The sequence below is a fragment of the Pseudomonas sp. 91RF genome, assembly GCF_003576265.1.
Lineage (GTDB): Bacteria > Pseudomonadota > Gammaproteobacteria > Pseudomonadales > Pseudomonadaceae > Aquipseudomonas > Aquipseudomonas kribbensis.
In genome coordinates this window covers 1-114,557 of record NZ_QWFC01000043.1, presented here as the reverse complement: position 1 = coordinate 114,557, position 114,557 = coordinate 1, and the positions used below count along the sequence as shown (strand labels likewise).

Annotated in this window: 106 protein-coding genes, 1 tRNA gene and 1 pseudogene (1 of these 108 running past the window's edge); 56 read left to right on the top strand and 52 right to left on the bottom strand. The window is 61.0% G+C overall.

Translation table 11 applies throughout. The annotated features are described in order from the left end of the window. The 5 genes from DXT77_RS22145 to DXT77_RS22125 form a co-directional block, all read right to left on the bottom strand. A protein-coding gene (locus tag DXT77_RS22145) for an FAD-binding oxidoreductase (RefSeq protein WP_119429173.1) crosses the window boundary here: on the bottom strand, positions 1-1,066 show its 5' portion. 197 nt of this gene lie to the left of the window's left edge; the window shows 1,066 of its 1,263 coding nt (coding positions 1-1,066); its start codon is at positions 1,064-1,066; its stop codon lies off the left edge, out of view. Between the two features lie 4 nt (positions 1,067-1,070). Then, a complete protein-coding gene (locus DXT77_RS22140; protein WP_119429172.1) occupies positions 1,071-2,648 on the bottom strand; it encodes an aldehyde dehydrogenase (NADP(+)) in 1,578 nt (525 codons plus the stop codon). Positions 2,649-2,716: 68 nt separating this feature from the next. Next, positions 2,717-3,664 (bottom strand): dihydrodipicolinate synthase family protein, encoded by a 948-nt coding sequence (locus DXT77_RS22135; RefSeq protein WP_119429171.1) that lies wholly within the window; start codon positions 3,662-3,664, stop codon positions 2,717-2,719. Positions 3,665-3,719: 55 nt separating this feature from the next. Next, positions 3,720-4,646, bottom strand: coding sequence for a 4-hydroxyproline epimerase (locus DXT77_RS22130; RefSeq protein WP_119429170.1), 927 nt, complete (start codon positions 4,644-4,646; stop codon positions 3,720-3,722). 22 nt (positions 4,647-4,668) lie between these two features. Continuing rightward, entirely contained in the window at positions 4,669-6,300 is a 1,632-nt protein-coding gene (locus DXT77_RS22125) for an APC family permease (RefSeq protein ID WP_119429169.1), read from the bottom strand. Positions 6,301-6,535: 235 nt separating this feature from the next. Between DXT77_RS22125 and DXT77_RS22120 the strand changes: the two genes are divergently transcribed. The 3 genes from DXT77_RS22120 to DXT77_RS22110 all read left to right on the top strand — a co-directional run bounded on the left by DXT77_RS22120 (position 6,536) and on the right by DXT77_RS22110 (position 8,316). Beyond that, positions 6,536-7,306: an AraC family transcriptional regulator gene (locus tag DXT77_RS22120; RefSeq protein WP_119429168.1), complete on the top strand. Its 771-nt coding sequence runs from the start codon at positions 6,536-6,538 to the stop codon at positions 7,304-7,306. Positions 7,307-7,370: 64 nt separating this feature from the next. Then, entirely contained in the window at positions 7,371-7,643 is a 273-nt protein-coding gene (locus DXT77_RS22115) for a hypothetical protein (protein WP_119429167.1), read from the top strand. Positions 7,644-7,689: 46 nt separating this feature from the next. Beyond that, the gene (locus tag DXT77_RS22110; protein WP_119429166.1) at positions 7,690-8,316 is read left to right on the top strand and encodes a DUF3885 domain-containing protein; all 627 of its coding nucleotides are present in this window, start codon (positions 7,690-7,692) and stop codon (positions 8,314-8,316) included. Between the two features lie 37 nt (positions 8,317-8,353). Here the strand turns inward: DXT77_RS22110 and DXT77_RS22105 are convergent, their stop codons facing one another. Next, positions 8,354-8,782 carry a hypothetical protein gene (locus DXT77_RS22105; protein ID WP_119429165.1) on the bottom strand — a complete coding sequence of 143 codons (429 nt, stop codon included), beginning with the start codon at positions 8,780-8,782 and terminating at the stop codon, positions 8,354-8,356. Between the two features lie 143 nt (positions 8,783-8,925). Between DXT77_RS22105 and DXT77_RS22100 the strand changes: the two genes are divergently transcribed. Further along, positions 8,926-11,052 (top strand): TonB-dependent receptor domain-containing protein, encoded by a 2,127-nt coding sequence (locus DXT77_RS22100; protein ID WP_119429164.1) that lies wholly within the window; start codon positions 8,926-8,928, stop codon positions 11,050-11,052. Between the two features lie 10 nt (positions 11,053-11,062). On the opposite strand, the gene DXT77_RS22095 is transcribed toward DXT77_RS22100, so the two are convergent. The 12 genes from DXT77_RS22095 to DXT77_RS22040 form a co-directional block, all read right to left on the bottom strand. Next, positions 11,063-11,818: an ABC transporter ATP-binding protein gene (locus DXT77_RS22095; RefSeq protein ID WP_119429163.1), complete on the bottom strand. Its 756-nt coding sequence runs from the start codon at positions 11,816-11,818 to the stop codon at positions 11,063-11,065. Beyond that, a complete protein-coding gene (locus DXT77_RS22090) occupies positions 11,812-12,873 on the bottom strand; it encodes an iron ABC transporter permease (protein ID WP_119429162.1) in 1,062 nt (353 codons plus the stop codon). The genes DXT77_RS22095 and DXT77_RS22090 overlap by 7 nt, the downstream gene beginning before the upstream one ends. Further along, complete coding sequence (locus tag DXT77_RS22085) at positions 12,870-14,057, bottom strand: ABC transporter substrate-binding protein (protein WP_119429161.1); 1,188 nt, start codon at positions 14,055-14,057, stop codon at positions 12,870-12,872. The genes DXT77_RS22090 and DXT77_RS22085 overlap by 4 nt, the downstream gene beginning before the upstream one ends. A 64-nt stretch (positions 14,058-14,121) precedes the next feature. Then, positions 14,122-16,536 (bottom strand): TonB-dependent receptor, encoded by a 2,415-nt coding sequence (locus tag DXT77_RS22080; protein ID WP_119429160.1) that lies wholly within the window; start codon positions 16,534-16,536, stop codon positions 14,122-14,124. A gap of 93 nt (positions 16,537-16,629) precedes the next feature. Then, positions 16,630-17,607 carry a FecR domain-containing protein gene (locus DXT77_RS22075; RefSeq protein ID WP_119429159.1) on the bottom strand — a complete coding sequence of 326 codons (978 nt, stop codon included), beginning with the start codon at positions 17,605-17,607 and terminating at the stop codon, positions 16,630-16,632. After that, positions 17,608-18,123: a sigma-70 family RNA polymerase sigma factor gene (locus DXT77_RS22070; protein ID WP_085708459.1), complete on the bottom strand. Its 516-nt coding sequence runs from the start codon at positions 18,121-18,123 to the stop codon at positions 17,608-17,610. A gap of 84 nt (positions 18,124-18,207) precedes the next feature. Next, a complete protein-coding gene (locus DXT77_RS22065) occupies positions 18,208-19,392 on the bottom strand; it encodes an aminotransferase class V-fold PLP-dependent enzyme (protein WP_119429158.1) in 1,185 nt (394 codons plus the stop codon). Positions 19,393-19,406: 14 nt separating this feature from the next. Continuing rightward, a complete protein-coding gene (locus DXT77_RS22060) occupies positions 19,407-20,651 on the bottom strand; it encodes an MFS transporter (protein ID WP_119429157.1) in 1,245 nt (414 codons plus the stop codon). Between the two features lie 13 nt (positions 20,652-20,664). Continuing rightward, the gene (locus DXT77_RS22055; protein ID WP_119429156.1) at positions 20,665-22,518 is read right to left on the bottom strand and encodes an IucA/IucC family siderophore biosynthesis protein; all 1,854 of its coding nucleotides are present in this window, start codon (positions 22,516-22,518) and stop codon (positions 20,665-20,667) included. A gap of 45 nt (positions 22,519-22,563) precedes the next feature. After that, on the bottom strand, positions 22,564-23,712 hold the full coding sequence (locus tag DXT77_RS22050) for an NAD/NADP octopine/nopaline dehydrogenase family protein (protein WP_119429155.1): 1,149 nt from the start codon (positions 23,710-23,712) through the stop codon (positions 22,564-22,566). A gap of 28 nt (positions 23,713-23,740) precedes the next feature. Then, entirely contained in the window at positions 23,741-24,784 is a 1,044-nt protein-coding gene (locus tag DXT77_RS22045) for a PLP-dependent cysteine synthase family protein (RefSeq protein ID WP_119429154.1), read from the bottom strand. Between the two features lie 14 nt (positions 24,785-24,798). Further along, positions 24,799-26,193, bottom strand: a complete 1,395-nt coding sequence (locus tag DXT77_RS22040; protein ID WP_119429153.1) for a Y4yA family PLP-dependent enzyme — start codon at positions 26,191-26,193, stop codon at positions 24,799-24,801. Positions 26,194-26,802: 609 nt separating this feature from the next. On the opposite strand from DXT77_RS22040, the gene DXT77_RS22035 reads away from it, so the two are divergent. From DXT77_RS22035 to DXT77_RS21960, 16 genes are all read left to right on the top strand, one after another. Further along, positions 26,803-27,690, top strand: a complete 888-nt coding sequence (locus DXT77_RS22035) for a CoA ester lyase (RefSeq protein WP_119429152.1) — start codon at positions 26,803-26,805, stop codon at positions 27,688-27,690. A gap of 15 nt (positions 27,691-27,705) precedes the next feature. Continuing rightward, the gene (locus DXT77_RS22030; RefSeq protein ID WP_085708451.1) at positions 27,706-28,107 is read left to right on the top strand and encodes a ParB N-terminal domain-containing protein; all 402 of its coding nucleotides are present in this window, start codon (positions 27,706-27,708) and stop codon (positions 28,105-28,107) included. Positions 28,108-28,254: 147 nt separating this feature from the next. Beyond that, the gene (locus DXT77_RS22025) at positions 28,255-30,459 is read left to right on the top strand and encodes a TonB-dependent siderophore receptor (RefSeq protein WP_119429151.1); all 2,205 of its coding nucleotides are present in this window, start codon (positions 28,255-28,257) and stop codon (positions 30,457-30,459) included. 91 nt (positions 30,460-30,550) lie between these two features. After that, positions 30,551-30,928 (top strand): fe2+ zn2+ uptake regulation protein, encoded by a 378-nt coding sequence (locus DXT77_RS22020; protein WP_119429150.1) that lies wholly within the window; start codon positions 30,551-30,553, stop codon positions 30,926-30,928. 423 nt (positions 30,929-31,351) lie between these two features. Beyond that, positions 31,352-31,867, top strand: coding sequence for an Hcp family type VI secretion system effector (locus DXT77_RS22015; protein ID WP_007949952.1), 516 nt, complete (start codon positions 31,352-31,354; stop codon positions 31,865-31,867). Between the two features lie 129 nt (positions 31,868-31,996). Beyond that, positions 31,997-34,882, top strand: a complete 2,886-nt coding sequence (locus tag DXT77_RS22010; protein ID WP_119429149.1) for a type VI secretion system tip protein VgrG — start codon at positions 31,997-31,999, stop codon at positions 34,880-34,882. After that, a complete protein-coding gene (locus DXT77_RS22005; RefSeq protein WP_119429148.1) occupies positions 34,879-39,585 on the top strand; it encodes an RHS repeat-associated core domain-containing protein in 4,707 nt (1,568 codons plus the stop codon). Before DXT77_RS22010 ends, DXT77_RS22005 begins: the two co-directional genes overlap by 4 nt. 16 nt (positions 39,586-39,601) lie before the next feature. Then, positions 39,602-40,216: an Imm43 family immunity protein gene (locus DXT77_RS22000; RefSeq protein ID WP_119429147.1), complete on the top strand. Its 615-nt coding sequence runs from the start codon at positions 39,602-39,604 to the stop codon at positions 40,214-40,216. A 17-nt stretch (positions 40,217-40,233) separates the two neighbouring features. Beyond that, the gene (locus tag DXT77_RS21995) at positions 40,234-40,851 is read left to right on the top strand and encodes an Imm43 family immunity protein (RefSeq protein ID WP_147407021.1); all 618 of its coding nucleotides are present in this window, start codon (positions 40,234-40,236) and stop codon (positions 40,849-40,851) included. A gap of 23 nt (positions 40,852-40,874) precedes the next feature. Next, on the top strand, positions 40,875-41,360 hold the full coding sequence (locus tag DXT77_RS21990) for a DUF4265 domain-containing protein (protein WP_119429242.1): 486 nt from the start codon (positions 40,875-40,877) through the stop codon (positions 41,358-41,360). 93 nt (positions 41,361-41,453) lie between these two features. Continuing rightward, the gene (locus DXT77_RS21985; RefSeq protein ID WP_119429145.1) at positions 41,454-41,717 is read left to right on the top strand and encodes a PAAR domain-containing protein; all 264 of its coding nucleotides are present in this window, start codon (positions 41,454-41,456) and stop codon (positions 41,715-41,717) included. Positions 41,718-41,837: 120 nt separating this feature from the next. After that, positions 41,838-42,233, top strand: a complete 396-nt coding sequence (locus DXT77_RS21980; RefSeq protein ID WP_119429144.1) for a hypothetical protein — start codon at positions 41,838-41,840, stop codon at positions 42,231-42,233. Between the two features lie 248 nt (positions 42,234-42,481). After that, positions 42,482-43,534, top strand: coding sequence for an isopenicillin N synthase family oxygenase (locus DXT77_RS21975; RefSeq protein ID WP_119429143.1), 1,053 nt, complete (start codon positions 42,482-42,484; stop codon positions 43,532-43,534). A gap of 27 nt (positions 43,535-43,561) precedes the next feature. After that, entirely contained in the window at positions 43,562-44,371 is an 810-nt protein-coding gene (locus DXT77_RS21970) for a MetQ/NlpA family ABC transporter substrate-binding protein (RefSeq protein ID WP_119429142.1), read from the top strand. Then, on the top strand, positions 44,368-45,168 hold the full coding sequence (locus tag DXT77_RS21965) for a methionine ABC transporter ATP-binding protein (RefSeq protein ID WP_119429141.1): 801 nt from the start codon (positions 44,368-44,370) through the stop codon (positions 45,166-45,168). The genes DXT77_RS21970 and DXT77_RS21965 overlap by 4 nt, the downstream gene beginning before the upstream one ends. After that, on the top strand, positions 45,165-45,836 hold the full coding sequence (locus DXT77_RS21960) for a methionine ABC transporter permease (RefSeq protein ID WP_119429140.1): 672 nt from the start codon (positions 45,165-45,167) through the stop codon (positions 45,834-45,836). Before DXT77_RS21965 ends, DXT77_RS21960 begins: the two co-directional genes overlap by 4 nt. Before the next feature lie 15 nt (positions 45,837-45,851). Here the strand turns inward: DXT77_RS21960 and DXT77_RS21955 are convergent, their stop codons facing one another. Continuing rightward, positions 45,852-46,265 (bottom strand): cupin domain-containing protein, encoded by a 414-nt coding sequence (locus DXT77_RS21955; protein ID WP_119429139.1) that lies wholly within the window; start codon positions 46,263-46,265, stop codon positions 45,852-45,854. 43 nt (positions 46,266-46,308) lie between these two features. Next, positions 46,309-47,061, bottom strand: coding sequence for an SDR family oxidoreductase (locus DXT77_RS21950; protein ID WP_119429138.1), 753 nt, complete (start codon positions 47,059-47,061; stop codon positions 46,309-46,311). A 242-nt stretch (positions 47,062-47,303) separates the two neighbouring features. Here DXT77_RS21950 and DXT77_RS21945 point away from each other — a divergent pair, with 242 nt between their 5' ends. The 7 genes from DXT77_RS21945 to DXT77_RS21915 all read left to right on the top strand — a co-directional run bounded on the left by DXT77_RS21945 (position 47,304) and on the right by DXT77_RS21915 (position 57,278). After that, positions 47,304-48,872, top strand: coding sequence for a winged helix-turn-helix domain-containing protein (locus DXT77_RS21945; RefSeq protein WP_119429137.1), 1,569 nt, complete (start codon positions 47,304-47,306; stop codon positions 48,870-48,872). A gap of 231 nt (positions 48,873-49,103) precedes the next feature. Continuing rightward, positions 49,104-50,660 (top strand): sugar ABC transporter ATP-binding protein, encoded by a 1,557-nt coding sequence (locus DXT77_RS21940; protein ID WP_119429136.1) that lies wholly within the window; start codon positions 49,104-49,106, stop codon positions 50,658-50,660. Next, positions 50,653-51,678: an ABC transporter permease gene (locus tag DXT77_RS21935; RefSeq protein ID WP_119429135.1), complete on the top strand. Its 1,026-nt coding sequence runs from the start codon at positions 50,653-50,655 to the stop codon at positions 51,676-51,678. Before DXT77_RS21940 ends, DXT77_RS21935 begins: the two co-directional genes overlap by 8 nt. A 31-nt stretch (positions 51,679-51,709) precedes the next feature. Next, positions 51,710-52,765, top strand: a complete 1,056-nt coding sequence (locus DXT77_RS21930; RefSeq protein ID WP_119429134.1) for a substrate-binding domain-containing protein — start codon at positions 51,710-51,712, stop codon at positions 52,763-52,765. Positions 52,766-52,872: 107 nt separating this feature from the next. Beyond that, on the top strand, positions 52,873-55,260 hold the full coding sequence (locus DXT77_RS21925; protein ID WP_119429133.1) for a TonB-dependent siderophore receptor: 2,388 nt from the start codon (positions 52,873-52,875) through the stop codon (positions 55,258-55,260). Positions 55,261-55,301: 41 nt separating this feature from the next. Continuing rightward, entirely contained in the window at positions 55,302-56,669 is a 1,368-nt protein-coding gene (locus DXT77_RS21920; RefSeq protein WP_119429132.1) for an APC family permease, read from the top strand. Between the two features lie 159 nt (positions 56,670-56,828). Further along, a complete protein-coding gene (locus DXT77_RS21915; RefSeq protein ID WP_119429131.1) occupies positions 56,829-57,278 on the top strand; it encodes a hypothetical protein in 450 nt (149 codons plus the stop codon). Positions 57,279-57,547: 269 nt separating this feature from the next. Here the strand turns inward: DXT77_RS21915 and DXT77_RS21910 are convergent, their stop codons facing one another. Beyond that, positions 57,548-58,009: a DUF3574 domain-containing protein gene (locus tag DXT77_RS21910; RefSeq protein WP_119429130.1), complete on the bottom strand. Its 462-nt coding sequence runs from the start codon at positions 58,007-58,009 to the stop codon at positions 57,548-57,550. A gap of 390 nt (positions 58,010-58,399) precedes the next feature. On the opposite strand from DXT77_RS21910, the gene DXT77_RS30180 reads away from it, so the two are divergent. Next, positions 58,400-58,909 (top strand): hypothetical protein, encoded by a 510-nt coding sequence (locus DXT77_RS30180; RefSeq protein WP_256663003.1) that lies wholly within the window; start codon positions 58,400-58,402, stop codon positions 58,907-58,909. Between the two features lie 81 nt (positions 58,910-58,990). Here DXT77_RS30180 and DXT77_RS21900 read toward each other — a convergent pair whose 3' ends face one another. The 3 genes from DXT77_RS21900 to DXT77_RS21895 all read right to left on the bottom strand — a co-directional run bounded on the left by DXT77_RS21900 (position 58,991) and on the right by DXT77_RS21895 (position 60,813). After that, positions 58,991-59,581, bottom strand: a complete 591-nt coding sequence (locus DXT77_RS21900; protein ID WP_173861382.1) for a helix-turn-helix domain-containing protein — start codon at positions 59,579-59,581, stop codon at positions 58,991-58,993. Positions 59,582-59,634: 53 nt separating this feature from the next. Beyond that, entirely contained in the window at positions 59,635-59,796 is a 162-nt protein-coding gene (locus DXT77_RS29935) for a hypothetical protein (protein WP_170929559.1), read from the bottom strand. A 105-nt stretch (positions 59,797-59,901) separates the two neighbouring features. Continuing rightward, a complete protein-coding gene (locus tag DXT77_RS21895) occupies positions 59,902-60,813 on the bottom strand; it encodes an AraC family transcriptional regulator (RefSeq protein WP_119429129.1) in 912 nt (303 codons plus the stop codon). Positions 60,814-60,917: 104 nt separating this feature from the next. On the opposite strand from DXT77_RS21895, the gene DXT77_RS21890 reads away from it, so the two are divergent. The 5 genes from DXT77_RS21890 (at position 60,918) to DXT77_RS21870 (ending at position 65,364) form a co-directional block, all read left to right on the top strand. Next, the gene (locus tag DXT77_RS21890; protein ID WP_096821635.1) at positions 60,918-61,463 is read left to right on the top strand and encodes a carboxymuconolactone decarboxylase family protein; all 546 of its coding nucleotides are present in this window, start codon (positions 60,918-60,920) and stop codon (positions 61,461-61,463) included. Positions 61,464-61,525: 62 nt separating this feature from the next. Beyond that, positions 61,526-62,596 carry an acyl-CoA dehydrogenase family protein gene (locus DXT77_RS21885; protein WP_119429128.1) on the top strand — a complete coding sequence of 357 codons (1,071 nt, stop codon included), beginning with the start codon at positions 61,526-61,528 and terminating at the stop codon, positions 62,594-62,596. Next, positions 62,593-63,435 (top strand): ABC transporter ATP-binding protein, encoded by an 843-nt coding sequence (locus DXT77_RS21880; protein WP_119429127.1) that lies wholly within the window; start codon positions 62,593-62,595, stop codon positions 63,433-63,435. Before DXT77_RS21885 ends, DXT77_RS21880 begins: the two co-directional genes overlap by 4 nt. Continuing rightward, on the top strand, positions 63,401-64,600 hold the full coding sequence (locus DXT77_RS21875; protein WP_119429126.1) for an ABC transporter substrate-binding protein: 1,200 nt from the start codon (positions 63,401-63,403) through the stop codon (positions 64,598-64,600). The genes DXT77_RS21880 and DXT77_RS21875 overlap by 35 nt, the downstream gene beginning before the upstream one ends. Further along, positions 64,600-65,364 (top strand): ABC transporter permease, encoded by a 765-nt coding sequence (locus DXT77_RS21870; protein ID WP_119429125.1) that lies wholly within the window; start codon positions 64,600-64,602, stop codon positions 65,362-65,364. Before DXT77_RS21875 ends, DXT77_RS21870 begins: the two co-directional genes overlap by 1 nt. 80 nt (positions 65,365-65,444) lie before the next feature. Here the strand turns inward: DXT77_RS21870 and DXT77_RS21865 are convergent, their stop codons facing one another. Both DXT77_RS21865 and DXT77_RS21860 read right to left on the bottom strand, forming a co-directional pair. Beyond that, positions 65,445-66,476, bottom strand: a complete 1,032-nt coding sequence (locus DXT77_RS21865; RefSeq protein ID WP_119429124.1) for an NAD(P)-dependent alcohol dehydrogenase — start codon at positions 66,474-66,476, stop codon at positions 65,445-65,447. 51 nt (positions 66,477-66,527) lie between these two features. Continuing rightward, positions 66,528-66,773 carry a hypothetical protein gene (locus tag DXT77_RS21860; protein WP_114882441.1) on the bottom strand — a complete coding sequence of 82 codons (246 nt, stop codon included), beginning with the start codon at positions 66,771-66,773 and terminating at the stop codon, positions 66,528-66,530. 163 nt (positions 66,774-66,936) lie between these two features. Here DXT77_RS21860 and DXT77_RS21855 point away from each other — a divergent pair, with 163 nt between their 5' ends. The 3 genes from DXT77_RS21855 (at position 66,937) to DXT77_RS21845 (ending at position 68,556) form a co-directional block, all read left to right on the top strand. Continuing rightward, a complete protein-coding gene (locus tag DXT77_RS21855; protein ID WP_119429123.1) occupies positions 66,937-67,581 on the top strand; it encodes an ATPase in 645 nt (214 codons plus the stop codon). 86 nt (positions 67,582-67,667) lie between these two features. Continuing rightward, positions 67,668-68,009, top strand: a complete 342-nt coding sequence (locus DXT77_RS21850; RefSeq protein WP_119429122.1) for a hypothetical protein — start codon at positions 67,668-67,670, stop codon at positions 68,007-68,009. A 154-nt stretch (positions 68,010-68,163) separates the two neighbouring features. Next, the gene (locus DXT77_RS21845) at positions 68,164-68,556 is read left to right on the top strand and encodes a DUF1801 domain-containing protein (protein WP_119429121.1); all 393 of its coding nucleotides are present in this window, start codon (positions 68,164-68,166) and stop codon (positions 68,554-68,556) included. Positions 68,557-68,607: 51 nt separating this feature from the next. Here DXT77_RS21845 and DXT77_RS21840 read toward each other — a convergent pair. From DXT77_RS21840 to DXT77_RS21820, 5 genes are all read right to left on the bottom strand, one after another. Further along, a tRNA-Gln gene (locus DXT77_RS21840) sits at positions 68,608-68,682 on the bottom strand. A 201-nt stretch (positions 68,683-68,883) separates the two neighbouring features. Next, positions 68,884-70,347 carry a GDL motif peptide-associated radical SAM/SPASM maturase gene (locus tag DXT77_RS21835; RefSeq protein ID WP_119429120.1) on the bottom strand — a complete coding sequence of 488 codons (1,464 nt, stop codon included), beginning with the start codon at positions 70,345-70,347 and terminating at the stop codon, positions 68,884-68,886. Between the two features lie 103 nt (positions 70,348-70,450). Beyond that, positions 70,451-71,032, bottom strand: coding sequence for a DUF1842 domain-containing protein (locus DXT77_RS21830; protein WP_119429119.1), 582 nt, complete (start codon positions 71,030-71,032; stop codon positions 70,451-70,453). Positions 71,033-71,072: 40 nt separating this feature from the next. Beyond that, on the bottom strand, positions 71,073-71,708 hold the full coding sequence (locus tag DXT77_RS21825) for a DUF1842 domain-containing protein (protein ID WP_119429118.1): 636 nt from the start codon (positions 71,706-71,708) through the stop codon (positions 71,073-71,075). A 34-nt stretch (positions 71,709-71,742) separates the two neighbouring features. After that, positions 71,743-71,928 carry a DUF1843 domain-containing protein gene (locus tag DXT77_RS21820; protein ID WP_085708738.1) on the bottom strand — a complete coding sequence of 62 codons (186 nt, stop codon included), beginning with the start codon at positions 71,926-71,928 and terminating at the stop codon, positions 71,743-71,745. 560 nt (positions 71,929-72,488) lie between these two features. Here DXT77_RS21820 and DXT77_RS21815 point away from each other — a divergent pair. Further along, a complete protein-coding gene (locus DXT77_RS21815) occupies positions 72,489-73,406 on the top strand; it encodes a LysR substrate-binding domain-containing protein (RefSeq protein WP_119429117.1) in 918 nt (305 codons plus the stop codon). Positions 73,407-73,445: 39 nt separating this feature from the next. On the opposite strand, the gene leuD is transcribed toward DXT77_RS21815, so the two are convergent. The 6 genes and pseudogenes from leuD to DXT77_RS21790 all read right to left on the bottom strand — a co-directional run bounded on the left by leuD (position 73,446) and on the right by DXT77_RS21790 (position 77,801). Further along, entirely contained in the window at positions 73,446-74,054 is a 609-nt protein-coding gene (gene leuD, locus DXT77_RS21810) for a 3-isopropylmalate dehydratase small subunit (protein WP_119429116.1), read from the bottom strand. 3 nt (positions 74,055-74,057) lie between these two features. Next, entirely contained in the window at positions 74,058-75,479 is a 1,422-nt protein-coding gene (gene leuC / locus DXT77_RS21805; RefSeq protein ID WP_119429115.1) for a 3-isopropylmalate dehydratase large subunit, read from the bottom strand. 128 nt (positions 75,480-75,607) lie between these two features. Continuing rightward, positions 75,608-76,120: a GNAT family N-acetyltransferase gene (locus tag DXT77_RS30175; protein ID WP_256663012.1), complete on the bottom strand. Its 513-nt coding sequence runs from the start codon at positions 76,118-76,120 to the stop codon at positions 75,608-75,610. Next, positions 76,118-76,675 (bottom strand): annotated as a pseudogene (locus DXT77_RS30170) (HD domain-containing protein); the annotation flags it as partial. The gene DXT77_RS30175 and the pseudogene DXT77_RS30170, both read right to left, overlap by 3 nt. An 85-nt stretch (positions 76,676-76,760) precedes the next feature. After that, positions 76,761-77,318 carry a helix-turn-helix transcriptional regulator gene (locus DXT77_RS21795; RefSeq protein ID WP_119429113.1) on the bottom strand — a complete coding sequence of 186 codons (558 nt, stop codon included), beginning with the start codon at positions 77,316-77,318 and terminating at the stop codon, positions 76,761-76,763. 78 nt (positions 77,319-77,396) lie between these two features. Beyond that, positions 77,397-77,801: a RidA family protein gene (locus DXT77_RS21790; protein WP_119429112.1), complete on the bottom strand. Its 405-nt coding sequence runs from the start codon at positions 77,799-77,801 to the stop codon at positions 77,397-77,399. A gap of 134 nt (positions 77,802-77,935) precedes the next feature. On the opposite strand from DXT77_RS21790, the gene DXT77_RS21785 reads away from it, so the two are divergent. Then, on the top strand, positions 77,936-78,877 hold the full coding sequence (locus DXT77_RS21785; RefSeq protein ID WP_119429111.1) for a LysR family transcriptional regulator: 942 nt from the start codon (positions 77,936-77,938) through the stop codon (positions 78,875-78,877). Here DXT77_RS21785 and DXT77_RS21780 read toward each other — a convergent pair. Next, positions 78,840-79,700 carry a LysR substrate-binding domain-containing protein gene (locus tag DXT77_RS21780; protein WP_119429110.1) on the bottom strand — a complete coding sequence of 287 codons (861 nt, stop codon included), beginning with the start codon at positions 79,698-79,700 and terminating at the stop codon, positions 78,840-78,842. The two genes, DXT77_RS21785 and DXT77_RS21780, sit on opposite strands and share 38 nt — an antisense overlap. A gap of 137 nt (positions 79,701-79,837) precedes the next feature. On the opposite strand from DXT77_RS21780, the gene DXT77_RS21775 reads away from it, so the two are divergent. The 4 genes from DXT77_RS21775 to DXT77_RS21760 are packed head-to-tail and all read left to right on the top strand — an operon-like array spanning position 79,838 to position 84,074. Beyond that, on the top strand, positions 79,838-80,890 hold the full coding sequence (locus tag DXT77_RS21775; RefSeq protein ID WP_119429109.1) for an agmatine/peptidylarginine deiminase: 1,053 nt from the start codon (positions 79,838-79,840) through the stop codon (positions 80,888-80,890). 3 nt (positions 80,891-80,893) lie between these two features. Then, positions 80,894-81,802: an N-carbamoylputrescine amidase gene (gene aguB, locus DXT77_RS21770; protein ID WP_119429108.1), complete on the top strand. Its 909-nt coding sequence runs from the start codon at positions 80,894-80,896 to the stop codon at positions 81,800-81,802. A 1-nt stretch (position 81,803) separates the two neighbouring features. Further along, positions 81,804-82,907 (top strand): extracellular solute-binding protein, encoded by a 1,104-nt coding sequence (locus DXT77_RS21765; protein ID WP_119429107.1) that lies wholly within the window; start codon positions 81,804-81,806, stop codon positions 82,905-82,907. 48 nt (positions 82,908-82,955) lie between these two features. Continuing rightward, positions 82,956-84,074, top strand: coding sequence for an agmatine/peptidylarginine deiminase (locus tag DXT77_RS21760; protein ID WP_119429106.1), 1,119 nt, complete (start codon positions 82,956-82,958; stop codon positions 84,072-84,074). Between the two features lie 9 nt (positions 84,075-84,083). On the opposite strand, the gene DXT77_RS21755 is transcribed toward DXT77_RS21760, so the two are convergent. The 4 genes from DXT77_RS21755 to DXT77_RS21740 all read right to left on the bottom strand — a co-directional run bounded on the left by DXT77_RS21755 (position 84,084) and on the right by DXT77_RS21740 (position 86,102). Then, entirely contained in the window at positions 84,084-84,746 is a 663-nt protein-coding gene (locus tag DXT77_RS21755; protein WP_119429105.1) for a glutathione S-transferase family protein, read from the bottom strand. A 32-nt stretch (positions 84,747-84,778) separates the two neighbouring features. Then, a complete protein-coding gene (locus DXT77_RS21750; RefSeq protein ID WP_119429104.1) occupies positions 84,779-85,186 on the bottom strand; it encodes a RidA family protein in 408 nt (135 codons plus the stop codon). A 23-nt stretch (positions 85,187-85,209) separates the two neighbouring features. Beyond that, positions 85,210-85,704, bottom strand: a complete 495-nt coding sequence (locus DXT77_RS21745) for a PaaI family thioesterase (protein WP_119429103.1) — start codon at positions 85,702-85,704, stop codon at positions 85,210-85,212. A gap of 113 nt (positions 85,705-85,817) precedes the next feature. After that, positions 85,818-86,102 (bottom strand): DUF4880 domain-containing protein, encoded by a 285-nt coding sequence (locus tag DXT77_RS21740; RefSeq protein WP_119429102.1) that lies wholly within the window; start codon positions 86,100-86,102, stop codon positions 85,818-85,820. A 214-nt stretch (positions 86,103-86,316) separates the two neighbouring features. Between DXT77_RS21740 and DXT77_RS21735 the strand changes: the two genes are divergently transcribed. Continuing rightward, the gene (locus DXT77_RS21735; protein WP_119429101.1) at positions 86,317-88,227 is read left to right on the top strand and encodes a tyrosine-protein phosphatase; all 1,911 of its coding nucleotides are present in this window, start codon (positions 86,317-86,319) and stop codon (positions 88,225-88,227) included. Positions 88,228-88,256: 29 nt separating this feature from the next. Here the strand turns inward: DXT77_RS21735 and DXT77_RS21730 are convergent, their stop codons facing one another. Both DXT77_RS21730 and DXT77_RS21725 read right to left on the bottom strand, forming a co-directional pair. Beyond that, a complete protein-coding gene (locus DXT77_RS21730; RefSeq protein WP_119429100.1) occupies positions 88,257-89,231 on the bottom strand; it encodes an AraC family transcriptional regulator in 975 nt (324 codons plus the stop codon). Positions 89,232-89,313: 82 nt separating this feature from the next. Next, positions 89,314-90,219, bottom strand: coding sequence for a LysR family transcriptional regulator (locus DXT77_RS21725; protein WP_096821669.1), 906 nt, complete (start codon positions 90,217-90,219; stop codon positions 89,314-89,316). Positions 90,220-90,324: 105 nt separating this feature from the next. Between DXT77_RS21725 and DXT77_RS21720 the strand changes: the two genes are divergently transcribed. The 3 genes from DXT77_RS21720 to DXT77_RS21710 are packed head-to-tail and all read left to right on the top strand — an operon-like array spanning position 90,325 to position 94,564. After that, on the top strand, positions 90,325-92,052 hold the full coding sequence (locus tag DXT77_RS21720) for an amidohydrolase (protein ID WP_119429099.1): 1,728 nt from the start codon (positions 90,325-90,327) through the stop codon (positions 92,050-92,052). A gap of 41 nt (positions 92,053-92,093) precedes the next feature. After that, positions 92,094-93,167, top strand: coding sequence for a C45 family peptidase (locus DXT77_RS21715; RefSeq protein ID WP_119429098.1), 1,074 nt, complete (start codon positions 92,094-92,096; stop codon positions 93,165-93,167). A gap of 50 nt (positions 93,168-93,217) precedes the next feature. Beyond that, complete coding sequence (locus DXT77_RS21710; protein WP_119429097.1) at positions 93,218-94,564, top strand: MFS transporter; 1,347 nt, start codon at positions 93,218-93,220, stop codon at positions 94,562-94,564. 15 nt (positions 94,565-94,579) lie between these two features. Here the strand turns inward: DXT77_RS21710 and mntP are convergent, their stop codons facing one another. The 3 genes from mntP to DXT77_RS21695 all read right to left on the bottom strand — a co-directional run bounded on the left by mntP (position 94,580) and on the right by DXT77_RS21695 (position 97,408). Next, entirely contained in the window at positions 94,580-95,143 is a 564-nt protein-coding gene (mntP, locus tag DXT77_RS21705) for a manganese efflux pump MntP (protein ID WP_119429096.1), read from the bottom strand. Positions 95,144-95,351: 208 nt separating this feature from the next. Next, a complete protein-coding gene (locus DXT77_RS21700; RefSeq protein WP_119429095.1) occupies positions 95,352-96,749 on the bottom strand; it encodes an ATP-binding protein in 1,398 nt (465 codons plus the stop codon). Beyond that, positions 96,746-97,408, bottom strand: a complete 663-nt coding sequence (locus DXT77_RS21695) for a response regulator (RefSeq protein ID WP_119429240.1) — start codon at positions 97,406-97,408, stop codon at positions 96,746-96,748. The genes DXT77_RS21700 and DXT77_RS21695 overlap by 4 nt, the downstream gene beginning before the upstream one ends. Positions 97,409-97,578: 170 nt before the next feature. On the opposite strand from DXT77_RS21695, the gene DXT77_RS21690 reads away from it, so the two are divergent. From DXT77_RS21690 to DXT77_RS21670, 5 genes are read left to right on the top strand one after another with little or no spacing between them, the layout of a single operon-like run. After that, positions 97,579-97,845: a PepSY domain-containing protein gene (locus DXT77_RS21690; RefSeq protein ID WP_114882494.1), complete on the top strand. Its 267-nt coding sequence runs from the start codon at positions 97,579-97,581 to the stop codon at positions 97,843-97,845. Beyond that, on the top strand, positions 97,845-98,390 hold the full coding sequence (locus DXT77_RS21685) for a cytochrome b/b6 domain-containing protein (protein WP_119429094.1): 546 nt from the start codon (positions 97,845-97,847) through the stop codon (positions 98,388-98,390). Before DXT77_RS21690 ends, DXT77_RS21685 begins: the two co-directional genes overlap by 1 nt. Positions 98,391-98,441: 51 nt before the next feature. Then, positions 98,442-99,737: an exo-alpha-sialidase gene (locus DXT77_RS21680; protein ID WP_119429093.1), complete on the top strand. Its 1,296-nt coding sequence runs from the start codon at positions 98,442-98,444 to the stop codon at positions 99,735-99,737. Beyond that, complete coding sequence (locus DXT77_RS21675; protein WP_119429092.1) at positions 99,737-100,339, top strand: hypothetical protein; 603 nt, start codon at positions 99,737-99,739, stop codon at positions 100,337-100,339. The genes DXT77_RS21680 and DXT77_RS21675 overlap by 1 nt, the downstream gene beginning before the upstream one ends. A 3-nt stretch (positions 100,340-100,342) precedes the next feature. Continuing rightward, on the top strand, positions 100,343-102,376 hold the full coding sequence (locus tag DXT77_RS21670; protein WP_119429091.1) for an LTA synthase family protein: 2,034 nt from the start codon (positions 100,343-100,345) through the stop codon (positions 102,374-102,376). A 35-nt stretch (positions 102,377-102,411) separates the two neighbouring features. On the opposite strand, the gene DXT77_RS21665 is transcribed toward DXT77_RS21670, so the two are convergent. Together DXT77_RS21665 and DXT77_RS21660 are read right to left on the bottom strand one after the other, a co-directional pair. After that, positions 102,412-104,094: an MFS transporter gene (locus DXT77_RS21665; protein ID WP_119429090.1), complete on the bottom strand. Its 1,683-nt coding sequence runs from the start codon at positions 104,092-104,094 to the stop codon at positions 102,412-102,414. 327 nt (positions 104,095-104,421) lie between these two features. Then, complete coding sequence (locus DXT77_RS21660; protein WP_119429239.1) at positions 104,422-104,805, bottom strand: DUF6124 family protein; 384 nt, start codon at positions 104,803-104,805, stop codon at positions 104,422-104,424. A gap of 508 nt (positions 104,806-105,313) precedes the next feature. Here DXT77_RS21660 and DXT77_RS21655 point away from each other — a divergent pair. Then, positions 105,314-105,694 carry a RidA family protein gene (locus DXT77_RS21655; protein WP_065261325.1) on the top strand — a complete coding sequence of 127 codons (381 nt, stop codon included), beginning with the start codon at positions 105,314-105,316 and terminating at the stop codon, positions 105,692-105,694. 277 nt (positions 105,695-105,971) lie between these two features. After that, entirely contained in the window at positions 105,972-107,960 is a 1,989-nt protein-coding gene (locus DXT77_RS21650) for a U32 family peptidase (RefSeq protein ID WP_114882511.1), read from the top strand. 60 nt (positions 107,961-108,020) lie between these two features. On the opposite strand, the gene DXT77_RS21645 is transcribed toward DXT77_RS21650, so the two are convergent. Further along, the gene (locus DXT77_RS21645; RefSeq protein ID WP_119429089.1) at positions 108,021-109,331 is read right to left on the bottom strand and encodes an MFS transporter; all 1,311 of its coding nucleotides are present in this window, start codon (positions 109,329-109,331) and stop codon (positions 108,021-108,023) included. A 353-nt stretch (positions 109,332-109,684) separates the two neighbouring features. Here DXT77_RS21645 and DXT77_RS21640 point away from each other — a divergent pair, with 353 nt between their 5' ends. Then, entirely contained in the window at positions 109,685-110,710 is a 1,026-nt protein-coding gene (locus tag DXT77_RS21640) for a GlxA family transcriptional regulator (protein WP_119429088.1), read from the top strand. Between the two features lie 22 nt (positions 110,711-110,732). Here DXT77_RS21640 and DXT77_RS21635 read toward each other — a convergent pair whose 3' ends face one another. Both DXT77_RS21635 and DXT77_RS21630 read right to left on the bottom strand, forming a co-directional pair. Then, positions 110,733-111,794 carry an alpha/beta fold hydrolase gene (locus DXT77_RS21635; RefSeq protein ID WP_119429087.1) on the bottom strand — a complete coding sequence of 354 codons (1,062 nt, stop codon included), beginning with the start codon at positions 111,792-111,794 and terminating at the stop codon, positions 110,733-110,735. Between the two features lie 220 nt (positions 111,795-112,014). Next, positions 112,015-112,209: a PLDc N-terminal domain-containing protein gene (locus tag DXT77_RS21630; RefSeq protein WP_119429086.1), complete on the bottom strand. Its 195-nt coding sequence runs from the start codon at positions 112,207-112,209 to the stop codon at positions 112,015-112,017. A gap of 160 nt (positions 112,210-112,369) precedes the next feature. Between DXT77_RS21630 and DXT77_RS21625 the strand changes: the two genes are divergently transcribed. Both DXT77_RS21625 and DXT77_RS21620 read left to right on the top strand, forming a co-directional pair. Further along, positions 112,370-113,206, top strand: coding sequence for an AraC family transcriptional regulator (locus DXT77_RS21625; RefSeq protein ID WP_119429085.1), 837 nt, complete (start codon positions 112,370-112,372; stop codon positions 113,204-113,206). Positions 113,207-113,380: 174 nt separating this feature from the next. Further along, a partial coding sequence (locus DXT77_RS21620; RefSeq protein ID WP_147407020.1) for a ShlB/FhaC/HecB family hemolysin secretion/activation protein occupies positions 113,381-114,557 on the top strand: 1,177 nt, incomplete at its 3' end.

The window sequence follows — 114,557 nt, the reverse complement described above, 5'->3', positions numbered from 1 at the left end:
GCCTGAATCCCATCCACGGTGTAGCCGCCTCAACACTCAACTCCTCACGAAACAACCCCTTGCTCAACCGATGCAATTGCCAGGCACGTGCCATGGTCGGCGGCGCCTCAAGTCCGGCGAACTCGACGGTGCCTGCCAGGCGCAAGCCTTCGGACATCGGCGTCATGATGAACTTGCGTTCCAGTGAGGTGACGGGGAAGGGCAACCGGTTGTGTTCCTGAGGCAGCATCAGGTGATAACCGCGTTCGGTGTCCAGCGGTACTTTTTTCCCCGTTAGCGCTGTCGTTAGCTTGGCCGAATGGGCGCCGCAGGCGATCAGTACTCGACGGGCGCTCAAGTTGCCGGTTCCGGTATTGAGTGAAACGCCCTGTGCATTCAGTTGTCCGCCCTCGACCCGTTGCTTCACAAACTGCACACCGCTGGCCTTGGCGGCGCTGACCAGTTCGCACACCACCCGGTACGGATCGATGAAGTGCCCGGTGCTCGGGAAAAACAGTCCACCCTGCAGGTGTTCGCTCAGTTGCGGCGCGGTGTCACGCACCGCAGCTGCCTGCCATAAGTCGACCGGGACCTGTTGCTGACGCAAGCGCGCCTGCAACGCTTCAATGGCCGGGCGTGAGTCGGGTCGTTCGAACACCAGCAGCGAACCTTCCACCTTCAGCAGGTCAGGGCGCTGGATGTCGCCGAGCAACCGGTGCCAGGCCTCCAGCGAGTTTTCGTTGAGCGCTCGCAGACCTGCCACCGTGCGCTGGAACGGCGCCGAGCGCAGATTCAGCAGCAGGCGAGTGAACCAGGGCAGGGCGCTGGGCAGGTATTTCCAGTCCAGGCGCAGCGGCCCCATCGGGTCCATGAGCATGGCCGGCAAGCGCCTGAGGATCGACAGGTCGGCAATCGGAAACACCTGCTCGGTGGCCAGGTGCCCGGCATTGCCGAACGATGCGCCGTGGCCGGGCTCCTGCGGGTCGATCACGACCACCTGCAAACCCTGCCGCGCCAGACGCAGTGCACAGGCAACGCCGATGATACCGGCGCCGACCACGGCGATGTCATGGGTGATGTTCGGCATGGTTTCAGGCTTCCCTCTGACCATCGAGCAGACGTCGCAGCGCCAGTGGATTGGCCTGTTTGAGCGCAGTTGGCAGTAAGGCGTCGGGGAAATCCTGATAGCAGACCGGGCGCAGGAAACGCCGGATCGCCGCCGTGCCGACCGACGTGGTGCGCGGATCGGACGTGGCCGGGAACGGCCCGCCATGCACCATCGCTTCACAGACTTCCACACCGGTCGGCCAGCCGTTGACCAGCAAGCGTCCGGCCTTGCGCTCCAGCGTCGGCAGCAGTGAACGGGCCTGATCCAGATCTTCGTCATCCAGATGCAGGGTAGCGGTCAGTTGACCTTCCAGCTGTTCCAGAACCTGACGGACTTCATCGTGGTCGGCACATTGCACGACCAGCGACGCCGCGCCAAAGGCTTCGGCTTGCAGCGCGTGATCGGCAAGAAAATCCGCAGCATCGGCGACAAAGAGATGGACCTGGCCCTGGTTCGGCCCTGTTCCTCTCTGACCGACCGCTGCAAGGCGTGCGCGCGGATTTTCCGCCAGTGCGTTCACGCTGGACTCGTAGGCATTGAAGATGCCGGGCGTGAGCATGGTCTGGGCCGGGCTGCGCTGGATGAGCTCGGCGGCGGCGCCAATGAAGGTGTCCAGCGCCGGCTCCTTGAGAGCAATCACCAGGCCGGGATTGGTGCAGAACTGGCCGGCACCCAGCGTGAGCGAGGCGACAAAACCTTCGGCCAGTGCTTGTGAACGATTGCACAGCGCAACGGGAAACAGCAGCACCGGGTTGATCGAACTCATTTCCGCATACACCGGAATCGGTTCGGGGCGAGCTTGGGCCGCTTTGATCAACGCGAGTCCGCCGCTGCGCGAACCGGTGAACCCTACCGCTTTGATACGTGGATCGCTGACCAGCGCAATGCCGACTTCACGCCCGGAACCGTACAGCAGCGAGAACACGCCCTCAGGCAACCCGCACGCCTTGACGGCCCTTGCCACGGCGCGACCGACCAGTTCGCTGGTACCGGGGTGGGCGCCGTGGGCCTTGACGATCACCGGGCATCCGGCTGCCAGTGCTGAAGCGGTATCGCCGCCGGCGACGGAGAAAGCGAGGGGGAAATTGCTCGCACCGAATACCGCCACCGGCCCCAGCGCAATCTGGCGCTGACGCAGATCCGAGCGCGGCATCGGCTGACGTTGCGGTTGGGCGCTGTCGATGCGCACATCCAGCCATTCGCCTGCCCGTACGGTGCGGGCGAAAAGGCGCAATTGCTGACAGGTGCGTCCGCGTTCGCCAAGAAGGCGAGGGCGCGGCAGGCCGGTTTCGGCCATGGCGCGGTCGATCAACTCATCGCCGAGGGCTTCGATCTCGTGGGCGATGGTTTCGATGAATTCGGCGCGTGTTTCCAGCGCGGTTTCGCGGTAGCGGTCGAACGCAGCCCAGGCCAGCGCGCAAGCCTGTTCGACGTGCTCGGCGGAGCCGCCAGCGTAAGCGGGCTCCAGCAGCGCGTCGGTGGCCGGGTTGATCCCCTGAATGAGCTCGCGATTGCCCGAGAGGTTTTGCTGACCGATCAGCAGTTTGCCCGTGAGAGACATGGCATGTTCCTGGAAAAGAATGAAAGCCCGCCGCAGGTGTAGCCGGCGGGCTGAAGAGAAGCGGCCGGTCAGGCGAAGTTCTGTTCCGCCGACCAGTTTTCGTACCAGTGACGGAACAGCGCGTACTGGGCTTCCGCGTAGCGACGCTGGGAGTCGCTGAGGGCGTCGGTCTCGTTGAAATGCAGGGTGTATTCCTTGTCGCCGTTGAGCACCATCAGGTGTTTGTAATACAGCACCAGATCCGTGCCTTCATCGAAGGACGACAGCACCGCCAGCGCCGACTCCAGCTCCCGCGCCTGGCGCCGGGCCTTGGCGTCTCCCTTGGCCGCTTGCTTGCTCAGGCCCACCAGTTGCAGCACTTCGCGGGGCAGGGCGTTGCCGATGCCGGTGATCGCGCCGGTGGCGTTGCAGTTGACAAAACCATGCACCACTTGAGTGTCGACACCCACCATCAGGGTCACGTCATCGTCCTTGGAGGTGATGTTTTCAGCGGCGTAGCGCAGGTCGGCGCCACCACCGAACTCCTTGAAGCCGATCAGGTTCGGGTACTCGCGGCGCAGTTCGAAGAACAGGTCGGCGCGGGTCGCGAAGCCGTAGTAAGGGCTGTTGTAGATCACTGCCGGCAGGTTCGGCGCGGCTTGCAGAATCGCTGAGAAGTGCGCCTTTTGCGCGGCGAGCGATGCGCCACGGGACAGCACCCGTGGAATCACCATCAAACCCTGAGCACCGACTTTTGCGGCATGGGCCGCGTGGGATACCGCTTCACGGGTGTTGATGGCACCAGTACCGACGATGGTCGGAATCCCGGCAGCCACCAGCCGCGCCACGCCTTCCTGACGCTCGGCCTCGGTGAGCAGCGGCCAGTCACCCATGGAACCGCAATAGACCACGGCGCTCATCCCGGTATCGATCAGCTCGCGACCCTTGGCCACCAACGCATCGAAGTCCGGTTTGCGTGCGGCGGTGCACGGGGTCATCAGGGCGGGCATGCAGCCGGTGAAGATGTTGTCGCTCATTATTGTTCTCCTTGGAACAGTCATTCAGAAAGGTTTGGAAAAGCGGCGCGGCGGCTCAGATGCCCCACGCGAACGGATCGTTTTCGTCGATCAGCAACGTGCTGTCGGCGGTCATATAGGCGCGGCCGGTAATGAACGGGCGCACGCGTTCACCTTCCCGTTCGAAGCGGCCTTCGAACTGGCTGCCGGTGATGCTGGCCTGCACCCAGCGCTGGCCGGGCTGAAGTTTTTCGTCGGCGGCGAGGCAGGCGAGCTTGGCGCTGGTGCCGGTGCCGCACGGTGAGCGGTCGTAGGCTTTGCCAGGGCACATGACGAAGTTGCGGCTGTCGGCGTGATCGTCATCGGCGAACAGTTCGACGTGGTCGATGATTGCGCCGTCCTCGCCATGAATGCCTTGGTCTTCGAGGGCCTTGAGCATTTTCCACGTGAAGTCGGTCAGGGTTTCGACGTTGTCCATCGTCAGCGTCTGGCCGTGCTCCGACACCAGGAAAAACCAGTTGCCACCGTAGGCGATGTCGCCAAGGAAACGGCCATATCCCGGAACCTCAACCGCCACTTGTTTGCGCAATCGATAGGCCGGTACGTTGCCCAGGGTCACGGCGCCGTCCTCATGCAACGTTGCGCTGACCGGACCGACCGGCGTGTCGATCTTGTGCACGCCCGGGGCGATCAGCCCCAGATGCTGCAACGATGCGATCAGGCCGATGGTGCCGTGGCCGCACATGCCGAGATAGCCGGCGTTGTTGAAGAAGATCACGCCGCAAGTGGCGTCCGGCGACACCGGTTCGCAATACAGCGCGCCCACCATCACATCGTTGCCGCGAGGTTCCAGCAGGCAGGCCCGGCGCCAGCGGTCGTGCTGGTTGCGCAGGGCATCGCGCTTTTCGGCCATGGTGTTGCCGGGCAGATCGGGGAAACCCTTCATCACCAGACGCGTGGGTTCACCGCCGGTGTGTGAATCAATGACGTGTACGCGTTTCATGTTCGTGTCCTTTCAAGGGGTTTCAATAAGCGCCGGCAGCGCGCGGGTTGGCAGCGGAGGCCGGGGACGGCGAAGCGACTTCGCTTTCATCCTCTTCGGATTCCAGACGCAGCAGGTGCGACGGCACACCGGTGGCGGCGCCCCAGTAATAAATGCCAGTGGCGAAAGCGGCGACGAGCAGCGTGTCGAAAGGGTGGGCGAGGATGCCCAGACCACCGAAAGTGCCGAGTTTCGACAGGACGATGGTCACGGCGTAGAAGGCGATCAGCCACGCGGATGAGCGCACTTGATGGGCAAGGCTCAGATATCGGGTCGGTACGAAACGGCCACACAGCAGGTACACGACAAACATCAGGATTTGCAGGCCGAGCAGCCAGGACACGGTGTCCCAGCCCGACCAGTAGACGATCAGCGCGGCGATGATGAACGACACCGGCCCCAGCACACCCATGCATTTGACCCGGAACGGGCGCGGCATGTCCGGCGCGTTGCGACGCAGCGCGGCGACGGTCACCGGGGCTACGGCGTAGCTTAATACCAGTGCGGCGGACACCACGTTGATCAGCGCTTCCCAGGACGGGAACGGCAGGGTCCAGAACACCGACAGGGCAAAGGTCAGCCACAGCGCCGGGCGCGGGATGCCGGACTTTTCATCGATGCGGGTGAAGACCTTGAAGAAGGTGCCGGTCTGCGCCCAGCCGTAGATCACGCGAGGCGTGGCGTTCATGTAGATGTTGCCGCAGCCGCTGGGCGAGATCACCGCGTCCGCGACCACCAGATAGGCCAGCCAGCCCACGCCGAGCGCCAGGGCGATGTCGCGATACGGCAGGGCGAACTCCTTGGAAACCCCGGCCCAGCCATTGGCGAGCAATTCGGTGGGGATGCCGCCGAGGAACGCCGTTTGCAACAGCACGTAGATCGCGGTGGACAGCAGCACCGACAGGATCAGTGCAATCGGGATGGTGCGCTGGGGATTTTTCACTTCACTGGCCACCGAGATGATCGGGGTCAGGCCGAGATAGGCAAAGATCACGCCGCCGGCAGAAACCGCCATCTCGATGCCCGAGAGGCCGAAGGGTGCGAAGCCTTGAACCTGAAAGTTCTCCGGTTTGAAGAAGGTGAACAGCACACCGATCACCAGCAGCGGCACGATGAACTTGAACACGCTCACCAGATTGTTGGCCTTGGCGAAGGTTTTCACGCTGCGGTAATTGAGCAGGAAGAACACGCAGAGCAGACCGAACTGCACCAGCCAACCCAGCACCGTCGGATCACCGCTTCCGGCTTTGGTCAGGCCGGGAAACCACGCCGCCGCATATTGGCGCGATGCGACCACTTCGATCGCCACCAGACTGGAAAACGTGATCAGCGTGATAAAGCCCATCAGATAACCGAGCAGCGGCCCGTGGCTGTAGACCGGGTAGCGAACCACACCGCCGGCTCGGGGCAGCGCAGCGCCCAGTTCGCAGTAGACGATGCCCAGCAGCAATACGGCGAAACCGCCCAGCAGCCAGGAAAAAATCCCCGCCGGCCCGGCAATCGCAGAAACGTGACTGGCCGCGAACAGCCACCCCGAACCGAAGATCGCTCCGAGCCCGATAAACGTGAGGTCGATCAATGAAAGCTGTTTTTTGAACTTGCCTTGGCCTGACATGGCGTCGCCTTCTTGTGAGTTATTGGATAGGCAGGTGTATGTCACTGGGACGGGCCAACATTGAACTTATCGGTGGTCGGGCGATTGATGTTTTGCGCAAGCCTGGATGACGAAATCAGCACAATTGCGCTGAACGACGGCAGGCCTCGACAGGCCGTGGACGTTGCTGCACTCTGCACGCGAACGCCGTATGGCGGGCCGCTGGCCGATTCACCCGCGAAGGAAGACACCGACGATGCAGAACGCATTTGCGCGCCTGTGCGAGGGCGATGAGCACAATCGCCCCCAGACCCTTGAAGCCCTGGTGGCGGGCGTTGCCGCGCTGTTGCCGATGCTGGACGTGATCCCGAATGCGGTGATTTTCATCAAGGATCCGGACGCGCGTTACGTTCTGGCCAACCACACGCTGGTGCAGCGCTGCGGGCTGAAAGAACTGAAACCCTTGCTCGGCAAAACCAGTGCGCAGGTATTTCCCGCGCAATTGGGGCCGGGTTACACCGAGCAGGATCGGCGGGTGCTGGAAGAAGGGTGGGTGCTGGAGGATCAGCTGGAATTGCACCTCTACGGCAGCCGCGAACCGGGCTGGTGCCTGACCCATAAGCGACCGTTATACAACCGCGCTGGCGCGATCATCGGTCTGGCGGGGATTTCGGTGGACTTGCAATCGGCCAGCGAAACCCACCCGGCCTTCGAGCGGCTGGCCGCCGTCGACGAGCACATTCGAACGCATTTCAATCGGCGGGTGACACTGGGCGAGCTGACGCGGATCGCCGGTATTTCGGTGGCGCAACTGGAGCGCTACTGCAAACGCGTGTTCCACCTGACGCCCCGGCAGATGATCCAGAAGGTACGGCTGGAACATGCCCATCGCTTGTTGCACACCGACCTGCCGATCACCGAAGTCGCCCTGCAGTGCGGCTACACCGACCACAGCGCCTTCACTCGCCAATTCAAGGCCTCGACCGGATTCACACCGCGTCAGTACCGGCAGGCGACGGAGCAATGAACGGTTCCCGGGTCATTGCGGATAAACTGAGCCCGTCAGTCCCAAGTTGCGCAGGTAAAACGAGATGAACCGGATACGGATACGCCATTGCGCGTATTTTCTTTGCGCGATCATGCTGACGTTGACGACAAGCTGCTCCAGCAAGGCTCGCTATGCGACCGTGGGTGATCGCTGCTATGCCAAAGCCGTGCCGACAATGGGCGAGGGTGGCCTGGCCTGGGGACAGACCCTGGGCCAGGCACAGAAAAAATCCATGGATAACTGCATGCGCTACGCAAGCCGCTCCGGCGGAACGCCCGGTACTTGTCAGGTGGTGTTGGCCAAGTGCAAGAATTAACAGGGCGCTATAGCCACCCGCATCACATCAACCGAAAAGGACTTCAGTGAATCTTCATCTTGAAATCGAGCGGATTTTTACCGACCAGGCCTTCGCAAGGCCCCTGTTTTATTCCTGCCCGGGAGGACTGCGATTCGAACTCTCCGAAACCGGAGGAATGATCGATCAGTTCCTGTTGGCCTTACGAAAATCGACCGAGATCTGCACCGACATTTTCAGTGACGAGCCCACGCTGGTGACGTGTCTGCGCTTTCACTCCGGCGGCCAGCGATTTGTCCATCGAGCGTTGCTTCAGTCCCTTCGGTCTGCAGGTATCGAGATACCCACGGAACGTTCGATCTGGAGTGAGCGCACCGATCCGGATGACTTGTTCTGCGAAAGCGAGCCCGAGTACTGGATCAACCTCGCTTTCGAAGTGCCTGCTAGGATGCTTCAGGCATTGCTCTGGTGCGCACTGGCCACGGATTTTGGTGCGATTGCGCCGAATCCGCGTTGCGCGGTCTATCTGTTCAACTTGAGGGCCGGAGTAATGGTTTTCCCTTACGACGACCGAGGGATGGACGTGGTCGGGCCCAACAAGGATCTACTTTCAAAGTTGTACCACCGGCATCATGCGTATCTTCTCGATTACGACCGGCCCGCGATGGATGCTGACTTCGCGGGCTTCTTCTGAGCCCGGGTCCAACCCGGGCATTCAGGCCCGGGCCTAATCAGCGTGCGCGTTTCAACGATTGCGAAAGAGCCTGTTTGGCGATCAGTGAGGCAACGTCCTTCGCACCGAAACAGCGGAACCTGACGCTGTACGCGTCGGTGTCGAGACGGACGATCTTCGTCACGAAACCACCTTCGACGGTGACCTTGCGGATCGATGTCATCGGCAGTTCGACGTCCAGTGTCCCGTCCTGAGCCATGCGGTTCATGGCATTGGCGTTCAAGTGAACAGCGTTCTGGGTCACGGTCACTTTGCCGCCCACCCACAACCCGCCGTAGTGATTTCTGAACCCCTCGAGCACGCCGGCCAACACGCCGACATTGCCGCTGCCGATGACCTCGTAGAACTCGCCCACATCCTCGTAGTTCACTTCGGCGTCGGTCACCAGAAAATTGGCCATCTTCGACTTCAATACTGTTTCGGCCATCCCTGCATCTCCTTTGTTTGATTACAGTCCAGAAACTCAGACGCCTGTTTACCTGACAAAAAACAAAATCGCCATGTGTTTACTTCGTTCATTCATACGTCGCAGTTCTCACTGCCCGTAACTGTCTGTCTGGAGTTCTCTCGATGCCCTCGCTCAAAACACTGCCCGCAGCACTGCTGGGGCTGGCCCTTGCCTGTCCGGTCGAAGCCGAGTCTCAGGGCATGGAGTTGGGGCAGGTGCTGATCGGGGCTGAAGAACAGACTGGCGAAGATCTTTCGCTGGAGGAGGCCAAGGCCCGGTTGGCACAGGTTCCCGGTGGCACCAACGTGGTCGATATGCGCGCTCCGTTACAGGGGCGGGTGGCAAGCAATCAGGACGTGCTGGCGTATCAGCCGGGCGTATATGCGCAGTCGGCGGGCAATGAAGGGGTGAAAATCTCGATTCGCGGCTCGGGCATCAATCGGGCTCCCGGTGCTCACGCGTCGGGGTTGTACACGATGCTCGACGGTCTGCCGCTGACCGGGCCCGGCGGTACGCCCTACGAGTTGCTGGAGCCGCTGTGGCTTGACCATGTGGAAGTGTTGCGCGGTGCCAATGGTTTTGATCGTGGTGCGCTGGCGTTGGGTGGGGCGGTCGATTACATCAGCCACAACGGCTACAACGCGCCGTTGCTGAATGTGCGTTACGTCATGGGCAGCCACGGCTATGCGCAACGGCAAGTCAGCTCGGGCCAGGTGCTGGGCGATTTCGATTACTACCTGTCGATGACCGACGCGCATTCCGACGGTTATCAGGATCACACCGCCAGCAAGAGCCAGGGCGTGATCGCCAACTTCGGTTATCGCTTCAACCCGAATCTGGAAACCCGCTTTTATATCCGTCACCGCGAGACCGACAACGACCTCGCCGGGCGAGTGACCAAGCACTCCATCGAACACGATCCACGCGCGGCCAATCCGGCCTACGTGACACGCAACGACAGCCGCGATCAGCCCGGCAGCACCTTCATCGGCAACAAGACCACGTACTACATCGATGACGATTCGAGTATTCAGACCGGTCTGGTTTATCACGATTACCCGATGGACCTGCGCGAAGGCCCGAACCGTTTAAAGGTGGCGTACACCGATGTCAGCGGCACGTTCGATTACAAGCGCCGCGATACCCTTTGGGGCCTCGAAAGCCACAGCACCGTTGGCCTGCGGGTGACCAAACACCTGCCTAACGACGGCGCCAGCGAGCTGGTACGGATTCCCAGCGGCAACACCGCCGGTTATGCGCCGGGTACGCACATGCGCAACTTCACTTATCAAGGCTCGGACACCGTGCTGCACTTTGGCAATGACCTGGAAATCGCCAACGACCTGTGGCTGACCACCGGCCTCGCCGCGATCTACACCCGCCGAGAAAGTGCCGTGACTTACCCCGACGGAGGCGGCAAAACCAGCCTCGGCGACTGGGACTACGCGCCACGTCTGGGCCTGCGCTATCAGGTGACGCCGGACCTGCAACTGTTCGGCAACCTCAGCCGCTCGGTCGAAGCGCCGCATCCGTGGTCATTGATCTACAGCTCCAACGTACGGTTCCCGGCGGGCAGCGGCGCCGCCACCGGCACCCAGCGCGATCCGGTCAAACTGCAGAACCAGACCGCGACCACGCTGGAACTCGGCGGTCGTGGCAACAGCGTACTCGGCGAATGGAGCCTGGCCTGGTACTACGCTCAGGTGCGCCACGAACTGCTTTCGGTATTGCCGGATGCCAACGCCACAACACCCTACGAGTTAAACGCCAGCCCGACCGTGCACCAAGGCATCGAAGCGAGCCTGAACAGCAACCTGTGGTCGGCGAACGACGGCGGCCAGTTGAGCCTGCGTCAGGCCTACACCTTCAGCGACTTCCATTACCGCGATGACGATCGCTTCGGCGACAACCGCTTGCCGGGCCTGCCGATGCATTACTACCAGGGCGAATTGCGCTACGACTTCCCGCAGGGCTTCTTCGCCGCCGTCAACACGCAACTGGTGTCGAAAGTCGCGGTGGATTACGCCAACAGCTACTACGCCGACCCTTACGCCACCTTCGGCGCGACCCTGGGTTACAACGCACCCAAGGGCGACTGGCAGACCTGGCTGGACATGCGCAACCTGACCGACAAGCACTACGCCGCTACCGTCACGCCGGGCTATGACGATAAAGGACTGGACGCTGCACGCTCGACGCCGGGCGAGGGGATGGCGATTTATGTCGGGGTGTCGTGGAGTCTGCTCTGAGGGCCAACCCTCAAACAATGTCATCGATCAGAATATGGCGTTGCCCGCGACTGCATTGCTCGATCCGCGCCTCGACCTTGTAGACCGTGCGCAGCATCGGCTCGGTGATGACTTCATGGCTCGGTCCGCTGCCATGGGCGGTGCCGCCCGCGATGACTAACACCTGATCGGCAAAACGCAGCGCCTGATTCAAGTCATGGATGGCGATGAACACGATGACCTCGCGGCGGCGCGCGAGGGCTTTCATGAAGTTCAGCACCTGAACCTGCCGGTGCATGTCGAGTGCGCTGGTGGGTTCGTCCATCAGCAGGATTTCCGGCTCGCGCACCAGGGTCTGGGCGATTGACACCAGTTGCTGCTGACCGCCGCTCAGTTCGCCGAGGTTGCGGAACGACAGTCCGGTGATCCCGAGTGCCTCGAGAATCTCGTCCACCAGTTGCAACTCATCGTCGTGAACCGACCAGTTGGGCGTCAGCTGCTTGCGCGCCAGCAGCACTGATTCGTACACCGTCAGCCGCGCGCTGGCATTCAGGCCCTGGGGCATGTAGCTGATGCCTTGCGTGCCTTTTTTCGAGCCTTCCAGAACGACTTCGCCCGGGCCGTCGATCAGCCCGGCCATGCGCTTGAACAACGTCGATTTGCCCGCCGCATTGGGCCCGACCACCGCCACGACCTGGCCGCCGGTAAACGTCGCGGTGCTGACACCGGAAATGATCTCGCGCTGCCCGTAACGGGCGCCGAGGTTGTCGAGCCGGATCTTCACCATGAGTTTTTCTTTCCGTTGAGAATCAGAGAAATGAAGAACGGCACGCCGATCAGCGACGTGACGACGCCAATAGGGAATATCGCCCCCGGGATCAGGGTCTTGCTGACCACCGAACTGGCGGACAGGATCAGCGCACCGGTCAGCAACGAGGCCGGCAGGAAAAATCGTTGATCCTCACCGATCAGCATCCGCGCAATGTGCGGCCCGACCAGCCCTATAAAACCGATGGTACCGACGAACGCCACCGGAAACGAAGCGAGCAGGCTGACCATGATCAGCGTCTGAAAACGCAGGCTGCGCACGTTGATGCCGAAGCTCGCGGCCTTGTCATCCCCCAGACGCAGGGCCGTCATCGCCCACGTGCGTTTGGCGAAGACCGGCAGGGTGATGAGGATCACCACGCAGATCACTCCGAGTTTCGGCCAGGTGGCTTTGGTCAGGCTGCCCATGGTCCAGAACACCACGGCCGCCACGGCTTGTTCGGTGGCGAAGAACTGCACCAGCGCCAGCAGCGCATTGAAGGTAAACACCAGCGCGATGCCGAGCAGGACGATGGTTTCGGCAGTGACACCACGGCGCATGCTCATGAAGTGAATCAGCAGTGCCGAGAGCATCGCCATGATGAATGCGTTGAGCGGCACCATGTATTGCGCCGCCAGCGGAAACAACGCCACGCCGAAGGCCAGCCCCAGCGCCGCGCCGAAACCGGCCGCCGCAGAAATGCCGAGGGTGAAAGGGCTGGCGAGCGGGTTGTTGAGGATGGTCTGCATCTGCGCCCCGGCCAGCGAAAGCGCCGCGCCGACAGCGACCGCCATCAACGCCACCGGCAGACGGATATCCCACATCACCACCCTGACTTGTGCCGATGCGGTGTCCGGTGAGAACAGCGCTTCGAGCACTTCACCAAGGCTGTATTGCGCCGGGCCGAGGGCCAGATCGAGCAGCACGCTGAAGATCAGCAGCACAGCCAGCCCGAGCAGAATCAGCCGTTTACGCAGCACCAGCCGCCGGTAGGTGACGCTTTGCACGATCGGTGCTTCGCCCAGCGAACTCATGGTTTGGCCTCGGTTTTTTGCAGACTGACGAAATAGCCTGGCTCATACGGCACCGGCAGGAATCGTTCATGCAACTCGCGAAACGCGGCATCCGGATCAAGATCGGCGAACAGTTCCGGGTGGAACCATTTGGCCAATTGCTGAATGGCCACGAACTGGTAAGGGCTGTTGTAGAACTGATGCCAGATCGCATGAAACGCCTGAGTGTTCTGCGCCTTGATCCCGGCATAGGCCGGGCGCTGGGTGTACCAGGCCAGTTTGCGCCGGGCTTCGTTCAGGTTCGCGCCCGGGCCGACACCGACCCAATGGCCGCCCGGTGCAAAGGCTTCCCAGTCGGCGCTGGTGACCACCACGTGGTCGGGGTTGGCGACGATCACTTGCTCGGGGTTCAGTTGCCCGAAGGTGCTCGGAATGATCCGGCGGGCGATGTTGTTGCCGCCGGCCATGTCGACGAACAGGCCGAAGTTCTCGTTGCCGAAACTCAGGCAGCAGTCATCGGTGTAGCCGCCGATGCGTTCGATGAACACGCCGGGGCGGGCAGGGTGGTGTTTCTCGATCACGTCGGTGACGCGGTGGATCTGCTGGTTACGAAAATCGATGAAGGCTTCAGCGCGTTCTTCCTTGCCGAACAGCTTGCCGAACAGGCGCATGGTCGGCTGGGTGTTCTGCATGGGGTTGTTGCGAAAGTCGACGTACACCACCGGGATGCCGAGGGCGTCGAGTTTCTCGATGTAACGCGCATCCTCGGTCGCGTGCTGGGCTTCGATATTGAGGATGATCACGTCAGGCTTCTGCGAGATCGCCTGCTCGATGTCGAAGGTGCCGCTTTCGAAGCCGCCGAAGGTCGGGATCTTGGCAATGTCGGGGAATTTGCGCAGGTAGGCGTTGTAGGTGTCCGGGTCGGACTGGATCAGGTCCTTGCGCCAGCCGACGATGCGTTCGATGGGGTTCTGCGTGTCCAGCGCAGCCACCAGATACAACTGGCGACCTTCACCCAGAATGACCCGGCGAACCGGCAAATGAACCTTGACCGTACGGCCCTGCAAATCGGTCACGGTGCCCAGAGCCGGATCCGGTTCGGCAGCCCGTGCGCTGCCTGGCATCAGGGAGGAAATCGACAAACCCAGCAGCCCGGCGAACAACAGGGCAGCGAAGGTCTGGCGGCGGCGAAAAACATTAACCATGGTGTATGCCTTTGCAAAAGCCGGATCGGACCACGACGCCAGGCGCCGCACCGGGCCGGACGTTTCAGAAATCGACAGTGGCGGAGAGCAACAAGGTCCGAGGCGCACCTTGAGAGAACGCGCCATAAGACGCGACGCCCGACCAGTATTCGCGGTCGAGCACGTTCTGCACGGTGGCCCGGAAAGTGGTCGGCCGTTCGGCGATGCGCGTGGCGTAGCGGGCGCCGACGTCGAAGCGGGTCCAGTCATCCAGTTTCTGCGTGTTGGCCTGATCGACGTACTGGCTGCCGGTGTAGATGGCGCCGCTGGTCAGCGTCAGGCCTTCGACTTTCGGGACGTCCCACTCGGCCCAGAGGTTGGCCTGCACCTCTGGCACCCCCACGGGCTTGTTGCCGCGATTGGCGGCAACCCTGGTTCGGGTCAGCTCTCCGTCAAGCAGCGTCACGCCACCTAGCAGGCGAGTGCCAGGGGAGACTTCGCCCGCCATGTTCAGCTCCACCCCGCGATTGCGTTGCTCGCCCTGGACCGAAAACACGCCCGAGGCCAGTTCACCGCTTGGTTTCTGTAACTGGAACAGCGCCAGGGTGGACATGAAACTGCCGTAGTCGAGCTTGACCCCAAGCTCCTGCTGTCGGGAAACGTAGGGAGAAAAGATCTCGCCGGCGTTCGAAGCAGCGGACGGGGCGATGTCTCCCTTGCTCAGGCCTTCGACATAGTTGTAGTAGAACGAGACATGCTCCCAGGGCTTGACCACGACCCCGTACAGCGGCGTGGATCTGCTCTTGTCGTAGGAGGTGGTGACGAAGCCGGCCGCGTTGTAGTTGTCCGACTTGATGTTCTGCTGGCGCAACCCGACCGTGACTTGCACGCGCTCGTCGAGTACCGACAGGGTGTCGGCAAGGGCCACGCCCGACAGTTCGCTTTGCGAGACTTTGGGTGTATCGGGTTTGGCGATTGCAGGTTTCGGGCGGTCGATCGGGTGGTAGATGTTCGACAGGATCGCCGGGCCGGAAATGATGCCACGCGCCAGCTCATCGCGATAACGGGTGACTTGCAGGGCGGTGCTGTGGCTGACCGGCCCGGTGTTGAACCGCAGGCGTGCCCCGGCATCGACGGTGTAGCGCTGGACTTCGAATTTGTAATAGCCGGGGATCGACGAAGTGTCGCCCGCTGCGTTGACGATGGTCGGGGTCTGGTCGGACATGCGCGCGACATCCGACCGTCCGCCACCGGCGTGGGCGAACAGCGTCAGGTTGTCGTTGAGGTCATATTCGCCACCGAGTAACGCCGATTTGTCTCGGGTATCCGACCAGCCCCACTCCTGGCTGACGCTGGTGCGTCCGTTGGCCGCCGAAGGAATGTCTACGCCAGGGGCGATCAGGAATGGTCGGGAAGCGGCGTCGAATGATTCTTTCTGGTTGATCAGGTCCAGGGTAGTGCGCAGGCGCTCGCCCTGATAGTCGAGGGAAATCGCGCCGATGCCGACTTCTCTCGATTGCTTGTCGATGGCCGTTTCGCCTTGCTGGACGCTGCCATTGATTCGCACGCCGAACCGGCGTTCTTCGCCAAATCGCCGGCTGATGTCGAGGTGGCTGCCCACTTGTGTGTTCAAGGCGTAATTGGCGGTAAATCGGGTCAGGTCTTCGTCCAGAGAACGCTTGGGCACCACGTTGATCACGCCGCCGACGCCACTGTTGGGCGACATGCCGTAAAGCAGGGCGGCGGGGCCTTTGACCAGTTCGATGCGTTCGGCGTATTCGGTGAACACCCGGTAGTTGGAGGCCACGCCGTACACGCCATCGAACGCCAGTTCACCGAGGTTGCCTTCGCCGACCGGAAAACCACGGATGAAAAACGAATCGACAATGCCGCCGGCCTGTCCCGTGGAACGCACCGAAGAGTCGCGCTCGAGCAAGTCTCCGACTGTGACCGCCTGTTGGTCCTTGATCAGCGTCGAGGTGTAGCTGCTGACGCTGAACGGGGCGTCCATCGCGTCACGGTTGCCCAGAATACCGAGGCGTCCGCCCCGAGCGGCCTGACCGCCCGGGAGCACCGATGGCAAGCTGTCGGTGCGCTTGTCGGTGCCTTCGACCGTGGTGTCTGACAACGTGACCCGGCGTACCACCAGCGTCCAGGTGCCGTCGCTGCGGGCGACCATTTCCAGACCGCTGCCTTCCAGCAGCCGGGACACCGCTTCCTGAATCGAGTACCTGCCGGACAATCCCGGGCTGACGAGGCCTTCGGTGATCGATGGCTGAAACGACAGGGCAATCCCGGCGTCCACGGCAAAACTCGAGAGGGTCACGCCAAGCGGCCCCGGAGCGATGTTGTAGGCTCGAACGGTGACTGCGTCCAGTTGCGCCGGCTCGGCAGTCAGCGCGAACGCACCGCCAGCCAGGCCCAGCATAACGCTGAGCAACACACTGCGAATAACGGGCTTTAGCAGACGATCCGGAAGCAAGGGTCGTGCAACGAGCATGAAGGGATGACCCTATGGACGAGGTGGAATGGTTGTTCCTTTCATTGCCAGCCGAGAACAAAAAAAGTATCACCTGTGCGGTGATTTTTTTGCTCAGGCGGGTGAGAGCGTCACCCAGTAACCGCTCAAGTGCCCTGAAACGTGCACGGGATAGGTCTGCGCCAGCATGTTCAGCGAACGCTGGGTATCGCTGATGGGAAAGGCCCCGGAAATGCGCAAGTCGGCAATGGCCGGGTCGCAGCGCACGAACCCCCGACGATAGCGCGCCAGTTCGACGACGAAATCCGCCAGGCGCATCTTGTCGGCCATCAGCATGCCCTGGGCCCAGGCGCCGACGTTGCGGTCGGTCGGGTTGAGCGAGCCAAAGGCCTGTGATGAAAAGTCGGTGCGTTGCCCGGCGTTGACGATGATCGGGGTGCGCTGAGGGTTGTCGGCCAGTTCGACCTGCACGGCGCCTTCGAGGACCGCAAGTTGGGTGCGCGGCTGCCATTCACGAACGGTGAAGCGGGTGCCCAGCGCCTGCATCCGGCCCTGGCGGGTGCTGACCAGAAAGGGTCGAGGCTGCGCGGCATTGTCCGGCGCGGTCTGCACCAGGATTTCGCCTTCGCGCAGATTGATGAGGCGCTGCCGGCTGTCGAACAGAACGTCGATGGCCGTGTCGGTGTTCAGGGTGATGTGCGAGCCGTCGGCCAGGGTCAGTTCGCGGCGCTGGCCGATGGCGGTGTGGTAATCGGCGGACAATTGCTGCGATTGCGCGAGTTTCCAGCTGCCCCAACCGGCGGGCACCGCTGCCAGCAGCAAGGCCAGTTTGCCGAGGGCTGCGCGGCGCTCCGGGTTGCTCGGGCGATCCAGCGCCGACATCGCCAGCGCCGGTGGCAGGCCGCCAAACTTGCTTTGCAGCAATTGCGCGCGGGACCACGCCCGATTGCGCTCGGGGCTGCTGACTTTCCAGTATTCCCATTCCGCACGCTCGGTTTCGCTGAGGTCGTTTTCACTCAGACGCATCAGCCATTCGGCGGCTTCTTCGAGAATTTTCGGATCGAGCGGCGGTTCATTGCGACGCGTGAGCATTCATTCCACCAGCATCAGGCACTGCACGAAAGCCTGTTTCATGTAGCGCTTGACGGTGATCAGCGAGACGTCCAGCTGCTCGGCGATGTCGGCGTATTTCAAGCCGCCGATCTGCGACAGCAGGAACGCGCGTTTGACCAGGGGCGGGAGGGTGTCGAGCATCGCGTCGATTTCGTGCAGGGTTTCCAGCACCACGAAGCGCAGTTCTGGAGAAGGCACTTCCGGTGCCGGCAAATGCGCGAGGGCATCGAGGTAGGCGCGTTCCAGTGCCTTGCGTTGATACCAGTTGATGAGGATGCCCTTGGCCACGCAGCTCAGGTAAGCCCGGGGTTGTTCGATGGCCGTGACCTGGGAGGCGAGGATCCGGGTGAAGGTGTCCTGCGCCAGATCCGCCGCATCCATGGCGTTACCCAGTTTTTTCTTCAGCGTGTTGTACAGCCAGCCATGATGGCCGCTGTACAGCGCTTCGATCACGCGCAGATGGTTGTCGTTGTTCGCGGGAAGGGTTTCGCTCATGGCTGCAGTGTTTTGCAATTGAGAAGTATTCCCAATGCTAGTGTACAAAGAGCCCGCGACGCAAGCGCGAATCAGCATCCGTTTTCAGGCGCGGGGCATTCTCATCAACGCGTCCACCATGGCATCGATTTCGGCCTCGGTGTTGTAGGCGTGCAGCGATGCGCGGCTGACTTCCAGCAGGTCCCGTTGCTGCATGTCGAGCATCGTCGAACGGAAGGTCGAGGTGGTGACGTTGATACGCTTTTCCTGGCCGGCCAGCCATTCCTTGACGTGCGCCGCGCTGGCGTTCTGGCAGGTGAAGGTGACGATGCCCGACTTGATGGCGCCCATGTCCTGCGGCGTCACTCCCGGCACGTCGGTCAGGCGATTGCGCAGATGCGCTGACAATCGTTGAATGCGCTGCCACATCGGTTCGATGCCCTGCGCCAGGGCGTAACGGGCCGCCGCCCCCAAGCCCAGTTTCGCGGCGACGTTGCATTCCCAGTTTTCGAAGCGCCGGGCATCACCGCGAATTTTGAAGGTGTCCGGGGTCAGCAATGACGCCGCGTGCAGGTCGAGAAATGCCGGCTCAAGGCTTTCGCACAAGGTTTTTTCGACATAGAGAAACCCCATGCCCCGAGGGCCACGAAGGTATTTGCGGCTGGTGGCAGCGAGCATATGGCAGCCGATTTTCTGCACATCGATCGGCATCTGCCCGACGCCCTGACAGGCATCCAGCAGAAACAGAACCCCGGCCGCGCGGGCGAGCGCGCCGATCTGTTCGATGGGCTGCACCGGGCCGCCATTGGTGGCAATCACCGGCAGCGACACCAGGGCGACCCGGTCATCGCCTAGCATGTCCCGCAGTGCCGGCAATGACACCTGGCCCTGTTCATCGTTGGGAATGACCCTGATCTCGATCCCGCGCTGCTGCTTGAGTTGCAGATAGGGAATGTAGTTGCCGGCGTATTCGGTGGTCGATGTCAGCACCACATCACCGGGCCGCAGCGGCAATGAATAGAAAGCCATGTCCCAGGCGCGGGTCGCGTTCTCGATCACCGCGATTTCTTCGGGACGGGCGTTGATCAGTCGGCCGATGTCTTCGTAGACATTTTCCACTTCAACGGATTGCTGCCCGGCGGCCTCGTAACCGCCGATCCGGGCTTCAAGTTGCAGATGACGGGTCATCACCTCGATCACCGGATCAGGCATCAGCGCCGCACCGGCATTGTTGAAGTGAATCAGTTGCTCGACACCCGGTGTGTCGGCGCGCAGTTGTTCAATGTTCAAAGCAAACTCCTTGATCAGTCGCCCGGCGGGATCTGGCTCGGTTGCATGACCATGGGCCGGTAGCGCAACGCAACGATGGGAATCAGCGCGAGGATGTAGGCGAGGCAGACAAACAGATAGGTGTACTGCAAACCATAGACCTGGCTGAGCAGGCCACCGGCCGAGATGCCGGCGATGGACGCAAATTGCGCAGTGCTTTGGGCAATGCCCAGCACGTAGCCCTGACGCGAGCTGTCGGCGGTCTTCGAAATCAGGGCCATCAGCACCGGCGTCGTGGCCCCGAGCAATACGCCCCAGATGAAGTAGGCGCCGACGAACACGATCGGGTTGCGCGTGATGCCGGCCAGTGCCGTGAGCGCAATGCAGCCGATCACGACATAGGTGATGCGTTGCAGAGTGTCCTGCTGATTGCGGTGCTCGAAGTAACGCGACCACGCGGTTGCCGACAGAATGAAGCCCAGCGCCAGCAAGCCATAACACAGCCCGACCACCGAGTTGCTGACCTCGAACACCGAGCTGACATACAGCGAGAACGAGGTCTGCGGCAGCATCCGCGCCAGCAGCAAGATACCCATGACACCCAGCAGCGACAGCAGGGGCGTGCCTTGCCAGACGCTGCCATTGTGACTGCCTGGCGTCGCTGTATCCGCGACCGGGGCCTTCTTCACCGGCGGCACGTCCGGCAGCGTGACGGCCGCGACCCCGGTGCAGATCGCGCACAACACGGCGGCGATCATGTTGATCCAGAAGAACGTCGCGTAGTCGAGGATCAGCCCGCCCACCACTGCGCCAAGCAACGAGCCGACGTTGGTGGAGATCTGCAGGATCGCGAACAGCCGTGCCCGTCGCGAAGGCGCTTCGATACTCACGCCGTACGCCTGGGCCGGGGCGATGTAGCCGGCGAAGGCGCCTTGCAGGAAGCGCAGGATCAGGATCACCCAGATGTCGCTGCACAGGGCCAGCCCAAGCTGGGTCAATGACAGGCCGGCGAGGGCGCGGATCATCATCAACTTGTGGCCGTAGCGGTCGCCGATACGGCCCCAGAATGCACTGGTCAGAATAATGCCCAGCATCGGCCCGACGTACACGGCGATGCTGGCGAAACTGAAGAGCGAGTCTGAAGACGTCAGCCCACGCAGGTGGACGGGCCAGAACGGCCCGCTCATTTCCATCGCACCCATCGAAATGAGCTGGATCGCGAACAGAAGATAGATCAGGACTCTTACGCGCGAACCCGCGATGGCACCTGCTTGGGTCATGGGTCAGCCTCGGTTATTGAACGACATTGAGCGGGTTGGTCAGCGTGTGCTGAATCCGGTAGTTGGAGTACTGCATCATGTGCATGCGCAGCAACGAACGGGTCGGCCACGGATCATTGAGGAAGGCCTTGCGCTCGATTTCCCACAGCTGCGGCGCGACACGCTCGCGCACTGCGGCGAAGGCCAGTTCGGTCTCTTCACGCAGAATGTCCCACATCCGGTTGTTGTCCAGCGCGTACTCCTTGGTCAGCCACAGGGCCATTTCATGCAGGTGCGTGAGGAACGCCGCGTCGAGCACGAACATGCGCACTGGCTCGATATCGCCCTCGAACACCGTTGGCAGAATGCCCGGCTGCACATGGGGTTGCAGGGTGTAGCCGCGTCCTTCCAGCAATGGAGCGTAGGTCCTGCCGTCGCCGAAATCACGGATCAGCAGACTACGTGCTTTGCCATCCGGGGAAAACAGCACCATCGTGTTCTGCTGGTGCGCCTCAAGCCCGATGCCGTACATCAGGTAGATCGCCACCACCGGGTGGGTGACCACTTTGGCGTACTGGCGGAACCAGTCTTCAACTTGAGCGGTATTGGCCCGAACGCCGTCACGCTCGATCAACTCGGTGAACAACGGTCGGCCACTGCCCGGCAAGCGAGTGAACAGAGAAGCCACGGTGATTGGCAGGCACTCGTCGGAGCGCTCGAACGCTTGCTGGCTGGCACGGAACACCACCGACAGATGCCGGCCGGGGTGGTCATCCTGCGTGATCGCATTCTTGTAGCGCACGCCGATTTCTTCCGGGAAGATTTCCAGGCGTTGCTCGAAACCGTTTTCGACTTCGAGGATTTTCGTGATGACGGTGCTGATGCGCGGCCCCATGTGGATCGACTTGGCCTGCAGGCTGCGCAGCTCGCTGGTCATCCACACGGCGATCGGCAACTTGATCAGCGGCGCGCTCTCCTTGAGCACCGGCATCATCGTACGGTAGGACATGGTCGGCAGGGTCTGGATGTCCGGGCCGTCGGTGATCAGGATGCCTTCAGCGATTTCCGCTGCGAAGTTTTTCAGCACGTAAGCCTGCAAATGCCAGGAGTGTATCGGCAGTGGCAACCACTCGGATTCGTCCAGGCCCTTGCCGTTGAGCGACGCTTTCCATTGCTCCCATTGAGTCGGGAAGTTGCTGGCGAACCAGCTGTGGTAGTCGGTGACGTGGGGCATGCTTTCGCTTTTCGCCATGTCGGCCCGCAGCGCGGCAATGCGCAGTGGCACCTGGGCGTTGAACTCCGGCGACAATTGCTCGACTTCTTCATCGCTCAGACCCGGGCGGGCTTTCCAGGTCGGATAGTACGGGTGACCCTCCAGCGAGCCCCACTGATCGAGGAGGATCGCGGCGTCCTTGGTGCTGGCGTGCTGGCGCAGGTAATCGGTCAGGCTGTCGAGGCCTTGCTCCCGGGCGGCGGCGGCCAGTCGTGCGTTCCATTGCTGGCGATGCTGACGCGCGTGGGCGTCGTTCATCAGGCTGTTTTCCATGTCCGACTTGAGCCCGGCGATGCCTTCATCGGTGGGCTCGAAATCGAAGCTGTCGCGCAGCACATCCAGCAAGTCGTGATGGGTGTGAATCACCTGGCGTACGCCTTCATCGGTCACCAGCACCACGTCGCCGTCATTGACCACGGTGTCGGCCGGCCCCTTGGCGATGTTGGAGAAAAACACATGGGAGCGGCCGTCTTTCAGTGCGTAGGTGGCCTCGTTGCCGGTCGCAGAGAAGCGCAGCCCCGAGCGGTCCAGAATGTTTTCGGCAAACAGGCAACGGATCATCCGTCGCAGGGCGTTCTTGCGGGAGTAGGCGATGAGTGTCTTGAAGTCATCCATATCAGCTATCTGCTCGTCGAGAAATTAATGAAATGTTGAATCCGCTCACGCCGTGCGCGGCCAATGGCGGGGGAAGTAGTCGAGCGCCGAGTCGCGCAAACCCTGCATGTAGGAAACGCTCCATTGCAGGACTTCTTCGATGTAGGGGACTTTCAGTTCGAAGCGCCGGGCCATTTCCACCAGCAGCACCAGGCCGTAGGCGACGTCCTCGTTGAAGGCGCGGCTTTCGCGTTCGATCACGTAACCGGCGCGGTTGTCGTCGGCGGGGATCATCGGGGCGAGGATGTCGTTGTAGGCCTGGTTGGTGCGCAGGATCGACAACATGCTGCTCTGATCGCGGATCTGCTCGCCGTAGGCTTCTACGATTTCCTGCTTGAGGGATTTCACCGATGACAGGTCGATGCCCAGGCGCTGGCTGATCACGCTGCACAGTTCCTGGCTTTCCTGATCCATGCGTTCCAGAAAATAGGCGCCCAGTTCTGGGCACTCGGTCCACCAGCACATGCGCTGCGGGAAGATCTTGCGATGCCACTGGCCGTAGGGACCGATCAACCCGTAAATCACCGAACTGTGCATGATCGGATTGCCCGGTGTCAGGGTGATTTCCAGGTAGTGATCGAGCATCGTCACGCAGGGGCCATAGAGTGTGGTGAGGATTTCTTCCAGGTGCTGCCGTGATTGCGCTGACTCCCGGTCGTGCATCGCGACATACAGCTGGCTCTTGCCGCCACCCATTTTCACCGACACGCCCGGCTTCAGATCGAACGCCGTGTGTGGCACGTCCTTCATGCCCCAGATCACTACGTTCGAACGGTCACCCAGCGTGGCTTCCGCCAGCCAGTCGAAGCCGCAGAAGCCCGGAATCGCGCCGACGTACACCGGTTTGCTCGAACTCAAATGCGGCGCGATGGCTTGCAGGGTGTGCGGTCGAGCGTGGGCCGGTACGGTGATGATCACGATGTCGGCGTCGGCCACCACGACGCTGGCGTCGGTGCTGACCTGATCCGGTCGCGCGCTCAGGGTCGAACCGTCCGGCATCAGCGCCTGCATCGGCAGCTTGGCGAGGTGCCGCTCGACCACTTCCTGATTGTTGGTGAGCATCGAGACCTGAACATTGGGCAACTGTTTAAACAGGATGGCATTCAGATGCCCGGTCCGGCCTGCGCCGCAGATGGCGACTTTCAGCGGTTTCATACAGAGACTTTCCTGTGTGGGAGGCGCGTCAGGCGACGCTCAATTGCAGGGGAGTGGCGTCGGATTCCAGCCAGCGGGTCTTGCCCAGCCAGCGATCCAGTTGCGGCGCGACATCCGGGTCCAGCAGGTCCCGCTCTTCGAGCCATTTGTCGTCGAACACGGTGTGCAGGTACTTCTCGCCGCCATCGGCAATCGGCACCACGACGTTGCCGGTCAACGTGCCTTTGTGAATCAGTTCCAGCGCCTTGTAGATCGCACCGCCGGTCGAGCCGCCGACCAGCAGGGCCAGATTGCGCGCAATGTAGCGGGCAGTTTCGAAGGCCTGGGAATCGGTGACTTGCAGGCCCAGATCGATGCAGCTGTAGTCGAGCACCAGGCCCACGGTGTCGCCGGCCGGGGTGCCGGTGCCGGACTGGTAATACGGATAGCCCGGATGGCCGAAGACAATGGAACCGGCCGGTTCGACGGCGACGGTGACGATGTCCGGATTGTGCAGTTTCAGGCCCCGTGCGATGCCGGTCATCGAGCCGCCGGTGCCGACGCAACCAACGTAGGCGCCGATGTGGCCACCGGCCTGAGCAATGGTTTCACGGACGAAATCGCTATAGCCGCCGGCGTTGGCCGCGTTGTCCGACTGGTTCATGAACACCGCGCCGGGGATCTGCGAGGCGAGTTCGGCAGCCAGCCGTTGGCGCTCGACCACCGCCACTTCGTCTTCCCGGTAAGTGCCGGCGACAAAACGGATCTCGGCGCCCAGGGCCTTCATCACCGCAATCTTGTCCTGCGCTGCGTGGTGATCGACCACGGCAATGAAATGCAGGTCGAACTCGACAGCTGCCATGGCCAGGCCGATGCCGGTATTGCCGGAAGACGATTCAACGACCACGCCACCGGGTTTCAACTTTCCGGACTTGAGCGCCGCTAAAACCATGTTTCGCGCCATACGGTCTTTAATACTGCCGCCGGGGTTGTTCTTCTCTATCTTCAGCAAAAGCCGGGCGTGGGTATCCGGAACATCGATGCCCAACATTGGTGTATTGCCAATAAGATCCGAAACTTTATTCAGTATCATCTGGACGTCTTCCCTTAATAGTCAGGTGTGAATGCGTAGTTACCTTCCGTACAACATGTCGCCATCAGTCGCTGCGGCAACGGGTGGCGATGAAATTCGTTTTCCAGCAAGTCCATCTGATAGCCGGCGGTGTTGGCGTAGATCAATAAATCTCCGGTTTCTGGTGATGTATCGAAGTTGATCAGGCGATGGGTAATCACATCATCATCCAGGCAACTATGGCCGGCGATGTAGGCTTGCATCGGAACAGGTTTCGATTCTTTCGAAGTGATCAAGATTGGATCGACAAGGTATTCAGACGAGAACCATGTTTCGCACGCGCTGAAACTGCTGCCTTCGGCAAAGATCACAACTTTGTTGTCGGCCAGTTGTTTGGTGCGGGTCACGCGAAAGACGCTTATTGCCGCTTGATCCACCAGGCTACGGCCCGGTTCCAGTGCCAGTTTTATATTCTGGCTTTTCAAGTAACCGGCAATGGTTTTTCCCGGGGAATGATCCGACTCCAGGAATAACTTCAGCCACTGGCAAGCCGTGAGGCTGCTGCCATAAGGATAAAAAGAGTCGGGAACTCGGCGGTTCTGATAATGACTCGGGTTGTTTTCGTTCTGCAAAAAACTGTTGTAATCCTGCGGGTCTACATAGCGCATCGGCAGGCCTCCACCGATGTCGATCATGACCGGGTCGAGGCCCATTTCCCTCGCCGCATCGATGAAGCCGGTGACTTCACGGAAAGCCTGTATCCGGGTTTCATAGCCGTAGCCGCCGAGGTGGAAATGGAACCCTTCGAAGTGGAACGACTCACGCGATTCGACCAGGTATTGAAGGCACTGAAACAAATCCTCCGCGCCCATTCCGAAGCGGCTCGCCGGGCAACTTGTCGGCCTGTAACGCAGCAGGATCCGGGCTTTGACCGTTGGTTGCGAAGTGTCGAGCAGTGCTTTGAGGTGGCTGAACTCTTCCAGTGAGTCCACACAAATCAGCGATCCACCTTGCACCAGTGCGCGATGAAACGCTGCCGTTTTGGCCGGCCCGGTTGCGCACACATGTTCCGCCGGCGTTCCGGCGCGCAGTGTCGCTTGCAGCTCAAACAGGCTCGACACGTCGGTGCCGATGCCCGAAGCCGATGCCGCAGCCAGCAGGCATTGCGACTTGTTGGCCTTGGCTCCGTAGAAAATCGCGTAGTCAACCTCGTGTCGTTTCAACACCGATTGCATCGCCTGAACGTTGGCCTCAAATGCATGTGGCCATACCAGATTCAGCGGGGATCCGTGTTGATTAACGAGCTCAACAAGTTTTTCCGGAGATTGTTTAAGTAGGTTGGCGATAACAGGGTCAATTAACGGTTTCAGCACTTTTGGGTATTGAACTTTTGTTGTTTCTTTAGTTGGCGGCGCAATTAATTCAGGCATAGAAAACCTCTGGCGTCGATATTCGCCATGTGCAGGTCGACAACTAATCGTTATCGATTTTTGTGTTCTTGCTGCTCGTCAGATACGAGTGTTTAAAGAGGTGGAGGCGGATGACAGATCCACTCTGAAAATAAACACGGGGTATGTTCTTTCATAAAATTTTCACAAAACTGTTTCATGAGAACCCCACTCCTTAAGGTTCAGGCAGGCAAGGATAAGACCAATGACTGATGGTCTTGTCTCTTTTGAAGTGCCATTACCTGACATGTAAATGACATCATTGCGCCGAACTTTTCGTGAACAAAATTTCAGGTCTTGATTTGAGTCTTGACCCTGTCAGCGGCTCGAACAATATTGCGAACAGGAATGATTATCAAGTAAGGTTTTCAAATATTTTTGAATGAACACACACAACAGGGGAGTGCGAAGCCGCTTATTCGCATGCTCAAGTAAGCGCTCGCGTGTTGATTTTAAAAACCGCCAACGCCTTGTTATTCAAGGTGTTGGCGGTTGATTCAAGACACCCGGATGCAACCTGGTTTTCCCCCTGTAACAGGTGTTCGAATTTTTTTGAAAACCCACGACTGAAGCACGCTCAGGAGAGTCCCGATGACTGTTCGTCACAGTACCAACGCCACGCTTCCCATCAGCTACCTGTTCGTTCCCGGCAACCGGCCGGAGCGCTTTTCCAAAGCGGTCGAAGCCGGGCCGGACGCGATCATTCTCGACCTCGAAGATGCCGTTCATCCGAACAGCAAGGCCGTGGCCCGGGCGTCGATCTGGGCCTGGCAGCAGAGCACGCCCGAAACCTCCAGCCAGCGTTACATCCGGCTGAACAGCGTCGGCAGCTCGCTGTTTCGCCAGGACATGACCTGGCTGGGCGACATGCGCTACCCCGAGCGCTGCGCAGGAATTTTCCTGCCCAAGGCCGAATGCCCCGAGAGCTTGTCCCGTGTGGTTGAGCGCTTGCTGGAGTGGAACCCAGAACTGCAAATCGTCGCCATCATCGAGACCGCCAAGGGTTTGCATCAGGTCGAGGCGATTGCAGCGATTCCCGGCCTGGCGCGGCTGGCATTCGGCTCGCTGGATTTCTCGCTGGACATCGATTGCAGCCAGATTCCCGAAGCGTTTCTGTTCGCCCGCAATCGCATCGTGCTGGCGTCGCGCGTCGCCGGTTTACCAGCACCGATCGATGGTGTGACCCCGGCCATCAGCGACATGGCAGTGGTCGAGCGCGACTCGCGTTACGCCCGGTCGCTGGGGTTCGGCGCCAAGTTGTGTATCCATCCGTCGCAAATCGCCACGGTGCAGAAAGCCTACCTGCCCAACGCCCGCCAACTGGCGTGGGCGGACCGGGTCCTGAACGCCGTGGCCGGCGGCAGCCACGCGGTACAAGTCGACGGCGAAATGGTCGATCTGCCGCTGATCGAACAGGCCCAACGCCTGCGGGACATGGCCAGCCAGTACGCGCTGGTCGCCAACGCGGATGCCTGCTGAAACGGGGGACGAATCATGGGACATGGTTACCAGATTGCCCTGCGGCCACTGTGCGACGTGCGGCAGTCCGAGCAGGTCGATCCGCTCAACGTGCAACGGCTGCGCGAAGCGATCATCCAGGCCGGGCATTGGCTGGAGCCGATCATCGTCGAGCGCTCCCGGGGCATCGTGATGGACGGAAATCACCGGTTCAACGCAGCGCGGGCACTGGGGTTGAAACGGGTGCCGTGCATCCAGCTCGACTACGCCGATCCGCGTGTCTGTGTACGGCATTGGCAAACCGGGCAAGCGTTCGAAGTGGCGCGGATTTTCACCACCATCGAGCGCGGTGAACTGTTCCCGTACAAGACCACCCGGCACGCGTTCGACCCCGCGCTGCCGGTGATCTCCATTCCGCTGCAATGCCTGTACGACTGACCTGTGTCGGAGGATGGGCTTCTCCCGCCCGTCCTCCGCGCAAACCGATCGGCAAAAAATTTCCGACGACGCTGATACTTTTTCGATTGCTGGCTGGCAAATAGGAGTCATTACCATTTTGAGCCATTCGAGAAGGACCCCATCGTCATGTCTGTTGCACGTCGACCTTGCAGTGAACGCGCGTTAACCCTGGCTATTCGCAGTGCCATGCTGAGTTCTATTCTGGCCGCAGGAAGCGCCACTGTCTGGGCAGCAGACCCCAAGCAACCCGAGCAACAGGACGCCGTCACCACGGAAGGCCTGACGCTGGACACCACCAACGTCAACGCCAGTTACAACGGCGCGACCGCATTGCCCGAGGTGCTCGCCGGCGGCCAGATCGCTCGGGGCGCGCGGCTCGGGATGATGGGCAACAAGGACGTGATGGACACGCCGTTCAGCGTGACCAGCTACACCGCGAAAACCCTCGCCGACCTGCAAACGGTGACCGTGGCCGATGCACTGGAGCGCGACCCTTCGGTGCGCTCCACCGGGCAGACCGGCGGCATCGTCGACTCGTTTTTCATCCGTGGATTTGCGATAGGCGAGGGCAACCTCGGCGAACTGGCCTACGACGGTGTGTATGGTGTAGCGCCCAACTACCGGGTGTTCACCGAATACGCCGAACGCGTTGAAGTGCTCAAAGGGCCGGGCGCGCTGATGTACGGGATATCGCCGAACAGCGGCGTTGGCGGCGTGATCAACATCGTGCCCAAACGGCCACTGGACGAAGACCTGACCCGCTTCACCGGGACTTACGCATCCGACTCGCAAGTCGGTGGCCATCTGGACGTCAGCCGGCGTTTCGGCAGCGATAACCAGTTCGGCATCCGATTCAACGGCAGCACCCAGGGCGGCGATACCGCGATCAACAATCAGGAGCGCGCGCTAGACATCGGTGCCATCGCTCTCGATTACAAGGGCGAGCGGTTGCGCCTGAACCTGGATTACATCAGCCAGAAAGAGAGCTTCGACGCAGCCTCGCGACCGTTCACCATTGCACCGGGTGTGAAGGTTCCATCGGCGCCGAACGGTCGCACCAACCTGCCGCAGGACTGGGGCTGGTCGGACACCAAGGAGCAGTCGGCGTTGCTCGGCGGCGAGTACGACCTCAATGACAACCTGACGGTATTTGCGCACGCGGGTGGTGGCCGTTCGGACGTCAAGCGGATGTCCGACCAGGTGCCGCGAATCCTCAACGACGCCGGCGACACCAGCAACATCCCTGGCTATTACAAATTCAACGTCGACCGTTCGACCGCGGATGTGGGGATGCGCGCGCTGTTCGCCACCGGTCCGGTCACTCACACGACCACGATAATGGCGACCCGTTACCAGGACGAGTTGTCCCGGGGCATCAACAACGGCACGGAAATCCGCTCGAACATCTACCACCCTGTGGATGTGCCCAAGCAGTACATCAACTCGCCGAAAGTGCTGCGCATTTCCGAATCAGAGCTGTCCGGCGTCGCGCTGACTGACACCCTCGGCTTTCTCGATGACCGGATTCAACTGACCCTCGGTGTGCGCCGACAGGACATCGAGTCGCGTAACTACAACGCCTCGGGCTCGGTCAGTTCCCGCTACGACGACAGCGCGACCACACCGCTGGCAGGCGTGGTAGTCAAACCATGGGAAGACGTTTCGCTGTACTACAACTACGTCGAAGGCCTGAGCAAAGGTGACATCGCCCCCGGCACGGCAGCCAACTCCGGCGAAACCTTCGCCCCCTACAAATCCAAGCAGCACGAAATCGGCGTGAAGTACGAACACGGCACGTTCATGACCACCCTGGCGTTGTTCCAGATCGAGAAACCGAGTGGTGAAATCGGCGCCGGCAATGTGTTCTCGGTGCAGGCCGAACAACGTAACCGTGGTGTCGAGTTGAGCATGTTCGGTGAAGTCGCGCCGGGCACTCGCCTGATGGGCGGCGTGACCTTGCTCGACGGCGAACTGACGGACTCGGCCACTGCCGCCAACCGTGGCAACAAACCGGTGGGCGTGCCGGACGTACAGGCCAACCTCTGGGCCGAGTGGGATACACCGTGGGTCGAAGGTTTCACCCTGACCGGCGGCGCGATCTATACCGACAGCCAATACGTCAATCAGGCCAACACTCAGGAACTGCCATCCTGGACCCGCATCGACGCCGGCGCCCGTTACGCCACCAAGATCGAAGGTCGGCCGACGACGTTCCGCGCCACGGTGCAGAACGTGTTTGATCGTGAGTACTGGTCGGGCGTTGCGTCTTACGGTGCGTTCTCCCCGGGCTATCCACGCACGTTGCAATTGTCGGCGACCGTCGACTTCTGATCGGGAGGCGCACTTGATGGCGGAGCCGTCGAGTGCGCCTTCTTCTATATATAGCTACGCACAGCGGCTGATCATAAAAAGGAGCATTCGAATGTTAACCAGCCTGGCATCGACGTCCTCTGGCAAGCAATCGCAGTTTCCGTTCACGAAAGGCCAGCGGGCCTTCGATTTCGAGCGCAGCACCAATGAGCACATCCGTGAGCTGCTGCATTATTACGGGTTGCGCACCAGCCTGATCCGGATCAAGGTGATCGATGCCTTGCTGGTTGCCGCACGCGAAGGACGTGCCGTTGGCGGGCGTGGAGTGCACGGATATCTGCAGGCGTTTGTCAGCGGCATTCAGTTCATCAGCGTCAGGGAAGTGCTCAAGCGTTTGTGCGAGGAGGGCGTCATCGTGTTTCAGCCCGACAAGAGTTATCGGTTTACCGGTGAGGCGTTCTCGCTGCTCGAGCAGCATGCTGGCCGGTGACATTCACTTGTGTTCAGCCAGATCAAGACCACCTGTTTAGCCGCAGGTGGTTTTGTCGTTTTGGGGATTGATCGGACCGTTATCTATGGACGGTTTCCCTGTTTCAGTGGAGTCGATCGAAATTACTGAACTGCGCAAAAAGTTGCGCAGTTGTCCGTAATAAAATCACGGTCAAAACCCCGGCAGGCCCTGCTAATCAAGGCCTCCAGCCAAGTGCGCAAGAAGTTGCACAGTACTGCGCAACTTCTTGCGCACTTTTTCGCTGTTTCCTACAGCAAAGAATGGAAAATTCTCACGCGAGATTCGTAAGCCCTTGATGGGTAATGGCCATGTGATGGCTGGCATGACTTTTGATTCCTCCTTTGCCGCCTGGACAGGCAATCACGCCGTCCGGTCCTGTCTTTTGAGCAAGGAGAGCATCCCATGGCAACACCCGCGTACATGTCGGTTACCGGCGAAAAACAAGGCCTGATCACTGCCGGCGCCTTCACTGCCGACTCCGTTGGCAACACCTACCAGGAAGGCCACGAAGACCAGGTCATGGTTCAGGCTTTCACCCACGACGTGATCATCCCGCGTGACCCGCAATCCGGTCAGCCAACCGGTCAGCGCGTGCACAAGCCAGTTGTGATCACCAAGGTCTACGACAAGGCTTCGCCTCTGCTGCAAGCCGCTCTGACCTCCGGCGAGCGCATGAGCGAAATCGTTATCCAGTGGTACCGCACTTCGGCTCAAGGTACTCAAGAGCACTACTACACCACCAAACTGGAAGACGCGATCATCGTCGCCATCAACAACAAAATGCACAACTGCCAGGACCCAGGCAACGCGCACTTCACCCACCTGGAAGAAGTGCAGTTCACCTACCGTAAAATCACCTGGACCCACGAAGTCTCCGGTACTTCGGGTTCCGATGACTGGCGTGCTCCAGTCGTTTAATTACGGCTGATGGTTGTACCGCCTCGGCCGGTTTCGCCGGTCGAGGCACCTTCACTACTCAAGGATTTTTTTGTCGCCCGATCCTTAGCGATCGGGTGCGCATCGCAGCACTGTGCGAGGGACAAGGGAATGTTCTCACCGGCCAACCAGCCCCATTTCAACCTGACCATCGATGGCGGGGACAGCGATTTCCAGGTGCTGTCGTTCACCGGTCGGGAAGCCCTCAATACGCCCTTCGAATTCGAGCTGGAACTGGTCAGCGAAAAGGCCTCGATCAACCTCGAAAGCCTGCTGCACAAACTGGCGTTTCTTCAGCTGTCGCCGAGCGGCACCGGGATTCACGGGCTGATCTACAGCATCGCCCAGGGCGAGGCGGGCAAGCGCCTGACCCGCTACAAGATCTCCCTGCGACCACAGCTTTCGTACCTCGCGCACCGCTTCAACCAGCGCATCTTCCAGCAGATGACCGTGCAGCAGATCATCAGTCAGGTGCTGGAAGAACACGGCATCCTCGCCAGCGATTACCACTTCCAGCTCAGCGCGATCTACCCGGAGCGCATCTACTGCACGCAGTACGACGAATCGGACCTGCATTTCGTCCAGCGCCTGTGCGAAGAAGAAGGTATTCACTACCACTTCCAGCACACCGCCAGCGGCCACAAACTGACCTTCGGCGATGACCAGACGGTGTTCCCGAAACTCGCTCCGGTGGCCTATCAGCAGGACTCCGGGCTGGTGGCGGACAAACCGGTGGTCAAGCGTTTCGGCCTGCGCCTGGCCACCCGCACCAGCCGCACCACGCGGCGCGATTACGACTTCGTCAAACCGAAGATCGAGCTGGAAAGCGATGCCAAGAGCAGCGCCCAGCCGGACCTCGAGGATTACGATTACCCGGGCCGTTTCGTGGACCGCGAGCGCGGCAAGCATCTGGCCAACCGTAACCTCGAACGCCACCGCAGCGACTATCGCCTGGCCGAGGGCAACAGCGATCAGCCGATCCTGGTCAGCGGGCATTTTCTGGCCCTGACCGACCACGCCAACCCGACGTGGAACGACCTGTGGCTGCTCACCGAAATCTTCCACGAAGGCAAGCAGCCGCAAGTGCTGGAAGAGTCGGTGACCAGCGACACCACCGACAACAAAGACGATTTCCATCAGGGTTATCGCAACCGCTTCAGCGCGATCCCGTGGGACGTGCCGTACCGCCCGCCACTGGACCACCCGAAACCCAAGGTTCTCGGTTCGCAAAGCGCCGTGGTCACAGGTCCCGAAGGCGAAGAAATCTTCTGCGACCAGTACGGCCGGGTGAAGGTGCAGTTCTTCTGGGACCGCGAAGGCCAGCACGACGACAAGACCACCTGCTGGATGCGCGTGGCCTCCAGCTGGGCCGCCGAAACCTTTGGCTCGATCAACATTCCGCGGGTCGGCATGGAAGTGCTGATCACCTTCCTCGAAGGCGATCCCGACCAACCGCTGATCACCGGTTGCCTGTACCACGGGGCTAACCTGCCGCCGTACAAACTGCCGGATTTCAAGACCCTGGCCACGGTCAAGAGCAAGGAATACAAGGGCAGCCGCGCCAACGAACTGCGCATCGACGACACCACCAGCGAGATCAGCATCGCGCTGCGCAGCGATCACGGCGCCAGTGCGATCAACCTCGGTTACCTGACCCACCCGCGCCCGAGCGGCGGCCAGCCACGCGGCGAAGGTTTCGAACTACGCACCGACCGCCATGGCGTCGTGCGTGCCGGCGCCGGTTTGCTGATCACCACCGAACCGCGCCCGAACGAATCCAAACACCACAAGGACCTGCCGGAAACCGCCGAACGCCTGGCCACCGCCAGCGATCAACAGGACGGTTTCGCCACACAAGCCAAAGAGCTGCAAGCCCAAGAGGCCGGCGATCAGGACGACGTGGCCAAGGCCTTGCACGCCCAGCACCAAGGCGTGCTCGGCTCGGGTCCAGCGAACCTCACCGCCAACGAATTTCCCGAATTCACCGAGCCGCATCTGGTGCTCGCCAGTCCCGCCGGCATCGCCTTGACCACACCGCGCTCCAGCCATATCGCCACCGGCGAACACCTGGCATTGAGCAGCACCGGGCACACCAGCTTCTCCATCGGCAAACGCCTGCTGGCCAGTGCCAGCCGTGGCATGCGCCTGTTCGTGCAGAGCATGGGCTGGCGTCTGGTGGCGGCGTCCGGCGACATCGACGTCAAGGCGCTCAAAGACAGCATCAACCTGCTGGCCAAACTCAACATCACCGCCAACGCCGACCGCATCACCATCACCGCCAAGACCGAACTGGTGATCCAGGGCGGCGGCAGCGCCACCACTTACAACGCCGGTGGCATCACCCACGCCACCAGCGGCCCGTACACCGCCCATGCGGCGAACTTCGCCTACACCGGCGCCAAAAGTCTGGCCGGTGTGTTCCCGGAACCGCCGAAACCGGGCAAGGGCAACCTCGAATTGTTCAACCAGTACGCCGGTCGCCAAGGCATCAAGGAAGGCGACTACGAAGTCATCGATGCCTTGGGCAAAAGCATCAAGGGCAAGCTCGACGCCAAGGGCTTCGCCAGTGTGGCGGGCGCCGCACCGGGACCGGCGCGGGTGCTGTTCGGCAAGGATCCGGCAGACACCTGGAGCGAGGGCAGCTACATCGGCAAGCCGGAATGGCCGTTGAATCCACCGGGCGCAGAAGATGTGCCGAGTCAGGTGCAGGCGATGGTGGCGCAGGCGTTGCCGAGCAAGAACTGGGACATGTTGGAGAAGGGCAAGGAATTGGCGCAGACAGGGATGGGTGCAATGCAAACGGCGCAGCAGGTGAAAGGTGTGATGCAGGGCGGGGTGGCGGGGTTGCCGAAGCTGGCGAGTGCGGCGATGCCGAGTGCGTCGGGGATTCTCGGGACGGCGAGCAAGAGTGGCAAGTTACCGGGTCTGCCATCACCGGCGTTACCAAAATCCTCACTTGAAACCCCTGGGCTGATTGCAAGTGAGATGCTGTCATGACTACCGCAAGCGCAACACAAAGCCGAGAGTCTCAAGTTGCTGTCGTGCCGCTCAATCAGATTCAAGTAGCGGATGTCGGACGCGATGCTGCCAAGTTCGATGCATGGCTGCAGGAGGTCAGTGGCGGTTACGTCACCCTCGAGCGAATCAAGTATGTCGCCGGAGCCCTGCCGGTAGTCGGCAATATCATGGCACTGGTCGATGTCTTGAATGACATCGCTGTTTTATCCCGTAGTGAAAAGCGTGATCCGCTGGATTGGGTCAGCCTGGGCATCGACCTTATCGGTGTAATACCAGTGCCTGCGAATATGGCTGCGGCACGCATGAGCCTTCGACCGACGCTTTATCTGGTCCGGCAGGAAATGAAGGTGGCTGGCAAGGCTCTATTGGGCGATGCATTGATCAATGTGATTGCCGGTCACTTGAACGCAACGATTGTCGGCGAGATTGATCACTTCGTTAAGACCGCCCAATCCGCATTACCTGATCTGCTGGATAAAGCCGGGCAAAAGGGTGAAGAGTTCCTCAAGCAGATTGCCACGGGATTGAACGCTGTTGTCGATGCCGAGCTTGATGCTGGCGCTGATCTCAAGCGAGCAGGGAAAAAAATGGATGGTGTCGGAGGGCAGCTCCTGCACGATCCCGGCAAGGCCATCAGCAATATTTTTGACGCAGCCTTCGATGTCTATAAGGCCGCAGGAAAGGGCGTAGTCAATAGCGCTGCAAAACATCTGTTGCCTCGGGAAGCCAAGAAGCTCGTTCACGATCAGACCAAGATACTGGTTGCCATGGGGCCGGAGCTAAAGGCTCAACTGAAAAAACTCAGCAATCCGAACATGCCGTTTTCTATTGGTGCGCTGCTGATCGTACTGACAAAGGCTGTCGAGGCCTGGAATCTGCGTAACAGGCGTGGTGTCGCCGGTCACGTGAAAGTCGGCGGAACAAGCCAGGCCAAGCACAGGGCAGGCGAGGGCAGAACCGAAGTCAGGAAAACGGAAGTACCGGCGAAGAAGAAACCCAATGCCGAAAAAAACGGTACCTGCCCGGGTACTTGCGACAGCATCAGCTTTGCAGTGGGCTCCGAAAGTATTGCTCACACGGATTTCAATCTGACCGGCCCGTTCCCGATCGAGTGGACGCGTATCTACAGCTCGGATCTGGATGCCTATGACCAAGGCGATCTGGGTGCACGATGGATCACTTCGTTCACCACACGATTCGACCTCGTTGACGGTGCCTTGCAGTTCCACGATGCGGATGGCCGCAGCCACGACTATCCATTGCCTAAGGTCGATCTGTTCCATTACGACGTGATCGAAAACCTCACAGTTGTCCGCGTCAGTGACGACAAGCTGTTGCTCTGCCGTGGTTTCGAACGCAAGGAAACCTATGTCCGTCGTGGCCAGCAGTTTCTGTTAGTTGGTGTGGAGTTGCGCAGCGGCGCCGGCATCATGCTGCATTACGAGCATCGCTACGATGATCGGACAGTACTGTCCGACCTGATTACGTACGAGGGGGATCCGGGCAAGGTGCATCTGCACCTCGGCACGATGATTGATGGACAAGGGCGCTTGACCGGACTCTGGGAAATCCGTGACGGTGAGCCTCTGCGTCAGCTTTGTTCCTATGTTTACGATTCGGCGGGCGATCTGGTTCAGGCACAAGATGAAAACGGTGCTGCATGGCGTTATCAGTACCAGCATCACCTGATCACCCGTTATACCGATCGCACCGGGCGCGGCATGAACCTGCAATGGCTGGGTCATGGTGCAGACGCCAAGGCCGTTCGTGAGTGGGCGGATGACGGCAGTTTCGATACCCGCCTGGAATGGGATGAAAACATTCGACTGGTGTACGTCACGGATGCGCTCGGTCATGAGACCTGGCATTACTTTGACAGTCTGGGTTACACCTACCGTATTCGGCACGCCGACGATCGCTCTGACTGGTTCTTCCGTGATAATGCAAAAAACGTGATCCGCCACGTCCGTGCCGATGGGCGCTCGGATCGCTACAGCTATGATGACCGAAGTAATCTTCTGGAACACATTCGCACCGATGACACGGTGGTCCACTTCGCCTACGACGATCTCGACCAACTGATCAAAATCAGCGATGCCGAGGGCGGGCAATGGACAAGGGCCTATGACGACGCTGGCAACCTTGTCGAGAGCGTCGATCCACTGGGCAACAAGACCGAATACGCTTACAACCCGGCCGGGATGCCAACCTCGGTCAAAGATGCCAACGGCAATGAAAAGAAACTGGCCTACAACGCTTCCGGACAATTGGTGGAGTACGTCGATTGTTCAGGCAAGACCAGTGCCTGGGAGTACAACGAACGCGGCCAGATGATTTGCTTCACGGACGCTGCCGGCCACAGTACCGAATACCGATACAGTGCCGGGCAGTTGACGTTGATCATGCACCCGGACAAGACCGAGGAGCGCTTCGAGCGTGATGCAGAGGGCCGATTGCTGGCCCATGTCGATGGTCTGGACCGTTGCACAACGTGGAAGTACAGCGCGGCGGGGCTGATCGCCGAGCGGGTCGATGCGCTGGAGCATGCCGTTCGTTATCGCTGGGACAAGCTCGGTCGACTGATTGCACTGGAGAACGAGAACGAACGTCGCGCTCACTTCAACTACGATCCGGTCGGTCGTTTGTTGGAAGAAACAGCTTTTGACGGGCGTTCAACCCGTTATTCGTACGAGCCGGAAACCGGGCGGCTCGCGAAAATCCACAACGGTGAACATTGCGTCGAGATTCGTTTTGACTCAATGAATCGTTTGATTGAGCGCAGAGCAACTCTGGGTGATCAGCAGCAAAGCGAAACCTTCGATTACGACGGCAACAGCAAACTGATCATGGCTTGCAACGCCGATAGCCGCTTGCAGTGGTTCCATGATCCGGCGGGCAACATCCTGCGTGAGCATCAACACTATCTGGGCCTCGAGAGCCCGATGGTCGCCATATGGCAGCATGAGTACGATGCACTCAATCAACGCGTTGCAACCCTGCGTCCTGATGGACATCGAGTCAGTTGGCTGACCTACGGCAGCGGACACTTGCTGGGATTGCGTCTGGACGACCATGAACTGGCCGGATTCGAGCGTGATGACCTGCACCGTGAAGTCGCTCGTCATCAGGGAAACCATCTGCTGCAAACGCAGAAATGGGACCCGGCCGGGCGCTTGCAAGCGCAAGTTCTGGAGCGCAGTGCCGATAAGTCCGTGCTGCTCAAGCGTGACTACCAATACGATGCCGCTGGCCAGCTTACGGACATCAATGACAGTCGTCGGGGCCCGCTTTCCTATCGTTATGATCCTGTCGGTCGTTTGATCAGTGCCGCTACGCGTCTAGGGGTCGAAACCTTTGCGTTCGATCCCGCCGGGAATCTCCTGGATGAACGAGCCTTTGAAGTCCGCCGGCCTCTGGACCAGGAGCCGGCGCGAAGCAAGCTGCCGGATAACGTGTTGGGTGAGTACGCGGGCACGCATTATGAGTACGACGAACGCGGCAATCAGATCAAGCGCTGGAGTAACGGCAGCGTCTGCGAAATGCGATGGGACCTGTTCGATCGCCTGGTGCATTTCGAAGATGATCGTCTGTCGGTGGATTATGCGTACGACCCGTTAGGTCGCCGCTTGTACAAAAACTCTCGGGCGCACTACAAGCACCGTCCAGAGGCAGGTTCTCTGTGGAACCGTAATGAACATGCCCGCAAACAGCGTGAGCATGACTGTGGCTTCACGATGTTCGGTTGGGATGGTGACAATCTGGCGTGGGAGAGCAGTCCCCCGCAACTGGATGGCGATACTGGTCGCACGGTTCATTACATTTACGAACCGGGTACCTACAATCCCGTGGCACAGGCGCTGAGTCAGCAGCCTGTTCGTCTGGTGCCTCAACCTGAATACGGTGACGTTTACACTGCGGACGAAGATCCATTGTGGAATCACGCTCCGGTTCCGCACCCGTTTGATGCGATTGCCTGGTATCAGTGCGATCACCTCGGGACACCCCAGGAAATGACCGATCAGCAAGGCAATGTGGCTTGGAGCGCGCATTACAAAGTTTGGGGGCGGGCGGTTGAACAGCGTTCATCATCAGCGCTGCTGCAAGGGTTGAAAAACCCTATTCGCTTCCAGGGTCAGTATCACGACCACGAGACCGGACTGCATTACAACCGTCACCGGTACTACGATCCAGACGTCGGTCGCTTCGTTTCTCGTGATCCGATCGGGTACGCGGGTGGTATCAACTTCTATCAATATGCACTCAGCCCCACCCAGTGGGTTGATCCGAACGGTCTTTGCAGCACTGCACTCAATCGGGCACTGGGCGGAAAAACCCATGACAAGATGCAGGCCCATCACCTGATTCCCGAGGAAGTGTGGGGACGGCAGGCCAGCTTCTTCTCGGATATCGGGATGGGTGGAGAACGCGATAAAAAGGAAAACGGCTTGTTGATGCCCGACAGTGCCGATCAGGCCAAGAAAACCAAGCGTGTTTTTTACCATTGTGGGTCGCATGGTAAGGTCTACAGCCCGATGGTTGAAAACATGGTAACGACCGTCAGAAGCAAATATGAAGCTGGTGTGATTGACGAAGCGCAGGCGCGAACTCAGATATCCGCGATTCAGACAAGACTGAGAGCCAGTCTTTCCGTGCCTGGCACAACACAGCGCAGACTTAGATAAGCAGGGAGAAGGGATTATGGAATACTTTGTGCTTTCTCAAAAAGAAGAGTCCGGTTGCCCGGTCGGATTCTTGCAGGCGGATCTTTACGATAAATTCTATTCAGATACCAAGGGCGTCGAGCATGGTTTTTTTCCGTGGTATGCGGAGAAAATTCATTACAAAACTCACACGCCTTATCCAGAAGGCATGGTGCTTATTTCCAAAGACAAGTTCTATGACTTTGATATACGTAGCATTGCCCGTTTTTATATAGTCAGTGACGAATTTATGTCTGTTTGCAGCGAGTTGGATGTTGCTGTTACTGATTCGGTGCCAATCAAGGTGGTTTCCAAAGCTGGAGAAAGTATTTCATCCAGAAACTACAATGCTGTTCTTTTTGAGGAACTGGATGCGCGCTCGCAGACTGACCCGGCATCGACTTTTATAGAGGAGGATGGATTGATTTTCAGATTCAAAAAGCTTGTATTGCCAGCAGGCTTTAATCGGAATCTGTTCAAGTTCAAGGGGCTGATTTCAGGTAGTAATACGCTTATCTGTTCCAGTGAGTTCAAGAAGCTCGCGGAGGGGATCAAAGGGGTGAACTTCACTCCTCTGAAGGATGTGATCTGGTCGGGCGTGAGACCTATTTGACTGCGAGCACAGAGTTTATGAATTTTTATGTGCTTTCACAGAAAGAGGAGCAAGGCTGTCCTGCCGGGATTTTACGTGCTGATCTTTTCGACAGATATTATTCCTGCACAAGAGATGTTGAATTTGGTTTTTTTCCCTGGTACGCGGAAAGGGGGAAGCCCGGGCCGCGTACACCCTTTCCGGAGGGCATGGTTTTAATTTCCAAAGATGAAAGCTATGAATTCGATATTCGCAGCGTTTCGAAATTTTTTTATGTGGTGAGTGACGAATTTTTAGCAGCCTGCAATAGCTTCAACGTGAATGTGGTTGATAGCGTCAGGATTGACGTGCTTTCGGAGAGCGGAAAACGCACTTCCTCAAAACAATACAATGCTGTGTTGTTCGATGAGTTGGATGTACGGACAAACTGCGATCCAACCTCTACGTTTGTAGAGGAAAAGGGCAGGCCAATCAGGTTCAAAAAATTAATTCTCGGTAATGATTGGAAACTCGATCTTTTCAAGTACAGAAGACAGGTATCAGGAAGTGATAGCTTGATCTGCTCTGAGGCGTTCAGGGATGCGGCAATCGATTTCAAGGGTATTGATTTCACCCCTTTGGAAACGGTTGTCTGGTCAGGGATTAGACGAATTTGAAAGATGTAAAACCGGATTTTCGCCTGGTCGATAAAACCAGTTCTGTTCATATTCAGGTATTTGCAGGTAATAGCTCTGATGGCCCGGTGTACGAGGAACTCCCGGCTCGTCATGTAGGCGCGACAGCCTATGAACTGCTGTCCTCACCCGGGCTGGCGCTGAATATGGCTCGCGGAGACGTCATCTCGATTGAAAACAAAAACACCCATTCGGTGGTGCTTGAACGAGGTGGTAACTTTTGCATTCACATCTATACCGATTCCATTTCTGCTGCGGATATCGCTGAGCTGGAAAGCGATGTCCGGCGTGAACTGGGTGGAACGCTGGACGGAGTGCTTGAGGGCAATCTTTCGTTGGCCGTTCCTGCGAGCAACGGGATGAACAAGATCAACGAGGTTTTCGACCGGTTTCGCGATAGAACCGGGATTCAATGGTATTACGCCAACATCTATCAGAACCTGGATGACGATGATGACGAGACGCTGTTGAACTGGTGGCTCGAAGGCTGACGACCCTGCGCCACGGGCGCAAAATTCATCATCGATACCCAAGGGTACGAAGATGTGTGGATGGCTGAGTAACCTGGTCAAAGGAATGACAACATGAAAGACGCAATCCGCCTCGGCGACCCCACCACCCACGGTGGCAAGGTGCTCGAAGCCTTCTCCCGGACCGATCTCAACGGCAAGCCGATTGCCGGGGTCGGCCACATGGTCAGTTGCCCATTGTGCAAAGGGGTTTTCCCGATTGCCGAGGGCAGCAGCACCTACACCGTCGATGGCGTGCCCATCGCGCTCGACGGCATGAAAACCGCCTGCGGTGCAGCGTTGATCGCCAGTGGACCCAAAGGGGCCGTGGTCAGTTGAATCCATATCTGTGCATTGATTGCCGTCTCCCATGACGCGGACTTTTCGGCTCGTCATTTCAACAAAACCCGCTTCACCCGAACAAGAGCTCAAAACTCTCCACCATTTAAAGGAATAAATATGAAGACCGCTTCTTTGATTCTCGCCATGGCAGCCGCGTTTGGCACCCACTCACTCGCCCACGCCGAAGGGCAAGACGCCGCCACCCTGAAAGGGATTTACGACAATGGTCGCAACATGTCAGGCCTGATCAAAAGCTGTGTCGACAAGGGATTCCTGAAAGCGGACAGCACCGAGAACGCCAACAAGATGGCCGCATTTGTCGGCAACATGCCAGGTGATTTCGACAAGCGCGACGGCGACAAGAACGAACAATCTGGCCGTAAAGGCGAAGTGTTCACGGATGGGGAATACAAGAACCTGGAAACCAATCTGCCGCCGAACCTCACGCTCAAACAATGGTGCGAGCAAGCGGATCAGGGCATGCGCGAAGGGTTGAAGCGCGTCGGTCTGTAGCCGTCAGCCGATTCAGGACTGACTGCAACGGCAAGTCGATTGCTGCGGTCGGTCTTCAGGTCAGTTGAGCCCGTGATAGACAGGCCTAAGCTAATGCAAAAAAGGTATTTGTTCGGTGTTTTTAATATCGTTTAGTTTTGATTCACAGACGAATCAAAAGCATCAAACCGACAGACCCCCGATTGCCATGACGGCACACGCTGAATCGATCACAGGCTCTTCAGGTTTGATTCACACGGGAGTGAATCATGCCGCATACCTTGGACATCACCGCATTACCGACCCTTGATCTGTCGCAGCTCGACGGTACGCCGCAGCAGCGCCAGACCTTTCTCGATGACTTGCGTCACGCTGCTCGCGATGTCGGGTTCTTCTACCTGACCGGCCATGGCATCGACGCCAGCCTGCTCAAGCAAGTTCAAGACCACGCCCGGCAATTCTTCGCCTTGCCCGACAGCGAGAAAACCGCCGTCGGCATGATCAATTCGCCGCATTTTCGCGGTTACAACCGCGCCGCTTCCGAGATCACTCGCGGCCAGCCGGATCAACGTGAACAGTTCGACCTGGGTGCCGAGCGTGAGGTCTTGCCGCTGACGGCCGACAGTCCGCTGTGGGAGCGTCTGCAGGGGCCAAACCAATGGCCCGAGGCGTTGCCGCAACTCAAACCGTTGCTGCTCGATTGGCAGCAAGCAATGACCCGCATGTCGCTGCGTCTGCTGCGTGCTTTCGCTCAGGCACTCGCGCTGCCGGAGAACGCCTTCGACCGGTTATACGGCGACAAACCCAACGAACATATCAAGCTGATGCGCTATCCGGGACAGTCCTCGACGGCGAGCAATCAGGGCGTCGGCGCGCACAAGGATTCGGGTTTCCTCAGTTTCCTGCTGCAAGACCGGCACGCCGGTCTGCAAGTGGAGATCGAAGAGGGGCGCTGGATCGACGCGTTGCCACGGGACAACACCCTGGTGGTGAATATCGGTGAGCTGCTGGAGCTGGCCACCAACGGTTATCTGCGCGCCACGGTGCATCGCGTGGTGTCGCCGCCGGCGGGCAGTGAACGGTTGTCCATCGCGTTTTTCCTTGGCGCACAACTCGACGCGGTGGTGCCGCTGTACCCGCTGCCGGCGGTGTTGCTGCGCGAAGCGCGGGGGCCGGCGAGCGATCCGCTCAATCCGCTGTTTCGTGACGTCGGCTGGAACTACCTCAAGGGCCGGCTGCGTTCGCACCCGGATGTGGCGCGTCGCTTCTACGCCGACGCCTTGCTGCCCGAACCAGCGGCTCGCAAGACCGCAAACGCCTGATCCATCACTCGCTAAAGGATGCTCCTCATGTTGAAAACAGCAGGCTTGACCCTGGCCGTCCTCGGCGCGCTGGTGACTTCGTTTGGCGCTCAGGCACTGGAGCCGTTGCGGGTTGCGGCAGACCCCGTGCCCCACGCGCAGATCCTCGCGTACATCCAGAAGATCGATCCGCAACTGAACCTCAAGGTGATCGAAATTCCCCAGGGCGTGAACTCCAACGAACTGCTGGTGCACGGCGATGTGGACGCCAACTACTTCCAGCATCTGCCGTACCTGCAATCCCAGGAAAAGGCCCTCGGCGAAAAACTCGCGGTGGCTGCCACGGTGCACATCGAACCGCTGGGCATCTATTCCCATCGCCACAAAACCTTCGCCCAGGTGCCGGACAAGGGCACGGTCGCGGTGCCGAACAACGTCACCAACCTGAGCCGCGCTCTGTACCTGCTGCAGGACAACGGCCTGATCAAACTCAAACCCGGTTTCAATGACCCGGCGGCCGATCAGGCAACACCCAAGGACATAGCCGAAAACCCGAAACACCTGAAGATCCTCGAAATCGAATCACCGCAACTGCCTCGCGCACTGGACGACGTGGATCTGGCGGTGATCAACGGCAATTACGCGCTGGAAGCCGGGCTGGTGCCGGCCAGGGATGCGCTGGGGCTGGAGAAGGCCGAGCACAATCCTTACGCCAATATTCTGGTGACCACGCCAAAACTGGAGAACGATCCGCGCATCCAGCAACTGGCCAGGGACCTGACTTCGCCGCAAGTGGCCAAGTACATCGCCGAGAGCTTCAAGGGCTCGGTGATCCCGGTGGCGGATGCCAAGCCATGATCGTCGTCGAGCGGTTGAGCAAGACCTATCCGTCAGCATCGACCCCGGCGCTGGACCAGGTGTCGCTGAGCATTCCCGATGGCGCGATCTACGGGATTCTCGGGCGCAGCGGTGCGGGAAAATCGACACTGCTGCGCTGCCTCAATCTGCTCGAACGTCCGGACGCCGGGCGGATTCTGCTGGATGGCGAAGACCTCACCGCGCTGTCCGATCAGGAACTGCGTCGTCAGCGTCAGCGCATCGGCATGATCTTCCAGGGTTTCAACCTGCTGCATTCCCGCAACGTGTTCGACAACGTCGCAGTGCCGCTGGAAATTGCCAAAGTCGCCAATCCACAGCGCCATGAGCGGGTTCGGGAACTGCTGGATCTGGTGGGCCTGAGCGACAAGGCTGAAGCCTTTCCTTCACAACTTTCGGGTGGACAAAAGCAGCGGGTCGGGATCGCCCGGGCCCTGGCGGCGCGGCCGGCGTATCTGTTGTCGGATGAAGCCACCAGCGCTCTCGACCCGGAAACCACGGCTTCGATTCTGGAGTTGTTGCGCGACATCAATCGTCAGCTCGGACTGACCATCGTGCTGATCACCCACGAGCTGGACGTGGTCAAGTCGATCTGCGATCACGCCGCATCCATGGCAAATGGAAGGCTGGTGGAGGCGGGGCCGGTCGCCAGACTGCTCGCCGACCCACAGTCCTCACTCGGCGCGTCACTGCGGCCCAGTTGCGGTTTGCCGCTGGGGCACGACGCACCGGGCCTGAGTTTTCTACGGCAATACGGCGTACGGGCGGCCCACTCATGAACCGCGTGATCGACTGGAATGAAATCCTGCAACTGGTGCTCAACGCCACGGGCGAAACCCTGTACATGGTGCTGCTCGCCGGGCTGTTCACACTGTTGATCGGCCTGCCGCTGGGGGTGTTGCTGTTTATCAGTCGGCGTCAGGGTTTGTACCCGTTGCCCCGAATCAATCAGGCACTGGGCGCGGTGATCAACATCGGGCGTTCGCTGCCGTTTGTGGTGATGCTGATTGCCCTGATCCCGCTGACTCGCCTGGTGGTTGGCACCACGTTGGGCAGCACCGCCGCCGTGGTACCGATCACCATCGGTGCCTTTCCGTTTTTTGCACGGATCGTCGAGAACGCCCTGGACGAAGTGGAAAAGGGCCGCATCGAAGCGATCCTCGCCATGGGCGGCGACATCCGTCATGTGATTTTCAAAGTGCTGTTGCCCGAAGCACTGCCGGCCCTGCTGGCGGGCGTCACCCTGACGCTGGTGATGCTGATCGGTTTTTCCTCCATGGCCGGGGTCATCGGTGGCGGCGGACTGGGCGATCTGGCCATCCGTTACGGCTATCAGCGGTTTAACAATGAAGTGATGGTCGCCACCGTGGTGGTGTTGGTCATCCTCGTCCAGGGTGTGCAGAGCCTGGGCGACCGGCTGGTGCGGTCGCTGGCTCATCGACGTTGACGGTTGGCTGGGGCGTTATTTATTCAGAGGCGTGACAAGCGCCGTCTCGTCGGTGTCGAGAACGAAAACCGCCAGCAGGCGCGCAGGTTCGGTGTCGCTGGCGTTGGCGCTCACCAGATGCACGGAGCCCGGCTCCTCGACGAAGTTTTCGCCGACGTGGTAGATCTTTTCCGGCTCGCCTTTGACCTTGATGCGGAACGAACCTTCCAGCACCGTGGCGTAGATGAAGGCGGTCTTCGGATGGGTATGGGACGGCGACGCGGCCCCGGGCCCGTATTCGACGACCACCCCTCGCATGCTTTTGCCGGGGATGTTGGGGATCGGTCGATCAAACACCACCGAGACCTTGCCGGCGGGGGGCTCGGCGGCCGACGCTGCGCTGATCGACAGCGTTGCGAATACGGCAGTCAGAAAAAATCGAATAACCATGATGTGTCTCCTTGGCAGACAGGGAAGGGAATGGCGCGAACGGCTATCGCGCTGTCGACCGAGCGATCCAGTCTTCAAAGCGGATGGCACCCAGGCGCGATTGCTTGCCGGTGACCAGCGACTGATCATCGAGCAGCGTCCCGTAGTAGCGTGCGTGCACGTCCGGTACGACCTTGCGGTTGTCCTGGCTCGCCTGCAGAAAACGTCGGACCAGTTCGTCCAGCGGCAGCGCCTCGGGCCCGCCGACATCGACCGAACCGTTGAGCGGAGCAGCCAGAACGACGTCGAGCAACGCGGCTACCACGTCGTCAGAGGCAATCGGTTGAATCAGCGCTGGCGGCACACGAAGTTCATCGGCGACGGCAAAGGATTCAGCGATACCAGCGACAAACTCGAAAAACTGCGTAGCCCGCAGGATCGAGTAAGGGCGGCCGGACGCCTTGATCAGGTTTTCCTGGGCTACCTTGGCGCGCATGTAGCCGGCCTCGGGCAATCGTTCACAACCGACAATCGACAGCGCGACGTGATGGCGCACCCCGGCAGCCGTTTCGGCCGCCAGCAGGTTTCGGCTCGAGGTCTCGAAGAAGTCGAGGACGGCCTGGTCTTCCCAGGACGGCGCGTTCGCGACGTCGACCACCACATCGGTGCCGTCCATCGCGGCCGCCAGTCCTTCGCGGGTGATGCTGTTGACGCCCGTGCTCGGGCTGGCGGCGAGCACGTCATGGCCGCGCTCGCGCAGAAGGGTCACCAGTTTCGAGCCGATGAGGCCGGAGCCTCCGATAACGACGATCTTCATGGGTCTCTCTCCTCGATGACGCCAACCATTGGCGCCCGTGGAATGAAGAGTGCCGCTGCGAGGGAGGGAAGTCCTTGTGGCGGTCTTGGGTTTGCCTTGTCGAACCCTTGCATTTCTGTCCAGCCAGTGCGCCGCGATGGACACAGTGGCGTGTTCAAGGCAGGCGTATTATCGTTCTCGACCTCTCACCCTCTGCCGCCCGGAACACGGAGTCGAAGGCGCCTCGCCAAAGGACGTTCGCTGTGCCATTCATGTTTGAAGACTACGTACTCGACCCGGAGCGCCGCGAGCTGACCTTGCGCGGAGAGGTCGTGGCTGTTGGCCCGCAGGTCTTCGATCTGTTACTGCTGTTCGTCAGCAACCCCGACCGAGTGCTGAGCAAGGACGAATTGCTCGACACGGTATGGAGCGGTCGTGTCGTTTCCGAGTCGACGATCACCAGTCACATCAATGCCGTGCGCAAGGCCATCGGTGATACCGGTGAAGAGCAGCGTCTGCTGCGTACGGTCGCCCGCAAGGGCTATCGTTTCATTGGCCGGGTCGGTGCCGACCTGACCGGATCTGTGCCGGACACCGTCGAGGGCTTAACTGCAACTCCCCGCGCGCTGGCGTTGCCGGACAAACCCTCGATCACCGTTCTGCCATTCCAGAATCTGAGCGGCGATCCCGAACAGGATTACTTTGCCGACGGCGTCGTGGAGGACATCATCGCTGCGCTCTCGCGTTTGCGCTGGCTGTTCGTCATTGCGCGCAATTCGAGTTTCACGTTCAAGGGGCGAGAGGTGGATGCTCAAGGGGTCGGGCACGAACTGGGCGTGCGCTATGTGCTGGAAGGCAGTGTGCGCAAATGCGCAAATCGGGTGCGCATCACCGGGCAACTGATTGATGCCACGAGCGGGGCACACATCTGGGCCGAGCGTTTCGAAGGCACGCTCGACGATATCTTCAAGCTGCAGGACCGGATCACCGAAAGCGTCGTCGGCGCCATCGCACCTCAACTGGAGCGCGCGGAGATCGAACGGGCCAAACGCAAACCGACGGAGAGCCTGGACGCCTACGATTACTACCTGCGGGCCATGGCAAAACTGCACAGCGGCACTCAGGAGGCCATCGAACAGGCGCTGCCGATGTTCCACAAGACCCTCGAACTCGACCCGGAATTCGCTTCGGCCTATGGCATGGCCGCCTGGTGCCACTTCTGGCGCAAGCTCAATGGCTGGATGGTGGATCGGCCGGCCGAGATCGCCGAGGGGATTCGACTGGCGCGTCTGGCGGTCACGCTGGGGCGCGACGATGCCGTGGCGCTGACACGTGGTGGACATGCCCTTGCGCACCTGGCGGGTGATGTCGACGGTGGCATTGCCTTGCTTGACCGCGCACGCCTGCTCAATCCCAATCTCGCGCCTGCGTGGTTTCTGGGCGGGATTCTGCGTGTCCTTCGCGGGGAAACCGCGTCTGCCATCAAGGACTTGAATCATGCCGTTCGCTTGAGTCCACTGGATCCGGAGATGTTCAGGATGCATGTCGGCATGGCCCTCGCGCATTACTTCGCCGGGGACTTCGACAGCGCCGCAGATTTCGCCGAAAAAGCCTTGGGCAACCTGCCCACGCTGTTGGTCGCAGCGGCGCTGCTGGCGGCCAGTCATGCCTTGGGTGGTCGGCAGGACAAAGCCCGTCGGGCGATGGAGCACTTGCAGACGCTGAACCCTGCATTGCGCCTTGGCCACCTCAAGGACTGGCTGCCGATTCAGCGTCCTGAAGACTTCGCCCGCTTGATTGAGGGGCTTCGGCTGGCGGGGCTGCCTGGGTGAACGCTTGAACAGAGACGCGCCGGGCACGGCTGCAGTGAACCTAAGCTAATGCAAAAACGGTATTTGTTTGTTGTTTTTAAGATCGTTTAGCTTTTACTGACTAACCCATCAGATCTGCAAACGATAGAACCCTCGATTGCCATGACGGCGCGCGCTGAATCGATCAAAGGCTCTGCAAACATTTCTTGATGACGGGCTCCATGAACTGGCCTGTCGCCGATAAGGATGTGTATGAGTGCGCCTGTCGCTGTGGCCTGCGAGCCGCTGATTCGTGTGCGTAAACTGAGCAAGACCTTCGGCTCGAACCGTGCGCTGGATCGGGTCAGCCTGGAGATTTTTCCCGCTGAAGTGGTGGCGCTGCTCGGTGCCAACGGCGCGGGTAAATCGACGCTGGTGAAGATCCTCGCCGGTAGCCAGTCGGCCGACAGTGGCGAGATTCAGGTGGACGGTCAGCCTCGGCAATTCAACTCGCCGCTGTCAGCGCGGCGGGTCGGCATCGTTGCGGTTCATCAGCAAATCAACGAGGGCATCGCGCCCGGATTGAGCGTGGCGGAAAACCTGCTGCTCGATGAGCTGTGCCGTCCGGACGGCGACTTCTGGCTCAACCGCAAACGCCTGCTGGAACGTGCCGCGAGCATTGCCGCCGGCCTCGGGTTGGAGTTGCCGCTGGAGCAACCAATCGAACACCTCGGCCAGGCTGAGCGGCAACTGGTGGTGCTGGCCCGTGCCTTCGCTCTGCAACCTCGATTGCTGATTCTCGATGAGCCCACGGCGGCGCTCTCGGATGCCGAAGCGCAACGTCTGTTCAGTCTGATCGACACTTTGCGCAGCCGGGGCGTGGCGATCATTTATATCTCCCATCGCCTGTCGGATCTGCAACGGGTGGCGGATCGAGCCATCGTCCTGCGTGACGGGCAACTGGCCGGTGAATTCAACGCACGGCAATTGCCTCAAGCGCTGGAAGCCATGCTCGGCCAGGCGCTGGAGGCGCATGTCTACACGCCGAGAACCGCAGGGCGCGAAGTGCTGAAGCTGTGCGGAGTGAAACTGCTGCCACGCACGCAAGCATTTGACCTGACCCTGCAGGAAGGCGAAGTGGTGGTGCTGACCGGACTGCTCGGCGCTGGCAAAAGCGAGATCGCCGAGGTGCTGTTCGGTCTGCGCCAACCCTTGTCCGGGTCTTTGCAACTGGACGGCGCCGACTGGCAGCCGGGCTCGCCGCGTCAGGCGATCCAGAGCGGCGTGTTCTTCGCCGCCGAAGACCGGGCCAGTCAATCACTGGTGCCGGATTTCTCCCTGCGCCGAACCCTGACCTTGCCGTTTCTCGAACGCTTCACCCGTGGCGGTTTCATCCGCAACCGAGCCGAAGCGGCAGCGGTGGAGGCGCAGGTCGCGGCGCTGGGGATCAAGACTGCCGGCATCGATGTGCCGATGAGTGCGCTGTCCGGCGGCAATCAGCAGAAAGTTGTGCTCGGTCGCTGGCTGCTTGGCGAGGGCAGGGTGCTGATCCTCGACGAGCCGTTTCAGGGCGTAGACGTACGTGCCCGACGCGAGATCGGTCAACTGCTGCGTGACAGTGCTGAAGGCCGCGCCACGCTGGTGATCTGTGCGGATGTCGACGAAGCCCTGGAGATCGCTGACCGGATTCTGCTGATACGCGATCACGCGGTGGTCGCCGAGTACCCCCGTGCCGGTCTGGATCGCGCCGTTCTGGTCGCTGCGCTGGCCGGCACCGATCCGCAAAGTTCTTTTGTTCAAGCCGCGCCAAGGAGTAGAGCGAGTGCCTGATTCGAGTTCCCTGTTGTCATCCGCCCCGGCGACGTCCGAGCGCTTCGTGCAGGCGCTGATCCGTTACGGCCTGCTGTGGGTACTGGCGTTGATCGTGGTGTTTTTCAGTGTGGCGGAGCCTGCGTTTCTGCGGGTCGGCAACCTGTTCAGCATCTTGCAGTCGGTGTCGATTGTCGCGTTGTTGGCGTTGGGCGTGACCCTGACCATGGCCGTTGGCGGGCTGGACTTGTCCATCGGCGCGGTGGCCGCCATGAGCCTGATGATCGCCAGTTACGTGATGGTGGTGCTCGGTTGGGGCACGCTGCCGGCGGTGTTGATCAGTCTGGCGGGCGGCGCGCTGGTCGGGCTGCTCAACGGCTGGCTGATCGTGAAGATGCGCGTGCCGGACATTCTCGCGACGCTGGGCAGCATGTTCGTGGTGATCGGCGTGCAGTTGATTCCCACGGGCGGGCGCTCGATTGCGGTGGGCATGACCCTGCCCAATGGCGATGAAACAGAAGGCTCGTTCAGTGCGCTGTTTCTTGCGCTTGGACGTGGACGGCTGTGGGACGTCGTGCCGATCCCGGTGCTGATCACGGCGGTTGTCGCGCTGGCGGTGTGGCTGTTTCTCGAACGCACGCGCATCGGCCGGTTGTTCTATGCGATTGGCGGTAACGAGCAGGCGGCGCGTCTGGCCGGTGCGCCGGTGCAGCGCTTCAAACTGCTCGCTTACGTGCTGTCGGCGCTACTGGCCTCGCTCGGCGGAGTGTTGTTGGCGGCGCGGTTGGGGCGCGGCGATGTCAGCTCCGGCAACGGTCTGGTGCTGGATGCACTCGGCGCTGCGCTGATCGGTTTTGCCGTGCTCGGGGCGAAGAAGCCCAACGCGTTCGGCACGCTGGTCGGTGCGCTGCTGGTGGCCTCGTTGCTCAACGGCCTGACCATGCTCAACGCGCCTTACTACGCACAGGATTTCGTCAAGGGACTGGTGCTGGTGCTGGCCCTGATGTTCACCTTCGGCCTCGCGCATCGGGCGCGCTGAGCCGGTTCATTGATGCTTCAAGGAAAGATCCATGCACGGTTCAATCAAACAGTTTGCACGTCATTGCCTCACCGGCGCCTTGCTTTCGGCACTGGCGCTCAATGCCCAGGCTAAAGCCTTGCCGGGTGCACCGGCACCGTTCGATAAAGGTCAGGTACAAATTGCGCTGGTGGGCTATCTGTTCTCCGGGGATTTCCCTGAGGCCTACCTGCGCGGCGTCGAGAAACAGACCGAGGCACTGGGCGCCAACCTGCGGGTGTTCGATGCCCGGCAGCAGGCGGCCAGTCAGGGCGAAATGATCGATCAGGCGGCCGACCTCGGAGTGGACGGGATCATCGTGCAACTGGGCCTGGCCGAAACCCTCAAGGGGCCGATTGACCGTGCGCTGGCCAAAGGCATCAAGGTCGTTGCCTTCGACGTCGATCTGAACACACCGCAGGTGACTCAAGTCGAGCAGGATCACCACGCGCTGGCGCGTCTGGCGCTGGATCAGGCAGTCAAGGACAACGGCACCCGCTTCGACGCCGGGTACGTTTACATCAGCGGTTTCACACCGATGGAGCGCCGCGACGAGATCTGGAGCCAGGTCAAGAAGAGCAATCCGGGGATCATCGAGAAGGCGCGGTTCGGCACCCTCAATCCGCCGATTGCCAACTCCGTGGCCGATCAGGCCAGCGCCGTGTTGCGCGCCAATCCGGGGATCAGCGTGATCTTCGCGCCGTTCGACGAGTTCGCCAAAGGCGCGAAAATCGCCGTCGACGAGGCAGGTCTGAGCAGCAAGGTGAAGATCTACAGCGCCGACATTTCCACCGCCGACATCCAGATCATGAAAGAGCCGGGCAGTGCGTGGGCGGCGACGGCGGCGGTCAATCCACAAGTGGCCGGCGCGATCAGCGTGCGCAGTCTGGCGCTGCTGATCGCCGGCGAGAATCCGGGGCACAAGGTGCTGGTGCCGCCGACCCTGATTACCCGCCAGCAGTTGCTGGATCTGGATGTGAAAAACGTCCGCGATCTGGGGCAGAAACTGCCGTCCTTCGGTGATACCGCCAACGTCGCGCGGGCGCCGTGGATTCCTGTGGCGAACTGAAAATCCCAACACCCCAAAACTACAGCAGACATATGCCGTGCACTGACTGACGACTCCTTTTTTGTCGGCAGCGGACGGGTATTAGCTGCGATAAAAGGAGCTGTCACATGGTTCACCGTTCCCGTTCATTACTGGCTGTCGCTGTTGTCAGTGCGATCTGGCAACTTCCCGCACAAGCCGAGGACACTTCCACCCGCGTCGACGATGACACACGGCTGGGCACCGTGCTGGTCACCGGCACCCGAGGCACGGCGCGTACGGTACTGGATTCGCCGGTGCCGGTGGATGTGCTGACCGCCGAAGACCTCAAGTCCGCCGGTGCCGCCGACGGCGAGCTGGGCGCGGCGTTGCAGACGCTGTTGCCGTCGTTCAGCCTGCCGCGCCAGTCCAACTCCGGCGGTGCCGACCATGTGCGCGCCGCGCAACTGCGGGGCATGAGCCCGGACCAGGTGCTGGTGCTGGTCAACGGCAAGCGCCGGCACACCTCGGCGGTGGTCAACGACTCGTCGAAAATCGGTCGCGGCACGGCGCCGGTGGACTTCAACTCGATCCCCATCAGCGCCATCAAGCGCATCGAAGTGCTGCGTGACGGCGCCGGTGCGCAGTACGGTTCCGATGCGATTGCCGGGGTGATCAACATCATCCTCGACGACGCCCCCGAAGGCGGTGAAATCTCCACCAGTTACGGTGCGTATCACACTCATCAGGACGCCATCGACCGCACCACCACCGACGGCCAGAACAGTGTGACCACGGCCAAGATCGGCACCCGGCTGGGCGAGGAGGGCGGGTTCATTCGTGGCGGTACCGAGTACAAGAATCGCAACCCGACCAACCGCGCCGGCTTCGATGGTTTTGCCGACACGCCGGGCCAGCGCAACTACGTGATGGGCGATGGCCTGGCACGGGACGTGAACCTGTGGTTCAACGGTGAACTGCCGCTGGCCGGCGGCAAGGCCTACAGCTTCGGCACTTACAACCAGCGTCATACCACCGGCGCCGAGTTCTACCGTTATCCGTCGGAGCAACCGCAGTTCTATCCCAACGGCTACCTGCCGCAATCCCTTGGCGACAACACCGACATTTCCGCCACCGCCGGTTTCAAGGGCTTGATCGGCGACGATTGGGACTTCGACAGCAGCCTGACCCATGGCCGCAACCGCTTCGAATCGGCTACCCGCCGCACCCTCAACGTCAGCCTCGGTGCGGACTCGCCGACCCGTTTTGACACCGGCGATTACGAGCTGCGCCAGACCACCGCCAACCTGGATTTCAGTCGTGAGCTGCGCCTCGGCGGCCGCTCGTTCGTCCTGGCGCTGGGCGGCGAATATCGCTACGAAAATTACCTGACGTTTGCCGGTGACGAGGCTTCTTACATCGGTTCCGGGGCTGATGGTGCCAATGGCCTGCGCCCGAGCGAAGAATCGGATCTGGATCGCAACGTGTTCGGCACTTACGCCGAATTGTCCGGTGATCTCACCGACCGGTTCTTCGTCGACGCCGCCACCCGCTGGGAGCATTACGACGATGCCGGCAGCAAACTCACCGGCAAGCTCAGTGGCCGCTACAAGCTGACCGAGCAGTGGGCGGTGCGTGGCGCGGTGTCGAACAACTTCCGCGCACCTTCACTGGCGCAGAGCGGCTTCCAGAACACCACCAGCAACTTCGGCGAGGGCGGCACGCTCACCGACATTCGTGTGCTGTCGGTCAACGACCCGATTGCCCGGGCATTGGGGGCACAGAAGCTCGATCCGGAAACCTCGAACAACTACAGCCTCGGCCTGACCTTCCAGCTGAACGAACGCTTTGACGCCTCGCTTGATGTTTTCCGCATCGACGTCAAGGATCGCATCACGCTGTCCCAGCGCATCGGCAGTGATGCCCTGGAAAGCTACATCAATGACAACTTCGGCGTGCCGGGCGTGCACGACGTGAACTTCTTCACCAATGCCGCCGACACCAGCACCCACGGTGCGGAACTGGTGCTCAACTACCATCAGCCGTTCTACGAAGGGCAACTGGGCCTGACTACCGCGTACACCTACAACCACACCAAGGTCACCAGCACCAAGGGCACGCCGTCGCAACTGACTGCGCTGGGTATCGGCAATGACGCGCTGGTGGGTGTCGAGGAAACCAACACCCTGACGGATGCGGCACCCAAGGATCGCTTCATCTTTTCCGCCAACTGGGCCAGCGAACACTGGGGCCTGCTCGGGCGTCTGACCCGTCAGGGCGAGACTACCCGGGTGTTCGATTTCGGCGATTCGCAGCCCGAGCAAACCTATGGCGCGGTTTGGCAGCTGGATGCCGAGGTGACCTACAAATTCACCCCGAAATTCAACATTGCACTGGGCGGCAACAACCTGACCGACAACTACCCGGAGCGCTCCGGTTCAGCCATCAATTACGGCGGCAACCTGCCGTACGACGTGCTGTCGCCGATCGGCACCAATGGCGCTTACTACTACGCCCGCGCCACTTACGGCTTCTGAGATTTGCCGCCATGGATGGCGGACCCTCTGCAGGATCACGCATGAGTAAAACCAACGGCCCCCAACGCCATTTGCCGGTATTCCAGGCGTTGCTGATCACGCTGGGCATGGTCATCACCACCGATATTCTCAAAACCGCGCCGACCGTTGCCTTGAACGTCGGGCCGGAACAATTCTATTGGGTCTGGGTACTCGGCGGATTGGCGTCGATGGCCGGGGCCCTGTGCTTCGCCGAGATGGCCACCGCGTTTCCGCACCCGGGTGGTGACTATCATTTTCTGCGCACCGCTTATGGCGAGCGCATGGGTTTCCTGTTTGCCTGGTCGCGCTTCTCGGTGATGCACACCGGGTGGATCGCGTTGTCGGCGTTCATGTTTGCCGATTACTTCAACGCGGTTTTTCCGCTGGGACAGTACGGAGCGGGACTGTTTGCCGGCGCGGTCATCGCGGCATTGGTGCTGCTGAATCTGATGGGCAAGCACATTGGTTTCATCACCCAGACCGTTCTGGTCGGGCTGCTTGCCGTGGGCTTTCTGAGCATTGCCAGTGCAGGTGTGTGGCTGGTGTGGCAAGGCGTCGAGCCGCTTGCGCCGAGTACGCCGGTCACGCCTGAGCACACGGGGGCGTCCGGTTTTTCCGCCGCGATGATCTTCGTGTTTCTGGCCTTTGGCGGCTGGAGCGATGCGGCGACGTTGTCGGCGGAAGTGCGCGATGGCCGACGCGGAATCTTCATCGCCATGCTCGGAGCGCTGGCGGTGTTGATGGCGATCTATCTGGCGCTGAACTGGGCGTTCGTCCAAGGGCTGGGATTCGAAGGCCTGGCGGCAAGCAATGCGCCGGCGGTGGAGTTGTTGAACCGCGCGTTCGGTGCGCCGGGGGTGATGCTGATCCTGCTGATGGTCGGCATCGCAGCCATCGCCACCATCAATTCGACCCTGCTGGTCGGCGCCCGCACGACGTACGCAGCCGCCCGGGACGTGCCGCAACTGCGCCGCTTCGGTGAATGGGACGAACGCGATGGCGTGCCGCGCAAGGCCTTGCTGGCGGAGGGGGCGGTGGCGTTGTTGTTGGTGTTGTTTGGCAGTTTTACCCAGAGCGGTTTCAACACGATGGTTGAGTATCTGACGCCGGTGTACTGGTTGTTCCTGAGTTTGAGCAGTCTGGCGTTGATCGTTCTGCGGCGGCGATTTCCCGAAGTGCCGCGGCCGGTCAGGGTGCCGCTTTATCCGCTGTTGCCGCTGCTGTTTTTCGGGTTGTGTGTGTACATGCTGTATTCCAGCGTGACGGTGGTGGGATTGGGGGCGCTTCTGGGGATTGGGGTATTGGTGGTCGGCGCTCTCTTATTGGCCGGGTTGAGCCGTTTGGTTCAGGACAAAAAACAGAAGTCACTCTCTATCAGAGTGATATAACGCTTCGCTTTTAACTCCACAGCAAAAGAGCCCTAAAGGCTGGTATTTTTGACAGGTGACGACCTTTGATGATGATGAAAACATGTAAGCACCGAACCTACACTGACGTTTCAATTTTTTGACTTCAGTGCAGGTTTCTCTCTTAGGGAGTTCCATGTCATGGACAAAAATACGATCTGTGGTGTCAGTGTCGCCGCGTTACTTATTCCCTTCTCTACGCTGTTGTATTTATCAACAGCTGACATCGCTCTTTCCGCCGACGCCTACAATCCGAACTCGGGTTGGCTGAATGGAGTACCCTTCCAGCAGACTCAAGCCGAGATAATTGAAAATCACTACAACGAATGCAAAAACAGGTACGGGCCCCAGCTGACCAGGGAAGAGGCGGCTCAGCTCGATGGTGCGTGCAATCCTATAGTGTACTCGCCGGAAGCGATCAAGAAAGCGCAGATAAAACAGCTGCAGGATCATATCGCAGCGCTGTATGAGGACAACCAAAAATACATAATGATGGCGCAGGGTCAGCATTCAGCAGAGTTGGATCAGATACTTGAGGGAAATATGCAAACGATAGAAAGACTGGAGCAGCAGCTTCAACAGCTACAGTAGTAAATAATTTAATAGAACAGTCGCTGACGTATTTAATACTGTTAGACGTGCCGATACCTGGAGTTGCGTGATGCCTGAAATCGTGCGTGGTCAGCGAATCAGTCATGAGGCCGCTGACCACGGTCGGATGGGATATTGATGAGCAGCCGCACGCGGGAGCCTAGGGGGCGAATCAGCGAAGGAACGAAATACGGCCGTTCAGTCGTGACGAGCTATTGAAAACCGTGCAATTGAAGGCCACTACGTTTTCGTAAAATGGTCGCTTGCAATTAGAACGATACCTGGGCCGGTTGCGACAAACGCAATACCGACAAATCCCCCGTAATCCGCTTATAAGCTAGACGAATCGCCTCAATATCGCTCTCACGCTTCGGCCCGCTTTCGTGCAGGATCACAATCACCTTCGTCGCCAGCCGTTCAGGCACTTTCGCGTCATGGTCCTTCCACTGCCCGTAGGCGTCCAGCACGGTGAAACCGTCCGGGAACCGCGACGTCACTTCCTGATCGAGAAACTCGCGCCAGCGCGTCGGGCTCACCACACCTTCCTTGCCATCGATCGACCCCACCGAGAAATACAACTCGGTGCGCACCCACTGCGCCTGGGCCGGGCGCGTGGCATCGCCTTGCAGGGTTGAACTGGCGGGGTCTTTGGTATGCACGGAAACGGGGGGAGGGCTGGCACAACCGGCGACCGCCAGGAACAGTGCTGCCAGTAGGAAACGTTGCGGCATGGAACTTCCTTATTGTTAAGAACTGTCCCGAATTATAGGAGGAGGTGGTAATAGCAATAAAAGATTAAAAAGTGGATCGGCGCTGAACTGATGGAATAAGCAAACACAGTGAAAATAATGGCCGCTGGTTAGAACGATTATTTCTTTAAGTTATTTGCTTGGTGTTGGATGGCATATCCCTCACGTTCAAAAGCCTGCTATCGCATTTGCCGGATCTGTCATTGCGTCTAATCTGCTGCTGTAACAGTTCAAGTCGCACGGAACGCTGCACTTGAAACGTTCGAACAGCAGTTTTTGCTGCTCGATGGACAGCTTGTTGCGGATTTTCCAATCCTTAGAATCCGCTCCATCAACTTCTCATCCAGTTCTTAATCCTCAGGGAGCTACACCATGATGAACGCCATGCCGATGCAAATGCCGATGAACGCCAACATGCCGATGATGCCGATGACGGGCATGCCGATGATGATGGCGACCATGAGCTGCGACATGATGGACGACGGCATGATGTGCAAAATGATGCCGGCCGCCGGCATGGACATGGCGATGTTCAAGAACAGCTGCGAAATGATGCAGATGATGATGGACTGCGGCATGCCGATGATGATGCATTGCGGCAACATGAGCATGATGTGCATGTCCCAGGCGGCCATGGCCATGCCGATGATGAACATGATGATGCCGATGCCCATGATGGGCATGCCGATGCCATCGATGAAGTGCGTGATGGAATGCACCATGATGGCCGACTGCATGATGTGCAAAATCATGCCGATGCCGGGCATGAACATGGACATGATGAAAAACTGCTGCGCCCTGATGATGAAGATGATGAACGACTGCAGCATGCCGATGATGATGAGCTGCAACGGCATGCCGATGATGTGCTGCACCTGCTGATTTCCGGCAGCGCATGAAAAAGCCCCCGCAGCTTGATACTGCGGGGGCTTTTGCATTTCCGGGATTCGGTGAAGGTGGTTTTCAGTCCAGCCGTTCGGGGTAGGTCACGACGAGATACGCCACCGCCTCACTGTCGGCCGGATTGCGATAGCGGTGGGGCTGGTCGGCGTAGAAAAGGATCGAGTCGCCGGTCGAAAGCAGATAACGCTCGTCGTTGACGCTGATCTCCAGCACGCCTTGGGACACCACCAGATTTTCCTGCACGCCGGGGCCGTGGCCCTCGGAGTGATCCTCACCCAGGGGGCTCAGGCGTAATTCATAGAATTCCGATTGGCGCGCCACGTCGAACGGGAACAGCGCCCGACTGACGAACGCGCCGCTGGCACTCACCAGTCGTTTACTCTGGCTCGCCGACAAAACGGCCACACCTTCGAATGCGCGGTGCTCCAGAAACGCTGCTACCGACACCTTCAAACCTTTGGCAATTTTGCACAGCACCTTGATCGACGGCACGCTGCGGCCGGACTCGATCTGCGCCAGCATCGCCCGGCTCACACCGCACTGGCGGGCGAGGGCATCCAGCGACAGATGCCGCTTGCCACGCAGGCGTTGCAGGTTCTGCGCGACGCGCTCGCAGATCGGGTCTTCTTCCAGTGATTCGAGGTTGTTCAGATCCAGCACGGGTTCGTCGGCGCTCGCCAGAAAGCGCGAGGGTTCACGTGCGTTCACGCTTGACGCGGCTCGTCGGAACGAGCGGCCTGCACCCACTGAAAAGCCTGGTAGCCGGCGTTGCGCGCATACATTTCCCACATGGCCCGGGCCCGTTGCTGGGCTTGACGGCGTTTGCGATAGGCGGCGAAGTCGATCAGGTTGTCGGTTGGATTCATGGCGCACTTCACTGTGATCAATGACGGGATGAACTGAGAGTACGCCGATATTTTTATAACGATAAATACTGATTTTGTATTTATTAATTCTTTTAGGTTATTTAATCAGCGCCCCTCATGCTGCTTGCGATAAGCCCCCGGTTGCACCCCCACCGACTTGGCAAACGCCCGTGTGAACGCGGCAATCGATTGATAGCCCACGGCAGCGCAAGCCTGCTCGACCGTGTGATGGTTCTTCAGCAACTGGCAGGCATGGCGGATGCGCAGTGCCAGCAATACCTGTCCTGGCGACTGGCCTGCGAGTTCGTTGAAGCGTTTGAAAAACGCCGAGCGTGAGAGTCCGATGCAGGCCGCCATGCTTTCCAGTGACCACGGCAGTTGCGGTTGCTCGATCAGTCGGTCCAGCAGCGGCGCGAATTGCGGATTGCGCGCCAGCGCTACCAGACCGCCGAGTGACGGGTTGTCGGCCATCTGCTGGCGCAGCACATACAGAAACAGCAGGTGACTCAGCCGCTCCAGCAGCGCAGAAGAGGGCGTCGGCTGGCGTTCGCATTCTTCCAGGATCAACTCGAACAAGGCCCGCGCCGCACTGGAGGAAGGATCTCCAGCTCGCAGGACGATCCAGTGCGGCAAGCCTTCGATGATCAGCGACGACAGCCCCGACTTGAAGTGGAAGAACCCGCAGACCAGCCCGACGCCATCCTCTGCCTGGCGGTCCAGAGCCGTCATGGTCATGCGCGGCAAGGTCTGCGCGATGCCTGAGTCTTCAGCGCTGGACAGCCGATAGTCGAGGTCGCGCAGCAGGAACACCGCATCGCCGGCATTCAGGCGTAAGGCCTGAGTCTCGCCCTCGATGTGCAGCCAGCAATGGCCCTGAACGATGAGGTGAAAACTGGCCCGCGCCAGGCCATGCGTGCTGGCGTGCCAGGCGCCGCAATAGCGGCCGACATGGAACAGGCTGGCGTCGAGTTCGAGGCTCTCTAATAACCAATCAACCAGTGGGCTGGACGAAATCATCTAATGGAAACACTCAGGAGCAAGTAATCGCTACTTTAGAATATGGATCGGAATTTTTATAACCAACAGACTGGCCAGACACCCCGACTACAGGAGTCCAGCCCATGTCACGCGTCACACTACACACCTTGCAAAGCGCGCCCGAAGCGGCCCGGCCGTTTCTTGAGAATGCGCAGAAGAATTCCGGTTTCATTCCGAACCTGCTGGCCGTTCTGGCCAACGCGCCGGCCGCGCTGGAAACCTACGTTACGGTATCGGCGCTCAATGGCAAAGCCGAGTTGAGCCTGGCCGAGCGCGAAGTGGTGCAGTTGATCGCAGCGACTAACCATGGTTGCGATTTCTGTGTCGCAGGTCATACCGCCGTTGCGCTGAACAAGGCAAAACTGCCGCAGGAAGTGGTCAGCGCATTGCGTGAGCGGGCGACTGTTCCCGAGCAAAAGCTTGAGACGCTGGCGGCGTTCACCCGTGAAGTGATTGCCACCCGTGGCAACGTCAGTGAGCAGACCTACAACCAGTTCAAGGCCGCCGGTTACACCGAAGGCAACGCGCTGGAAGTGATTCTCGGCGTGAGCCTGGCAACCCTGTGCAACTTTGCCAACGTGTTCGCCGATACGCCGCTCAACCCGGAGCTGGCGCCGTACCGCGCGTGACCGGCGGAGCGATTCAGGCAGCGTGGTCTATGGTTGACGCTGCGTACAAGGAGAGAAACGACATGCTCGATCCGGCATTGAGTCAATGGCTGGACACTCACGCCCAGGCCCTGGACCTGGGTGACGGCGACCCACAGCAGGTGCTGACACAACTGGCGGCGACCGATGTGCTGCGAGTCGGTATCAGTCCGTCATTGGGCGGCAGTGGCGGCGACATCAGCGACGCCGTGGAAGTGCTGGCCAAAGTGGCCAGTCATTCGCTGGCAGCGGCTTTTGTGTTCTGGGGCCAGAGGGCGTTTATCGAATACCTGCTGCAGAGCCCGAACGTGGCACTGCGCGAGCGGCTGTTGCCCGCATTGATCAGCGGCGAACTGGCTGGCGCGACCGGACTGTCGAATGCGATGAAATTCCTCTCGGGCATCGAGGCCCTGCAAGTGCGCGCCCGCACCGAAGGCAACGGCTGGAGCCTCGGTGGTCGGTTGCATTGGGTGACCAATCTGCGCAAAAGCGGCTTCGTCGTCGCCGCTGCGATTGAGCACGAAGAGGGCGGCTCACCGTTTGTACTGGCGATTCCTGGCGAGGCCACAGGTGTGTTGCGTTCGGCGGATCTGCAACTGATGGGCTTGCAGTCGAGCAACACGGCCGCCATCGATTTTGCCCAGGTTCAGGTCGGTCGCGAGTGGTTGCTGCATGACGATGCGCGGGCATTTTTGCCGGCGGTGCGTCCGGCGTTTCTCGGCTTGCAATGTGGTCTGGCCATCGGTCTGGCGCGGCGCGCCTTGAGCGAAGTGCAAAGCCATTTGCAGGACGGTCGCTCGATCCTGCTGGAGCCGCTGCACGAACAGCGCGAACAGTTGCAACAAACGGTGGAGCAACTCAAACAGGGCCTGCTCGATGGCCGCTTCCTGGCAAGGCCCGCGGCGCTGTTCCAGTTGCGCATCGCCCTCGCCGAATCGGCGGCCAGCGCGGTGCAACTGGAGTTGCAGGCCAGTGGCGGCAAAGCCTATCTGACCGAACATGGCAGCGGGTTCGCCCGGCGCTGGCGCGAGTCGGCGTTCGTGCCGATCGTCACGCCGAGCCTGGTGCAATTGCGCGCCGAACTGCAACGGCAGAAACGGGAAGCAGCGGTATGACTCAGCCGTTGCTGCATGCCCGCGACATCAGTCTCGGCTATCCGCGCGCCGAAGGCTGGCACACGGTGCTGGAGGCGTTCGACTTGCAGTTGCAGCCCGGCGAAGTGGTGTCGATCCTCGGCCCCAGCGGCGTCGGCAAGTCCAGTCTGTTGCGGGTGCTGGCGGGGTTGCAACCGGCGCAGCACGGCAGCGTCAGCCTGCACGGCGAACCGCTGAGCGGTCCGCATCCACGGGTGGCGGTGGCGTTTCAAGACCCGAGCCTGTTGCCCTGGCTGACGCTGGAAAAGAACGTGGCGTTCGGCCTCGACTTCGCCCGTCAACCGCACCTGAGTGCCGAGCAACGCAAGGCACGGGTCGACCACGCCATCGCCGCTGTCGGCCTGGAACACGCCCGGCAGTTTCACCCGGCGCAGTTGTCCGGCGGCATGGCCCAGCGCACTGCACTGGCCCGGTGCCTGGCGCGGCAGCCGCAAGTCTTGTTGCTCGACGAACCGTTCGGTGCGCTGGATGAAATCACCCGCGCCGACATGCAGCAGCTGTTGCTGCAACTGATCGCCGAACACAACACCGCAGCGCTGCTGATCACTCACGACATTGACGAAGCCCTGCTGCTTTCCGAGCGGATTCTGCTACTGGGTAACAGCCCGGCGCGGATCCTCGGCGAATGGCGCGTCGACCTGCCTCAGCCCCGCGCCGAGCTGGTGGACGAACTGGGTGCGCTGCGTATCGATATCCTCAAAACCCTTCGGCGGGCGAGCCGCAATCCACTTACCCAACCTTTGCCCGAACCGTCGGAGATTGACCATGTGCCTGGACGACTTCACTCACACACGTCGTGACTTCCTCAAGCTCAGCGCCTTGCTGACCGCAGGCGGCGCGCTGCCGCTGCTCAACAGCCTCAATGCCCGTGCTGCGTCGGAGCCGAATGCGCCGGTGCGCATCGGCTACCTGCCGATCACCGACGCCACGCCATTGTTGGTGGCGCACAACAACGGGCTGTTCGAAGCCGAAGGCATCCAGGCCGAGCGCCCGGTGCTGTTGCGCAGTTGGGCGCAGGTGATCGAGGCGTTCCTGTCGGGGCAGGTCAACGTGATTCACCTGCTGTCGCCAATGACCATCTGGGCCCGTTACGGCAGTAAGGTGCCGGCCAAGGTTGTGGCCTGGAACCATGTCGGCGGCTCCGGCCTGACCGTGGCCCCGGGCATCACCGAGGTCAAACAGTTGGCCGGGCAAACGGTGGCGATTCCGTTTTGGTATTCGATCCACAACGTGGTGGTGCAGCAGTTGTTTCGCGATCACGGACTGCTCCCGGTGAGCAAACCGGCAAGCGCCGCGCTGGCCGTCAACGAGGTCAACCTGGTGGTATTGCCGCCCTCTGATATGCCGCCGGCACTGGCCGGCAAACGCATCGCCGGTTACATCGTCGCCGAGCCGTTCAATGCGTTGGCCGAAGAACTCAAGGTCGGGCGGGTGCAGCGTTTTACCGGCGACGTCTGGCGCAATCACGCCTGTTGCGTGGTGTTCATGCACGAGCAGGATCTGAACAACCGCCCCGAGTGGTCGCAGAAAGTGGTCAACGCCATCGTCAAGGCGCAACTCTGGACCCGCGACAACCGCGCCGAAGCCGCGAAGCTGTTATCCAGGGACGGCGACAACCGCTACACGCCCCATGCCCAGACCGTGTTGAACCGCGTACTGGCGCCGGATGCCGCAGATCGCGAGCAATACCTGACCAGCGGCGCAATCCAGCACAGCCATTGGGACGAGCAGCGCATCGACTTTCAGCCGTACCCGTTCCCCAGCTACACCGAAGAACTGGTCAAGCGCCTCAAGGACACGCTGATCGAGGGCGACAAGGGCTTCCTCGCCAGCCTCGATCCGCAGCACACGGCCGAGGATCTGGTGGACGACCGCTTCGTGCGCAACGCCGTTGCAGCGGTCGGCGGGATGAAGGCGTTCGGCTTGCCCGAAGACTTTGAGCGCAGCGAGGAGTTCAGTCTCTGATGAGCAAGTCGAGTTCACCCATCGTCCACGGGTTGCTGGGCGCGGCAGGATTGCTGGGGTTGTTGCTGCTGTGGTGGCTGGGGGTGCATCTGGCCGGTGGGGGCGATGGTCTGGCGGCGCGGTTTTCGCCGCAGGCGACGTTGGTCAGCCTCGTTGAGTTATTGGGGCGGGCCGAGCTCTACGAGCATGTGCTGGTCAGCCTGAAACGGATCATGGTCGGCTTGCTGCTGGCCCTGCTGATTGGCGTGCCGCTGGGGCTGATGATCGGCAGTTATCGGCACCTCGAATCGGCGACCACACCTGCCTTTCAGTTCCTGCGGATGATCTCGCCGCTGTCGTGGATGCCGGTGGTGGTCATGCTGATGGGCGTGGGCGATCAACCGATCTATTTCCTGCTGACCTTCGCCGCGATCTGGCCGATCCTGCTCAACACTGCCGCGGGGGTACGCCAGCTCGATCCACGCTGGCTGCAATTGAGCCGCAGCCTCAGTGCCACACGCTGGGAAACCTTGCGCAAAGTCATCCTGCCCGGCGTGCTCGGCCACGTGTTGACCGGGGTTAGGCTGTCGATCGGGATACTGTGGATCGTGCTGGTGCCGTGTGAAATGCTCGGTGTCAGCGCAGGGCTGGGTTACTTCATCCTCGACACGCGGGATCGGTTGGCCTACTCGGAATTGATGGCGATGGTGCTGTTGATCGGTGTACTCGGATTTGCCCTTGATGCGCTGGCTCGAGGACTGCACCGACGCTGGGCGCCAGCTTGATATCCGTGCATGACACGTATGTGCTTGGTGGGTGCACGACAAAAAAAGGCGCGTGAGTTTTTCACTCACGCGCCTTTCATTCATTTGCTGGCGTTCAACACGATCCGATATCGCGCCTTGCCACTGCGCAAATGGTCGACCGCTTCATTGACCTTGCTCATCGGAAATTCCTCCACCTGCGGCAGGATCTGATGCCGTGCACAGAATTCCAGCATGGTCGCCGCCGTGGCGGGCGAGCCCACCGGGGAGGCGGACAAGGATTTTTGTTGAGGGATGAGATTGAACACGTGCACCGGAATCGCATCGGGTACGATGCCGACGAAGTGCAGTCGCCCCTTGCCGCGCAGGGTGGCGAGCATGGCAGTCCAGTCGAGATTGGCGTTGGCGGTGATCAGCAGGAAATCCAGCGTGCCGGCAATCGCCTTCAGCGCATCGCTGTCGGTGGAAGCGACGACCTTGTGCGCGCCAAGGCGTTTGGCTTCGTCCTGTTTGCTCAGCGACGAGGTGAATGCCGTGACGTCGCAGCCCCAGGCATTGAGAAAGCGCAGCGCCAGGTGACCGAGGCCGCCGATGCCTACGACTCCGACCCGGTCGGTCGGCTTGATGTCGAATTCCACCAACGGGTTGAATACCGTGGAACCGGCGCAGAACAACGGGCCGGCGAGGGCGGGGTCGAGGTTGTCCGGGAGTTTCAGCGCCCAGGCCCAGTGAGTGCGCAGCCGATCGGCGAAACCGCCGTGGCTGCCGATAATCGTGGGTTTGGCGGTGGCGCAAAGGTGATGGGAGCCGCCGATACAGGACGAGCAGTGCATGCAGCTGCCCTTGTACCAGCCGATGCCCACGCGCTGGCCGACTTCCAGTCCGCGAACCTGCGGGCCTGCACGCACGATGCGGCCAACCACTTCGTGGCCGGGAATGAACGGGTATTGGCTGATGCCCCAGTCGTTGTCGATCAGCGACTGGTCGGAGTGACAGACGCCGCAGTATTCCACGGCGACTTCGACTTCTTCATCCCCGAGCGGGCCGGGATCGTAGCTGTAGCGCTCCAGCGGAGCGCCGGTCGAGGTGGCGGCCCATCCGGTAAACGTCGTCGGTTCGGTGTTATTGCTCACAGGACACCTCCAGGTCTGGCGCTGCGGGCGCAGCCTGAAGAGTCTAGCGGGTCATCGCGTATGCGCGAGCCAGGTGTCCAGCACGCGCCGGTCGAGTTCTTCCCAGTCCGCCATGCCCAGCACTCGCGTGGTGTTGAGGCCGCGCAGATAACCACGCAACTGATTGGCCACGGCCCGCACCGACTCCGAATCGTCCGCCGACTGGCCCAGCACGGTTTCGTATTCGACGAGGTATTCGGCCACCCGGTCGCGGAATTCGGGCAGGACGGCATCGCGGATCAAATCAAAGGTTCGCACGGAAAATCCTCATTTGTTTTCGTTGTGATCGAGTGTGCAGCAGTCTGCACGCTGCGCAACTATTGGTTCAAGTAATAGTGACCATCAAGAAACGCAAGTTCTGCTTTGCGGCCGACAGGCGGAAAATCGCCTCCATCGAAACGCAGCTCAAGGAATTTGCGCGATGAAGACTTTGACCCGACTGGCTTTGGTCGCCCTGCTGATGGGCGGGGTAGCCACCACTGCACCGACTTACGCAGCCGACGCCGGTACGTGCCATTTTCTTCCTATCGGCGGCGCCAGCAGCGGGCTGCAGCACTCGCAAACCGTGGGTGTGCTGTACAGCGAAAATACGCTGGAGAACCAGCAATACCTGGAGCGCTACCACGACGTGGCGGTGAACGGTGCCAAGGATGCGCTCGATGCGCGGATCCGCGAGGCCTTCGTCAACAGTTCCGACCCGGAACTGGCCATCGACTGGTTGATGAGCTCGCTGCAACAGCAGTTTCTCTCGGTGACGGTCTACGACAGCCTGGATCAACTGGTGCAGGCCCATCCGGACGTGGTGGTGATGCTCGACACCCACAACCGTCTGCTGACCCAGCGCAACAGTCAGGTCGAAGCGCGCTTCGCCGCACGCTTCTACGACGCCAACCTGCAATACATCGGCAAGGCCGAAGGTGCGGTGGAGAAACAGCTGCCGTCGGTGTGGGTTCACAACAAGGCAGCGCCCGAGATCGCAGCCCAGATCGAAAAACAACGGGACTTGCAATTCAGCGCCTTGAAGCAGTTCGATGATTCGCTCAAGGCTTTGGTGAGTGCAGGCTGAACACCCAAATCAGAAATCGCAACGGCAGCGCCCGTGACGCTGAACGTTGCTTGAGAACCGGACCTTTTATTTTCAGGATTTTATCCATGCGAGCCTTTTTTATCCCTGCCATGGCGTCTGCCACTTTGCTGATGACCGCCTGCGCTTCCGCGCCGAACGATCCGACGCTGACCTTGCAGACCCACAAGACCCCGGCCCAGTACGCCGAATGCGTCGTGCCGAAACTGCAGAGCAGTGCGATGAACCCGACTGTCTCCCAGACCCAGCGCAGCTACCGGATCGTGGTGCCGAGCAAAGTGTCGGCGGACAACGTGCTGGAAGCCTACAAGGCGCAGGACGGCGGCAAAGTGTTCTTGTACGAGCGCCACTTGCTGGCGTCGAGTTTCATGCCGTCGAGTTTTGAACGGGCTGCCCAGGAGTGCCTGTAACACCCGACGGTCAGCGCTTTTGACGATGCTCCTTTGGTTGGCCGCAACCAACCAATTCCTTTGCCCCGCACCTTGCGGGGCTTTTTTTGCCCGGCGTCTGGCGCAGTCGGCGCTACGCTGGATAGCGGACAAGGTTTTTCGGGAGAACAAGGATATGAAGAAGGACAGCAGCGGCGCGGCAACCGAGAATCCCTCGGCGCTGATCGACGCAAGAATCAAGGAACTCAACGACTGGCGCGGCCAGAAGCTGGCCGAGATCCGCGCGATCATTCACGAAGCCGATCCGGAGGTCATCGAGGAGTGGAAGTGGCGGGGCGTTCCGGTCTGGTCACACAACGGCATCATCTGCACGGGGGAAACCTACAAGGCCGTGGTGAAAATGACGTTTGCCAAAGGTGCGGCGCTGGAGGATCCGTCAGGACTGTTCAATGCAAGCCTTGAAGGCAATACCCGGCGGGCGCTTGATGTTCACGAGGGCGACGAAATAGATGCGACGGCACTGAAAGCGCTGGTGCGTTCGGCGATTACGTTGAATTCAAGAAAATGATTTGCCGTTGAGGCAGAGATGAAGCGGAGGAGGGTGAAACGAGGAAGAAAATGGCAGGGGCGGCTGGATTCGAACCAACGCATGGCAGGATCAAAACCTGCTGCCTTACCGCTTGGCGACGCCCCTGTAGCTATTGGTTTCAGTCCCGGGAGGACCTCTGCAACAGTGGGCGGCACTTTACCAGCGCTCTTGCGTTCTGGGAACCCCTGATGCAAATAAATTTCATGGAAAACAGCTACTTATTTCCCGGAGCGGCTGAAAGGGCCGGATTTTCAGGACGTCCTGGCGGTCCAGGCACCCGAATCCTGCGGGCGCCTGGACCCGATTTCACACCAACGTACTCGGCGCCACCCCCAGCAATCCCGTCAACGTGTTCATGATCGCCTGCTGACGAGCCCGGTCCGTCTGGTGTCTGGCCTCGGCGGCCGCGACGTCGGCGTGACAGTGCGGGCAGATCGATTCGTGGGGATGAATGTACTGCAGGCAGCTGCGGCACAGCGCCAGTTGCACCGGAATGCGTCCTTCCTCCGGCGACTTCTGGCCCTGATTGATCCACGCCAGTTTGATCACCTGGCCGCTGTCGCTAACGCTGCTGACTTGCTCGCCGGTGTCGATGCGTTCGGTGATCAGGTCGAAACGGCCGACGGCGAAGGAGCGTTGCGCGGCGTCTTCGAGCTTGACGATGCGCTCGCGCAGCCCGCGCTTCTGCAGTTCCAGGGTTCGGTAATGGCAGTACGGATTGTTGCCGGGTTTGCCCAGCAGCGAGTGCGATGTCCAGGTGCAACCGCCCCGACAGACGTCGTTGTAATAGCAGCTGCGGCAGTAGCCCCACAGATCGTCGACCGAGCGCAGACGGCCGAAGTGGATGCCTTCGCTGTAATGCCAGATATCGTGCAGGTTCATGTCGCGCACGTTGCCACCGGAGAAACCGACGGTGGCCAGGGACGGGCAGCCTTTCACCGTGCCGTCGGCTTCGAGCGCCAGCACGGTCTGACCGGCCGCGCAGCCGCTCCAGTGCACGCGCTCGTCCCCGAAGCCGCGCCACAAATGTTCGTAAGGGCCGTAATAACCGATGTTGTTGCCGACGTTCATCAGCAGGCCGCGATCCACGCCCTCGCGGTACAACCGCGCGAGCAGCGGCATCACTTCCAGCAATTGATAGGGTTGCAGCAAGAGATCCGGGTGATCCACGGCATTGCCCATGGCCACGGTGATCTGGATCTGCCAATGGGTGGCGCCGAGTTCGATGATGGTGTCCATCAACTCCGGCAAGTCAGGCAGAGTCGCCGCACCGATCTGGGTGTTGACGCTCACCGCCAGCCCGGACGCCTTGGCCCGGCGCAGGGTATCGACCGCCTTGTCGAACGAACCGGGCACGTTGCGCACCTTGTCGTGCAACGGCGCGAGTCCATCCAGAGAGATTCCAACTCCGTTGAGGCCCGCATCGACAGCGGCCTGCATCTTCGCCGGCGTCAGGTTGCGACCGCCGGTCTGGATCGCGCAGTACATGCCGTGATCGTGAATGGCCTGGATCAGTTGCGTCCAGTCCTTGCGCAGATAGGCTTCGCCGCCGATCAGGGTGATCTCGCGGGTGCCGAGGGCGGCGAGGGAATCGATGACATCGAGGCATTCACGGGTGTTGAGTTCATCGGGGCGTCGATGCCCCGCGCGTGAGCCGCAATGCAGGCATTTGAGGTCGCAGGCCAGGGTGATTTCCCAGACCACGTGCACCGGCACGTAGCGCTTGAGGTCGGTGTCACTGAGGTAGCGGGCAGGGCGGATGTCTGTCATGGGAGATCCTTGCGCACGGTCCTGTGCGCGGCACGATTGGACTGATCTCGATTCGCCGCAAGACCGGGCGAGGCCGGCAGTGGCCTCGCCCGGGGCGTGCGGTTTAGCGTGCTTCCAGACGCGCGATTTCTGCGTTCAGTTGCTCAAGGGCACTGCGCAAGGCGCCCTCGTGGGCCAGTTGCTGCTCGCCCTGTTGCACGGCGGTCTTGAGCTGTGCCAGATCCCCGCTGGTCTGGGCCTGTTGCACGGCAACGGCGTAAAGCGGCACGTGTGGATGCGGCACCGGTTGCGGCTCCACGGTTTGAGCCTGATGCACAGCGACGTGTTTTACGACGTGCCATTGGCCTTGCTCTTCGTAACGGTAGTCGGCAAAACCGCTGGCCCAGTCACCGCCTAGAATGCCTTTGAGATGGAAGGTCTGGGCGATCTGGCTGAGCGGGCCGCTCGGGCTGCCGGCCAGGTTGAGGATGATGTGGTTCTCGACCGCCGAGGTCAGCTTGACCTGGCTGTAGTCGCCCCAGACCTGAGCCCGGAAATTGACGGTAGGCCAGGTAGCCTGAAATACACTGGCCACGCCGCTGACTTTCTTGCTGACGGTGTTGACCAGCAGATCCAGGGTCAAGACAGGTGCGCCGAGTAAATCGTTTCTGACAATCAGGCGGGTATGGAAAAGTCCGATCGACATGATGCTGCTTCCTTGAATGATGATGGAGTCCAGTGGCCGATCAGCGACTTTGCAGGCGGCTGAGTTCGTTTTTTGCGGTATCCAGCGCGATCCGCAATTGCGGTAGCTGCTCCAGTTGCTGCTTGGCCAGCGCGGCCAAACTTTTCATCTTGGCCAGGTCGCCAGCGGCGATGGCGCTCTGGATGGGGGCGGCGTACAACGGCATGATCGGGCGGTGTGGCTGGATCACGGGGCCGGGATGGAAAGGCTGAAAGGCGTTCGATGGCACCGATTCGACCAGATGCGCCGGGGCATTGGTGACTTCGATCCATTGAGTACCGTTGTAGTACTCGTAATTGGCGACACCTTCTCTCCAGTCAGTCCCGACTACCAGCCGGATCTTGAAGTTGACGATGGAGTTGGAGCCTGGACCGCCATGATTGCCCTGGGCGGTGATCAGGATCTTGCTGACACCGGGGGACATGACGGTGAGATAGGTGTATTCGCCCCATACATCGGAATGCAGGTCGAGCGGCGGATTGATGGCTTGGGTGATGGTGGCATTGCCGTTGACTTGCTCCTGAGGCGTTGAAACCAGGAGGTTGAGTACCAGGCTTGGTGCGCCAGGCAGCCCGGTGCTGATCCGGTAGCTCACCGGAAACAGACCGACGTTTTGTTGCGAAACAGAACCAGACATGTGAATTGCCTCCATTGCAATGTGGTTGATGGCCTTAGTGTTTTTCCAGACGGGAAACTTCTTTGGCCAGTTTTTCGTACGCGGTTTGCAGCTCCTTCGCTTCCGGCTTGGTTGAATCGCGCTGCTTCAACAAAGTCTTCATCTGTTGCAGATCGCCGCCCGTGATGGCGCTCTGGATGGCGACGCCGTAAGGCGGCATGTTGTGTTTTGAGCCAGTCATATCGAGGGTTTCCTCGTGGTGGTTGTCGAACATCCCCTTCAGGCGAGGGGCGTCTTTCCTGACAGGCAGGCGACAGCCAGCGGCAGGAAACACTGGCGACAGTGGTGCCTGGCGAGGTGAAGGCCTGATCCGTCCGGATCCGTCAAATCGTGGTGATTGAATGGGCGCCGATGCGACGCCGCGGGCGTCAGCCGAAACCGTCCGGTCTGCTGTCAGGCCCGCTGTTCGGAATCGGGAGGCACGTCTGCCGTGGCAGAGGGCAAGAGAAGTTCGCCTGTACGTTGGTCATCTTTCTGTCCTTGATAGAAAGCAACGAAACACAGGGATAGGTTGTTCACTCATCAAGAGTGCATTAACCCGCAAGCACAAAAACCATCCCTGATTTTTTCTTCCAGTGCTGCTGATGGCGTACGTCGAGAGACGTTTGCCAAGTGGCCAGCATATCGCCAGCCACGCAACCCTAGCCCTGTTTGTTCGGGGCTGCCAGAAAAAGCGCCGAACGGTCATGGCCGCTGCTATCCTGCGCGAATCATGAAGCTGGCAGTGGAAGAGCGCGCTGTATGAACACGAATCGTGACCAGTTTCCCTTGCCTGAAGACCTCAAGGTGTTCCTGACGGTCATCCGCAAGAACAGCTTTGCCAGCGCGGCCGATGAGTTGGGCTATTCGCCGGCCTACGTCAGCAAACGCGTCGCGGTGCTCGAAAGCACGCTCTCGACAAAGCTGTTGCACCGCACCACCCGGCGCATCGCCCTGACCGACGATGGCGAGCGGGTACGGATCTGGGCGGAAAAGCTGCTGGGGGACTTCGATGATTTCCTCGGCGAGATGGCCCAGGCCCGACACCAGCCAGCCGGGTCGCTGCACATTTGCAGCAGCTTCGGTTTCGGCCGCAATCACGTCGCACCGGCGATCAGCCAACTGGCCCGAACCTGCCCGAAGCTCGACATCCGCCTGGACGTATTCGACCGCGTAGTTGATCTGGTGGGCGAGGGCTTCGACCTGGAAATCCTCGTCGGCGATGACCTGCCAGGCCAGCACCTGGCGCGAAAACTGGTGAGCAACCGGCGGGTGCTGTGCGCCACGCCGGACTACCTCGAGCGCCGGGGTACGCCGCAAACCCTTGACGACCTGCAAGACCACGATTGCCTGGTGCTGAAGGAGCGCAACAATGCGTTTGGCATCTGGGAGCTCACCAAGGAGGGGCAGCAGGAATCGGTGCGGGTCAGCGGCCCGCTGTCCTCCAACAGTGGCGAAATCGTCATGGAGTGGGCCTTGAGCGGCGGCGGGATTCTGTTGCGCTCGATGTGGGACGTCAAACCGATGCTTGAGCAGGGGCGGCTGGTGCAGGTGCTGGCGGATTACACCCAGAGCGCCAACGTCTGGGCGGTGTACCCGACGCGGCTCAGCGAGTCGGCCAAGTTGCGGGTCTGCGTGGAGTTTCTCGAAGAGTATTTCCGCGACTTGTCCGTCGAATGAAAAACCGGGTGGTTCAGTGAGCCACCCGGCTTTTTGTGTTCAGCCCAGCCAGGGATTTTCAGCCAGATGTCGCGCTTCAAACGCGCGAATCTGTTCGGCCCGTTGCAGCGTCGTGCCGATGGCGTCCAGCCCCAGCAGCAGTGACTGTTTGCGCAGTTCATCGATCTCGAAAGCGATCCGTGTTCCGTCCGCCAGTTCGATGGTCTGCTCGGGCAGGTTCACGCGGATATGCGCGGTCGCCGGAACGCTGATGAGGTCGGCGACCTGCTTGAGCTGCGCGGCATCGAGCTGAATCGCCAACACGCCGTTGCGCTGACAGTTGTCGTAGAAAATCCCGGCGAACGTGGTGCCGATCAGCGCCCGGATCCCGACCTGCTTCAAGCCCCAAACCGCATGCTCACGGCTGGAACCGCAGCCGAAATTCGGTCCGGTCACCAGAAACGCCGCGTCCTGCCAGGCGGGCTGATTGAGCACGAACTCGGGATTGGGCTCACCCGAGGCCAGAAAACGCAGATCGAAAAACAGCCCCCGGTCCAGTCCTTGACGATCAATGCCCTTGAGGAATTGCTTGGGCATGATCACGTCGGTGTCGATGTTGGCCGCCAGAAACGGCGCGGCGCTGCCACTGATAGTGGTGAACGGTTGCATGGCTCAAACTCCCCGCGCGAAGGCGCGCACGTCAGTCAAATGTCCGGTGATGGCGGCTGCGGCGACCATCGCCGGGCTCATCAGGTGGGTGCGCGCACCGGCACCCTGACGTCCTTCGAAGTTGCGATTGGTGCTGGAGGCGCAGCGATCACCCGGCGCGAGCACGTCGTCGTTCATCGCCAGGCACATCGAGCAGCCGGATTGGCGCCATTCGAAACCGGCGTCGCGAAAGATCTGCGCCAGCCCTTCGGCTTCCGCCTGATCGCGCACCAGCGTCGAGCCGGGTACGATCATCGCCCGCACATGGGGCGCCACTTGTTTGCCGCGCACCACACGGGCCACGTCACGCAAATCCTCGATCCGCGCATTGGTGCAGGAGCCGATGAAGGCATGGCTGATCACCACCTCGTTCAACGGTGTGCCGGGTTTCAATCCCATGTAATCAAGGGCGCGTTGCAGGCCTTGGCGCAGAATCGGATCGGGCTGGCTGGCCGGGTCCGGCACTTGGCCGCCGACCGGGGCGGCCTGATCCGGGCTGGTGCCCCAGGTGACCATCGGTTCCAGAGCCGAAACATCCAGACTGACCTCACTGTCGAACACCGCGCCATGGTCGCTGTGCAGGCCTTTCCAGCGCTCGACCGCCAGTTCCCAGAGTTCGCCTTTCGGCGCGCGCGGCTTGAGTTGCAGATAGGCGAAGACCTTGTCATCCGGCGCCATGAACGCGCCACGGGCGCCGGCCTCCACGGCCATGTTGCAGATGGTCATGCGTGCTTCGACGCTGAGGTCGCTGATCGCCGGGCCGGTGAATTCGATGGCATAACCGGTGGCCCCCGAAGCACCGATCTGCTCGATCAGCGCCATGATGATGTCTTTCGACGTGATACCCGCACCGAGCTCACCGTTGACCGTCACCCGCATGGTCTTCAGGCGTTTGTAGACCAGGGTCTGCGTCGCCAGCAGGTGCTCGATTTCCGAGGTGCCGATGCCGAAACCGAATGCACCCAGAGCGCCGTAAGTGGTGGTGTGGCTGTCACCGGCCGCCACCACCATGCCCGGCAGAATGAAACCCTGTTCCGGTGCGACGACGTGTTCGATGCCTTGGCGCTTGTCCAGCACATCGAACAGCTCGATGCCGAAGTCGCGGCAGTTTTCCTCGAAATACGACACCTGCCGCGCACCTCCGGCGTCGGGCATGGTCGCGATGCGGGTCGGCTCGGTGGGGTTCACGTGATCGACCACCGCCAGCGTCGCTGCGGGGCGCCAGACCTTGCGCCCGGCGTCGCGCAATCCGCTGAAAGCCTGTGGGCTGGTGTATTCGTTGGCGACCTGGCGGTCGATGTAAAGCAGCACATGGCCCTGATCGTCGAGGGTGCAGACCGTGTGACTGTCGATGTGTTTCTGGTACAGGGTTCTCGGGCTTTGCATGGCGTTGGCTCTTTTCTGTCAGTGCAAAAACAACGTACGGACAGAGTCATTGATCGCTGAAACAGCATCAAGAGCGCTTTGGTGAAGCCGTTGAACACGAAATGTGAGCAATGAAAAACGATGAGGCGCTACTCGGTAGCCTCGAACGCCTCGTGATATTTCACGACACCGAGTGGCAACTCCCCACCAAACGCCAACGCCTGAAAATACTCCGCCGGAATCCCCGGCAACTCCAGGCCCGCATGGGCCTTGAAGCCGAAACGCCCGTAGTAGCCCGGATCACCCAGCACCACGCAGCCGACGCCGCCAATACGCTGCAACTCCGCAAGCGAGGCTTTCATCAGCGCCGAGCCGATGCCTTGCTGCTGGCGGGTCGGGGACACGGAGATCGGGCCGAGGCCGTACCAGCCTTGAGCGCCGGAGGAAATTGTCACCGGTGAAATGGCCACATGGCCAACCACCGTGTCGTTCTCGACGGCCACCAGCGAAACGCTGAGCTGGCCGGCGCTGCGCAGCGCGTTGACGATGAATTGTTCGGTGTGGCTGGAGTGTTCTTCGTGCTGGAACGCCGCTTCGGTCAATTTTGCGATGGCGTCGATGTCTTCGGGTTGTTCGTTGCGGATTGTGATGTTTGTATTCATGCGTTCTCGGGTATCCCGGTCGATCAGGGTCCGAAGGGTTTCGAACAGCGGATCGGCGTTGGTGTATTGCTTGCCGTAGGCCAGGTTGAAGCCATAGTCGAAGTCTGGCGGATTCTGTCCTTGAGTGTGTTGTAAAAGTGTTTCCAGCTTGTCCAGTGCCTTTACCGCTTTGGCTTCGGGGGAGCCGGCGTTTTCGTAGTCGTCCCAGAGCGCGAGGATTTCGCTTCTCAGCGCGTCGTCCAGAGAACGGGTGAGCAGCAGCAAGTCGTTGCGCTCCTGTTCGCCCTTGTCGGGACAACCGGCTTGATCGACCGCCGGAATGTCACCGTTGATGGCCTCGCCGAGGTCGTGGATGACGCACATCTTCAGGACTTTCAGCACATCGAGCCCGGCCAGGTCGTCGGCGAACACGATCGCCATCAGGCACAGGCGCCAGCTGTGTTCGGCGGTGCTTTCGCTGCGCCCCGAGGACGTGTGCGCGCTTCTGAGGACGTCCTTGAGCCGTTCCGCTTCGCGCAGGAATTCGAGGCGTCCCTTGATTTTTTCGAGGCTCATACAGTGGCCGGAGTAAAGAGAGCAGGGCTCAAAGCCTAGGCCCGGCCTCGATCATCGTCCACGCATAAAATATGCGGCGGATGGCCTATAGCGTTTCCACCAGTCGTGCGGCGGTGCCGTCGGAGAGGGCGATCCGCGTCCAGCGGCAGAGGCCTGGCTGGATCGGCACGAGGGCGGAGTCATTGCTGCCCGTCAGGAATTCCAGTGCCGGCGGCGCCTGGACTTCACGCCAGCCGCTGTCATCCAGCAAGGATTCCTTGTGCTGGATTTCCGCGGTCGCAAAGCGCCACAGCGATTGCCCCAGCAGATCACTCAGCGGGCTGGCGAACTGCGCAGCCCGGGCCGGGGAGCAGGCCAGCAGGCGATGGGTCAGGTCGCAGACGAGGTGAACCGGGCGTGCGCTGTCTGTTACCAGTCGTGCGAGGGCCTGATCGGCGGCGCTGTCGAGGCGCGCCGCGAGTAACCGTTCGAGCTGAAGATGCGCGTCTGCATCCATCGCGAGCACACCGCTTTCCCAACGGGAAATCGTCGACTGGGTCACCTTGAACAACTCGGCGGCATGGCTCTGCTTGACGCGGTGCAGCACGCGCCAGCGGCGCAGGGCGATGCCGGGCAGGCTGGGCTTCAACAAGGTGTCGGACATGGCGATGGATCGCAAAAGGAATGCGGGCGGACAGTCTGAAGACTGTCCGCCCGCGCTGCAAATCGACGCGACATCAGGTCACTCCGGCACTTTGGCAATCACCTTGATCTCGAACTGAAAGCCATACAGCCACGTCACGCCGACCGCCGTAATCGTCGGATGCGGCGCCTCGCCCCAGAACTCCGGCACCACTTCCCAGATGGTTTCGAAGGTCGATTGCGGGTCGACCATGAACACGGTCACGTCCACCACGTCATCGAAACTGCCGCCGGCCGCGCCGAGAATCGCGTTGAGGTTGGTGAAGGCCCGGCGCACCTGTTGCTTGAGATCCGGCTCGGGCGAGCCGTCCTCAAGGCTGCCGACTTGCCCGGAGACAAACAGAAAACCGTTGGAACGAACGGCCGGCGAATAGCGATTGCGCTCGTAGAGGGCATGACGTCCGGGCGGGAAAATCACGTCGCGTTTTGGCTGGTTGTTGGTCATGGGGTGTCTCCTTCAATGGGCTGAAAACCTGCGATGGAGCAACTCTAGGGGCTTGCGCCGACACGATAAACGCGCAACCTTGGCGTTCACTGTTTGGGATAGCCAAACAATCGAGCCGCCATTAGAGGTTGGATATGGACCGTTTCGACGCGATGCAGGCCTTCGCCCGGGTGGTGGAGGCGGGCAGTTTCACCAAAGCCGCTGAGACCCTGCACATGAGCAAGACCACCGTGACCCATCTGGTGCAGCAACTGGAGGCGCGCCTGCGGGTCAAGTTGCTCAACCGCACCACGCGCAAGGTCAACGCCACGGCGGACGGCGCGGCCTACTACGAGCGGGTGATCAGGTTGCTGGCGGACATGGACGATGCCGAGACCAGCCTTCCCGGCGCGGCGGCCCAGCCCAAGGGGCGCTTGCGGGTTGATGTACCGAGCCCCCTGGCCAACCTGATTCTGGTGCCGGCGCTGCCCGAGTTTTGCGCGCGGTATCCGGAAATCCAGATCGACATGGGCGTCAGTGACCGGATCGTCGACATCATTGATGAAAACGTCGACTGCGTGGTGCGTGGGGGCGAGCTGCGGGATCAGTCGCTGATGGCCCGGAAGGTGGCGGATCTTCAACTGGGCGTATATGCCGCGCCGGGTTATCTGGCCCGGGCCGGCATCCCGGCGCATCCCCGGGACTTGGAGGACAGCCATCACCGGGTGGTCGGTTTCCTCTGGGCGCGCACCGGCAAACCGGTGCCTTACGCCTTGCACAACGAACACGAAGACTTGCAGATCAAGGGCCGCCACGTGCTGGCGGTGGATGACGGCAATGCTTACCTGTCGGCGGGCCTCGCGGGGCTGGGCGTGTTGTGGTTGCCCAAGTACATGTCCAAAGCACACGAGGCCAGCGGTGATCTGGTGCCGCTGTTCGAAGACTGGCGCCTGGATCCGATGCCGCTCTACGTCGCGTACCCGCCCAACCGTCACATCAGCCGCAAACTGCGGGTGTTTATCGACTGGATCGCCGAGGTGATGGCCCGCCACGCCCCGGTCATGGATCGCCCAGGTTCGCCAGCAACCACTCGGTAAAACTGCGGGCCATCGGATCGCTTTCGCTGTCGCGGTGGGTCAGCAGCGCCCAGTTCGGGCCGCGAATGGTGTCGTCCACCAAGGGCTGCAACAGCCCGTCGGCCCGGGCCTTGCGGCTGAGCAACTGGCTGACCAGCGCGATGCCGAGCCCGCTGCACGCGGCGTCCAGCAACAGGCCGGGATCGGAGAAGTTCAGGCCTTGATCCTGCTGGCCGACGTCGATCCCGGATTCCACCGCCCAATGGCTCCAGTCCATTTCCCGCTCGCCGTGCAGCGTTGTCCGCTGCGCGCCCGGCACGCTCAGCAGGCTCGGGTGACACGCCGGATACAGGCGGTCGGCATGCAGCACCTTGAAGCTGCATTCGGCCTGGGAACTGATGTCGTCGCGTACCGCCAGATCGATGGTCTGGGTCGCCATGTCCGGCACTTCATCGGTGCTGAAAATCCATAGATCGACATTCGGGTGCTGACGGCGGAAATCGCCCAGACGCGGCAGCAGCCAGTGCCGGGCAAACGCCGGCGTGGTGTTGAGCACCAGTTGATTGGGCTTCTGGTACTGACCCAGCCGCCGGATGCCCACCGACAGTTGCTGCAGCATCGCCTGAGTCGTGCTGAGCAGATCGTGGCCGGCGTCGGTCAGGGCGACGCTGCGCCCGCTGCGGAAAAACAGCGGCTGCTCCAGGTACGCCTCAAGGCTGCGGATCTGCTGGCTGATGGCCGATTGCGTGAGGCTCAGCTCTTCGGCAGCCTTGTGAAAACTGCCCAATCTTGCAGCGGCTTCGAAGCCGCGCAACGAGCTGAGGGGTGGCCAGTGTTTCAGCATGATCGATAAGTTCCTCTAATCAGTTTTCCGCTAAATCCATCGTTTGTTTGCCCTTCAGGCCGCCATTAGCATGCACGTCAACGCCGCCAAGGCTGTTTTCATTGAACACAATGGCTTAACTCAAAGGGCTTTTTACCATGCAGCAGAACAAAAACAACAACAGCGGTTGGATGATGCCGGCAGAGTGGGTAACGCACGCCGCGACCTGGATGGTCTGGCCACACAACAAAGCCCTGTGGGAGTCGGGCTGGCGCGTGACCTTGCCGTTGGTGCAGGAAGATTTCGCCCGCGTCGCCAATGCCATCGCCCGGTTCGAACCGGTGAAAATGGTCGTCGATCCGTCGGCCATCGCCAGCGCCAAGGCCTTGTGCGGGCCGAACATCGAACTGATTCCGCTGGCGGTCAACGACAGCTGGTGCCGCGACTCCGGCCCAAGCTTCGTCGTCCACCCGGAGCAAGGTCTGGCCGGTGTGAGCTGGCGCTTCAACGCCTGGGGCGGCAAGTCGGCCCATGACCTGGACGAAAGCCTGGCCCGTCGCGTACTCAATCATTTGGGCGGCGAGTGCTTCGGCACGGCGCTGAGCAACGAGGGCGGTGCGATCCATGTGGACGGCGAGGGCACCTTGATCACCACCGAATCGGTGCTGCTCAACCCCAACCGCAACCCCGGCGTGAGCAAGGCCGAGATGGAAGAAATCTTCAGCCGCCTGCTCGGCGTGAAGAAAACCATCTGGCTGCCGGGGGATCCGGATTACGTCACCGGTGACATGACCGACGGCCACGTCGATGGCGTCTGCGCCTTCGCCCGTCCCGGCGTGTTGCTGGTGGATGCCACTCACGATCGCAGCTCGGTTTACGCCGAAGTGGTGCGGGAAAATCGCCGTGCACTGGAATTGGCCACCGACGCTCAGGGCCGCAAGTTCGAGCTGATCGAGCTGTACGAAGCCACCGACGCCGTGGACACCGAAGCCGAAGTGTTCTGCGCTTCGTACACCAATTTCTACATCGCCAACGGCGCGATCATCATGCCGGCGTACGGCATCGAGGCCGACCATGTCGCGGCAGAAACCCTGGCCAAGGCGTTCCCGGGCCGTGAAGTGGTGCCGGTGCAGATCAATCACCTGGCCCATGGCGGTGGCGGTGTGCATTGCATCACCCAACAGCAGCCAGCCTGGCCGGTGGAGGGTTGATCGATGACGATGCTCAAAGTCGCCACCACCCAGATGCCGTGCACCTGGGATCTTAAAAGCAACCTCGACCGCGCCGAGCAACTGGTGCGTGAAGCGGCGGCGCAGGGCGCGCAGGTGATCCTGTTGCAGGAGTTGTTCGCCACGCCGTATTTCTGCATCGAGCAGAGCCACCACCATATGGCGCTGGCCGAGGAGTATCGCGACAGTCAGGTGCTGTCGCGCTTCGCCGCGCTGGCCCGGGAACTCGGCGTGGTGCTGCCGCTGAGCTGGTACGAGAAGGCCGGCAATGCCTACTTCAATTCCCTGAGCGTGGCGGATGCCGACGGGCGTTTGCTGGGTGTTTATCGCAAGACCCACATCCCCAACGCCATCGGCTATCAGGAGAAGGAATATTTCAGTCCCGGCGACACCGGTTTCAAAGTCTGGGACACCGCGTTCGGCCGTCTCGGCGTGGGCATCTGCTGGGATCAGTGGTTCCCGGAAACCGCCCGCTGTCTGGCGTTGATGGGCGCTGAGGTGCTGCTGTATCCGACCGCCATTGGCTCGGAACCGGGCTGCGCGGATCTGGATTCGCGGGATCACTGGCAGATGACCATGCGCGGCCACGCGGCTGCCAACCTGCTGCCGGTGATCGCCTCCAACCGTGTTGGCCGCGAAGTGGCGGGCACCGATGCGGCGCTGCAAATGAATTTCTACGGCTCGTCGTTCATCTGCAACCACAAGGGAAAAATGCTCGCCGAAGCCGACCGCGCCAGCACCGGCGTGCTGGTGCAAAGCCTGGATCTTTCGGCCATGCGTGAAGAGCGCCTGAGCTGGGGCATCTACCGCGACCGGCGCCCGGAAATGTACGGCGCCTTGTTGAGCCAGGACGGCCGTCACCTTCACGCCCGCTGGAATCCTCAAGGAGTCTGATATGCATACCTCACACAAGTGGTTGCTGGGCGCTCTGGGTCTGGCGCTGGCCGGTTTGATGCCGGCCGTACACGCCGAAGACAAGACCCTGCGGCTGTACAACTGGGCGGACTATTTCGCCGAAGACACCTTGAGCAAGTTCACCGCCGAAACCGGGATCAAGGTGATCTACGACGTGATGGATGGCAGCGAAACCCTGGAAGCCAAGATGCTCTCCGGGGGCAGTGGCTACGACCTGATCTTCCCCGGCGACACTGTGGCCGAACGGCTGATGCGCGCCGGCAGCCTGTTGCCGCTGGATCCCTCGAAAGTCACGGCGATGAACGACATCGAACCGGGCCTGCAAAAACTGCGCAGCCATTACGAGCATTCGAACAAGGCCACGGTGCCGTACACCTGGGGCACCATCGGCCTGACCTACAACGCCGAGCAGATCAAACAGCGCATGGCCGATGCGCCGGTCAACAGCCTCGACATGCTGTTCAAGCCGGAACTGGCGGCGAAATTCGCCGATTGCGGGATTTCGATGATCGATTCACCGGACGAAGTGCTGGCCGTGGTGCTCAATTACCTGGGCCGTGATCCGCGCAGCGCCAAGCCTGCGGACCTGGCAGCGGCCAGTGATCTGCTGATGAAGCTGCGGCCGTACATCCGCAAGTTCCAGTCGCAACCGGTGACCGATCTGGTCAACGGCAACCTGTGCCTGTCCCTCGGTTACAGCGGCGATATGACCCAGGCCCAGCGCACCTCGGACAGCGCCGGCAAGAAGACTCGCTTCCAGTACCGCGTACCCCGAGAGGGCACCACGGTGTGGATGGACACCATGGCCATTCCGGTCGATGCCAAGCATCCGGAATACGCCTACGCGTTCATCAACTTCGTGATGCGCCCGGAGAACATGGCCGCGATCAGCAATTTCACCGGTTACCCGACCTCCAACGCCAAGGCCCGGCCAAACGTGGACGAGGCGATGCGCAACAACCCGGACATCTACCTCGACGAAGCGACCTATGCTCGTCTGATACCGGGCAAGGATATTCCCCAGGCCGACATGCGTGCCCGCATGCGCACCTGGACCAAGTTCAAGACCGCCACTGCAAAGTGATTTTTCCGGGCCGCTCCGGCGGCCCCCTTACACATCAGGAACGTACACATGCCCACTCGTCGCGAGTTCATCAAACAGGTTTCAGTCGTCGCCGGCGTCGGCGCTGCCGTCATGGGCCTCGGCCTGTCCCCGGCGCGGGTGCTGGCGGCCAGCGAAGGTCGCTGGTTCATGCCCGACGAGGGCGACAAACACGAACGCGCCTACATGGCCTTCGGTGCGCAGGACGCGATCTGGGAAGATTTCACCGAAGACGTCCAGGAAGCCCTGGGCCGCATCGCCCGCGCCATCTCCCGTTACGAACCGCTGACCATCTACTGCCGTAGCAGCGAACGCAGCCTGGCCGAAGAGATTTGCGGCACGTCCAACATCACCTACCAGATCGCCAATCTCGACGACATCTGGATGCGCGACATCAGCGCCAACTTCGTCATCGATGACAAAAGTGGTCTCGGCGCGGTGGACTTCAACTTCAGTGGCTGGGGCAACAAGCAGCAGCACTCCAAAGACGCGAAAATCGCCCAACGAGTGGCGCAAGACGCACAAGCGACCTACATCCGCAGCGAACTGGTGGGCGAGGGCGGCGGTATCGAAGTCGATGGCCACGGCACCGGGATCATGACCGAAAGCTGCTGGGTCAACGCCAACCGCAACCCCGGCTGGAGCAAGGCCGACGTCGAGGCGGAACTGAAGGCACGCCTGGGTCTGCGCAAGATCATCTGGCTGCCGGGCATCAAGGACAAGGACATCACCGATGCCCACGTCGATTTCTACGCGCGCTTCGTCAAGCCCGGCGTAGTGATCGCCAACCTCGACACCGACCCGAAATCCTACGACAACAAGGTCACGCTGGCGCACCTGGAGATCCTGAAAAAGGCCACCGACGCCGACGGTCGTCCGTTGCAGATCCACACCGTGTCGCCACCGCTGAAGCCGCGCAAGACCAAATTCAACAAGAACAATGACGACTTCGCGGCCGGTTACATCAACTACTTCGTCATCAACGGCGCGGTCATCGCCCCGGAATTTGGCGACAAGGACGCCGACAAGAAGGCCTTCGACCTGCTGAAACAGCTCTACCCAAACCGCGATGTGGTGCAGATCAACATCGACGCCATCGCCGCCGGTGGTGGCGGGATTCACTGCGTGACCAGTCACCAGCCGGCGTGAGGCCGTTCCTCAGCGAAACCGTTGGGGAAGCGCTTCGGCAAAGGGATAGAAGTCAAACCAGGGTCTGGCTTCGTCGATCACCTGGCTGAAAGACGGGCGCTGCACCAGCCGCTCGAAATAAGCGCTGAGGCGAGGGCGGTCGGCGCCAAATGGCACCAGTGTGCTGGCGTAAAACAGCGCCGGGCTGGCGGAGCAATCGGCCATGCTGTAGTCCGGGCTGGCGATCCACGGGTGGGTCGCCAACTGGTTTTCCAGTATGTCGTAGGCGGTGTTCAGCAACGTGCGCTGGCTGCTCAGGTCGGCGTTTCTGCTGTGGATACGGTCGGCGACGATCTGCGACATCGGCGTCATCACGTAGTTGTCGAAGAAACGGTCCCAGAGTCGAACCTGCAGCGCTGTGTCCCAATCGTCGGGGATCAAGCGGCCCGCTCCAGCGTGATAGCGGTCCACGTATTCGATGATCACGCTCGACTCCGGCACATTGCGCTGGCGGGCGCGGTCTTGCAGTACCGGAAATTTGACCAATGGCCACAGCGCCTGCAACTCGGCCCGTTCGGCTTCGCTGGACAGGTCGATCAGGCGTTTTTCGAAGGCGACACCGTGTTCGTACAGGGCAATCAGGGCTTTGTGGCAGTAGGATGACAACGGATGGTAATAGAGGGTCAAGTCCATGGTTCAACGCCTCGCGGTGATAGTGAAAAACACTACACAGGTATAGCCTGCCTGCGCACGGCCACGCATTTGATTTCCACCAGCAGCCCCGGATGGGCCAGTTCGCTGACGCCGACGCAGGTCCAGGCGCAGAAGCCTTTGGGGAACACGCGGTTCTTCACTTCACGAAACACCGGCATGTGCTGGCTCATGTCGACGTGATAGGTGGTCATCTCCACCACGTCTTCGAAGGTGCAACCGCCGGCCCTCAGCACTTCGTCGAGGTTTTCCCAGGCACGGATGAATTGCTGCTCGGGGTCTTCGATGACTTTCAAATCTGCTGTCCTGCCCACCTGGCCGGCACAGTAAAGCGTGTCGCCGACCAGAACCGCCGGAGCGTAACCGGCGCGTTCGACGATGGGTTTCATGGATTCGGGGATGATGATTTTGCGATCAGGCATGGTGTTTCCTTCAGCGTTGCATTTCAGCGGCCGTGGGCATTCGCCGCCAACTGTTCGGTATCCACCCGCACAAACACCGAATCACCCACCGCCGTCAGCACATCCCCGGCGTAGACCTCGCAGATCACCCGGCTCTTGCGCCCGACTTCGCCTTCGACTTTTGCCTTCAACGTCAGCGGCACGCCCATGGGCGTCGGCTTGATGAACTTGATGCCGAGGTTGCCGGTGACGCAGTTGATACGCGGCAGGCTTTCGGCTTCACGGCCTTCGGCGCGGTAGTGGTAAGCCATCGCCGTCCAGTTGGAGTGGCAGTCCACCAGCATCGCGATCAAACCGCCGTAGACCAGCTCCGGCCAGCCGCAGTATTTGGCCTCGGGCACATGCTCGGCCATGACGTGCACGCCGTCCTCGTGCCAGAAACTCTTTATGTGCAAGCCGTGCGGGTTGCTGCTGCCGCAGCCGAAGCAGACGCCGTCGGGGGCGGCGGTGTCTTGCAGGGAGGTGTCGAGAGGGGACATGCCGGGGTCATCCTTAAACTGTTAGCCGAACCGGGCGGATTCTAACCCCGAATCAAGGACAAGGCGTTGCCCCGAGTGACGCCGTCTGCTGATAAGTCGATCCCGGCCTGATGCTAGTTACGCTGCGCCAGGTTGCGTTGAAACTCTTCGAAGCTGCAGGGCAGCGTCGTGGCTTTGCGTTTTTTCGACTGGTCGTGCTCGTCGGGCAATTGATCGCTCAACTCCCAGACCTCAAGCATCTTCGCGTACTCGAAGGCGTGGCGCGGACTGCTCTGAATCCATTGCTGGAAAGCCTGGCGTTCGTCAGGTGTGCAGGATTCGTCTTGCAGGCGCAGGCACCAGTGCGCCGCCTGATTGAGGATTTCATCGTCGGCGTCTTGAGGGCTTTGGAGGTTCATTGACTGCTTCCAGGATGGCCGGAGAGGGCACTTTACCCTGCCTCTTGCAAAAAAAACGTCAAAGTTCGGCAGGGATTTAGCCTGCCTGACGGACAGAATGCGCGCCCGCCGGACAGATCGCGCCGCCATTTCCGCTTTTCGAAGTTTTGCCATATTCAGTCACATTTCGTTGTAGATAGTGGGCAGCCCAACCGGTTTCCAATGAGGCTGCATCGTGTTTCCACGTCTTCTGTGTTCGCTGTCCGTGTTGAGTCTGTCCATTGCCGCCGCCCACGCGGCCGACCTTGATACCCCGCGCCTGCAGGGCATCGACAACTTCCGCGATGTCGCCGGCATCACCACGGCCTACTCCACGACCCATGACGGCACGATGCGCGCCGGTGTGTTCTACCGATCCAACGCGCTGACGCCGACGGCGTCGGATCTCGCGACCCTCAACGGTCTGGGGATCAAGGCGGTTTTTGACCTGCGCACCCCCAGCGAAATCGCGGCCACGCCGGACACCATGATCAGCGGCGCGACCTACCAGAACATCGACATCATCGGCGCCACCACCTCGGGCGCTAACATCACCACGGTCTCGTTCAAGAGCGCGGCCGATGCGATTGCGATGATGCAGGAGACCAACCGCGCCTTTGTCAGCGACGCCGGCATGCGCGGTCAGCTGGGCGTGCTGTTCAACGAACTGGCCGGCGTCGACGGCGCCGCGCTGTTCCATTGCACCGCCGGCAAGGACCGCACCGGCTGGACCGCCGCCGTGCTGCAAAGTATTGCCGGGGTCGACAACGCGACGATCATGAGCAATTACCTGGCGACCAACGACTACACCGCCGCCCGTGTGGCCAAGACGTTGGCGATGATGCCGCCGAGCATGGCCGCGGTTTACGCGCCGCTGCTGGGTGTGGAGGCGAGTTACCTGCAAGCGGGCCTGGACCAGGTGACCGCGCAATACGGCAGCATGGACAACTACCTCAAACAGGGCCTGGGTCTGTCCCAGGAAACCATTTACGTGTTGCGCGGCAAAATGGTCGAGTACAACAGCCTGCCGGGTCAGGCCGGGCTGATCGGCAACGCCGCTGCTGGCGCGCAACTGTTGCAGGAGTTGCAGAACAGCAAGCTGTCGGGCACCTACAGCGCCTACAACTACTACCTGCAATCGGCCATCGACGCCGGCACTCTTGGCGGCGTCGAGTCTACGGTTGGCGGTCAGGTGCACGCCGATGCGGCCAGTTACCTGCTGCGGCAGAACGCAATGATCGAACAGGCCGCCGCGCCATTCGCCAGCGGCACCGACCTCAAGGTCGGCCAATACCGTTTGTGGAGCACCGCGCTTGCCGGTTACCTCGGCACCGACGGTTCGGCCCATGCGCAAAGCAGCAACGAACACAGCCAGGGCCTGATGGTCGGCGTTACCCAGCGCTTCTCCGAGCAACTCAGCGCGCGGGGCGGGATCGGTTACAGCAAAGGCACCGTCGGCGGGGCGGGGGGCGAGGCTGATACCAACTTCACCTTCCTCAATCTGGGTGCCCGTTATGGCTTCACCAGCCTGGAGCGTGGCCTGTTTGCCGATGCCAGCCTCAGCGCCGGTTACGTCGATTACGACAGCAAGCGCGACCTCGGTGGCGGCCTCGGTTCGGCGAAGGGCGACACCCACGGCAATCTCAGTGGTGCCACGCTGGCGCTGGGTTATCGCCTGCCAATGAACGATATGGTTCTGGAGCCGAGCTTCGGCGTGCGGGTCAGTCGTCTGGACCTGTCGGGCTTCCAGGAAAAGGGCAGCGAACTGGCCCTCGATGTCGACGACATCCAGCAAACCCGCCGCAGTGCGGTGGCCAATCTTGACGTCTCGTTTGCTCCGATGCCGATGGGCGCGTGGCAACTGGTGCCGGGTGTGCGGGTCGGCTACGAGCGTGTGCTCGGCGATCATCAGGTCGACAGCGAAGGCCATCTGCTGGGGCTGGATATCGAACAGCGCGCGGCGTTCGACAACCGCGATCAGTTCAGCGGCGGCGTCAACCTGATGGCCAACCTCGGTGCCTTGAGCCTGGGTGCCGAAGTCGGTGCCAGCGGTGGCGGCGACAGCCACGGTTTCAGCGGCGGGCTCAAGGCCAGTTATCAGTTCTGATCAACCAAAGGTGAAGAAAAAGGACTGCCTCAGCGCAGTCCTTTTCGCATTTCTGCGGGGCTCACGCCGTAAGCGTCCTGGAAGTACTGGCAGAACCGGCCGACGTTGCTGAATCCGTATTGCAGGGCCACGTCGGTCACCGATGACGATGGGCCTCGCTTCAACGCTTCGCAGGCACGCTCCAGCCTGACCTGGCGCTGATACGCGACGATCGATGTGCCGACGAACCGCCGGAAGCCTTCCTGCAAGGCCCGCAGGCTGACGTTCACCAGCCCCGCCAGATCCGTCCCGCTGACCAGTTGCTCGGGATGCGCCTGAATGTATTCGATGGCCTGTTTAACATGTCGAGGTGCGATCTGCGCCTCAGGCCGGCGCAAGGCTTCGCTGAAATTGTGCGGCCAGGCTTCCAGCACCGCGTCCACCAGCATCTCCCGCAGCCGCGATGGCATCAGCGAACCGGCGTTCAACAACAGGTCGAATTCTGTGCCGGTGGCCAGATCGATCAATGCGCGAATGCCCTGAAACGCCGGGCTGTTCAGATCCACCCTCGGCTCGAAATGCAGCTTGTGCACGATCGGTCGGCCCAGCAGTGACGACAGGCGTTCGGTGAGCGCCGCGCGGCTGATCGACATGCCGTGCTGGGCGTGATTGTCGACGAAGCGCATCGAGCGCAGATCCGCCTTGTCGATGGCCAGTCCGATGTGCGGCATGCCGAGCGATTCGGTCGAGTCGTTGAAAATGATCTTGCCGGCGGTGGGGATCACGAAGGTGATTTCATCGTAGGGCTCGGGGAACGCCACGGTGAAATCACCCCGGTAATGCATGCGGCGGAAACTGACCCCGTCGTGCCGCCCGTAGACACCGCCGATGATGATGTCCTTGGGCGGCGGCGGTGTATCGCCATAACGATTGCCGAACATGCGGGAAAACAAAGCGCCGAAGTCATCGCAGGACATGTCGGCGGATCTGAGAATGATGGTCTGGCGCGTCGGGCTTGAGTACACCGGGAAGGTCACCTTGGCAGTCGGGGCAAAGAGGCGCGAGGACGTTAGCAACCGAGAATGACAGCGACATGACACAAACGGATTACGCCGCTTGCCAATGCGCCTTCAGGAAATCGATGAACACCTTGACCTTGCGCGTATTGCGCCGATGGGCCTGATACAGCACATAGATCCACGGGCCGAAAGCGCTGGGTTCACGCCAGTATTCGGGCATCAACTCCACCAGTTCGCCCCGGGCGAGATACGGCGCGGCGCTCCACTGCGGGAGGAATTGCAGGCCCTGGCCGTCGAGCAGGCAGGCCAGCAGGAAATCGTAATTGTCACTGGCGATGCGCGGGGTCGGCTGGGTCATGCGCAGGCGTCGCTCGCCCTGTTTGACCCACCAGAAATGCCGGTTGAGCAGCGGGTGACGAAAGATCAGCCAGTCGTGCTGGTGATAGTTGTCCAGCGACACATCGCTGCCCTTGCGCGCCAGATAGGCCGGGCTGGCGCAGAGCTGCACGCGGTTTTCCACCAGCGGCTGGGCGATGACTCCCGGCAGATCGATCGGCCCGTCACGCAGCGCCAGGTCGTAGCTGCCATCGACCGGGTCGTCGTAGTTGTCGCTCAGATCCACTTCCAGATTCACCTGCGGGTGCTCGTTCAGAAAGCGGCAACACACCTGATTGAGAAAGGCCGGGGCGAAGGAGGGCGGGGCGATGATGCGCAATTCGCCGCGCAATTCGTGCTTGAGCTGTTCGACACCTTCGCTGGCCAGTTGCAGTTGCAACAGTGCCTGACGCGCGCCTTCCAGATAGATCCGCCCGGCCTCGGTCAGCGCCATGCGCCGGGTCGTGCGGTCGAACAAGCGGCTGCCGAGTTCTTCTTCCAGTTGCGCCACGGCTTTGGTCAGGGCCGACGGCGTGTTGCCGAGCACCTCGGCGGCACGGCTGAAATTACCGTGCTCGGCGGTGGCGACGAACATGGTCAGGGCGCTCATTTTGTCCATTGATCTATTCCTGATGGGCACAGAAGTTGTGCGTGAGACGGCATTCAGTTATCCGGCGGGCTTGGCTAATCTGGCCTCAGCCTAACAAAAATAACGAGAATGCTCATGAAGCAGCTTCTGACCCTGATGGTGTCGTCCGCACTGGCCTGTGCCTCGCTGGAAAGTCTGGCGGCCACCGACCTGATCCTGCACAACGCGAAAATCTACACCGCCGAACCCGGCCAGCCGTTGCAGCAGGCCATCGCCATCGAGGGCGACAAAGTGGTGGCGGTCGGCTCGGATGCGCAGGTGCTGCGCCTGAAGACTGCCGATACCCGGCTGATCGACCTGGGCGGCAAAGTGGTGATGCCCGGTTTCATCGACTCTCACTCCCACACCCTCAAGGGTGGTTTGCAGATGCTGCAGGCCAATCTCGACGGGCAGATGCTGCCGCTCGATGAACTGGAATCGCGCTTGCGCCAATGGCGCGAGGACGGCAAGGCCCGGCGCGGCGAATTCCTCAGCGTCGGCGGATTGCCCTCGACTTACTGGAACCAGACCGACGCGCTGGAGCAGCGTTTCAATCAGGGCGAGTGGGCCGATCAGCCGTTGTTGCTGCTGGGTTGGGACCTGCACACCGGCTGGGCCAATCAGGCGATGCTCAAACGCGCCGGCATCGATGCGGCGCGCATCCAGGCGCTCAAACCCGAAGAGAAAGACACCCTCGGTCATCACCCGGACGGGCAGCCGAATGGTTTTATGGTGGACGCCGGGCTCTATCCCGTTCAGGCCCTGTTGCCGCCGCCGAGCGATGAAGCGCTGCTGGCGGGCGGTCGCGCCGCGCTGGATTACTACAAGAGTCTGGGCATCACCGGGTGGATGGACCCGCTGGCCAACGAACTGCCCGGGGCCGACGTGAAAAACGACTCGCTGGGTGTGCTGCCGACGTACAAGACGCTTTCGGAAAACGGCGAACTCACCGCCCACGTCGCTGCGTTGCTGATGGCGGATTCGAAGGCCACCCCAGCGGATCTCGATGAACTGGACAAGGTCCGCCGGCAGTTCCTCGGCGTGCACAACCTGACGCTGCCGGGGATCAAGGTGTTCGCCGACGGCGTGGCCGAATCGCCCGCGCAGAGTGCGGCGATGCTGGAACCGTACAAGAACTCGAAAAAGTCCGGCGAGCTGCTGATCGATCCGGCGCACTTTGGCGAACTGGTCAGCGCCGCCGACGCCCGTGGCTGGCTGGTGCACATCCACGCCATCGGCGACCGCGCGGTGCGCGAATCACTCAATGGCATCGAGCAGGCGCGCAAGGATCGCCAGAGCGGCATCGCCCATTCCATCACTCACCTGCAAATGGTCAACCCGAAAGAATTCGCCCGGTTCAAGGCACTGAATGTCATTGCCTCGATGCAGATGTACTGGGCCAGCGCCGATGAATCGAGCATGGATCTGGTCAAGCCCTACGTCAGCGCCATGGCCTTCATGTACACCTATCCGGCGCGCTCGCTGCTCAAGCAGGGCGCCACCATCGCCGGCGCCAGCGACTGGCCGATCACCACGCCGGAACCGTGGAAAGCCATTTACCAGGCCGTCAGCCGCAAGGGCCCGAAAGGCGTGCTCAACGCCGCCGAAGACATCGATCGCCAGGTCATGTTCCAGGCCTACACCCTCAATGCCGCCAAGGTCCTGCGCCTGGAAGACAGCATCGGCTCGCTCAAGCCCGGCAAGCAGGCCGACCTGATCGTGCTCGACCGCGATGTGTTCACGGTCGCCCCGGAAGCCCTGCGCGACACCCAGGTGCTCAACACCTTCTTCGCCGGCCGCGAAATCTATCGCCGCCAGCCGTAAGCCGCACTCCGATTACAACGCCAAAAAAAGGAAAACCTTTCGTGAACCTTCATTGCTTCGTCACCGACACCCGTAACCCGCAAACCCGTGGGCACCAGATCGGTGATGCCTTCAGCGCGCAGATTCGCCAGACCGTTGCGCTGTACCTCGACTTCTTTAATCAGCTCGATATCCCGCCACAGCAAGTGCGCGCCATCGGTGAAGCCAGCCTGAAAGCCCTGGAAAACTGGAGCCCGGCACTGGCCGAGGAAATCGTCGCCATGGCCGAAGGCGCGGATCTGCCGCTGTGGCAACTCGCGGCCCTCAACGCCCGCACCGAAATCCTCGCGGTGATGCCCTCGAATGAAGGCGAATGCTCGACCGCCGTGTTCGCGCCCCATGGCCCGCAGGCGCCGAAAACCATCCAGACCTGGGACTGGCACGACACGCTGGTGCCCAACGGCCTGATCCTGCAACTGACCACCGACGCCGGGATGACCGTCAAGCTGTTCACCGAATTCGGCATGCTCGGCAAGATCGGCGTCAACAGCGCAGGCCTCGGGCTGCACTTCAACATCCTTCACCATGCCAGCGACAACGGCAGCGGCGGGGTGCCGGTGCATGCGATTGCGCGGCGGATTCTGGAGCAGGCGCGCAGTGTCGATGAGGCCATCGAACTGGCGCGTTCGGCACGGGTCAGTGCGTCCACGGTGCTGACGGTGTTCGCTCGCGAAGACTCGAAAGTCCGCGCCTGCAGCATCGAGATGTCGCCTGCCGCCACCGCCGTGGTGCTGCCGGACGCCGAAGGCTGGATCACCCACACCAACCACTTCCTCGACCCAAACCTGAGCGCTGGCGAACGCACACCGGACGCCTCGACCACCTACGCGCGCATCGATCACGTCAACGCCTTGCTGAACGGCATGACCGAAGGCGACCTCGTGCGCCGGGCCGATGCCATGTGCGGCGCGGCCGGCGAAGAGGCGCCGATCTGCTTCCATCCCGACCTGAGCATGCCGGCCACCGAGCGCTGGGAAACCTTGCTGACCATCGGCATCGACACTGAACAATGCGTGCTCGAATTCGCCGCCGGCAACCCGAAACAGCTGGCCCGCAACGGTTACCAGCGCTTCTGAAACCCTTGCAGCAACGCCCCGAAAAACAACAACAAGAGGAGCACCCCCACATGGCCAGTCACCCTGCACGCACGGCGGGTTCACCGTCGGCGCTGAGAACCTTCTTCGTCTCCGGCATGGGCACCGCCCTGGAGTTTTATGACTTCGTGATATACGGAACCGCCGCCGCGCTGGTGTTTCCCAAGGTGTTTTTTCCGCAGATGGATTCGCTCACCGCGACGCTTGTAGCCTTTGGCGCGTTCGGCGCGGGGTTCTTCGCCCGACCGTTGGGCGGCATGGTGTTCGGGCACTACGGCGACAAACTCGGCCGGCAGAAAATGCTCGTTATCACGCTGTTGTTGATGGGCCTCAGCACCTTCCTGATCGGTTGCTTGCCGGGCTACGCAACAATCGGCGCAGGCGCGCCGGCGTTACTGGTGCTGTTGCGGCTGGTACAGGGATTTGCCGCCGGGGGCGAGTGGGGCGGGGCCGCGCTGTTCGGCATCGAATCGGCGCCCGTGGGGCGTCGAGGGTTGTGGGGCAGTTTCACCAGCATGGGCATCGGCATTGGCGGGATTCTCGGCTCAGCCGTGTTTGCCGTGGTCAGCGTGGCGGCGAACGATGATCTTGCCGGTTTTGCCTGGCGCATTCCGTTCTGGCTGGGCGGTGTGCTGGTGCTGATCGGGCTGTATGCGCGGTTGCAGAAACCGGCGCAGTCGCTGGGCGAGTCGAAGGGACACGGGCGCATGCCGTTGATCGAAGCGTTGCGTGCGCGACCTCGGGCCATGTTGCTGTGCACCGGCATCGCGTTTGGCTACGTGACCATCGCCTACATCGGCAGCACGTTCTTTCTGTCCTACGCCACACAACTGGGTTACGGCAGCACCGATGCATTGATTTTCGACATCGCTTTATCGGTTGCCATTGTCATCACTGCGCCGCTGTTTGCCTTGCTCTCCGACCGTATTGGCCGGCGCAAGGTGATGATCCTCGGGGCATTCATCATGGCAGCCGGGTTCTTCGTGTTTTTCCCGTTGGTGGGGCTGAAAAGCCTGTTGGTATCGACGTTCGCCTACATCGTGATCGGTGCGTTCATGGGCGCAACGCAGGGGCCGATCCCGGCGTTCCTGGCCGAGCAGTTCCCACGGGACATGCGTTATTCGGGGATGTCGGCGGCGTACCAGATCGGTGCCGCGTTGGGTGGCGGGACGGCATCGAGTGCGGCCACGGCCATTCTGATTGCCAACAACCACAATGCGTTTGGCGTTGCGGTTTACGGGGCGGTGGCGCTGGGGATCGTGGCGGTCTGCTCGTTCTTTCTCAAGGAAACCGCGCATTTGAGCCTGGAGGAAATCGACGCGCCATCGGGCGGCGCGTCGAGCTCTGCGCCGGTGCCGGGGCGTTTGCAAACACCCTGACACCGGCATTCAGGGTCACGCCGAAAGGTGTTCGTAGAGAATCGTCGCACCGACGATCATCAGCACCACGCCACCGACGATTTCCGCACGCTTGCCGACCACGGTGCCGAGCACCCGACCCAGCATCACGCCAATGGTGACCATGGTCATGGTCGCCAGGCCGATGGCGCCAGCGGCCACCCAGATGTTCACATCGACGAATGCCAGGCCGACGCCGACGGCCAGGGCGTCGATGCTGGTGGCCACGGCGGTGACCGCAAGAATGAAAAACGAGTGCTGACCGGGTTTTTCTTCTTCGGCTTCCTCATGCTTGAGGCCGTTGTAGATCATGTGCAGGCCCAAAGCGACGAGCAGGGTGAAGGCGATCCAGTGGTCCCAGCTTTCCACCCAGCGGGTGGCGGCCTGGCCGATGAACCAGCCGATGACCGGGGTGATCGCTTCGATGACACCAAAGATCAGACCGGTGCGCAGGGCTTCGGTCAGGCGTGGTTTGTGCAGGCTGGAGCCCTTGCCGATGGCGGCCGCGAAGGCATCCGTGGACATGGCGAGTGCGAGGAAGATCAGGGAAACAGGATTCACGGGCAATACTTCCAGTCGGGCCATGAGTCAACGACACAACCACACGCCCGACTTTCGGCATGGATGTGTCGTCGGTCTCACCAACCCGAAGGTGTTCGCACCACGGCATGTTGCCGAATATGTTGATACGAACGCTTCCGAGGGGCTCGGAAGCAGGTTACTCCCCAACGAAGGCCCGGATCATAGGCAGGCAAACATGAAAATTTCGTTAAATGCCCGGCGCGGGTTCTGTTGATCCCGCAGGGATTCGCAACTCGGCGCACAACCCGCCTTCAGGCCGGTTGTACAGCTGCAAGGTGCTGCCGATCTTGCTCACGATCATCTGCACGATGGCCAGCCCCAGACCCGCGCCATTGGCGTGGCCCTCGCTGTAGAAACGTTCGAACAACCGCGCATATTGCTGCTCATCGATGCCGGGGCCGGCATCTTCGACGCTGATCGACACCGAACCGCAGGCCTGTGGCTGCACCTGAACCCGCACATCGCTGCCGGGCGGGGCGAAGTTCAGCGCATTGGTTACCAGATTTTGCAGAGCGATGGCCAACGCCACCGGATCGGTATCCACCGGGCAGTGATGGTCGCTGTCGAGGATCAGTTCGACGTCTTTTTCCAGGGCCAGTGGCGTCAGCTCGGCCAGCTCCTCGCGCACCAGCGCGGTCAGTTCGACGCGGGCGTTTTGCGGGGACGCCAGACGCGGTTCGATGCGCGCCATGGTCAGCAACTGGCTGGCGATGCGTGTGGCGCGATCCACGGCGCTCACCAGAAACTCCAGCGCTTCCTCGCGCTGTTGCGGGGTGTTGGCCAACTGCGCGTTCTGCGCATGAATCCGCAGGATCGCCAGCGGCGTGCGCAATTCATGGGCGGCGTCGGCGATAAAGCGTCGCTCCCGGGCCAGCAGGTTGTCGATCTGTTGCAGCAGGCGGTTGAGCGCGGTCTGCATCGGCTCCAGATCCTGGGGCAGGGGGCTCAGGTGCAGGGGTTTCAGGGTGTCGGTGTCGCGGCCGCGAATCGATTGGGCCATGGCCCGCAACGGCTGCAAGCCCCAGCCGATGGCCAGCCAGATCAAAATGGTCAGCAGCGGCACGCCGATCAGGCTCGGCCACAGGGTATGGCCGACGATGCGGGTGATCAGGTCCTGGCGGATGTCGTCGCGCTCGCCGACCCAGATCAGCAAGCCTTGTCGCGGGTCCTGGAGCAGGAAGGCGCACCAGTCGCGACCGTTCTCCATCAGGTCATGGGCGCCGAGGGTGGCGGGCGGTGCATCCAGAATCGGCGCTTCGGCCGAGCGCATCAGCAACTGGCCGTCGTTGCGCCAGACCTGAAAGGTCAGCCGCGTCTCGTAGGGATGCGCCGCCTCGCCATCGCCGTCACCGTCCCGGCTCATCGCCTCGTCGAAGGCCTGATGCAGACGCTCCCAATCGTTGTCGCCGGGTGCGCGCTGGGCCAGCACGCCTTGCAGCAGGCGCGCACTTTGCGCCAGTTGGGCGTCGTAGATTTCTTCGATTTCGTGGTGGCTGTAGCGCAACACCGCCCAACTGATCAGCACATCGCCGAGTAAAACCAGAAACAGCACCGGCAGCAGAATTCGTGCGCGAATCGAGTTCATGGTTTGAGCTCCACGACGTAACCCACGCCGCGCACGGTGCGGATCAGCTCGGCGGAAAGTTTCTTGCGCAGGTTATGGATCAGCACTTCCAGGGTGTTACTTTCGACCCGTTCCTGCCAGCCGTACAGCGTGCGCGACAGGCGTTCGCGGGTGACCACTTTGCCGGGGCGGGCCATCAGTTGATGCAACAGTTGATATTCCATCGGCGTGACCACCACCGTGCTGCCGCGCCAGGTGACTTGCTGGCTGATCGGGTCGAGGCAGACGCCGGCGTGTTCCAGCACCGGTTGCGCACGACCCTGACTGCGCCGCAGCAAGGCACGGATGCGTGCCTTGAGCTCGTCGACATCGAACGGCTTGACCAGATAATCGTCAGCGCCGGCGTCCAGCCCGGCGATGCGTTCGGCGGTGCCGTCGCGGGCGGTGAGGATCAGCACCGGTAAATCATGCTGGCTGGCGCGCAATTGTTGCAGCAACGCCAGGCCGTCGAGCCTTGGCAGTCCGAGGTCGAGCAGCAACAGATCGAAGCTTTCGCTGCGCAATGCATGCAGTGCACTGACGCCATCCTGCAGCCAGTCGAGGGTGTAGCCCTCATTGCTCAGGGCGACGCGGATGCCCTGGCCGAGGGCGCGGTCATCTTCGACCAGAAGTAGGCGCATGGCATTTTCTCTGTGGGAAATCGGGCGCGTGTCCGGCGGCATCATGCCGCTCGCCTTGCTGCCGTGGCAGCCCCAGCGCCGGCGAAGATGTTACGACTCGTTGCCAACTAAGCTTTCGTTAAGCTTGGTTTTGCACAGTGAGGCCTTTCCCATCCAGCGAGAGTGCTTCCATGCGCAAACTTGTGCTGTTGTCCCTGATTGTCGCCAGCCCCCTGGCCGTCGCCGGCCCGCAATGCACCACGGCCGAACGTTCGCAGTGGCAGGACCAGAAGGCGTTTCAGGAACAGCTGAAATCCCAGGGTTACGAAATCAGCAAGTTCAAGGTCACTGACGGCAACTGCTACGAGATCTACGGCTTCGACAAAGACAAGCGCAAGGTCGAGATCTACCACGATCCGGTCAGCGGCAAAGCGGTGAAAACCGAGATCAAGGGCTGATGCCACGGGAGTCCCTGCGCCTCTGGGACCCGGTGGTGCGGGTGTTTCACCTGTCCATCGCCGGGGTCTTTGCCGCCAACTACTTCTTCAATGAAGCCGGTGACGACTGGCATGTCTGGCTCGGTTATTACGCCATGGGCTGGCTGCTGGTGCGTCTGGTGTGGGGATTCGTCGGGCCGCGCAGTGCGCGCTGGTCGGACTTCTGGCCGACGCCGTCACGGCTGGCGACCCATGCCCGGTCGCTGATTGCCGGGCGGCCCGAGCATCGTCTCGGGCATTCGCCGATTGGCGCGCTGGTGATGATCGCGATGCTGCTGGCGATGCTGACTGTCGGTGTCAGTGGCTGGGCCATGGAAGAAATCGATGCCCTGTGGGGCGCCGACTGGCCGTTGCAAGTCCACGAAACCGCCGCCGACGCCTTGCTGGCGCTGGTCATCGTGCACATCGCGGCCGCGCTGTTTGAAAGTGTTCAAGTGCGCGACAACCTGCCGTTGTCGATGCTCACCGGGCGCCGGCGTCGTTTGCCGGACGATCCGGGCCCGTGACAGGGATGTCCTTTCGATGGTTTGCCATCTCGTAACTGCCATGAGCTGCCTATGCGTGCCTTGTCCTTTCGTTTGAGATTCATCGTCGCCGCGCTCGCCGTGAGCCTGATTTTTATCGCGGCGTGGCGCAGTCACCCGGAGCATGTGCTGGCGCCGTTCGCGGTTGAAACGCCTGCGCACCAGGCTTCGGCCAATGCGGCCGAACCGATGTACAGCAGCCGTTTCGTGTCCTCGGAACTGGATGATTTTGTGCACTCGTCTTCGCTCACCGCGCTGCCCGGCGGCGACCTGATGGCGGTGTGGTTCGCCGGCTCCCGCGAAGGCGCCGCCGACGTGCAGATCCGCACCGCGCGCTACAACGCCAAAACCGCAGAGTGGGGCGCCGAACAGGTGCTGGCCACGCGCGAATCCACCGTCGCCGGCACCCAGCGCTACATCCGCAAACTCGGTAATCCGGTGATCGCCCTCGCGCCGGATCAGCGTTTGTGGATGTTCTACGTGTCGGTGTCCGTCGGCGGCTGGGCCACCAGTGCGATCAACGTGATGGTTTCCGATGACCTGGGGCGCAACTGGACGGCGCCGCGACAGCTGATCATCTCGCCGTTCTTCAACATCAGCACGCTGGTGCGCGCTGCGCCGGTGTTCCATGCCGATGGTTCGATTGGGCTGCCGGTGTATCACGAGTTCATGGGCAAGTTCGCCGAGTACCTGTACCTGAGCGCGGATGGCGCGGTGATCGACAAATTCCGCATCAGCCGGGGCAAGCATTCGTTGCAACCGACCATCGTGCCGCAGGACGAACGCCGCGCCGTGGCGATGCTGCGTTATGCCGGTGAAACCCATCACAAGGTGCTGGCCAGCCGCACCGAAGACGCCGGGCAGACCTGGAGCGAACCCTATCCGCTGGAACCGGCCAACCCCAACTCGTCGCTGGCGGCGGTGGGCACGGCTGATGACGGTTTGCTGGTGGCGCTCAATGACCTGCGCGACGGTCGCTTCAAGCTCAGCCTGTACGGCACCGATGCCAACCTCAACGACTGGCGCAACGTGATCGAACTTGACCAGTCGCCCGATCCCCTCGGCCAGCCGTTTTCGCCCGAGGCTTACAAGGCAATCATCGGCGAAGGCTTTCGCGCTTCAAGCGGCGCTCAGCGTTTACCGCTGGAGCAACGTTTCCTGAGCAACCTCGACTACCGCGTGTGCAAGCCAGAAGGCTGTGAATTCGAGTACGAATACCCGTACTTCAGCCGTGGCAGCGATGGCCTGTATCACCTGGTTTATTCCTGGAACAACACCTTCATCAAACATGTCAGCTTCAACGATGCCTGGCTGGCGGAGCGCCTGTGATGCTGTTTCTCTGGCAAGCCCATTTGAGTTTCATCCTGCTCGGTTTTGTTTTGCTGGGTTCCTTTCAATTCACCCAACGCTGGCGTCCGTGGCTGTTGCCGACGCTGGCACTGGTCAGCTTCATTCCGCTGGGCGGCCTGCCGCTGGCGGCGTATGTGCGCAGCTTTACCGATGATCTGGCGATTACCACGCTGGTGTTGCTTGGCTGGGCCGCGTTGTTGCGCCTCGGTGTGGTTCCTCAACTGAAACCGCTGACACGGGGCCAGATTCTGGGACTGTTCGTGGTGCTGACGGCGCTGTTGTACCCGGCGACGATGGGCCTGACCTATGTCGATCCTTACCGATGGGGCTTCAATCCACGGCCGATGATCGTGGTTGTCGGGTTGGCGACTCTGGTGCTGTTGTGGCTGCGTAACTCGCTGGGTGTGGCAATGCTGGCGCTGGCCACGTTGGCATTCGCGCTGCGCCTCAAGCCTTCGGAAAACTACTGGGATTACCTGATCGACCCTTTGCTGGCGGGTTATTGCCTGATTGCCGGTTTCGCATTACTCGCCAAAGCAGCGTGGCAACACCTGCAATCCGAACGAACAACACAGAGGTAAACGATGGGGTGGTTGCAATCGCGTCGCCTGCGCTATGGCGTGGGCGCGACAGGTCTGGCGTTTCTGCTGTTTGCCTTGCTGCGACTGGTGTTCTTGTTCTGGTTTTCCGGGGTGGATGCCACGCAGTTCTTTGCCGATCCGCAATGGCTGCAAACCCTGGGCATCGGTTTTCGTTTCGACCTGAGGCTGGCGCTGTTGCTGGTGCTGCCATTGGCGGTGCTGGCGTGGCTGCCGCGCTGGAATCTGACCACGGTGCCGCTGTTGCGCGGCGTGGGCCGGGTTTATCTGTTGCTGGCGTTGGGTCTGATCGGTCTGGTGTACATCATCGACTTCGGCCATTACGCCTACCTTGGTGTGCGGATCAACGCCACGGTGTTGCGTTATCTGGGCGATGCGCAGATCTCGCAGCAGATGGTCTGGGAAACCTATCCGGTATTCTGGATTGCGCTGGGTTGGCTCGCCGTTCTGGCGCTGTGGTTCTACGGTTTTGTGCGGCTGGAACGGCTGACGCTGGCTCGTGAACCTCGGGTGATTCGTCGCCGCTCGGTCGCGATAGGTGCCGGTGTAGGCGTCGTGGCCGTCCTGCTGGCGCTGTTGGGCCGGGTCGACAAACTCAACCTGGAAAACCCGGTGCCACTGCGCTGGAGCGATGCGTTCTTTTCCGGCAACGGACAGATCGCCGCCGTGGGCCTCAATCCGATGCTGTTCCTCTACGACACGCTCAAGGCCGGGCAGGCGCAGTTCGACGAGGCGCAGGTGCGGGCGCATTACCCGGTGATCTCCCGTTATCTGGGTGTTGATCGACCAGACGCGCAAAGCCTGACATTCGGACGCCGGCAATCCGTGCAGCCCTACAACGTCGCGGCCGAGCGGGCGCCGAACGTGATGTTTGTCATGCTCGAATCCCTGGGCACCAGCGCGGTGGGCGCGTATGGCAACCCGTTGAACCCGACGCCCAACCTGGATCGGCTGGCGAACGAGAGCTGGTTCTTCAAACACTTCTACGTCCCGGTCACCGGCACCGCGAAAACCGTGTGGGCAAGCATCACCGGCGTCCCCGACGTCACCCGGCAGGAGACCGCCACCCGTCATCCGCTGATCACCAACCAGCACACGCTGATCAATGCCTTCACTGATTACCAGAAGCTCTACATGATCGGCGGCAACGCCGGTTGGGCCAACATCAACGCGCTGATCCAGCAAAGCATCGACGGCGTGCGTCTGTACGAAGAGCGCGACTGGCGTTCGCCACGGGTAGATGTGTGGGGGATTTCCGATCTGGATCTGTTCAAGGAAGGCGACGAGATTCTGCGCGCACTGCCCAGGGACAAACCGTTTTTCGCCTACGTGCAAACCTCCGGCAATCACCGGCCGTTCACCATTCCCCGGGACAACGACGGCTTCGAGGTCAGCAATCTGTCGCTGGAGCAAGTGCAAAACGCCGGCTCACGCAGCGTCGAGCAATACAACGCGGTGCGGCTGCTGGACTTCAACATCGGTCGCCTGATGGAACTGGCCAAGGCCGGCGGCTATTACGACAACACGATTTTTGTGTTCTTCGGCGACCACAACACACGCATCAGCCGCATCCCGCACATGCCGCCGGCCTTCGAACAACTGGGGCTGGAAAGCAACCATGTGCCGATGCTGATCCATGCGCCGGGGCTGCTCAAACCGAAGGTGATTGAAGAGGCGGTGGGGCTCGCCGATCTGTTGCCAACCGTGGCGGGCATGGCCGGCGTGGCTTTCGACAACCGCGCCATGGGCCGCGATCTGCAGCAGCCGTCGCCCGAAGGCGAGCGGGTGGTGCCATTGGTGTTGCGCGAGGGGACATTCCCGCTAATCGGGGGGGTGACCAAGGATCACTTGCTGCAAATGCAACACGATGGCAGCGCGCCGACGTTGCATGACCTTAAGTCGGCGACACCGCTGGAGAACGTCGCCGACGCACATCCCGAGGAGTTTCAACGACTGGTCGAGCTGACCCGGGGACTGCATGAAAGCGCACGGTTGATGCTGTATCGCAACGTGCGTTGACGGCCCTCTCTCGATGAAAGAGGGCCGCCCCGGTTTCAGGTGTGATGGATGTCGCGATCCTTGGTTTCCGGCATGAAGAAGATGCCGAGAATCGCCGTCATCACCGCGATGACAATCGGGTACCACAAGCCGTAGTAGATATCCCCGGTGGCCGCGACCATCGCAAACGCCACGGTCGGCAGGAACCCGCCGAACCAGCCGTTACCGATGTGGTACGGCAGCGACATCGAGGTGTAGCGGATGCGCGCCGGGAACAGCTCGACCAGCCATGCGGCAATCGGGCCGTAGACCATGGTCACGTAGATCACCAGGACGGTCAGCAGCAGCAAGACCATCGAGTAATTGGTCTTGGCCGGATCAGCCTTTTCCGGGTAACCGGCTTCTTTCAGCGCGGTGCCGAGGCTGGCGGTGAAGGCGTCGTTGCGGGTCTTGAAGTCAGCGGCCGGCATGGCAGTGCCTTCGAAACTTTCGATGACCTTGTCGCCGATGCGCACCTGGGCCACGGTGCCCGGTTCCGCCACCACGTTTTCGTACGGGATCGCCCGTTTGGCCAGGATGGTTTTCGCCAGGTCGCAGGAACTGGTGAATTTGGCCTTGCCCACCGGATCGAACTGGAACGAGCACTGGTCAGGGCTGGCGACCACTTTGACCGGGTTCTTCTCCTGAGCGATGAACACGTCGGGGTTACCGTACTGGGTCAGCGCGTGGAAGATCGGGAAGTAGGTCACCGCCGCCAGAATGCACCCGGCCATGATGATGCCCTTGCGCCCGATGCGGTCGGACAGGCTGCCGAAAATCACGAAGAACGGCGTGCCGATCAGTAACGAACCGGCGATCAGCAGGTTGGCGGTCTGCGGGTCGATCTTCAGGGTTTGCAGCAGGAAAAACAGCGCGTAGAACTGCCCGGTGTACCAGACCACCGCTTGCCCGGCGGTGCCGCCGAGCAGGGCCATGATCACGATTTTCAGGTTGTCCCAACGGGCGAAGGATTCGGTCAGCGGCGCCTTCGACGCCTTGCCTTCGGCCTTCATTCTCATGAACACCGGCGACTCGTTCAGTTGCAGACGGATGTACACCGACACCGCCAGCAGCAGGATCGACAGCAGAAACGGAATCCGCCAGCCCCAGGCCTCGAACGCCTCGGTGCCCAGCGCCGTGCGGCAAGCCAGAATCACCAGCAGCGACAGAAACAGCCCGAGCGTCGCCGTGGTCTGAATCCACGAAGTGAAATACCCGCGTTTGCCCTTCGGCGCATGCTCGGCCACATAGGTCGCCGCGCCGCCGTATTCACCGCCCAGCGCCAAACCTTGCAGCAGTCGCAGGGTAATCAGAATGATCGGCGCCGCGACCCCGATGGTCGCGTAACCCGGCAGGAACCCCACAATCGCCGTCGACACGCCCATGATCACAATCGTGATCAGAAACGTGTGCTTACGCCCGATCATGTCCCCCAACCGCCCGAACACCACCGCTCCAAACGGCCGCACCGCAAAACCGGCGGCGAAGGCGAGCAGGGCGAAAATGAAGGCCGTGGTCTCGTTGACCCCGGCGAAGAAGTGCTTGGCGATGATCGCGGCGAGCGAGCCGTAGAGGTAGAAGTCGTACCACTCGAAGACCGTGCCGAGGGACGAAGCGAAGATGACCTTGCGCTCCTCCTTGCTGACACTGTGGTGCGGATGCGGCGCACTGCCGGTGGACATGCTGTCGAGTACGGCCATGGGGGTTCTCCGTCGTGCTTGTTGTTATAGGCCGGAGCACTTCATCAACGTCGCGTACCCGAGGCCTTTGGCTGATGCTGGAGCAGGTGATTCGTGGAGCGTGCACAGACTCTCGACCTCGCGGGAGGGCGGGGTTTCTTTGAGCATAATTGGGTTCTGTTGGATGTCCACCCGACGAAATTTGGGCGTGGCCGGATGCTCACCGGCGCATGACCTGTGGGAGCTGGCCTGCCAGCGATGACGTGCGATCAGACAACATCCATGTTGAATTGATCGGCCTCATCGCTGGCAGGCCAGCTCCCACAGGGTTTGGCGATGCTCGGCGGGTTATTCCGTCGGCACGACGTTATCCAGCACCTGATTCACCGCCAGTTCCGCCAGCATCACGATCTGCGCGATGCCTTGTGCGGTTTTGCGGTGGGGGCCTTCGAGGAGGTCGACGAAGTTGTTGAGCATGACGTTGGCCGAGCCCAGGGTTTCGACGGCGTCGGCGAGCAGGGATTCGGTGTTGCTGGCCGGGTTGGTCTGGTAGAGGCGGTTGGGGGAGTAGGGCGCGGCCATCATGTGGGCTGATATCGGGCCGAGGTGGTAGTCGAGGGCGCGGTTGGCGGCTTCGTTGAATCTCTTGGAGTCAGGGCATTCGTAGGGAGAGGTTGGGTCGGTGATGCTGGCCGGTTCGGTGACCGGAGGATTCGGTGTAATTTTGAACATGTTCATTCTTTTCCTGTTTTGAAGCCGCCAGACCCGAGCTACTAAACAGGGGTGGAGGCAGCTGTGCGCAGGTTAGTAGACCGGGGAAAAGAAGAAAGCCGGCGTGCCCGGGGGCACCCTACGCACAGCCACCATCAAATCCAGGTATGGGAATACCTGACTGACAGACACCTGTGCACTCTTCAATTACCAACGGGCTACTAAACCCGATCACTGCGAATCAGTGACCCGATCCAAGTTACCGGCCGACCCCAGGGCGCACAAGCCGGCGGATTCTGGCGTAGCCGTAGGCTCTGGCGCAAGGATTTGTGGGCAATTGCGCGTAACTTCAGGTGTCTCTAAACGCATGCATCGAAACATGTTTATTGGCCCACAAAACACACTGAAACATCCGTCAGAACCAGCCCCGAAAACCGCCATGGCTTCAATCCCGCCGCCGTGTCTGTAAACTGGCCGCCCGAAACGGCGCGCGATGGCGCCGTCCTCACTGCCAGCGAAGGACTTTCCCATGGCCAACCAGGACATCACCTACACCCCGGACCCGGATGCAGACTCGATCTCTTCGGACGTGACCGAATTCAACGGCATCCTGATGTCGACCCAGATTCCTACCCGTGCCGACGGCAGCCTGGAACTGGGCGACGTCACCGCGCAAAGCGAATGCACGTTGCAGGCGCTGAAAGTCGCGCTGGAAAAGGCCGGCAGCTCGATGGACCGCGTGCTGCACCTGACCATTTATCTGACCGATATGGCTGATCGCGCCGCGTTCAACGAGGTGTACAAGCGCTTCTTCGCCAAGCCATGGCCGGTGCGTGCGGCGGTTGGCGTGGCGGCGCTGGCGGTTGAAGGAATGAAGGTGGAAGTGACCGCGATGGCCGCGAAGGCCTGATTCAGCCCCGTGACACTTCTTCCTGTGGGAGCGAGCCTGCTCCGGGCGGCGATCCGACGATAGCAGACTGTCAGTTGATAAAGATGTTGACTGATTCACCGCAATCGCGAGCAGGCTCGCTCCCACAAGGTTATTGGGTGTTTGCGGAATTTATGTTTACTTCCCTGCAGAGACAGGGCTGATCGAAAGCTGCCACCCGGCAGCACAGGCGTGCCGGCCACGCGTTTCGCGGCTACAATGCGCGCCTCGACCGTGACAGCCTGACTAAAAACTATATATGTCCTTGCCCAAACATCACCTGGAACTGCTCAGCCCCGCCCGTGACGTGGCCATCGCCCGCGAGGCCATCCTGCATGGCGCCGACGCGGTGTACATCGGCGGCCCGAGCTTCGGTGCGCGCCATAACGCGTGCAACGAGGTGAGCGAAATCGCCGAACTGGTGGAATTTGCCCGTCGCTATCACGCGCGCATCTTCACCACCATCAACACCATCCTGCACGACAACGAACTGGAGCCGGCGCGCAAGCTGATCCATCAGTTGTACGACGCCGGCGTCGATGCGCTGATCGTCCAGGACCTGGGCGTGATGGAGCTGGACATTCCACCCATCGAGCTGCACGCCAGCACCCAGACCGACATCCGCACCCTTGAGCGGGCCAAGTTCCTCGATCAGGCCGGCTTCTCGCAACTGGTTCTGGCCCGTGAACTGAACCTCAAGGAAATCCGCGCGATCGCCGATGAAACCGATGCCGCCATCGAGTTCTTCATCCACGGCGCGTTGTGCGTGGCATTTTCCGGTCAGTGCAACATTTCCCACGCGCAGACCGGGCGCAGTGCCAACCGGGGCGACTGCTCCCAGGCCTGCCGTCTGCCGTACACCCTGAAAGACGAAAAGGGTGGCGTGATCGCCTACGAAAAACACCTGCTGTCGATGAAGGACAACAACCAGAGTGCCAACATCCGCGCGCTGGTCGAGGCCGGTGTGCGTTCGTTCAAGATCGAAGGTCGCTACAAGGACATGGGCTATGTGAAGAACATCACCGCCTATTACCGCCAGCGCCTCGACGACGTGCTCAACGATCGCCCGGACCTGGCCCGCGCCTCCAGCGGTCGCACCGCGCATTTCTTCATGCCGGACCCGGAAAAGACCTTCCACCGTGGCAGCACCGACTACTTCGTCAGCGAGCGCAAGATCGACATCGGCGCCTTCGATTCGCCGACCTTCACCGGTCTGGCGGTGGGCACGGTCGAGAAAGTCGGCAAGCGTGACATGCAGGTCATCACCCACGAGCCGCTGTCCAACGGCGACGGCCTCAACGTGCTGGTCAAGCGTGAAGTGGTGGGTTTCCGCGCCAACATCGCCGAAGCCAAGGGCGAGTTCGAGGAAGAAGGCGAGAAGCGCTACCGCTACCGCGTCGAGCCGAACGAAATGCCGGAAGGCCTGTACAAACTGCGCCCGAACCACCCGCTGAACCGCAACCTCGACCACAACTGGCAGCAGGCCTTGCTCAAGACCTCCGCCGAGCGTCGTATCGGCGTGAGCTGGCTGGCGAAACTGCGTGAAGAGCGTCTGGAACTGACCGTGACCAGCGAAGAGGGCATCAGCGCCAGCGTCGCGCTGGACGGCCCGTTCGGCGTCGCCAACAAACCGGAACAGGCGCTGGAGACCTTGCACGATCTGCTTGGCCAGCTCGGCACCACCGAGTACCACGCGACCTCGATCAAACTGGATGCGCCGCAAGCGTTCTTCATCCCGAACTCGCAGCTCAAGTCGTTGCGCCGCGAAGTGATCGAAGCGCTGACCGCCGCCCGCGTTGCCGCCCACCCGCGCGGTTCGCGCAAGGCCGAGACCACGCCACCGCCGGTGTACCCGGAGGCGCATCTGTCGTTCCTGGCCAACGTCTACAACCAGAAGGCCCGTGACTTCTACCACCGTCACGGCGTGAAGCTGATCGACGCGGCGTACGAGGCCCACGAAGAGGCGGGCGAAGTGCCGGTGATGATCACCAAGCACTGCCTGCGGTTCTCCTTCAACCTTTGTCCGAAACAGGCCAAAGGCGTGACCGGAGTGAAAACCAAAGTCGCACCGATGCAGCTGATTCACGGCGATGAAGTGCTGACCCTGAAGTTCGACTGCAAACCGTGCGAGATGCATGTGATCGGCAAGATGAAGGGCCACATCCTGAATCTGCCGCAGCCGGGCAGTGTGGTGGGGCATATCAGCCCTGAAGACCTGATGAAGACCATTCCTCGGGCTCCGCACTGATTAGCGGGCAATAAAAAACCGGTGACGAACGTCACCGGTTTTTTTATGCCTGCCAGAAACTCAACTGGCTTCGTAGCGCGATCCCGTTGGCGGCGCCGCTTCGCCACTCAACGCGTCGACCATCGGCGGATGTTCCTGCGCGGCCTGACGCAGATCCTCGGTCACCCGCAGCTCGGCGCCAGTTGGCGAGAACGTCGCTGCCGCCGCAAACGGCGCCGGGTTGGCCGGCACCGGACGCTTGCCGCGACGCCAGAAGAAGAACGTCACCATGGCCAGGTTGACCAGCGCGAAGGCCCAGAAAAGACCGGTTTCGCCATGGGTGTTCATCGCGGGCGAAATCAGCAGCGGGCTCATCGCCGAGCCCAACGAGTTGATCAGCAACATGCCCTGAATCATCGGCACCAGTGTTTCGACCGGCGCACGGTCGGCAGCGTGGCTGACTGCAACCGGGTACAGCGCGAACACGCCGCCGCCCAACAGAAACAGCATCGCCGCGAGCATGGCCGAGGACAGCGGCACCAGCACGATCACCAGCGACAGCACGGTGCACGCGGCGCAGAGCACGGTCAGCACTTGCAGGCGATCCTTGCGGTCGGACCAGCGCCCGACCGGGTATTGCAGGAGCATCGCGCCGAGGACCGTCCAGGCCATCATGCTGCCGACTTCGCCGACGTTCAGGCCGATGCGTTGCAGGTACAGCGGCAGCAGGGTGTAGATCGCCGCGATGGTCACGCCGGAGCCGAAGCAGCCGACCAGTCCGGTCGGCGATACGCCCAGCAGCGCCCGTGGCTTGAGCGGTTCGACCTGTTCCAGCAACGGCGACACCCGTGGCAGGATCACGATCGGCAGCACCGACAGGGTCGCGAGCATGCCGGCGACCATGAACGGCGCGGTGTCGCCCAGACCGGTGATTTTCCCCAAAAACGCCTGTCCCAGCACGCCCGCACCGTAGAGGACGATCATGTACAACGCCAGCAGACGCCCGCGAATCTTCGCGTCACCGGCCAGCAGCAGCCAGCTCTCGATTACCAGAAACACGCCGACCGTGGCCCAGCCGTTGATCAGGCGCAGGACGACCCAGCCCCAGGTGTCATAAAACAAACCTTGCAGCAGGATGGTCGCGGCGATCAGCGAGGCGAAGCTGCTGTAGGCACGGATATGGCCGATGCGCAGGATCAGCCGGTCGTTGAAGATTGCGCCCAGCGTCAGGCCGATGAAATAGGCCGAGGACACGATGCCGATCATCGTCGCCGATTCGCCGGCAGCGCCCAGGCGCAGGGTGGTCAAAGAAGACAGAAAGCCGTTGCCCAGAGCAACGATGAAGAGCCCGAGCAGGGGCGCCAGCGCCATGGCCAGCAAACGCGGTGTCATAAAAACCTCAAGTGATCGAACAGCGGAACGTGCGCCTCTGCGCATGCGAGTGCCAAGCCGAAGTGTGTTGAAGACAAGCGACCGCCGAACGGGCAGGACGATTGAGCCTGGCGCACTTCGTGAAAGTGGCCGGCTGTTCAAACCTGAGGGTTGTCATGGCTGCGGGCAGGCGCCGGTCGGGCGACTGCAAGAGGAGGCGCGATTTTAAGCCTTGTGCGGCGTTTGCCAAGGTGCCGGGCCTGCGACGTTGGGACGCAGGCCTCAGGCACGGTCGTTCAGGTTTGGGCCCGGTGCATTCATTCCCGAGTATTTTGCCGCCCCGGCGGTTAGCATGGCGGCATAACAAGTAACTGATGGACCGCATCTTGATCGAACGACGTCAATTCAGCGGTGGCATGAAGGGCAAGAACCTTCGCTACCTGAACGAGCCTTCCTCCGGGGCGGGGCGCATGACCCGTACCGGGTTCGTGCTGCTGGAGCATTTTTCCCTGCCGGCCTTCACCCAGGCGCTGGACACCCTTGTCACCGCCAATCTGCTGCGCCCCGGTCTGTTCTCTACACGCACCTTCGGCCTGAGCGACGGCGAAGTGATCAGCGATCTGGGGCTGGTGATCCGCCCGGATTCACGGCTTGAGGCGAGTGTGTTGCAGGAACTGGATCTGCTGGTGATCTGCGGCGGTTACCGTACGGAATTGAAGGCCAGCGATGAGTTCATCGGTCTGCTGAAAATGGCCGCCGAGGCTGGCGTGTTGCTGGCCGGGTTGTGGAACGGTTCATGGTTTCTGGGGCGGGCAGGGGTGCTGGAAGGGTATCGCTGTGCGATTCACCCGGAGCATCGGCCAGCGCTGGCGGAAATCTCCAAGGCCACCCAGGTCAGCAGCGAGCCCTATGTGATCGACCGCGACCGGTTGACCGCTTCGAGCCCGTCCGGTGCGTTCCACATGGCACTGGACTGGATCAAGGGCCTGCACGACAAAGCGCTGGTCGAAGGCATCGAAGACATTCTGGCGTTCGAGGAGTCGCGCTACCGGCGGATCAAACCCACCGAAAACATCAGCGTCAGCGCGCCGTTGCGCGAAGTGGTGAAGCTGATGGACGCCAACCTCGAAGAACCGCTGGAGCTGGAACAACTGGCGGTGTACGCCGGGCGTTCCCGGCGTCAGCTGGAGCGGCTGTTCAAGGAACAACTGGGCACCACACCGCAGCGTTATTACATGGAACTGCGCATCACCGAGGCCCGGCGTTTGCTGCAACACACCGAGCTGTCGCAGGTCGATGTGCTGGTGGCCTGCGGATTCGTCTCGCCGAGCCACTTCAGCAAGTGCTACAGCGCCTATTTCGGTTATCGGCCGTCCAAGGAAAAACGGCTCGTCAAATGACGAGCCGTTTTCAGGTAGATCTTCAGAGGTGATCGGCGTCGATGATTGCCTTGGCGAAGGTCTGCGGACTTTCCTGCGGCAGGTTGTGGCCGATGCCGCCGTTGATCAGACGGAACTCGTACTTGCCGGTGAAGCGTTTGGCGTAATCCTCGGGCGCCGGGTGCGGTGCGCCGTTGGCATCGCCTTCCAGGGTGATGGTCGGCACGCTGATCGAAGGCGCGGTGGCGAGTTTCTGCTCCAGCGCCTCGTACTGGCTTTCACCCTGCACCAGGCCAAGGCGCCAGCGGTAGTTGAACACGGTAATGGCGACGTGATCGGGGTTTTCCAGGGCCTTGGCGCTACGGTCGAAGGTGGCGTCGTCCAGCGCCCATTTCGGTGAGGCGGTCTGCCAGATCAGCTTGGCGAAATCGTGAGTGTTCTTGGCGTAACCGGCGGCACCACGGTCGGTGGCGAAGTAGAACTGATACCACCATTGCAGCTCGGCCTTGGGCGGCAGCGGATTCTTGCCGGCGGCCTGATTGCCGATCAGGTAGCCGCTGACCGACACCAGCGCTTTCACTCGCTCCGGCCACAGCGCCGAGACGATATCCGCCGAACGTGCGCCCCAGTCGTAGCCGCCGAGCACGGCTTGTTTGATTTTCAACGCGTCCATGAAATCGATCACGTCACTGGCGAGCGCCGCAGGTTGACCGTTGCGCACAGTCTTGTCGGAAAGGAAGTGCGTATCGCCATAACCCCGGGCATACGGCATCAGCACCCGATAACCCTTGGCCGCCAGAATCGGTGCGACTTCGTCGTAGCTGTGAATGTCGTAGGGCCAGCCGTGCAGCAGAATCACCACCGGACCATCGGCCGGGCCGGTTTCGGCGTAGGCCACATCCAGCACGCCGGCTTTCACATGTTTCAACGGGCCGAAGGGCAGGTCGGCGCTTACAGTGGCTGCTACGGTCTTGACCGGCTCCGGTGCCGCCGGCTGAGCGTTGGCGTACGCGCCGAATTGCATCAGGGCGGTGGCGAGAATCGACAGGCCCAGCAGACGACGACGGGTGCTGCCGGTAGCGGTGGTGTGCAGTGCGTGCTTCATGGTCAGGCTCCTTTGCAATCGGCGGGGATGGGGTTCTGGGTGAACCCTTCTGAACTGGAACCCAGTAAAACCTGTTGGTGTATCCGTGCTGTTTCGGTTTTGCTCCCGAGTTGAAGGTGTGTGTATCCGCAGGCATCCCGTACACAGTGCGATACAAATCCGCCGACCATGAAAAAGCCCCGAGGGATCGGGGCCTGGTTGTGTCGCGCTTTTCGCAAGTTCAGGCCTGGGTCACGTGCTTCGGTCCTGCCAGGGCCCAGGCGATCAGTCCCAGTAACGGTACAAACACGATCAGTACGATCCAGACGCCCTTGTTGCTCGATTTTCCTTCGCTCTTGCGTACCCGGTTGATTGCCCACAGTTCGACGAGCAAAAGAATGATGGCCAGTACGATCCACGTGGTTTCGATTTGCATGAGCTACCTCCTGATGGTCATTCGGTTAGGCGGGTGGTGAAACCGAGGGTTCATTAAATTTGCGCCCGACCTGCGTCGGGCAACCTGCACAAATCTTCTAAACGCATCGACGTGAAGCGCGGTAAGTTAGGCATCGAACCCAATTCTCCGGAGCCTTTGCGTGGACAAACGCAACTGGATCGACCTGTCTCAGGATGCCGACACCGGCATCGAGTCGATCCGTGCCCATTTCCGGGGCCATGCTTACGATCCGCACTGGCATGACAGTTTTCTGGTGGGCGTCACCGAGCAAGGGGTTCAGCAGTTCGATTGCCGGCGGGTGCGGCATTTCAGTACGCCGGGCAAGATCTTCATGCTGGAGCCGGGGGAGATCCACGACGGGCACGCGCCCACCGAGGAAGGCTTTACCTACTCCATGCTCTATCTCGATCCGCAATGGCTGGAGCGCGAGTTGCTGGCGCTGTTCGAGCAGGCGCCGGACAACCGCCAGCTCGGATTCGCCGACACCCTGAGCCAGGATCCGCGACTGGCCACTTCCATCAACCAAGCCTTTCAGGCCCTGCATCATGGCGACCTGCGCATCGTCCGGCAGAGCGCCGTCGACCACTTGCTGGGGGCTTTGACGTCCCACCTCGACTGGCGCAAGCGTCAGGCGTTCGATCCACGCTTGCCGCGCGTGGCGCAGGTGGCGCGGGACTATCTGCATGCCCATGCCTTCGAAGACATCGGCCTGGATGATCTGGCCCGGGCTTGCGGGGTGGATCGCTTTCGTCTGACCCGGGCCTTCAAGTCGGCGTTCGGGCTGGCGCCCCATGGCTACTTGATCCAGTTGCGACTGGCTCGGGCCCGGCAGATGCTGGCGCGAGGCGAAACGCCCGCCGACGTCGCCAGTGCGCTGGGATTCGCTGATCAAAGTCATCTCGGCCGCTGGTTTCGCCGCGCCTATCACCTCACGCCCGCGGACTACCGCAAGCGCTGCTCAAACCTTCCAGACTGAACCCTGCTAAACACGGGTTGGCTGAGTGTGCAGGGGTGATTGCCCCGTTTATTGTAGTGTCAGGTTTTCGATACAAACCCGACGAACGGTCGATTCGAACGTTTGACGTCAAAATGATGGCCACTTAACATCGCGCCACTAATTTGATATCACTTTCGTCTCGAGGGATCGAACATGTCCTTACCCGCCCTCGTGGCGAGGTTGTGCCTGGCTTTGCTGTGCCTTTCTCCACTTGATGCTGTATTCGCTGCACCCACCCCCGGTGACACCGACCTGATCCGCGACCGCCAGAACCGACTGCTCGAAGAGCAGCAGCGGCGTCTCGAAGAACTCAAGGACCTGCCGGGCAAGGAAGCCAAACCGGTTCAATCGGCGGCGCCGACCGACACCCGCTGCTTCCCGATCAAGGACATCGAACTCAAAGGCGCCGACAGCCTGTCGGAGAGCGACAAGGCGCACCTGCTCAAGCCTTACATCGGCCAGTGCCTGGGCGTGCCGCAGCTCAACGAACTGCTCAAAGTCATCACCGACCACTACATCGAGAAGGGGCTGGTGACCAGCCGTGCCTATCTTCCACAACAGGACCTGTCCGCCGGGCACCTGAAAGTGCTGGTGGTCGAAGGCAAACTCGAAAGCCTGAAAGGCGCCGAGAACAGCAAGCTGTCCGAGCGTGAGCTGTCGATGGCGTTTCCCGGCAAGGCCGGCGAACTGGTCAACCTGCGCGAGATCGAGCAGATGGTCGATCAGCTCAACCGCCTGCCGTCCAATCAGGCCAAGATGGAGCTCTCGCCGGGCCAGAACGTCGGTGGCAGTGATGTGCTGGTCAACAACACCCCGCAAAAGCCCTGGCGTGTCGGGTTGTCGCGCAGCAACGACGGCCAGCGCAGCACCGGCGAGCAGCAGTGGGGCACCACCTTCGACTGGGACAGCCCGCTGGGCCTGGCCGATCAGTTGAGCCTGCGCGGCGGTCACGATGCGATGACCGACCATCAGCACACTTCCAACAACGCCATGCTCAATTACAACTTGCCGTGGGGCTGGTGGAACTTCAGCTACACCTACAGCCAGAGCGAATACCGCTCGCAGATCGCCGCCAACGGCTACAACTTCAAGCAGACCGGCGACAGCGAAAACCATCAGTTCCGTGCCGAGCGTGTGATCCACCGCGACGCCGTCAGCAAGACGTCCCTCAGCACTGGCCTGTCGTACCTGCGCAGCAACAACTTCATCGAAGACAGCAAACTGCGCCTGAGCAGCAACCGCATCAGCGAAGCGCAGTTCGGCTTCAACCACGGGCGGCGGATCGGCAGCGCCTTCGTCAACTTCGATGCCGGCATGCAGCAGGGCATCG

Bases quoted from the DNA above. Each gene is read 5' to 3' on its own strand.
- DXT77_RS22015 (WP_007949952.1), top strand. From the start codon at position 31,352: ATGGCAACACCCGCGTACATGTCGGTTACCGGCGAAAAACAAGGCCTG.
- DXT77_RS21655 (WP_065261325.1), top strand. From the start codon at position 105,314: ATGGCCAACCAGGACATCACCTACACCCCGGACCCGGATGCAGACTCG.
- DXT77_RS22105 (WP_119429165.1), bottom strand. From the start codon at position 8,782: ATGGCCGAAACAGTATTGAAGTCGAAGATGGCCAATTTTCTGGTGACC.
- DXT77_RS21660 (WP_119429239.1), bottom strand. From the start codon at position 104,805: ATGTTCAAAATTACACCGAATCCTCCGGTCACCGAACCGGCCAGCATC.
- DXT77_RS22090 (WP_119429162.1), bottom strand. From the start codon at position 12,873: ATGAGTTCGCTGGGCGAAGCACCGATCGTGCAAAGCGTCACCTACCGG.
- DXT77_RS21875 (WP_119429126.1), top strand. From the start codon at position 63,401: ATGTGCCTGGACGACTTCACTCACACACGTCGTGACTTCCTCAAGCTC.
- DXT77_RS22050 (WP_119429155.1), bottom strand. From the start codon at position 23,712: ATGAAACCGCTGAAAGTCGCCATCTGCGGCGCAGGCCGGACCGGGCAT.
- DXT77_RS21830 (WP_119429119.1), bottom strand. From the start codon at position 71,032: ATGTCGATCGGACTTTTCCATACCCGCCTGATTGTCAGAAACGATTTA.
- DXT77_RS22085 (WP_119429161.1), bottom strand. From the start codon at position 14,057: ATGGTTAATGTTTTTCGCCGCCGCCAGACCTTCGCTGCCCTGTTGTTC.
- DXT77_RS22135 (WP_119429171.1), bottom strand. From the start codon at position 3,664: ATGAGCGACAACATCTTCACCGGCTGCATGCCCGCCCTGATGACCCCG.
- DXT77_RS21645 (WP_119429089.1), bottom strand. From the start codon at position 109,331: ATGACACCGCGTTTGCTGGCCATGGCGCTGGCGCCCCTGCTCGGGCTC.
- DXT77_RS22045 (WP_119429154.1), bottom strand. From the start codon at position 24,784: ATGATACTGAATAAAGTTTCGGATCTTATTGGCAATACACCAATGTTG.
- DXT77_RS21965 (WP_119429141.1), top strand. From the start codon at position 44,368: ATGATCGTCGTCGAGCGGTTGAGCAAGACCTATCCGTCAGCATCGACC.
- DXT77_RS21975 (WP_119429143.1), top strand. From the start codon at position 42,482: ATGCCGCATACCTTGGACATCACCGCATTACCGACCCTTGATCTGTCG.
- DXT77_RS22100 (WP_119429164.1), top strand. From the start codon at position 8,926: ATGCCCTCGCTCAAAACACTGCCCGCAGCACTGCTGGGGCTGGCCCTT.
- aguB (WP_119429108.1), top strand. From the start codon at position 80,894: ATGACGATGCTCAAAGTCGCCACCACCCAGATGCCGTGCACCTGGGAT.
- DXT77_RS21700 (WP_119429095.1), bottom strand. From the start codon at position 96,749: ATGAACTCGATTCGCGCACGAATTCTGCTGCCGGTGCTGTTTCTGGTT.
- DXT77_RS21630 (WP_119429086.1), bottom strand. From the start codon at position 112,209: ATGCAAATCGAAACCACGTGGATCGTACTGGCCATCATTCTTTTGCTC.
- DXT77_RS21695 (WP_119429240.1), bottom strand. From the start codon at position 97,408: ATGCGCCTACTTCTGGTCGAAGATGACCGCGCCCTCGGCCAGGGCATC.
- DXT77_RS21785 (WP_119429111.1), top strand. From the start codon at position 77,936: ATGGACCGTTTCGACGCGATGCAGGCCTTCGCCCGGGTGGTGGAGGCG.
- DXT77_RS21850 (WP_119429122.1), top strand. From the start codon at position 67,668: ATGCGAGCCTTTTTTATCCCTGCCATGGCGTCTGCCACTTTGCTGATG.
- leuC (WP_119429115.1), bottom strand. From the start codon at position 75,479: ATGCAAAGCCCGAGAACCCTGTACCAGAAACACATCGACAGTCACACG.
- DXT77_RS21775 (WP_119429109.1), top strand. From the start codon at position 79,838: ATGCAGCAGAACAAAAACAACAACAGCGGTTGGATGATGCCGGCAGAG.
- DXT77_RS21880 (WP_119429127.1), top strand. From the start codon at position 62,593: ATGACTCAGCCGTTGCTGCATGCCCGCGACATCAGTCTCGGCTATCCG.
- DXT77_RS22080 (WP_119429160.1), bottom strand. From the start codon at position 16,536: ATGCTCGTTGCACGACCCTTGCTTCCGGATCGTCTGCTAAAGCCCGTT.
- DXT77_RS30175 (WP_256663012.1), bottom strand. From the start codon at position 76,120: ATGAATACAAACATCACAATCCGCAACGAACAACCCGAAGACATCGAC.
- DXT77_RS21675 (WP_119429092.1), top strand. From the start codon at position 99,737: ATGCTGTTTCTCTGGCAAGCCCATTTGAGTTTCATCCTGCTCGGTTTT.
- DXT77_RS21820 (WP_085708738.1), bottom strand. From the start codon at position 71,928: ATGACTGGCTCAAAACACAACATGCCGCCTTACGGCGTCGCCATCCAG.
- DXT77_RS21750 (WP_119429104.1), bottom strand. From the start codon at position 85,186: ATGCCTGATCGCAAAATCATCATCCCCGAATCCATGAAACCCATCGTC.
- DXT77_RS21665 (WP_119429090.1), bottom strand. From the start codon at position 104,094: ATGGCCGTACTCGACAGCATGTCCACCGGCAGTGCGCCGCATCCGCAC.
- DXT77_RS21890 (WP_096821635.1), top strand. From the start codon at position 60,918: ATGTCACGCGTCACACTACACACCTTGCAAAGCGCGCCCGAAGCGGCC.
- DXT77_RS21895 (WP_119429129.1), bottom strand. From the start codon at position 60,813: ATGATTTCGTCCAGCCCACTGGTTGATTGGTTATTAGAGAGCCTCGAA.
- DXT77_RS21795 (WP_119429113.1), bottom strand. From the start codon at position 77,318: ATGTCCGACACCTTGTTGAAGCCCAGCCTGCCCGGCATCGCCCTGCGC.
- DXT77_RS22030 (WP_085708451.1), top strand. From the start codon at position 27,706: ATGGGACATGGTTACCAGATTGCCCTGCGGCCACTGTGCGACGTGCGG.
- DXT77_RS21870 (WP_119429125.1), top strand. From the start codon at position 64,600: ATGAGCAAGTCGAGTTCACCCATCGTCCACGGGTTGCTGGGCGCGGCA.
- DXT77_RS21915 (WP_119429131.1), top strand. From the start codon at position 56,829: ATGGACAAAAATACGATCTGTGGTGTCAGTGTCGCCGCGTTACTTATT.
- DXT77_RS21720 (WP_119429099.1), top strand. From the start codon at position 90,325: ATGAAGCAGCTTCTGACCCTGATGGTGTCGTCCGCACTGGCCTGTGCC.
- DXT77_RS22020 (WP_119429150.1), top strand. From the start codon at position 30,551: ATGTTAACCAGCCTGGCATCGACGTCCTCTGGCAAGCAATCGCAGTTT.
- DXT77_RS22025 (WP_119429151.1), top strand. From the start codon at position 28,255: ATGTCTGTTGCACGTCGACCTTGCAGTGAACGCGCGTTAACCCTGGCT.
- DXT77_RS21910 (WP_119429130.1), bottom strand. From the start codon at position 58,009: ATGCCGCAACGTTTCCTACTGGCAGCACTGTTCCTGGCGGTCGCCGGT.
- DXT77_RS21855 (WP_119429123.1), top strand. From the start codon at position 66,937: ATGAAGACTTTGACCCGACTGGCTTTGGTCGCCCTGCTGATGGGCGGG.
- DXT77_RS21930 (WP_119429134.1), top strand. From the start codon at position 51,710: ATGCACGGTTCAATCAAACAGTTTGCACGTCATTGCCTCACCGGCGCC.
- DXT77_RS21790 (WP_119429112.1), bottom strand. From the start codon at position 77,801: ATGACCAACAACCAGCCAAAACGCGACGTGATTTTCCCGCCCGGACGT.
- DXT77_RS21920 (WP_119429132.1), top strand. From the start codon at position 55,302: ATGAGTAAAACCAACGGCCCCCAACGCCATTTGCCGGTATTCCAGGCG.
- DXT77_RS21760 (WP_119429106.1), top strand. From the start codon at position 82,956: ATGCCCACTCGTCGCGAGTTCATCAAACAGGTTTCAGTCGTCGCCGGC.
- DXT77_RS22035 (WP_119429152.1), top strand. From the start codon at position 26,803: ATGACTGTTCGTCACAGTACCAACGCCACGCTTCCCATCAGCTACCTG.
- DXT77_RS22115 (WP_119429167.1), top strand. From the start codon at position 7,371: ATGAACCGGATACGGATACGCCATTGCGCGTATTTTCTTTGCGCGATC.
- DXT77_RS21960 (WP_119429140.1), top strand. From the start codon at position 45,165: ATGAACCGCGTGATCGACTGGAATGAAATCCTGCAACTGGTGCTCAAC.
- DXT77_RS22055 (WP_119429156.1), bottom strand. From the start codon at position 22,518: ATGGATGACTTCAAGACACTCATCGCCTACTCCCGCAAGAACGCCCTG.
- DXT77_RS22040 (WP_119429153.1), bottom strand. From the start codon at position 26,193: ATGCCTGAATTAATTGCGCCGCCAACTAAAGAAACAACAAAAGTTCAA.
- DXT77_RS21970 (WP_119429142.1), top strand. From the start codon at position 43,562: ATGTTGAAAACAGCAGGCTTGACCCTGGCCGTCCTCGGCGCGCTGGTG.
- DXT77_RS22075 (WP_119429159.1), bottom strand. From the start codon at position 17,607: ATGCTCACGCGTCGCAATGAACCGCCGCTCGATCCGAAAATTCTCGAA.
- DXT77_RS22010 (WP_119429149.1), top strand. From the start codon at position 31,997: ATGTTCTCACCGGCCAACCAGCCCCATTTCAACCTGACCATCGATGGC.
- DXT77_RS22000 (WP_119429147.1), top strand. From the start codon at position 39,602: ATGGAATACTTTGTGCTTTCTCAAAAAGAAGAGTCCGGTTGCCCGGTC.
- DXT77_RS21765 (WP_119429107.1), top strand. From the start codon at position 81,804: ATGCATACCTCACACAAGTGGTTGCTGGGCGCTCTGGGTCTGGCGCTG.
- DXT77_RS21710 (WP_119429097.1), top strand. From the start codon at position 93,218: ATGGCCAGTCACCCTGCACGCACGGCGGGTTCACCGTCGGCGCTGAGA.
- DXT77_RS21835 (WP_119429120.1), bottom strand. From the start codon at position 70,347: ATGACAGACATCCGCCCTGCCCGCTACCTCAGTGACACCGACCTCAAG.
- DXT77_RS21640 (WP_119429088.1), top strand. From the start codon at position 109,685: ATGGACCGCATCTTGATCGAACGACGTCAATTCAGCGGTGGCATGAAG.
- DXT77_RS21670 (WP_119429091.1), top strand. From the start codon at position 100,343: ATGGGGTGGTTGCAATCGCGTCGCCTGCGCTATGGCGTGGGCGCGACA.
- DXT77_RS21680 (WP_119429093.1), top strand. From the start codon at position 98,442: ATGCGTGCCTTGTCCTTTCGTTTGAGATTCATCGTCGCCGCGCTCGCC.
- DXT77_RS22095 (WP_119429163.1), bottom strand. From the start codon at position 11,818: ATGGTGAAGATCCGGCTCGACAACCTCGGCGCCCGTTACGGGCAGCGC.
- DXT77_RS21690 (WP_114882494.1), top strand. From the start codon at position 97,579: ATGCGCAAACTTGTGCTGTTGTCCCTGATTGTCGCCAGCCCCCTGGCC.
- DXT77_RS21925 (WP_119429133.1), top strand. From the start codon at position 52,873: ATGGTTCACCGTTCCCGTTCATTACTGGCTGTCGCTGTTGTCAGTGCG.
- DXT77_RS21650 (WP_114882511.1), top strand. From the start codon at position 105,972: ATGTCCTTGCCCAAACATCACCTGGAACTGCTCAGCCCCGCCCGTGAC.
- DXT77_RS22060 (WP_119429157.1), bottom strand. From the start codon at position 20,651: ATGACCCAAGCAGGTGCCATCGCGGGTTCGCGCGTAAGAGTCCTGATC.
- DXT77_RS21725 (WP_096821669.1), bottom strand. From the start codon at position 90,219: ATGGACAAAATGAGCGCCCTGACCATGTTCGTCGCCACCGCCGAGCAC.
- DXT77_RS21745 (WP_119429103.1), bottom strand. From the start codon at position 85,704: ATGTCCCCTCTCGACACCTCCCTGCAAGACACCGCCGCCCCCGACGGC.
- DXT77_RS21755 (WP_119429105.1), bottom strand. From the start codon at position 84,746: ATGGACTTGACCCTCTATTACCATCCGTTGTCATCCTACTGCCACAAA.
- DXT77_RS21740 (WP_119429102.1), bottom strand. From the start codon at position 86,102: ATGAACCTCCAAAGCCCTCAAGACGCCGACGATGAAATCCTCAATCAG.
- DXT77_RS21950 (WP_119429138.1), bottom strand. From the start codon at position 47,061: ATGAAGATCGTCGTTATCGGAGGCTCCGGCCTCATCGGCTCGAAACTG.
- DXT77_RS21995 (WP_147407021.1), top strand. From the start codon at position 40,234: ATGAATTTTTATGTGCTTTCACAGAAAGAGGAGCAAGGCTGTCCTGCC.
- DXT77_RS21815 (WP_119429117.1), top strand. From the start codon at position 72,489: ATGAACACGAATCGTGACCAGTTTCCCTTGCCTGAAGACCTCAAGGTG.
- DXT77_RS21985 (WP_119429145.1), top strand. From the start codon at position 41,454: ATGAAAGACGCAATCCGCCTCGGCGACCCCACCACCCACGGTGGCAAG.
- DXT77_RS21980 (WP_119429144.1), top strand. From the start codon at position 41,838: ATGAAGACCGCTTCTTTGATTCTCGCCATGGCAGCCGCGTTTGGCACC.
- DXT77_RS22125 (WP_119429169.1), bottom strand. From the start codon at position 6,300: ATGTCAGGCCAAGGCAAGTTCAAAAAACAGCTTTCATTGATCGACCTC.
- DXT77_RS29935 (WP_170929559.1), bottom strand. From the start codon at position 59,796: ATGAATCCAACCGACAACCTGATCGACTTCGCCGCCTATCGCAAACGC.
- DXT77_RS21885 (WP_119429128.1), top strand. From the start codon at position 61,526: ATGCTCGATCCGGCATTGAGTCAATGGCTGGACACTCACGCCCAGGCC.
- DXT77_RS21955 (WP_119429139.1), bottom strand. From the start codon at position 46,265: ATGGTTATTCGATTTTTTCTGACTGCCGTATTCGCAACGCTGTCGATC.
- DXT77_RS21845 (WP_119429121.1), top strand. From the start codon at position 68,164: ATGAAGAAGGACAGCAGCGGCGCGGCAACCGAGAATCCCTCGGCGCTG.
- leuD (WP_119429116.1), bottom strand. From the start codon at position 74,054: ATGCAACCGTTCACCACTATCAGTGGCAGCGCCGCGCCGTTTCTGGCG.
- DXT77_RS22140 (WP_119429172.1), bottom strand. From the start codon at position 2,648: ATGTCTCTCACGGGCAAACTGCTGATCGGTCAGCAAAACCTCTCGGGC.
- DXT77_RS21825 (WP_119429118.1), bottom strand. From the start codon at position 71,708: ATGTCTGGTTCTGTTTCGCAACAAAACGTCGGTCTGTTTCCGGTGAGC.
- DXT77_RS21780 (WP_119429110.1), bottom strand. From the start codon at position 79,700: ATGCTGAAACACTGGCCACCCCTCAGCTCGTTGCGCGGCTTCGAAGCC.
- DXT77_RS21635 (WP_119429087.1), bottom strand. From the start codon at position 111,794: ATGAAGCACGCACTGCACACCACCGCTACCGGCAGCACCCGTCGTCGT.
- DXT77_RS22070 (WP_085708459.1), bottom strand. From the start codon at position 18,123: ATGAGCGAAACCCTTCCCGCGAACAACGACAACCATCTGCGCGTGATC.
- DXT77_RS22120 (WP_119429168.1), top strand. From the start codon at position 6,536: ATGCAGAACGCATTTGCGCGCCTGTGCGAGGGCGATGAGCACAATCGC.
- DXT77_RS22005 (WP_119429148.1), top strand. From the start codon at position 34,879: ATGACTACCGCAAGCGCAACACAAAGCCGAGAGTCTCAAGTTGCTGTC.
- DXT77_RS30180 (WP_256663003.1), top strand. From the start codon at position 58,400: ATGATGAACGCCATGCCGATGCAAATGCCGATGAACGCCAACATGCCG.
- DXT77_RS21685 (WP_119429094.1), top strand. From the start codon at position 97,845: ATGCCACGGGAGTCCCTGCGCCTCTGGGACCCGGTGGTGCGGGTGTTT.
- DXT77_RS21940 (WP_119429136.1), top strand. From the start codon at position 49,104: ATGAGTGCGCCTGTCGCTGTGGCCTGCGAGCCGCTGATTCGTGTGCGT.
- DXT77_RS22130 (WP_119429170.1), bottom strand. From the start codon at position 4,646: ATGAAACGCGTACACGTCATTGATTCACACACCGGCGGTGAACCCACG.